Source organism: Micromonospora sp. NPDC047756 (genome assembly GCF_055587245.1).
In genome coordinates this window covers 397,615-511,456 of sequence record NZ_JBVJGQ010000003.1, presented here as the reverse complement: position 1 = coordinate 511,456, position 113,842 = coordinate 397,615, and the positions used below count along the sequence as shown (strand labels likewise).

The following is a 113,842-nucleotide window of genomic DNA, read 5'->3' as shown; positions in this document are numbered from 1 at the left end:
TTCGACTTCGACGACCCGCAGTTCGAGCGGCGTCCGTACGACCCGTGGTCGGCCTACGGTCAGTCGAAGACCGCGGAGGTCCTGCTCGCGGTGGGGATCACCCGCCAGTGGGCGAGGGACGGGATCACCGCGAACGCCCTCAACCCCGGGTACATCTTCACCAACCTCCAGCGCCACATCGACGACGACACGATGCGGGCGATGGGCGCGATGGACGAGGCGGGCAACCTCATCGAGGCGGAGTACTACAAGAAACCCGACCAGGGCGCGTCGACCACGGTGCTGCTCGCCGGCTCACCCCTGCTCGACGGGGTCGGCGGTCGGTACTTCGACGACAACCAGGAGGCCGAGGTCGTCCCCGGTGGTCCCGACGCCACCGGCGGAGTCGCCGCCCACGCGGTCGACCCGGCCGCGGCCGACCGGCTCTGGGCGTACGCCGAGAAGACGCTCACCTCACGCTGAGGACGGCCGGGCCGTGCCGGGCGAGGATTGAGCCGGTCGTGGCGGGGTAGGTGCCGCCATGGTCGCTGCCGGTCGGCGCGGAGCGGACGCGGGCCCCTCGACCGTCGTCCGGCTCCTGGACCGCGTGGGGGCCGCCCTACGCGAGCGGGTCCGCCGGGTACGGACCATCGGCGGCCTCGCCCTGCAGGCCGGCCTGGCCGCCGGGCTGTCCTGGTTCGTGGCGCACTCGCTGCTACAGGTGTCACAGCCGGTCTTCGCGCCGATCTCCGCCGTCTCGACGCTCGCCGCGTCGGTCGGTCAGCGGTTGCGTCGCACCGTCGAGCTGATCATCGGGGTCACCGTCGGCGTGCTGATCGGTGACCTGCTCCTCGTGGTGATCGGCACCGGATGGTGGCAGCTCGCCCTGATCGTCGTGCTGGCGATCGTCGTCGCGCTCTTCCTCTCGGGTAGCGCGGCGGTGGTGATCCAGGCGGGGGCGACGGCGGTGCTCATCGCCACGCTCAGCCCGGCCGTCCGGGATCTGGAGATCCCCCGGTTCGTGGACGCGCTCGTCGGGGGAGGGGTGGCGCTGCTGGTCACCGCCGTGTTGCTGCCGCTGAACCCGCTGCGGGTGCTCAACCGGGCCGCGCGGCCGGCGTTGGACCTCCTGGCGACCCAGCTCGACGCCACCGCCGAGGCGCTGACCGAGCGGGATGCCGCTCGGGCCCGTACGGCCCGGGGTGAGCTGCGGCAGAGCGCGGGCCGGTTGAAGGCGTTCATCGAGGCGACCCAGGGCGCCCGGGAGGCGAGCACCCTGTCACCGCTGTACTGGCATCAACGGCGCGGGCCGGTGGGCCGCTACGCGCAGGCGGCGGAGCCGATCGACCGGGCGGTGCGCAACAGCGGCACCCTGATCCGACGGGCGGTGACGCTCATCGAGGACGGCGAACCGGTGCCGGAGTCGTTGCCGACGGCGGTGGCGGACCTCGCCGAGGCGGTCCGCCTGCTGAAGCGGCAGTTCGCCGCCGGTGCCGAGCCGAACCGCGCCCGCGAGCAGGCGCTGCGGGCGGTCCGGACGGCCGGGTACGCCTATCGGGACGGCGTCGGCTTCTCCGGCGCGGTGGTGGTGGCACAGGTCCGGACGACCGTCAGTGACCTCCTGGTCGCCTCCGGATTGAGCCAGGAGGACGCGAATCACCTGGTCCGAAGGCTGTTCGGCGATCTCTGAGGTCGACTGACCCCCCGGTGGCACCAGTTAGTGGCACCTTGTTGAGCCATGGCTGTTGCATTGTGAGCCAAAGTGATGCCATGATGGTGCCATGGAGCTGAGGTCATACGTCGAGAACCTGCGTAACGAGTTCGCCGTGGCGGCGGAGGGCGTCGACCCGGAGGCCCGGGCGTTGGCCGAACGACTCTTCGCGCAGTTGGAGGCGGCCACCCGTCTCACCCTGCTCGAAGCCCTGTCCGACGCGGCCGACGAGATCACCCGCGATCTCGCACCGGGCTCGGTGCACGTTCGGCTGCGCGGGCGCGAGCCCGACTTCGTGGTGGCGCCCGCCAACCTGCCGGTCGAGACGGCGAGCGAGGCGAGCGGCCCGCCGCCGCTGTCGGTGCCGGTGCCCGCGCCCGAGGGTGAGGAGGGCGGCACCTCACGGATCAACCTGCGGCTGCCCGACCATCTGAAGGCCAGCGTCGAGGAGGCCGCCGGGCGCGCCGGGCTCTCCGTCAACGCCTGGTTGGTGCGCGCCGTCGCCGGTGCCGTCGGTGGGGGCGAGGCGCAGCGTCGTCCGCCCCGCCGTCCGGAGCCGCGCTCCGGCCAGCACTTCACCGGCTGGGCCCGCTAACCCCCCTCGTACCCCACCTCATCACGCCGCTGACCGGCGGCGACCTCCGCCGACCACCTTTCGGGAGACCACCATGCCTGTTTTCGAGACGCCAGAAGCGATTTCCGCCCGAATCGAGATCCCGGTCGGGGACGTCTGGATCGCGGCCAGCGACCGCACCGACACGGTGGTGACCGTGCGGCCCCGCGACCCGTCGAGCAAGGCCGACCTGAGTGCCGCGGAGCAGACCACCATCGAGTACGCCGCCGGACAGCTGGTGGTCAGGGTGCCGAAGAGCTGGCGCCGCTACGCGTTCGGTGCCGGGCCGTCGGTCGACGTCCTGATCGAGCTGCCGACCGGATCGGGCGTACAGGCCGAGTCGTCGTGGGCGGCGTTCCGCTGCGAGGGCCGGCTCGGCGAGTGCCGCATCAAGACCGGTGGCAACATCCGACTCGACGAGACCGGGCCGCTGGACATCGACTCCAGCCACGGTGAGGTCGCGGCCGAGCGCGTCCTCGGCTCCGCCCTGGTGAAGGTGTCGTCCGGCAAGGTGCGTCTCGGGCTCGTCGACGGCAGCGCCGAGATCAAGAACTCCTCCGGTGACTGCTGGATCGGCAGCGGTGGCGGCCCCGTCCGGATCAACACGGCGTACGGCGACGTCACGGTGGACACCGCGCTGGCCTCGGTGACGGCCCGTACCGCCTACGGCAACCTCCGCCTCGGCGAGGTCGTCCGGGGAGCTGTCGAGTTGCAGACCTCCTACGGCGCGATCGAGGTCGGCATCCGTCGCGGGACGGCCGCCTGGCTGGACGTCAGTTCCAAGCACGGCCGTGTGCACAACGCGTTGGAGTCGACCGACAGCCCGGCGCAGACCGACGAGACGGTCGAGGTCCGTGCGAACACCTCCTTCGGCGACATCATGATCCGCCGCGCCTGACCCACCACCCCCGCCCACCACGGATGAGGAGACCATGACCAGCTCCATGAACCCCGCGATCGTCGCCACCGACCTGCGCAAGTCCTACGGCGACAAGGTCGTGCTGGACGGCATCGACCTGATGATCACCGAGGGCACCATCTTCGCGTTGCTCGGTCCGAACGGCGCCGGCAAGACCACCACCGTGCAGATCCTCTCCACCCTGATCGACGCCGACGGCGGTAACGCCCGTGTCTTCGGCCACGACCTGACCCGGGAACCCGACGCGGTCCGCGCGCTGATCGGCGTCACCGGCCAGTTCTCCGCCGTCGACAACCTGCTCACCGGTCGGGAGAACCTGACCCTGATGGCCGACCTGTGCCACCTGGGCAGGGCCGCCGGTCGACGGCGGATCGCCGATCTGCTCGACCAGTTCGACCTGACCGAGGCGGCGGGCAAGCCGGTGTCCACGTACTCCGGCGGCATGCGTCGCCGACTCGATCTCGCGATGACCCTGGTCGGCGAGCCCCGCGTCATCTTCCTCGACGAGCCGACCACCGGCCTCGACCCGCGCAGCCGTCGGGCCATGTGGCACATCATCCGGGCCCTCGCCGCCGAGGGCGTGACCATCCTGCTCACCACCCAGTACCTGGAGGAGGCGGACCAGCTCGCCGACCGGGTGGCCTTCCTCGACCACGGCCGGCTGATCGCCGAGGGCACGCCGCGCGAGCTCAAGCGGCTCATCCCGGGCGGCCACGTCGTGTTGCAGTTCGCCGACCAGGAGGGGCTCGACTCGGCGGCCCGGACGTTCGAGGCCGCCACCCGCGACGACGCGGCGCTCACCCTCCAGCTGCCGAGTGACGGAGGGGTCGGGTCGTTGCGATCCCTGCTCGACCAGCTCGACCGCGCCTCGATCAGCGTGGCGGGGCTCTCCGTGCACACCCCCGACCTCGACGACGTCTTCCTCACCCTCACCGGTCAGCCCGACACCCGGGCCAGCCGACCCAACCACGAAAGGGCTCCCGCGCGATGAGCACCCTCTCCCTCGCCGTCCGCGACTCGAGCACCATGCTGCGGCGAAACCTGCTGCACATGCGGCGGTACCCGTCGATGACGTTCCTGCTCATCGGCATCCCGATCATCATTCTGCTGCTCTTCGTCTATGTCTTCGGCGGCACGCTCGGCGCCGGTCTCGGCCCGTCCGGCGGCCGCTCCCAGTACGCCAACTACGTCACCCCCGGCATCCTGCTCATCACAGTGGTCAGCGCCGCGCAGGGGACCGCCATCTCGGTCGCGATGGACATGACCGAGGGGATCATCGCCCGGTTCCGCACGATGTCGATCTTCCGACCGTCAGTCCTGACGGGTCACGTGCTGGGCAGCCTGGTGCAGACCATGCTCAGCCTGGCGGCCGTCACCGTCGTGGCGCTGCTGGTCGGGTTCCGGCCCAACGCCAGCGCGGTCGAGTGGCTCGCGGCGGTCGGCGTACTCGTCATGATCACCTTTGCGCTGACCTGGCTGTCCGTCGCACTCGGCCTGGTCAGTGACAGTGTCGAGACGGCCAGCAACCTGCCGATGCCGCTGATCCTCCTGCCGTTCCTCGGCAGCGGGTTCGTCCCCACCGACTCCATGCCGACCGCCGTGCGGCTGTTCGCCGAGTACCAGCCCTTCACGCCCGTCATGGAAACCCTTCGCGGCCTGCTCCTGGGCACCGGGATCGGCGCCAACGGGATCATCGCGGTCGTCTGGTGCGCCGTCATCACGGCGGGCAGCTTCCTGTGGGCCAAGGCCCGCTACAACCGCAACCGAACGGCCTGACCCGACCGGCGCGTCCGGTACCACCGCAACAAAGAGCCGGCGGCTCGGCCCACAGGGGTCGGACCGCCGGCTCGTGGCGCGGCGCGCGACCGGCGGCGCCTCACCTCGCCTCGCCCCACCCCACCCCACCTCGCCTCGCCTCGCCCGCCCCACCTCGCCGCGGACTGCCCTGCCGCCTCTGGCCGTCAGGCGCAACGGCTGGCCGCGGATGAGCGCTGGAACCACATCCGCTAATGAGCGTGATGTCTGTGAGTCATCACGATGACTCACAGACATCACGCTCATCGGAGTGAGGCCCGCCAGGTCATGCGCTCGGCGTTTCAGGGCGCGCGGGGATCGCGCCGCAAGTCGCCGACCTGCCGCAGCGGAATCGCGGGCATCGCGCCCGTGGTCCACGGTGGCGGGATGTCATCGCTGGGCCTTATCACCCTGCTTGGTCCTGCCGCGCTGCATCAACGGCAGCTGCCCGACCTGAGCCAGCGTCAGTTGGCCGCGTTGGCCGACCAGGCCGCGTTGGCCGACCAGGCCGCGGTGGCCGACAGGCCGCGGTGGCCGACAGGCCGCGGTGGCCGACAGGCCGCATTGGCCGACAGGGCGCGTTGGCGACAGGCCGCGGTGGCCGCGTTGGCCGACCAGGCCGCGTTGGCCCGGTTCGAACGCGGTCGATCACTCCGCCCGCGACCCCGGACGTGACAGAGCTCGAGTGGAGCTTTGCGTCCGGGTCGCGCGACCCGCCGTCGGGCGCGCGGGGTGACCGGGCGGTGCGGGCACACCAAGACGTTGAATGTTATCGATAACACCGGGCGGTCGCCCGGCTCCGCGGCGGGTGGGTCGCCCTCCGGGGCGCTCAGGCAGGAGCCAGCATGGTCGTCGATGGCGGTGAGCGGATCCGAGCCCGCGACCGTGGAGCCCTGGGAATGTTATCGCTGCCATCATCCTCGGGGGAGAAGTGGTCGCTATCGGGCGGTGAAGTCGCGATGCGCGACGGACCGGACTTGTCGCGCCGCCTGCTCACGCCTCTCCGGGTGGCGCTCGTGTCGGGCGCAGGCCCCATTCGTCAGATGGCTGGCGCAGATGAGGGCGAAATGTGGGTTCTGCGCCGGTTAGCGGCAACCCTCCCGAGTCGGTCCGCCTTTCGCGTTCCGTTACGGAGCTGTTGCGGGTAGATGTCTTGACGAGGCTGTATGTGAGCGTTAACACTATCCCCGTTAATGGTGGAGGTGAACATGAACCGTGTGGACGGAGCTGACGACCGCTACGTCGTCGGTGTCGACTATGGCACCCTGTCCGGGCGAGCTCTGGTGGTCCGTGTCGGCGATGGTGCCGAGTTGGGGACCGCGGTGCACGAGTATGGCGACGGCGTGATCAGTACGGCCCTTCCGGGAAGCCGAACGCTGCCCCCGGACTGGGCCCTGCAGAACCCGCAGGACTACCGCGACGTGCTGAGGTACGCCGTCCCGGCGGCGCTGTCCGCCGCGGGGGTGGACCCGACGGCGGTGGTCGGCATCGGCATCGACTTCACCGCCTGCACCGTGCTGCCGACGCTCGCCGACGGCACCCCGTTGTGCGAGACGCCCGAGCTGCGCGACCGACCGCACGCCTGGGTCAAGCTGTGGAAGCACCACGCCGCGCAGCCGCACGCCGACCGGATCAACGCGCTCGCCCACGAGCGGGCCGAGCCGTGGATCGGCCGGTACGGCGGCAAGATCTCCGCCGAGTGGCAGTACGCCAAGGGCCTGCAGCTCCTGGAGGAGGACCCGGAGGTCTACGACCGGGCCGAGCGCTTCATCGAGGCCGCCGACTGGATCGTCTGGCAGCTCTGCGGCAGCGAGACCCGCAACGTCTGCACGGCCGGCTACAAGGGCATCCTGCAGGACGGTCACTACCCCTCCGAGGGCTTCCTGACCGCACTCAACCCCAACTTCGGCGACTTCGTGGCCAAGCTGGACGGCCCGTTGCTGCCCCTCGGGGCCCGGGCCGGCTCGCTCACCGCCCAGGCCGCCGCCTGGACCGGACTGCCGGAGGGGATCGCGGTGGCCGTCGGCAACGTCGACGCGCACGTCACCGCGGCGTCCGCGCAGGCGGTGCAGCCCGGTCGGCTGGTCGCCATCATGGGCACCTCGACCTGCCACGTCGTCAACGGCGCGGAGGTCGCCGAGGTGGCCGGCATGTGTGGTGTGGTCGATGGCGGCATCAGCCCCGGCGCGTGGGGTTACGAGGCCGGGCAGAGCGGTGTCGGCGACATCTTCGGCTGGTTCGTCGAGCATGCCGCACCGGCCGGCGTCGACTCGCACGAGCGCCTCACCGAGCTGGCCGCGAGTCAGCCCGTCGGCGCGCACGGCCTGATCGCGTTGGACTGGTGGAACGGCAACCGTTCCCTGCTGGTCAACCACGACCTCAGCGGGATGATCGTCGGCATGACCCTGGCCACCCGGCCGGCGGACATCTACCGGGCCCTGCTGGAGTCCACGGCGTACGGCACCCGGATGATCATCGAGGCGTTCGTCGACGCCGGAGTCCCGGTGAACGACCTGGTGATCGCCGGTGGTCTGACCAACAACGCGCTGCTGATGCAGATCTACGCCGACGTGACCAGGCGACCGCTGAACATCATCGCCTCGGCGCAGGGGCCGGCGCTGGGCTCGGCGATCCACGCCGCCGTCGCCGCCGGTGAGTTCCCCTCGATCCACGAGGCGTCGCAGGCCATGGGTCGGGTGCACGAGGCCGTCTACCGTCCGGACCCCGAGCGGGCCCGCGCCTACGACGCCCTCTACGCCGAGTACCGGGCGCTGCACGACCACTTCGGTCGTGGCGGCAACGACGTCATGCTCCGCCTGCGGGCGATCCGTAACGCGGCGGTCGAGACCGCCGCGACCGCTCACGAGGCTCCGTTGGAGGTGGTGGCGTGAACGCCGAGGTGACCCGACAGATCGCCGAGCTGCGCGAGACCGTGGCTCGCCTGCACGCCGAGCTGACCCGGTACAACCTGGTCGCCTGGACGTCCGGCAACGTCTCCGCGCGCGTCCCCGGCCAGGACCTGATGGTGATCAAGCCGAGTGGGGTGAGCTACGACGACCTCACCGCGACCACCATGGTGGTGTGCGACCTCGACGGCGTTCTCGTCGAGGGCGACTTCGCCCCGTCCAGCGACACCGCCGCCCACGCCTACGTCTACCGGGCCATGCCCGAGGTCGGCGGGGTCGTGCACACGCACAGCTCGTACGCGACCGCCTGGGCCGCGTGTGGGGAGTCGATTCCCTGCCACCTCACCGCCCAGGCAGACGAGTTCGGTGGGGAGATCCCGATCGGCCCGTTCGCGCTGATCGGCGGTGACGACATCGGCAAGGGCATCGTCGCCACGCTCGCCGGGCACCGCTCGCCGGCGGTGCTGATGCGTAACCACGGCGTGTTCACCATCGGCCGTGACGCCCGCGCGGCGGTCAAGGCGGCGGTCATGTGCGAGGACGTGGCGCGTACGGCGCACCTGGCCCACACCCTCGGGCAGCCGGTCCCGATGGCGCAGGCAGACATCGACTCGCTCTACGACCGCTACCAGAACGTCTACGGCCAACAACCAGTCGCACCGGCGGGTTCCTGACCCTGCACCGAAGACCCGGGACCCGTCGGTCTGCACCACGACGCACCAGCACGCACCACCCGCGTACGCCGCTTCTCGCACCTCTGCGGTCGGCGCGGTTACCCACCACATCCAGCCAAGGAGATTCGATGGGAAAGATGCGAACGCAGTCCGTTCGGTGGCGCGCTGCCGCAGTCCTCGCCAGCGTGCTGCTGGTCGGCGGCGTGGCGGCCTGTGGCAACAGCGACACCGGCGGCGGCGGGTCCAAGGACGACGGCAAGATCACGATGGGCTTCTCCCAGGTCGGTGCGGAGAGCGGGTGGCGTACCGCCAACACCACCTCGATCAAGGAGTCCGCGACCGCGGCCGGCATCGAGCTGAAGTTCGACGACGCGCAGCAGAAGCAGGAAAACCAGATCAAGGCGATCCGCAACTACATCCAGCAGAAGGTCGACGTGATCGCCTTCTCGCCGGTGGTGGAGTCCGGGTGGGACACCGTGCTCAAGGAGGCCAAGGACGCCGGCATCCCGGTCATCCTGACCGACCGCTCGGTGGACTCGGCCGACAAGACGCTCTACAAGACGTTCCTCGGCTCGGACTTCGTCAAGGAGGGCCGGCTCGCGGGTGAGTGGCTGGTCGAGCAGAAGAAGACCGCCTCGGGCCCGGTGAACATCGTCGAGCTGCAGGGCAACACCGGTGCGGCGCCGGCGAACGATCGCAAGAAGGGCTTCGGTGAGGCGATCGCCGCCAACCCGAACCTGAAGATCATCGCCTCCCAGCCGGGTGACTTCACCCGGGCCGGCGGCAAGCAGGTCATGGAGCAGTTCCTCAAGGCCAACCCGAAGATCGACGTGCTGTTCGCGCACAACGACGACATGGGCCTGGGCGCGCTCGAGGCGATCACCGCGGCCGGCAAGGTGCCCGGCAAGGACATCACCATCATCACCGTCGACGCGGTGAAGGACGGCATGCAGGCTCTCGCCGACGGGAAGTTCAACTTTATCGCGGAGTGCAGCCCGCTGCTTGGCCCGCAGCTGATGGACCTGGCCAAGAAGGTCCACGCGGGCGAGGAGGTGCCGCCTCGGATCGAGACCGAGGAGACCACCTTCACGACCGAGCAGGCCAAGGAAGCTCTGCCCAACCGTAAGTACTGATCGACGACGGGGTCGCCGCGCTCGCGTGGCGGCCCCGCCGCGTCGCCTCCCTACCCGAAACGGACCGGGCTTGGCCCGCGACGACCCGTACCACGCCCGCCCGAGCGTCCCCCAGGGACGACCGGGCGGGCGTGGCGGGAGCGTAGCGGCCCTTCCGTGTCGACAACCCAGAAGAGGTCTGATGGGATGACGGATAGCCGTCCGGTCCTGACCATGACCGGGATCAGCAAGTCCTTCCCCGGGGTGCGCGCACTCCACGACGTCAACTTCCGGCTCTTCCCCGGCGAGGTGCACGCCCTGATGGGCGAGAACGGCGCCGGCAAGTCCACCCTGATCAAGGTGCTCACCGGCGTCTACGACACCGACGAGGGCGCGATCACCCTCGACGGTGAGCCCGTGTCGTTCACCGGGCCGATGCAGGCGACCGCCGCCGGTGTGAGCACCGTCTTCCAGGAAGTCAACCTTTGCACCAACCTCTCGGTGGCGGAGAACATCTTCATCGGCCGGGAGCCTCGGGTCTTCGGCGCCGTCCGCTGGGGTGAGGTTCGCCGTCGGGCCCGAGCCCTGCTGGCCCGCCTCGACCTCGACCTCGACGTCAGCGCGCCACTCGGCTCGTACTCGCTCGCGATCCAGCAGATGGTCGCCATCGCCCGCGCCATCGACATCAAGGCCCGGGTGCTGATCCTGGACGAACCGACGTCCAGCCTCGACGCCGGCGAGGTGGCGCAGCTGTTCCGCATCATGCGGCAACTGCGCGACGAGGGCATCGCGATCCTGTTCGTGACCCACTTCCTCGACCAGGTCTACGAGATCGCCGACCGGATCACCGTGCTGCGCAACGGCGGGCTCGTCGGCGAGTACCTCACCGCCGAGCTGCCCCAGCTCTCCCTGGTCGAGAAGATGATCGGCAAGGAGCTCGACGTCCTGGAGGGCATCGAGGAGCACTCCCGGCGGGACCTGGCCGCGCTGGAGGAGGGCACCCCCCTGGTGGCGGTGTCGAACTTCGGTCGGGCGGGAGCGGTCGAGCCGTTCAGCCTCACCATCCACGCCGGCGAGGTGGTGGGCCTGGCCGGCCTGCTGGGCTCGGGGCGTACCGAGGTCGCACGGTTGTTGTTCGGCGCCGACAAGACCGACGGCGGTCAGGTGGCGATCGACGGCAACGCGAGCAGTCTGCGTACTCCCGCGCAGGCCATCGACCACGGCGTGGGCTTCTGTTCGGAGAACCGGCGGGCCGAGGGCATCGTCGCGGACCTGACGGTCCGCGAGAACATGATCCTGGCCATGCAGGCGGCCCGCGGCTGGCTGCGGCCCGTTCCGCGTCGCCGCCAGGACGAGCTGGTCGACAAGTACGTCAAGGCTCTCAACATCCGGCCCGCCGACCCGGAGGTGCCGGTACGCAACCTCTCCGGCGGCAACCAGCAGAAGGTGCTGCTGGCCCGGTGGCTGATCACCGAGCCTCGACTGCTGATTCTCGACGAGCCGACCCGGGGCATCGACATCGGGGCGAAGACCGAGATCCAGAAGCTCGTGACGCAGCTGTCCGACGGCGGCATGGCGGTGCTGTTCATCTCCGCCGAGCTGGAGGAGGTGCTGCGCCTGAGCCACAAGGTGGCCGTCATGCGGGACCGGCAGATGGTCGCGCAGCTCGCCAACGACGAGAGCCTGGACGCCGACCGCGTCATGCAGACCATCGCCAGCGGATCCCACCGGGAGGAGGCAGACCGATGAACGACACCATGGGCCGCTATCGGACGATGATCGGTCACCGGCTGTTCTGGCCCGCCGCCGTGCTGTTCGTCATGCTCGCCGCGAACACGATCTACCGGCCCGGGTTCCTGTCCATCGAGCTCAAGGACGGGCACCTGTACGGCACGCCGGTCGACATCCTGCGGCTGAGCGCACCGCTGATCCTCGTCGCGCTGGGCATGACCCTGGTCATCTCCACCGGTGGCATCGACCTGTCGGTGGGCTCGCTCTGCGCGATCAGCGGCGCGATCGCCTGCATGTACATCAGCCAGCAGCCCGACCAGAACAGCCCGGCCGTGGTGGTCACCGCCCTCGCGCTGGCGATGGGCGTCTCGCTGGTGCTCGGCGCCTGGAACGGGGTGCTGGTAGCCGTGATCGGGATCCAACCGATCATCGCCACTCTGATCCTGATGGTCGCCGGCCGGGGTCTCGCCCAGCTGATCACCGAGGGCCAGATCATCACCATCAACTCCGAGCCGTACCGGGCGATCGGCCTGGGGCACGCGTTGACCCTGCCGCTGGCCATCTTCATCGCCCTCGCCGCGGCCCTGCTGGTCGCCGCGTTCACCCGTCGCACCGCACTCGGCATGATCATCGAGTCGGTGGGCGGCAACGCCATGGCCAGTCGGCTCGCCGGCATCCGGTCCGGTCGGGTCATCTTCCTGACGTACGTGATCAGCGCCGCGTGTGCCGCGGTCGCCGGCTTCATGATGACGGCCAACGTCTCCAGCGCCGACGGCAACGCCGCCGGCCTCTGGGTCGAGCTGGACGCGATCCTTGCGGTCGTCATCGGCGGTACGTCCCTCGCGGGCGGCCGGTTCTTCCTGAGTGGCACGATCATCGGCGCGCTGATCATCCAGACCCTGACCACCACGGTGTACGCGATGGACATCTCGCCGCAGACATCGCTGCTGTTCAAGGCGGTCGTCGTCATCGCCGTCTGCCTCATCCAGGCGCCGGCCTTCCGGGCCCGGTTCAGCCGACGTAGGCGCAACGTCCCGCCGCCCGCCGCCATCGCCGACAAGCCGAAGGAGCAGGTGCCGGCATGACCACTGGAACGCTTACCGCCGGTCGTACCCGGTTCCGGCTGCCGCGCAAGCAGATACCGGTCCTGGCGACGCTCGCCCTGCTGCTGGTGATGTACGGCATCGGCGTCTCGCAGTACACGGCGTTCTCCAACGTCCAGGTCATCTTCAACGTCTTCATCGACAACGGCTTCCTGCTCGTCGTCGCGGTGGGCATGACCTTCGTGATCCTGACCGGGGGCATCGACCTGTCGGTCGGTTCGGTGGTCGCGATGACGGCGATGGTGTCGGCCGCGCTGCTGCAGGACGGCATGCCGGCGGCGCTGGTGCTGGTCATCGCCCTGCTCATCGGTCCGACGCTCGGGCTGTTGATGGGCTGCGTCATCCACTTCTTCGAGATCCAGCCGTTCATCGTGACGCTCGCGGGGATGTTCTTCGCCCGGGGCATGTGCACCTTCATCTCCGGCGCGTCGATCCCGATCACCGACGGGTTCTGGACCTCGATGTCGCAGGAGCGGATCGGCGACCCGCGGGGCAACTTCGTGTCGATCAGCGTGCTGATCGCCTTCGTGGTGGTCGTCATCGCGGCGTACGTGCTGGCCTACACCCGGCTGGGACGCAACGTGTACGCCATCGGTGGCAACCCGCAGTCGGCGCTGCTGATGGGCCTGCCGGTGGGCCGCACCCGGATCGCCGTCTACACGATCAGCGGTCTGTGCTCGGCAATCGGCGGGATCCTGCTGTCCTTCTACACTCTCTCCGGCGCGCCGCTGATCGCCGTGGGGATGGAGCTGGACGTCATCGCCGCCGTCGTCATCGGTGGCACCGTGCTCACCGGCGGCGCGGGTTACGTGTTCGGGACGGTGCTCGGCGTCCTGGTCCTGGGCGTGATCCAGACCCTCATCACCTTCGACGGGAGCCTCAACTCCTGGTGGACCAAGATCGTGATCGGCGGCCTGCTCTTCGCGTTCATCCTCCTTCAGCGTCTCATCGGAATTCGTTACAAGTGACCGCCCCTCTCGCGGAAGGCAACTCCATGGCACCACACACACAACCCGAGATCTGGTTCCTCACCGGCAGCCAAGGCATGTACGGCGAGGAGACGCTCCGCCAGGTGGCCGAGCAGTCTCGCCAGATCGCGGCCGCGCTCGACGACTCACCGCAGATTCCCGCCCGCGTGGTCTGGAAGCCCGTCCTGACCAACAGCGGTGAGATTCTGCAGGTCTGCCGGGACGCCGCCGCTCAGGGTGCCGTCGGGGTCATCGCCTGGATGCACACGTTCTCACCGGCCAAGATGTGGATCTCCGGTCTGGACGCGTTGCAGACGCCGCTGCTGCACCTGCACACCCAGGCCAACGTCCTGTTGCCGTGGAACGACATCGACATGGACTTCATGAACCTGAACCAGGCCGCCCACGGCGACCGTGAGTTCGGGTACATCCAGACGCGTCTCGGGGTGGCCCGTAAGACGGTGGCCGGGCACGTCAGCGACCCGCGGGTGACCGAGCGGGTCGGGGCCTGGGCGCGCGCCGCGCTGGGCTGGTCGGCCATGCGGTCGCTGCGCCTGGCCCGCTTCGGCGACAACATGCGCGACGTCGCGGTGACCGAGGGCGACAAGGTCGAGGCCGAGCTGCGCTTCGGGGTCTCGGTCAACACCTACGGGGTCAACGACCTGGTCGAGGTCGTCGGCGAGGTCACCGACGCCCAGGTGGACGACCTGGTCAAGGAGTACGAGGACACCTACCGCATCGTCGGCGCGTTGCTGCCCGGTGGTGAGCAGCACGACTCGCTGCGGTACGCCGCGCGCCTGGAGCTGGGCATGCGTGCCTTCCTGGACGCCGGCGGTTTCCGGGCCTTCACCACGAACTTCGAGGACCTCGGCGGGCTGCGTCAGCTGCCGGGCATCGCCGTGCAGCGGCTGATGGCGGACGGCTACGGCTTCGGCGGCGAGGGTGACTGGAAGACCTCGGTCCTGGTCCACACGCTCAAGGCGATGTCGGTGGGCGTGAGCGGCGGTACGTCGTTCATGGAGGACTACACCTACGACCTCACCCCGGGCAACGAGCTGGTGCTCGGCGCCCACATGCTGGAGGTCTGCCCGACCATCGCGTCCGACGTTCCCAACGTGGAGATCCACCCGCTGAGCATCGGCGGGCGGGAGGACCCGGTCCGGCTGGTGTTCGACGCCGCCCCCGGCCCGGCGGTGGTGCTCGGCCTGGCCGACATGGGGGAGCGTTTCCGGCTGGTGGCCAACGAGATCGACGTGGTGGCCCCGCCGCAACCACTGCGCCGGCTGCCGGTTGCCCGCGCCGTCTGGCGTCCGCGCCCCGACCTGCCCGTCTCGGCCGAGGCGTGGATCACCGCGGGCGCCCCGCACCACACCGTGCTGTCCCAGGCGGTCGGCGTGGAGGAGCTGCACGACCTGGCGGAGATGAGCCGCACCGAGCTGGTCGTCATCGACGCCGCCACGGAGCCTCGCCGCTTCGCCGACGAGCTGCGCTGGAACCAGGCCTACCACCGGCTGGCTCGCGGCTTCTGATTCGCGCGGCCTGACGGCCCCCATCGAGACGGGTGGTCCATCCCTGCCTGCGGGCCGGGTGGACCACCCGTTCGCGTGTGGTCCTGGTAGCGACGCGAGGCAGCTGTGTTACGGCTTGACTAACAGCATGTTATCGCTCACAGTCTATAGCCAAGATGGTCGATGTCTTTGGCTGTCCGGCCACGCGCGCTCCCCACCTCTCCCGGGTTTCGGCATTCCGTCGCCGTCACGGTCGGGTCGGCGGTGTTAGCGATCACATGGCCGGGCTCGGTCAGATTGGCGCCCCGCCCGGTGCCGCGGACGCCGACTCAGATCGCTCGGTTCGCGTCAGCAGAGGAGGATCATGCTTTCCATCGGTCGGGTTCCCCGGGGTGCGCCACGTCGGCGCGGGTGGCTGTCGAGACTTGCTGTCGCCGCGACGGCACTGGTGGTCGGTGGCGCGGCCGCAGCCGTCGCCTCGTCGCCCGCGTCAGCGGCGACGGTCGACACCAATGCGTGGTACGTGTTGGTCAACCGCAACAGCGGCAAGGCGTTGGACGTCTACAACCTGGCGACGAACGACGGCGCGCGGATCACCCAGTGGACCCGCAACAACGGCAACCAGCAGCAGTGGCAGTTCGTCGACTCCGGTGGTGGCTACTACCGGGTCAAGTCGCGGCTCTCCGGCAAGGTGCTGGACGTCTCGGGCTTCTCGACCGCCAACGGCGGCAGCATCGTGCAGTGGAGCGACACCAACGGCACCAACCAGCAGTTCCGGTTGGCCGACTCCGACGGTGGCTACGTCCGGTTGATCAACCGCAACAGCAACAAGGTGATGGAGGTGCAGGGCGCCTCGACCGCCGACGGTGGAAACATCGTGCAGTACGACGACTGGAACGGCACCAACCAGCAGTGGCAGTTCGTCCGGGTTGGCGGTGGGACCGACCCCACCACGCCGCCGCCGACGACCCCGCCGCCGTCGAACGGCACGTTCTCGAACCCGGCCATCTGGCAGGACTTCGCCGACGTCGACATCATCCGGGTCGACAACGTCTACTACCTGACGTCGTCCACCATGCACTACTCGCCCGGCGCGCCGGTCCTGCGCTCGTACGACCTGGTGAACTGGGAGTTCGCCGGTCACGCCGTGCCCCGGCTCGACTTCGGCTCGAAGTACGACATGAGCGGCGGTAACGCGTACGTCGACGGGATCTGGGCGTCGACGCTCAACTACCGGCCGAGCAACCGGCAGTACTACTGGGCCGGGTGCATCGACTTCGCGCAGACCCACATCTACACCGCGTCCGCCGTCGACAGCACCTGGAGCAAGCACGCCACCATCCCGAACTGCTACTACGACGCCGGCCTGCTGTTCGACGACAACGACACGCCGTACATCGCGTACGGCAACGGCACGATTAGCGTCGCCCAGCTCTCCGCCGACGGAAAGTCCCAGGTCCGCGCCCAGCAGGTCTACCAGACGCCGTCGAGCATCGGGACGCTGGAAGGCGCCCGCTTCTACAAGCGCAACGGTGCCTACTACATCTGGCTCACCCGCCCGGCCAACGGCCAGTACGTGCTGAAGTCGACAAACGGCCCGTTCGGCCCGTACGAGCAGCGTCAGGTGCTGCTCAACCTGCCCGGCCCGATCTCGGGGGGCGGTGTGCCGCACCAGGGTGGGCTGGTGCAGACCCAGAACGGGGACTGGTACTACATGTCCTTCGTCGACGCGTACCCCGGTGGTCGGATGCCGGCCCTGGCCCCGATCACCTGGACCGGCGACGGGTGGCCCGTGCTGCAGACGGTCAACGGCGCGTGGGGCAGCACGTACCCGAAGCCGAACCTGCCCGCCCCGCCCCGGGCGGTCAAGCCGCTCACCGGCACGGACACGTTCGCCGGCACCACGCTCGGCCCGCAGTGGGAGTGGAACCACAACCCGGACAACAGCAAGTGGTCGGTCAACAACGGGCTGAACCTGCAGACCGCCACTGTCACCAATGACCTGTACAAGGCACGTAACACGCTGACCCACCGCATCCAGGGCCCCACCTCGACCGCGACCATCGAGTTGGACTACTCCACCATGCGCGACGGTGACCGCGCCGGATTGGCGGTGTTGCGCAACTCGTCGGCCTGGATCGGAGTCAGACGCGACAACGGCTCCACCCGGCTGGTCATGCAGAACGGTCTGACGATGGACGGCAGTTGGAACACCACAAGTACCGGCAGCGAGGTGGCGAGCACCGCCGTCTCCGGTGGCCGGATCTGGTTGCGCGCCAACGCCGACATCAGACCTGGGTCCGGGCGACAGGCACGCTTCTCGTACAGCACCGACGGGGTGAACTTCACCTCGTTCGGCAACGCCCTGACGCTGGCGAACAACTGGCAGTTCTTCATGGGCTACCGGTTCGCCATGTTCAACCACGCGACGCAGGCGCTCGGCGGCGCGGTCACCGTGCGGCGGTTCGACCTGACCACGCCGTGACACCGATCACACGACGATCGCTCTGACCGGTGGCGCTGGCAACACAGGCCGGGCGCATGTGGTGCCCGCGCCACCACGTCAGGTTGTCGCCGGCCTGTTCCACGCTCTGTCCAGGAGCGAGGAACAGGCCGGCGCACCACACAAGGACCGCGTCCCGCGCCGGTGGGTACGGGATTGCGGACGGGCGCCGCGTCGTACGGGTGCGGCGCGTCGGGCGGTCCCCGCACAGGCATGCCGTGTCCGGGGTCTTCGCTGGCGTAGACTGTCGGCGATCCAGCGCTGGTCACCTGGGATTCAGCACCGGCGTGGTGACTGAGCGAGGGGGATCGGGCCGGACCGCTCCAGTCGACGTCGACGGGCCGCGGGCCGGAGATGTAGCGGGGGGAGCGAAATGGCCGTCCACGGTCCCGCGATGACGGACGTTGCTCGTCTCGCCGGTGTCTCCCATCAAACGGTGTCGCGGGTGCTCAACGGGCATCCCAACGTCCGTGAGCAGACCCGGCTTCGGGTACGCGCGGCGATTGCCGAACTCGGCTACCGCCCCAACGGCGCGGCGCGCGCCCTGGTGACCGGTCGATCGCAGGTCATCGGTGTGGTCGCGCAGAACACGACGCTCTACGGCCCGGCATCGCTGTTGGCCGCGCTGGAGCAGACCGCCGCCGAAGAGGGCTTCGCGGTCAGCGTCGGCAGCGTGCGAAACCTGGACCACCGCTCCATCTCGGCCGCCGTGGAGCGGCACCTGTCGCACCGGGTCGCCGGCATCGTGGTCATCGCCCCGGTCGAGTCGGCCGGTGAGGCGCTGGAGCGACTGCCGAAGGATGTCCCGCTGGTCACGGTCGACGGTGACCCGAGTCGGCCGGTGCCGTTGGTGACCGTCGACCAGGTGGCGGGGGCCCGGGCGGCGACGCAACATCTGCTCGACGCCGGACACCGCACCGTCTGGCACGTCTCCGGGCCGACCGACTGGTTCGACAGCGTGGGTCGGATCGACGGTTGGAGGCAGGCGTTGCTGTCCGCCGGGCTGGAGCCGCCGCCGCCGATGCCGGGGGACTGGTCCGCGGCGTCGGGTTACCGGTGCGGGCAGATGTTGGCGCGGATGCCGGAGGTCACCGCCGTCTTCACCGCCAACGACCATCTCGCGCTGGGCGTGCTGCGCGCGCTGCACGAGTTCGGTCGGCAGGTGCCGCACGAGATCAGCGTGGTCGGCTTCGACGACGTGCCGGAGGCGGCGTACTTCATTCCGCCGCTGACCACCGTCCGCCCGGACTTCGACGCGGTGGCGCGTGCGAGCCTGCAGATGCTGCTGTCGCAGATCGAGTCGGGCACCGGCGGGGCGCTGCGGCAGACCATCGCCCCCGCTCTGGTCGCCCGCGAGAGCGTCGCTCCACCTCGTCGCTGACCGTCGGACCAACCCCAGGTCGCCCCGCCTGCCGCGGGGAGCGACCGCGCTGCGGCGGCGTACGGGTCCGCGCCGGTGTGCGCGAATTCGGCTTCCTCGTCCGATAAGACGTGGCTCGATGGGTCGCGCCGTGTAACCAATCGATGGCAAGCGATACAAAGCTGTGCAGGTATTGAACCTCGTGAAATGTCGCCGTAACATGATGGGCGTCTCTGTTAACGCTAACAAAAATTGGCACCCAACTATCGGCGTACCGACCAGAGATCGGCGTCACGGGCGGGCGTCACCGACAGGAGGCTCGATGAACCGCAATACCCGAGGTCGTCGCTGGGGGAGCGTACTGGCGGCCGGATTACTGCTCGCCGGCACCCTGGTCGGCCTTCGTGCCCCGGCGGCGCAGGCGCTCGACAACGGCGTGGCCCGTACGCCCCCGATGGGTTGGAATTCGTGGAACTCATTCGGCTGCAACATCAACGAGGCGCTGATCCGGCAGACGGCTGACGCGATCGTCAGCAGCGGCATGCGCGACCTGGGCTACAACTACGTCGTGGTCGACGACTGCTGGTTCAACCCCAACCGCGACAGCTCCGGCAACATCCAGGGCGATCCCACCCGGTTCCCCAGCGGAATGAAGGCGCTCGGCGACTACCTGCACGCCCGGAACCTGAAGTTCGGCCTTTACCAGGTGCCGGTCGACAAGACCTGTGCCCAGTACTTCGGCTCCTACCCCGGTGCGACCGGCAGCCGCGGCCACGAGGTGCAGGACGCCCGCCAGTTCGCCGCCTGGGGCGTCGACTTCCTCAAGTACGACTGGTGCTCGCCGGAGGGCAGCATCAACGACCAGGTGGCCACCTTCGCCAAGATGCGTGACGCGCTGGCCGCCACCGGCCGACCGATCGTCTACAGCATCAACTCGAACAGCATCCACGCCAAGACCGGCCCGCAGCGCAACTGGGGCGACGTGGCGAACATGTGGCGAACCACCGAGGACATCACCAACGCGTGGGACACCGGCCAGACCAACGGGTACCCGATGGGCATCCAGAACATCATCAACGTGACCGTTCCGCTGGCGTCCTACGCGCGCCCGGGAGGATTCAACGACCCCGACATGATGGAGGTCGGTCGCGGCGGCATGAACGACACGGAGATGCGCAGCCACTTCGCCATGTGGGCGATCATGGCGTCTCCGCTGATCGCCGGCAATGACGTGCGGAACATGAACGCCGCCACGCAGACCATCCTCAAGAACGCCAACCTGATCGCGATCAACCAGGACTCGCTCGGGTTGCAGGGGGCGCAGGTGTCGTTCGACGGCACGCGTCGGGTGTTGGCCAAGCCGCTCGCCAACGGCGACGTCGCCGTCGCCCTCTTCAACCAGGGCGGCTCGACGACGACGATCTCGACGACGGCCGCGGCCATCGGCAAGTCCGGCTCGTCGTTCACCCTGGTCGACGCGTGGACCGGCGGCACCAGCACCAGCAGCGGGACCATCAGCGCCAGCGTCCCCGCGCACGGCACCGTGGTGTACCGGGTCAGCGGTGGCGGCACTACTCCTCCGACGACGCCGCCGCCGACCACGTCGAGCGCGTATGCCAGCGCCGCCTCCGGCCGCTGCCTCGACGTGCCGAACAGCAACACGACGAACGGCACGCAGCCGGTCATCTGGGACTGCAACGGCGCCGCCAACCAGCGCTGGACCAGGAGCGGTCAGACCCTGCAGTCCCTGGGCAAGTGCCTGGACGCGCCGTCGAACGCCGCGGCCGGATCCAAGGTGCAGGTCTGGGACTGCAACGGCGGGACCAACCAGCAGTGGGCGGTCAACGCCAACGGCACGATCAGCAACGCGCAGACCGGGCTCTGCCTGGACGTCAACGGCAACGCCACGGCCAACGGCACCACGGTGATCCTCTGGACCTGCACCGCGGCGGCGAACCAGCGGTGGTCGCAGCGGTAGTCGACCGGGGTCGCCGAGCACCGAAGTCGCGGCGGCCCACCTGATCCGACGGTGCTGCCGATGCCCGTGGACGACAGATGTCGTCCGCGGGCATCGGTCTGTAGAGTGCTGCCGACGACCACGCTGAGTTGCCGCGTCCTGCCCTTCCGGTGGATCGGCCACATGGCTACGCTCGCCTGGATGCTCCGTTACGAGACCGTGACACCGGTATTTCGGATCTGGTGTTGACGCAATCTATGTGAGCGCTAACACTACCCGAAAGATGACAGTGGGCCCCGGCAGTCGGCGGGGGAGTCCAGAGAGGAGAAGCCCGTGGGCAGGAAATTCCTGGTTGCTCTCGGCGGCGCGGCACTCGCGCTGAGTTTGGCGGCGTGCAGCGGCGGGGGTGCGGGCAGCGGTGAGAAGTCCGGCGACGAGAAGCCGAGCGACCTGACCATCGGTGTCTCGATGCCGACCCAGACGTCGGAGCGGTGGATCGCCGACGGCAACGCGGTGAAGTCGAAGCTGGAGGCCAAGGGCTACAAGGTCGACCTCCAGTACGCCGGCGACGACATCCCCACGCAGTCGCAGCAGGTCGACCAGATGATCACCCAGGGTGCCGATGTGCTGGTGCTCGCGGCGATCGACGGCACCGCCCTCAGCAGCCAGCTGCAGGCCGCCGCGGCCGCGAAGATCCCGGTCATCTCCTACGACCGGCTGATCCGTGGCAGCAAGGACGTCGACTTCTACGTCAGCTTCGACAACTACAAGGTTGGCGTCGCCCAGGGCACCGCGCTGCTCGTCGGTCTCGGCCTGCTGAACAAGGACGGCTCGAAGGGCACCGCCAAGGGGCCACTGAACGTCGAGCTCTTCGCCGGGTCGCTGGATGACAACAACACCCAGTACTTCTACGGCGGCGCGATGGACACGCTGAAGCCGTTCATCGACAACGGGACGCTGGTCGTCAAGTCCAAGCAGACCACCCCCGAGCAGGTAGCCATCCTGCGGTGGCAGCAGGAGACCGCGCAGAAGCGGATGGAGAACCTGCTGACCTCCAGCTACAACGACGGCTCGAAGGTCGACGGGGTGCTCTCCCCGTACGACGGCATCTCCCGCGGCATCATCACCGCCCTGCAGAACGCCGGCTACGGCAAGGGCGCCAAGAAGCTCCCCGTGGTGACCGGCCAGGACGCGGAGATCGCCTCGATCAAGCTGATCAACGACGGCGTGCAGAGCTCCACGGTCTTCAAGGACACCCGGCTGCTGGCCGAGCAGGCCGTGAACGCGGCCGAGGCCTTCCTGCAGAAGAAGGAGCCGCAGGCCAACGACACCAAGACCTACAACAACGGTGTCAAGGTCGTCCCGGCGTACCTGCTGCCGATCGCGACCGTCTACAAGGACGACATCAAGGCGACGCTGATCGACTCCGGCTACTGGACGGCGGAAGAGGTAGCCGCCGGTCAGGCCAAGAAGTAAGCCACTCGTCGGGCCCGGCGGTCACACCCGCCGGGCCCGACGCCTGGGCGCGTACCGCGTCCAGACCTGACGGAGGACAGTGACCATGGACGACACCATCCTCGAGATGCGTCGCATCACCAAGACCTTCCCCGGCGTCACCGCGCTGGAGGACGTCACCCTCGCAGTGCGCCGCGGGGAGATCCACGCCATCTGTGGTGAGAACGGCGCCGGCAAGTCCACCCTGATGAAGGTGCTGTCCGGCGTCTACCCGTCCGGCTCGTACGACGGCGAGATCCTCTTCGACGGCAAGCCGATGCAGTTCCGCGGCATCCGCGACAGCGAGGCCAACGGCATCGTCATCATCCACCAGGAGCTCGCTCTGGTGCCGTACCTGTCGATCGCGGAGAACATCTTCCTCGGCAACGAACGGCGCGGCCGCAGCGGCCTCATCGACTGGAACTTCGCCAACGCCGAAGCGGCGAAGCTGCTGGCGTCCGTCGGGCTGCACGAGAACCCCGTCACCCCGGTCATCCAGCTCGGTGTCGGCAAGCAGCAGCTGGTGGAGATCGCCAAGGCGCTGTCGAAGAAGGTGCGCCTGCTCATCCTGGACGAGCCGACGGCCGCGCTCAACGACATCGACTCGGCGCACCTGCTCGACCTGCTGCGGGCGCTCAAGGAGCAGGGCATCACCTGCATCATGATCTCGCACAAGCTCAACGAGATCACCGCCATCGCCGACTCGACCACCGTCATCCGTGACGGGCGCGCCGTGGAAACTCTCGACATGAAGTCGGACGAGGTGACCCAGCAGCGGATCATCCGCGGCATGGTCGGGCGCGACCTGGACAGCTTCTACCCCGACCGCGAGTCGTCGCCGGGTGACGAGGTCCTGCGCATCGAGGACTGGACCGTGCGGCACCCGGTCCAGGACCGGATGGTCGTCGAGGGCGTCGGGCTGTCCGTACGCGCCGGCGAGGTCGTCGGCATCGCGGGCCTCATGGGTGCCGGCCGGACCGAGCTGGCCATGAGCGTGTTCGGTCGGTCCTACGGGCGCGACATCCAGGGCCGACTCTTCGTCCACGGGCGGGAGGTGCAGGCGCGCTCCGTCGCCGAGGCGATCGACAACGGCATCGCCTACGTCACCGAGGACCGCAAGCACTACGGGCTCAACCTCATCGACGACGTGCGGCGCAACGTGTCCGCCGCCGCGCTGGGCCGGCTGTCCCGCCTGGGCTGGGTGAACGGCAACGAGGAGATCAAGGTTGCCGAGACGAGCCGCAAGGAGATGAACATCCGCACGCCGAGCGTCATGGCGGTGGTCGGCAAACTCTCCGGCGGCAACCAGCAGAAGGTCGTGCTGTCGAAGTGGCTGTTCACCGACCCGGACGTGCTGATCCTCGACGAGCCCACCCGCGGTATCGACGTCGGCGCCAAGTACGAGATCTACACGATCATCAACCGGCTGGTGGCCGCCGGTAAGGCGGTGATCGTCATCTCCTCCGAGCTGCCGGAGCTGCTCGGAATGTGCGACCGCATCTACACCCTCGCCGCCGGCCGGATCACCGGCGAGATGCCGGTGGCCGAGGCGACTCAGGAGAGCCTCATGGAGCTGATGACCAAGGACAAGGAGCTCGTCGGATGACCAGCATCAAGACCCCTTCGACGGAGCGCCCCACACCCCCGGACAGCGCGCCCGGCGCGGCCCTGCACAGCGGGACGAGCGACCTGCGGGCGCTGGTGTTGAACAACCTGCGGCAGAGCGGTATCTACGTCGCCCTGGTCGTCATCGTCGCGCTCTTCGCGGTCCTGACCGACGGGGTGTTGCTGAGCCCCGGCAACATCACCAACATCGTCCTCCAGTACTCGTACATCCTGGTCCTCGCGATCGGGATGGTCATCCTGATCATCGGTGGGCACATCGACCTGTCGGTCGGGTCGGTCGTCGCACTCACCGGAGCGGTCTCCGCCGTCCTGGTGATCCAGCAGGGTCACCCCTGGTGGATCGGCGTCGTGGCCGCGCTCGTCGTCGGCGTCGCGGTCGGCGCGTGGCACGGGTTCTGGGTGGCGTACGCCGGCATTCCGGCCTTCATCGTGACCCTGGCCGGCATGTTGCTGTTCCGGGGTCTGACGCTGCGGGTGCTCGACAACATCTCGTTGTCGCCGTTCCCGTCCGAGTACCAGCAGGTCGCGGCGGGCTTCCTCAACGGCCTGCTCGGTGGGCAGGGCTTCGACGCCTTCACGTTGCTGATCGGCGCCATCGCCGTGGCCGGGTACGCGGTCAGCGGCTTCCGCACCCGCGTGGCGCGTATCCGCTACCAGCAGCCCGTCGAGTCGTTCCCGCTCTTCGTCGCCCGGGTCGTGCTGGTCGGCGCGGTCCTCATGTACTTCGCCTGGCAGCTGGCGCACGCCCGAGGGCTGCCGATCGTGCTGATCATCCTGGCGGTCCTGGTGCTGGTCTACGGCCTGCTCACCCGGCGTACCGTCTTCGGTCGGCAGGTCTACGCGATCGGCGGCAACCTGTCGGCGGCGGCGCTCTCCGGGGTGAAGGTCCGCACCGTCAACTTCTGGATGTTCGTCAACATGGGCTTCCTGGCGGCGGTGGCCGGCGTCATCTACTCGTCGCGGTCCAACGGCGCCCAGCCCGCTGCCGGCAACATGTTCGAGCTGGACGCGATCGCCGCTGCCTTCATCGGCGGTGCGGCGGTCACCGGTGGCGTGGGCACCGTGGTGGGCGCGATGGTCGGTGGTCTGATCATGGCGGTGATGAGCAACGGCATGCAGCTGATGGGCATCGACCAGTCGACCCAGTCGGTGGTGAAGGGTCTCGTTCTGCTCGTCGCGGTCGCCTTCGACGTCTACAACAAGCGTCGCGCCGGCACGGCCCGCTGACCCCCGCGCAAACCCGGAGGGCCCCTGACCGCGACGCGGTCAGGGGCCCTCCGGCGTTCCCACCAACTCCGCGATCTTGCACTTGCTGTCGACGATCTGCGGCTTATACGGCATAAGCCGGGACAGAAAGTGCAAGATCGACGGGGTGGGGTGGGGTGGGGTGGGTTAGTGGCAGGTGGTGGTGCCGGTGTCGGTGTAGGTCTGGCCGGCTACCGGTACGAACTGCCAGTCGTAGCTGTTGGAGTGCAGGGTGAACTTCAGTAGGCCCCACGCCGAGCTGTTACGCGCCTCGCTGTTGGGCTGGATGGTGCCGAAGCCGTAGTGTCCGGCACCGCCCATCCCGGCGACGAAGCTGCGCAGACCTCGGCTGGAGTCGGCGACACCGGCGGGGTTCATCGGGGCGAACCGCTCGTACACGTGGTTGTGCCCCCAGACCACGACGTCGGCGTTGTAGTCGTAGAGAGCCTGGTACAGCGGGCGCGTCGACGTCGACGGCGCGTGGTTGGAGCTGGACGTGAAGAGCGGGTGGTGCCAGTACGCGATCGTGCACGGCTTGCTGCTGGCGGCCAGGTCCGCGCGCAGCCACTGCTCCTGCGTCGAGCCGGCCGACATGCTGATGTTCGAGTTCAGCGACACGACGTGCCAGTTGCCGAGGTCGAACGAGTAGTACCCGCGACCGCTCGGGCCGGCCGACGTACCGAAGTAGGTGTAGTAGCCGCTCGCGCCCGACGTGTTGTAGTCGTGGTTGCCCGACGACGGGCGGGTGCGCGACTTGTGCCGACCCCAGGTGGGCTCGTAGTAGTTGGTGAACTGCGACGCCGTCCCACTGTCGTAGACGTTGTCGCCGGTGGTGAAGACCGTTCCCGGGATGCTGTCGAGCAGCGTCGCGGTGGCGCTGTCGCCGGAGCCCGAGTCGGCGATGTCGCCGGCACCGACGAAGACCGGGTCGCCCGACGGGGGCGGCGTGGTGCTGCCGGTGGTGACCACGAGTTGCGGAGCGTCGGCGCCGCTCTCGCGGGTGTCGTAGTAGGCGCCGTCACCGCTGGTCGAGGTGGCACCGAAGCTGTACGTGCCGTTGCCGGTGACGGCGGCCGTGACGTCGACCTCGTACCAGCTGTTGCCGCTGACCGCGCTGATCGTGCCGAGCGTGGCGCCGTCGATGGCCGGCTGGTTGTTCCAGGTGGTGCCGGTCTCCGACCAGGTCGTGTTGGACATCCGGCGGAACGTGCCACCGGCGTCGCTGCCGCTGTTGCCGCTGATCGTTCGCAGCCGCAGCTTGGCGCTGGTCACCGTACCGCTGACACCGCTCACCGTGAAGCGCAGGAACGAGCGCCGCGCCGGCGAGTTGTCGACCACGACCTGGGTGGACGTGCCGTAGTTGGTGGCCGCCGTGTCGCTCTGGACGTAGGTGTCGGCGACGGGCGTGAAGGTCACGCTCGCCGCCGACGCCGCGCCGGCGCCGGTCACGACGACGGCGGCGGTCGCGGCGACGATCACCGTGACCACCCCCAGCGTCACCGACGGACGGGGGAATCGAATGTCCATGCAGGACTCCTTACCTCGTGGGAAGAGCGCAAGGAATGTAGGAGAGACGACGGACCGGCGGACCACAGTCGAATGAACAGTACGCTCAGCCAGTTAAACATCTCGATGTTTGTCGGATGTTCATCCGCCGCACGCCTGGCGCTCCCCGGCGGAGCCTTGCCGCCCCTGCCCTCAGTCGCAACGATGGCTGACCGTCAGCTACCGACCCGAGGAGATGCGCGTGTACCTGTCGACCGTCTCCCGACCGGTCGCCGACGAACCCGGATCGGGCCCCCGCCGCCGCCGGTTCACGATGGTCAGCGGCAACGTGGTCGCGCTCGGCACGGTCAGTCTGATCACCGACGTGTCGGCCGAGATGGTGGCCGCGGTCCTGCCGCTCTATCTGGTGCTGGGCCTGCATCTCAGCCCGGTGGCCTTCGGCGTGCTGGACGGCGTCCACACCGGCGCCACCGCGCTGCTGCGGGTCGTCGGTGGTTTCGCCGCCGACCGGTTCCGGCGGCGCAAGCTGATCGCCGGCATCGGGTACGCGCTCTCGGCGGTCGCGAAGCTCGGCCTGCTGCTCGCCGGTCGGTCGATCCCGGCGATCGGCGCCGTCATCGCCGTCGACCGGATCGGCAAGGGGGTGCGCAGCGCGCCGCGGGACGCGCTGATCACCCTCTCCACGCCACCGGAGGCGCTGGGTCGCGCGTTCGGGGTGCACCGGGCGATGGACAGCGTCGGCGCGTTCCTCGGGCCACTCGCCGCGTTCGCGGTCCTGCTGGTCGTCGGGCAGTCGTACGACGCGGTGTTCGTCACCAGCTTCTGCATCGCCGCTCTGGCCGTGGTGGTGCTCGTGCTCTTCGTCCGGGAGCAGCCACCCGGCGAGGTGGTGAACGGCGAGGTGGTGAACGGCGGGGCGGCGGACGAGACCAACGAGGCGAAGGTCTCCGTCCGCGAGGCGTTCGGGCTGCTGCGCGGCGGACCGGCCCGGCGGCTGGTGCTGGCCGCCGCGATGCTCGGGCTGGCCACCATCGGCGACGGCTTCGTCTACCTGCTGCTGCAACGCCGAATGGACCTCGGCCTGCGCTGGTTTCCGCTGCTCGCGGTGGGAACCAGCCTGGCGTACCTGCTGCTCGCTGCTCCGCTCGGCGTACTCGCCGACCGGATCGGTCGTCTGCCCGTGGTGATCGGCGGCTACACCGCCCTCGGCGCGACGTATCTGCTGCTGGCCGGCCCGGTCGACGGGTGGCCGCTGATCGCCCTCGCGCTGACCCTGTACGGCGCCTTCTACGCGGCCACCGACGGCGTCCTCATCGCGCTCGCCGGTCCGGTGTTGCCGGCGCGGCTGCGTACCACCGGAATCGCGTTGGTGCAGACCGGGCAGGCCCTCGCGTACCTCGTCTCCTCCGTGCTGTTCGGTCTGGCCTGGCAGGCGTGGGGGCCGGAGAACGCGATCCGCGCGGCGGCCGTGGCCGTCGCCGGCGTCCTGCTCGGCACGCTGCTCCTGCTGGCCTCCCCGTTCCGACTCACCACCCGGAAGGTGTCCCGATGACCGCGATGTCGACCCGAGCGAAGCTCGGTGTGGTGGTCGCCTCGGCCGTGCTGCTGGGCGCGGTGGCGGCCGGCTACGCCGCGACGGCGGCGGAGACGCCCCCGCCGCCGCCGGCAGCCAGCGGGGAGCAGGCGGTCACCCTGACACCCGGGCCGCGCCTGCTGGCGATCACCGACCGGCACGTGTCCACGGTGGCCGCGACCGACCCCGCCGGGCCGCGCACCGTCGCCGGCCTGGAATGCCTCCGGGTGTACGCCGCAGCCGGCACCGGGGTCTGCCTGAAGCCGGAGACCGCCTGGTCGTACCAGGTCGTCGTGCTCGACGCGACGCTGCGCCAGACCCGGGCGGTGAGCGTGCCGGGTCTGCCGAACCGGGCCCGGGTCTCGGCGTCCGGCCGGATGGTCTCCTGGACCACGTTTGTCGGCGGCGACTCGTACGCCTCCGGTGGTTTCTCCACCCGCACCGGGATTCTCGACGACCGCACCGGCGCCACGGTGTCGTCGCTCGAGGAGTTCGCCATCATCCGGGACGGTCGGGCCTACCGCAACCCGGACGTCAACTACTGGGGTGTCACCTTCACGGCCGACGACAACCGCTTCTACGCGACCATGTCGACCGGGGGTAAGCGCTACCTGGTCCGGGGTGACCTCGCCGCCCGTACGGTCGAGACGCTGAAGGAGAACGTCGAGTGCCCGTCGCTGTCACCGGACGGCACCCGGATCGCGTTCAAGGAGGCGGTCGACGCCGACCCGGCGAAGGGCTGGCGGCTGTCGGTCCTGGACCTAACGAGCATGCGGGTCACCGCGACCGCCGAGACCCGCAGCGTCGACGACCAGGCCGCCTGGCTGGACAGCGGAAAGCTCGCCTACACGCTGCGCCGCGACGACGGCCAGCCCGACGTGTGGAGCGTCCCGGCGGACGGGTCCGCTGCGCCGGCGCTGGTGATCCCCGGTGCCGAGTCGCCGTCGCCGTTGACCTGACGGGTCGTCCCCGGCCCGGCGGCCCGGACACCTGAACGCCTTGGCGCGGACAGCATTCCGTCATGTCGGATTCCGCCGCGCAGCCATCGCCGTTCATCGACGTTCCCGAGGCTGTTGACCATGACAAGGCTGAGCCGTCGCATTTTCGTCCTTGGTGGACTGGTGACCGCCGGAGCCGCTGTGACACCCCTCCAGGGTGCCCGTGCAGCGGTGCCGTACCCCTTCAAACTCGGTGTGGCGTCCGGTGACCCGGCACCGGACAGCGTGGTCCTCTGGACCCGGCTGGCACCCTCCCCGCTCAACGCCGACGGGCAGGGCGGCATGGCCAACGCCGACGTGACCGTGGAGTGGCAGGTGTCCACCACCGACCGGTTCACCTCGCTGGTCGCCTCCGGCGCGGTGGTCGCCCGGTACGCCGACGCGCACTCCGTGCACGTCGTCGCGGGCGGCCTGGCCGCCGACTCCGACTACTACTACCGGTTTCGGGCCCAGGGGCAGATCTCGCCGGTCGGGCGGACCCGGACCGCCCCGGCGCCCAGCGCCTTCGGTCGCGAACTGGTGATGGCTTTCGCCTCCTGCGCCCACTACGAGGCCGGCTACTACACCGCGTACCGGCGGATGGCCGAGGACAACCCCGGTCTGATCCTGCACCTCGGCGACTACATCTACGAGGGCGGCGTCGGCAGCTCCACGGTGCGCCAACACGTCGGCGCCGAGATCGTGTCGTTGGCGGACTACCGCCGCCGGTACGCGCTCTACAAGTCCGACCCGGACCTGCAGGCGGCCCACGCGGCGGCGCCCTGGCTGGTGGTGCCGGACGACCACGAGGTGGAGAACAACTACGCCAACATGGTCCGCAACGACAGCAGCCCCACGCTGACCGCCGCCCAGTGGACCGCCCGGCGCGCCGCCGCGTACCGGGCCTACTACGAGAACATGCCGCTGCGGCCGGCGTCCGCCGCCAGCGGCAACAGCATCCCGCTGTACCGGCGGGTCCGGTGGGGGCAACTCGCCACCTTCCACATGCTCGACACCCGACAGTTCCGCGACGACCAGGCCTGTGGCGACGGCTGGAAGGTCTGCGCCGACGCCGACCTGGCCTCCCGGTCACTGACCGGCGCCACCCAGGAGGCCTGGCTGCTCGACGGGCTGGCCCAGCGCTACGGCACCTGGGACATCCTCGGCCAGCAGGTCTTCTTCGCCCAGCAGCTCGACGCGAACGGGGCGGCGAGCATGGACGCGTGGGACGGCTACCGGGCCTCCCGCAGCCGCATCCAGGGCGGTTGGCAGCAGCGTGGGGTGCGCAACCCGCTGGTGCTCACCGGCGACGTGCACCGCTCGTGGGCCAACGATCTCAAGGCCGACTACGCCAACCCCAACTCGGCCACGGTCGGCACCGAGCTGGTCTGCACCTCGATCAGCTCGACCGGCAACGGCAGCGGCAGCACCACCGTCCCGAACGCGGCGGCCAACCCGCACCTGAAGTTCTACTCGGACCGGCGCGGCTACGTCCGTACCACCATCACCCGCAGCCAGGTCCGCGCGGACTTCCGCGCGGTGAACACAGTGACCGAGCACGGCGCGGCGGCGTCCACGGTGCGCTCGTTCGTCATCCTCGACGGCCAGCCCGGCCTGCAGGCCGGGTAAGGGAGAGAGCCACCATGACCGCGATCACCGCACTGCTCACCGCGTCCCTGCTGATCCCGAACGTGGTTCCCGGCCCGACCGCCATGACCGCCGAGGCGGTCACCTGGACCACCGCGAACAGCGTCGCCACCGGCGACCAGGACCGGCCCTCCATCGCCATGAACCGCAACGGCCACGTCGCCGTGGTCTGGGAGGACGACCGGGACAGCGCCGCACCGGAGGACGACACCCACAGCGAGGTCTACCTGCGGCTGTTCCGCGACGGCACACCCGCGTACGAGCTGAAGCTCTCCGGCGGCGGAACCAGCGGGGCCGCCTGGCGGCACCTCAGCCCCGACGTCGGGCTCGACGACCGGGGCAACGCCGTGGTGGTGTGGGCCGCCGACGGCGACGGCAACGGCGTCTACAACATCCAGTACCGGGTGGTGTCGCCCGCCGGCGCGGTGCTCGGCTCGGGGCAGGTCAACGCCAGCGACGCCGGGCAGCAGATCTGGCCGAAGGTCTCGGTCGACCCGGACGGCGCGCCCACCAACGCCGCCGTCGGCTTCACCGTGGTCTGGGAGGACGTGCAGGGCACCGCCCCCGCCGCCGTCAAGGCCGCCGGCTTCACCGCCGCCACCACCAAGGCGTACGAGGTGACCGCCTCGCAGACGACGGGCCAGCACCACCGTCCCGACGTTGCGGTGTCCGCCGCCGGCGAGGCGCTGGTGGTCTGGGACGAGGACGCCGACGCCAACGGCTCGTACAACATCGGGCTGACCCGGCTGGCCCGGTCCAACGGTGCCGTGGCGCTGTCGCGGCGCACGGCCAACGCGCAGAGCGGCGGGCAGCAGCAGCGGGCCTCGGTGGCGGCGAACTTCGCCGGTGACTTCACCGTCGGGTGGGAATCCGACCACACCGGCACCCGGGGTGTCTGGGCCCGATCGTTCACCGCCGCGGGCGCGGCCCGGCACGACGAGGTTCCGGTCTCCACCGCAACCGGTGCCATCGCCCCGGGCGTCGGCATCGACGACCAGGACAACGTGGTGGTGGGCTGGACGGTGTCCGGCGTCAACCCGGACGTCTGGGCACGTGGCCTCAACCCGGACGGCACGTCCACCGGCCGGCTGGCGGCGCAGGCGCTGAGCCAGACCACGACGGGTCGCCAGGAGCACGTCGCCGTCGCCGCGTCGCCGTGGGGCGAGGTGAGCGTCTGCTACACCGACGACAACGACGGCAACACCTTCGACCAGGTACTCCTCGGCCTGGGTATGACGAACTCCACCTGGCTGATGTCCGCCGACGAGCTGCGCCGCCTGAAGGCGCGGGCGGGCGTCACGGCGCACTGAGTCGGGCGGGCTCCGACCGCCGAAGTCGCGGTGTCCCCGGTACATGGGCACACCGCGACTTCGGCAGTGGGCCCCGCTGGGAACCTCCGGCCAGTTACGGCGGGATCAGCCGAAGAGCAGGTCGAGGTGGGCGTCCAGTGCCCCCAGCGCCTGTTCGGCGGTGTACTGCCCGCCCAGCAGGTAGACGCCGAGCCCTTCCATCAGCGCCAGCAGGCCGGAGGCGGCGGCGACTCCGTGCCGGTCGGGCAGGACGCTGGCGATGAACCCGGTGAACTGCGCGGTGTCCTCGTGCAGGCGGGGCGCGGTTGACGGTCGCACCGCCGTGTAGGCGAGGAACGCGAGCGCGACCCGCCCGTTGTCGCGGGTGCCGTCGTCGAGCGGCAGCAGCGCGGCGAGCATCGTACGCAGCAGCAGTCGAGGTGACGGGGTCTCGCCCAGCCGTGCCACCGCCTCGGTGACCCGGCTCTGGCTGCGCTCCCGCACCACAGTCAACGCGAAGGCCATCATCTCGTCCTTGGTCCGGAAGTAGTGCTGGACCATTCCCGCCGACACCCCGGCCTCGGCGGCCACGTGTCGAAGGCTGACGGCCTCCAGGCCCTGATCCGCGGCGACCCGCATCAGCGCGTCCGCGATGAGGGTGCGTCGCTCCTGGTGATCGACCTTCTTGGGCATGGCCTCGATCGTTTCACAGTGGGTGGCCCGGAGACTCCGCCAGCGCGGTGGTCACCGGCTGACGGTCTGGCTCACCGGAGTGCCCCGCGCGCTGCGCAGCAGGCCGTCCGGGTCGTCGGCGTACAGCCGCAGCTCGTGCACCGGCGTGGACCCGGCTCTCGGCAGGTCGAAGGTCAGCGGCCGGCGCAGTAGGACGTCGATGCTGGTCTGGCTGCCGACCGAGATGGACACCACCCGCCGGTCGCCCTCCTGCTCGACCTGCACAGACCTGCTCGACGGCAGCGAGCGGTAGCGCTTGCGCAGCGCCTCGACCTCCGTCCACGGGATCCAGATGTCGATGCCCGAGCTGAGCCGCACCCGCAGGCCCCGATCGCCCACGACGTGGGGGTGGATCGTCATGCTGGCGAACAGGCCGATCATCCAGAGCAACCCCCAGATGCCGAGGCCCAGCACGATCCAGCGGGCCGGCCGCCACGGAACCACGTGGGTGACCACCACGTCGAAGATCGGGATCTCCACGACCGACAGGCCGATGAAGATGCCCAGGATCGGCTTGACCACGCCGAGGTAGCCGAACGGCTCGTCGCCGGGGCCCAGCGGCAGTGGACGACGCCGTGCCCACACGTACAGGCTGCGCCACGTCGCGGCCTCGGCCTCGGCGGCCCGACGCAGCAGCGGGCCCACCCGCGCCCTGGTCGGGGTCTTCGTGTCGGTCATGGTCGTCCTTCTCGCTCGGATGCCGACGGTTCGTGCGGCGTGACGGTTCCGGCGCCGCCGTCCACTGTGACGAGCTGCCCGGTGATGATGGTCCGGGTGGCGTCCGGCACGCAGATGACGGCGGGAATGCCGTACTCACGGGCCACCGTCGGGCCGTGCGCCATGATCGCGCCGGTCTCGGTGACCAGCGCCGCCGCGGTGAGGAACAGCGGGGTCCAGCCGGGGTCCGTGGTCGCGGCCACCAGGACCTCGCCGGGCTCGACGTGGGCGGTGCCCGGATCGTGCACGACCCGGGCGGGGCCGGTCACCCGGCCCGCCGACGCGCCCACTCCGGCGAGCGTCCCGTCGCCGGTCGATGCCGCCGGCAGGACGGTCTCGACGTCCGTACCGTCGGAGAGCAGCGCCACCGGCACGGTCCGACGCCGCAGCTCCCGGCGGTGCACGGCCCGCCGGGCGGTGACGGTGCCGCGCAGATCCACACCCTGGTGTACGCCGGTGTGCACCTCGTCGAGGGTCAGGAACATGATGTCGTCGGGCTGGTCCAGCAACCCGTGGGCGTGCAGGTCGGCGCCGATGAGCAGCAGTTGGCGACGGGTCTCGCGCAGCGGGTACAGCCCGGCGAACTTGCCGGCCTCGCGCAGGCCGGCCAACGACCGCGCCCGGCGCAAGAGGAAGCCGGCGATCCTGCCCCGCACCGGCCGGCTACGGCGAGCTCGGGTGACCAACTCCTCCAGCGCCGTCTCCGCCGCTGAGGCGGCCCGCTGGAAGCGCTGGTCGGGAGCCTGTTGCGGATCGGTCACCCGCAGGTAGTTGACGACCGCGGCGAAGACCGGCGTGGGGTCCTCCGCCCAACGCGGCACCCCGAGGTCGACTTCGGCGACGCCCCGGTGCCCGTAGACGTCCAGGAACGCCGCCATGCCGATGTCGGGCAACGTCCCGTGCAGGTGGCGTGCGGCCAACTCGGCCGGCGGGGTGTCGAGGAGAAGCCGGCGGTGCTCGCCCACGCCCTGGGCGAGCCGCCACAGGGCCAGGTCCATCTCGATGGTGACGTTGTGCGGCATGCCGCCGAGCACGGTGTGGATCTCGTCCGGCCCGGCGACGCCCTTGAGCAGCGCGGTCGGCAGGGCGGCGGCGAGCATCCCGGCGACGATCGGCCACATGATCGCGTCGGCGGTGTCGTCGGCGTCGGTGTCCTGCGCCTGCACGAAGCGCAGCCGGTCGCCGGTGGTACGCAGGTCGGCGGGGGCGGCTGAGGTCACCCTCAGCTGCTCGATCGCCTCAAACATCCGGGTCCGCGCTGCCTCGGGGCGGGCCAGCGCCCGCAGGATCCCCGTCACCGCGCGGCGGGCCGTCCGCAGTGACGCGGCTCCCGATGCCCCCGCGCGCCGGGTGCCGCCGCTGGTCGGGGCGAACCGGGGATCCGCCAGTACGTGCCGCATCACCGCCTGGGCGCGCGGCCCGAAGTCGACAGCGAGGAGCTTCACCAGCCGCTTGCGGGACGACGGGTCGCGGGCGAGGTCGGTCAGGTCGCCGTAGAGGCGTCCGCCGATGTCGACGATCTCGACCCGTACCCCGAGCGCGGCGAGCATCGCGGCGATCTGCCTACGCAGGGTCGACATGCCCATCGGGGTGACCGGTTGCAGCATCCCCTGGACGTGCCCGAACTCCAGGTAGACGCGGGGGAGAGGCTTCTCGCTGGGCGGTGGGGCGGGGAACAGGCTGGTGATCGGCCGGGACTGGAGGAGCCACAGCTGGTCATCCGCGTCGATCGCCCACTCGACATCCTGGGGGCCGCCGAAATGGGCCTGCAACCGCTCGCCGGTGGCGCGGAGGCGAGCCAGTTGCGGGGACGTCAGGCAGCCGGCCTCGGCGCGGGTGACGTCGTCGAGAAGGTAGTGGTCGACGGCGGCGGCACCGTCCACGACTGTGGTGCCGAGGCCGGCAGCGGCGTCGACGGCCATCTCGTCACGACGCCCGGTCAGCGGGTTCGCGGTGAACAGCACTCCGGCCACGGTGGGTGTGACCATGCGCTGCACGACGACGGCCATCCGTACCGTCTGGTGATCGATGCCGTGGGCGTCGCGGTAGGCGGTCGCCCGGTCGCCGTGCAGCGACGCCCAGCACTTCTCGATGGCGGCGATCAGCTCGTCGGTGCCGGTGACGTCGAGGACGGTGTCCTGCTGCCCGGCGAAGCTCGCGTCCGGGAGGTCCTCGGCGGTCGCGCTGGAGCGCACCGCCACCGCGCCCGCGCCGAGCCGCTGGTACGCGGCGACGACCTCGGCGGTGGGGACGACGCCGAGCCGGTGTGCCTCGGTAGTGACGCAGAAGCCGTCGGGCACCTGCTCGCCGTGCCGGATCAGCTCGCCCAGCCCGGCCGCCTTGCCACCGACCAGGGCGGTCATGGCGGCGGTCACCTCCGACAGTGCGATCACGTGCATGGGAGCCCACTCTCGTTGCAATACAACTGCATTGCATCTGACGGTATCTCGTTTGCGATGCGACTGCAATGTCACGCTGGTGGGGTGCCACCTCGGAGCCGGGCGGTTGCCCGGATCTGCCATGCTCGGGCCGGTGACGACCGGTCGCCCCACCAGATCCCGCTCCCACCGCCGCCCTCGAAGCCGTGCCATCCGCATCCTGCTCGCGCTCGTCGCGGTGGCGGCCCTCGTGGGTGTGGCGGTGGTCGCGGTGCCGATGCTGCGGCCGGCCGGTCCGCGCCCGCTCTTCCAGATGCCGGTGACCTGCGGCGAGACGTGGCAGCTCAGCACCTACCCCGGTCACGACGACTACGACGTCGACTTCTTCCCGGTCGAGGGCGAGACGTGGGGGCGGCCGGTGCTCGCCTCGTACGCCGGCACCGTCACCGTGGCGGGCATCAACGGCTCGCTGGGCGGCCGCAACCCGGAGAACCCGGAGGGCCCGCGGGGGCGCGGCGGCGGCTACTGGGTCAAGATCGACCACGGCGGCAAGTGGGAGACGCAGTACCTGCACATGCTCGAACCGCCACTGGTCACTGTCGGCCAGAAGGTGGCCCAGGGTGATCAGATCGGGCGGCTCGGCAGCACCGGTAACTCCGGTGCCCCGCACCTGCACTACGAGCAGCGCCGCGGTTGGGAGAAGGTCGAGACCCACTTCGACGGCGCGCCGTCGGGCATCACCACCGACGAACGCGAACAGATCCTCCGGCGGGTGAGCAACAACTGCCCGACCGTCTCCTAAGGAATCCGGTTTGCCCCGCACGTCTCGGGGCACTGTTTCGGCAGACAGTTCTGACGCAGGGAGGAGCCGGCCATGGTCAAGGGTGACGTCGACACGTACCACGAGGACGGGCAGTGGAAGAACAAGCCGGAGGGCCACGAGCGGGCCACCAGCACGCATGACGTGAAGGCCGACGCGCAGGCTCAGGGTCGCGAGATGGCGGCCGACCGCGGCGTCGAACACGTGATCAAGAAGCAGGACGGCACGATCGGGGAGAAGAACACCTACCCCCGCAGCCGTGACCCCCGCGACATCGAGGGCTGACAGCTCCCAGCCCCGGCGCACCGACCCCCTCGGCCCTGCCGAGGGGGTCGGTGCGCTTTCGGGGGTCGGGTGCCATGCCAGCTTTATCCCCGTACGAGAAATATGGGTGTTTTTGGGGGATATAGTCCATCCCGGTACTGGAGTGAAAGCTGGGAGTGGACATGTCGTTTCGGGGCCGGCGTCGTCCGAGCAGCATCGCCACGCTAGTGGCAGCCGTGACCGTGGGCGTTCTCGCGGTCGCGCCCCTTCCGGCGTCGGCGGCCGGTTCCGTCCTGTTCGACCAACCCTTCCGGAACAACACAGCGAACGGCCTCGGCGGCGTGTCGGTGCCAGGTGTGCCCGTCGCGCTCGCGACCAACGCCGCCTGCCTCAGCGCAGCGGGCAACTCGACCACCGGGCCGCTGCTGAGCTGCACCACGTCCACCGACCCGCAGGGCTCGGGCAAACTGCGCCTCACCCCCGCCACCCTGAACCGGGAGGGCGGGGTGTTCGGGGCGGTCGGCGTGCCCACCTCGCAGGGTCTGCACGTCACCTTCAACACCTACCAGTACGGCGGCATCAGCACCGGTGCGGATGGCATCGCCTTCGTGCTGGCCGCCGTCGACCCGGCCAACCCGAGGCCCCCGTCCACCCTCGGTCAGCCGGGCGGCTCGCTCGGCTACTCGGCAGCCTTCAACGGCGCATCGGTTGGCCTCTCCAATGGCTACCTCGGCGTCGGGCTGGACGTCTACGGCAACTTCAGCAACAGCACCTACCAGGGCACCGGCTGCACCAACCCGCCGTACATCTCGACCACCAACGGGCGGGTCCCCGGGCAGGTCGTGATCCGAGGGCCGGGCCGCAACGGGGTCGGCTACTGCGCGATCAACAGCACCGCCACCACCACCTCGTCGGCGGCACTGGCGTTGCGGGCCGTCACCCGGGCCGCGTCCGTGGTGCCGGTCGAGGTGGTCGCCAACACCACCTCATCGCCGTTCACCACCGACACCGGCATTACCGTGCCGGCCGGGGAGTACCGGGTCAGGTTCACCCCGGTAGGCGGGTCGGCGCGGACCCTGGCGGGCAGCCTACCGGTCGTGTCGCCCAGCCTGTACCCGTCGCCGACCTGGCTCAACGCCAGCGGTTACCCACGGCAACTCGCCTTTGGCTGGGTGGGCTCGACCGGCTCGGTCACCGACTTCCACGAGGTCGACAACGCGCGGACGGTCAGCTTCAACCCGGTACCGGACCTGAGCGTGGCGCAGACCAGCGCGGTCGGGGCCACCCCGCAGCCCGGTGACCCGGTCACCTACTCGATCACCGCCGGAGTCGACGCCGGCGCCACCGAGACGGCACCCATCTCGGTCACCCAGACCGTGCCTGCCGGTGTCGTGCCGCGCGGTGCGTACGGCTCCGGTTGGGTCTGCGCCGCACCATCCGGACAGACCGTCACCTGCACCAACAGCAACGGCCCGTTCGCCGGCGGCACCTCCCTGCCACCCATCACCGTCGTCGCGACAGTCACCGGCGCCGGAGTGACGCCGTCGCTGATCCAGACCGCCACGGTGGCGACCTCGTCCTCGATCGACGCCAATCCCGGTTTCTCCAACTCCACCACGCCTGCCGTGCCCGCCACCGCACCCAGCGGCGTCACCGTCACCCCGGCCCTGAGCTCGGTCTCCGGAGGCATCGCGGTCACCGTCGGCGGCAGCAACCTCACCGGGGCGACCGCTATCACCATCGGGACCGCCGCCGAGCAGCAGGCCGGCACCTCGGTGCTGCTGCTGCCGTGCACCTCCGGCCCGGCCGCCGGGTGTTTCACAGTGAACCCCAACGGCACCCTCGCCATCTCGTCGATGCCCGCCCGGTCCGGCCCGGCGACGGTCACGGTCAGCGTCGTCACCCGAGGCTCGGCAGGGTCGGCGAACTTCGTCTACGCCTCCACACCGGGCACACCCACCACCCCCACAGCGGTCGCGGGCGTCACCAGCGCCACAGTGAGCTGGACCGCGCCGGACAACAACGGCAGCCCGATCACCAGCTACCTGATCACCCCGATCCGGGACGGCGTCACCCAACCGACCCTCACCTTCGACGCCTCCACCACCAGCCGCACCCTGACCGGGCTCACCGCGGGCTCGTCGTACTCCTTCCGGGTGGCGGCGGTGAACGCGTTCGGCACCGGCGCGGCCAGCCCACCCTCGGCCGCCGTGGTCCCGTACACGGTGCCGGCAGCGCCGACGAACATCTCGGCCACCGCCGGCACCAACGCCGCCAGGGTGAGCTGGACCGCCCCGGCCAACGGGGGGTCCCCGATCACCGGTTACACGGTGACGCCGTACCTCGGCGCGGTGGCGCAGACACCCCGGGTCTTCAGCGGAACCGCCACGACCCAGATCGTCACGGGGCTGACCGCCGGTGCCACGTACACCTTCCGGGTGGCCGCGACGAACGCCGGCGGGACCGGCCCACAGTCAGCTTCCTCCGGGTCGGTGACCGTCAACGCGCCACCGACGCTGACCTTCCCACCGCCCCCACCCGGCAAGGCGTACGAGCCGTACCAGTACCAGCTGACGGTGACCGGCGGCACCGGCCCGTTCGTGTGGTCGGTCAGCGCCGGAAGCCTGCCCGCCGGGCTGACCCTCGACCCGGTCACCGGGCTGCTCTCCGGCACGCCCACAGTGTCCGGGACGTTCCCGTTCACCGTCCGGGTGACCGACTCGTTCGACCAGTTCGCGACCCGACCGGTCGACCTGGTCATCACCCCGCTCGGTGGACTCTCCATCAGCGTCCCGGCGATCTCGGCGCTCGGCACCGTCACCTCGGGCACCACCGGCGTCTCGGGCAGACTCGGCCCGGTGACCGTCACCGACGACCGCGGCCCGTTCTCCGGCAACTGGGTCAGCGTCGTCTCCAGCACGAGCTTCACCACCGGCTCCGGCTCGGGTGGTGAGACCATTCCCAACAGCAACATCACGTACGCCTCGGGGCCCGCCCTCGCCAGCACCGGGGTCGGATCGTTCGTCCCGCAGCCCGGGGCGGTGCTGAACACCCCGCAGGTGGCCGCGGGATGGTCCGGCCAGGCGGGCGGCCCGAACTCCGCCACCTGGAACCCGACGCTGTTGGTGACCCTCCCGCCCGGGGTGGTGGTCGGCGACTACGTGTCGGTCGTGACGCACTCCGTCATCTAGTGCCCCGCCCCACCCCGTCGATCATGGAGTTGTGGTGGGGGCGAATCAGTTCTGTTGCTCTCAAGTCGGGCACCACAAGTCCATGATCGACTCACGGAACGATGCTGCCCGGCCGTTCCGGGGGGGAACGGCCGGGCAGATGAGGTGGGGCGGTGGGTGGTTGGGTGGTCAGGCCCACTGGGCCTGGCGTCGGCGGACGAGGTACCAGCCACCAAGGGTGACCAGCACGAGCAGGGCGATGCCGCCGACGGTGTAGACCAGCCAACTCGGCCCGCTGGACGTCGCGACGGTCATCGGCGCCGCGACGGGTAGGACGATCTTCCCGGTCGCGGTGCGTTCCACGGTGCCGCTGGCGAGCTTCGCGTGCACGTCCCAGGTCCCGGCGGGCAGGGCCTGGTTGACCTCGATCCGGACCTGACCGCTCTGGCCGGGCAGGATCGTCACGCCGTTGGTCACCTTGAACGGGCCGGCCTGGACCGCCGCCTTGGTCAGCGACAGGGTGCCGGTCATGTCCAGCGCGCGTTCGCCGGTATTGGTGACCTTCGCGGTGACCACCGGGAACTCACCGGTGCCCGGCTCCGCGGCCAACCCTTCGATCCGGAAGTCCGTTGGCGGCTCGCCACCGGGACCGACGTCGAGGTAGACCCGGATGCCCACCCGGTGGATCTGGGTGACGTTGCCGGTGCGCTCCTTCGTGCTGGTGACCTGCGCCCAGATCGCGGCGTACCGCTCGCCCTTGGACGCCTTCTTCGGCACGGCGAGCTCGACCTCGACCGGTCGGCGCTCGCCCGGATCCAGCCGCATCGTGGCGGTCTTCAGCCGGATCCACCCGCTCAGTTCGTTACCCGTGCGCCCCTCGGGCACGGTGAAGGCGTTGTTCTCCACCGACGCGGCGCCCGAATAAAAGTCGATCTTCTGCGTCTCGGTGGAGGTGTTCTGCACCTCCACGCGGCGGTTGATCGTCGTGCCGGGTTTCAGGTGATCCACGATGTAGACCTGGGCCCTCGGGTCCTGTACCCGACTGGCCGGGATGTCCAGCATCCGGATGCTGATCGCGGCCTCCTCGGCCGGGTCCTTTCGCTGCTCCCGCACGGCAACGGCTGGTGCCGCCGAAACCCCGAGCGCCACGAGGGCGACCGAGGCCAGCAGCACCAGCCGGCCGAGCGGCTCAGAACACCGAATGTGTCACCGTCCCGGTGTAGACACCCTGGACGGTGCCGACGGGGATGTTCACCACCAGGGTGGGGTTCCAGGTGGCGAAGTTGTTGCCGGTGCCTCCGGTGTGGCTCATCGCCGTCCGGGGCACGTTGATGATCACCTGCTGGGCCGCGGTGGGCTGGCCCGGTGTGAAGGTGCCGCCACCGGCGGTCGCCGTGGCGGGGCCGGACCAGTACAGAACGTTGATGTTCGGGATCGTCTCTCCGGAGGAGCCGCCGCCGGTGACGAAGTCGGTGGAGGTGACGTTGGCGGTCCAGTTGGGGGTGAGCGACCCGCGCTGGTCCAGCACGGTGACCGGGCCGAGCTGGCCGGTGACCGTGGAGCCCTCCACGCCGTGTCCGATGTTCGCCGTCGCCGGCACGGTGATCGACAGGCCACCGGCGGCGTCGACGGTGAGGGTCACGATCGTGTCGCCCGTGGTGTCCGCGGCGGCCGGTCCGGCGAGCGCGACGACGGCGGCGACGCCGGCCAGGCCCGCGAGAATCTTTCTGCGCATCGAGTCTCCTTTGTCCTAAAGAGCGCTGGGAAGCACTTAGGAGACTAACTACGCAAAACGCCCATAAGTGCTCGAATGGCACGAGCGTCACCCGTGGGCGTTCGATGATCGTGTGGGGCCGGGTTCTCGCACGAGCATGGATGGCCCGCCGCACGTGCGGGTCGTCGCGGTGGGCGCGCGCACGGCAAGGGGTTCGGCGCCGTACCGGCCGCCGAGCCCTCCGAACGGGATTCAGGCCGCGACCACGTACGGGAACGTGGCGGAACGCGCGGCCTTGGTGACCTCCGAGGTGAGGCCGGACGTGGTGCCGGTGTTGAGGACCAGGGAGAACATCACCTCGGGCGCGTTGTCGGCCAGGGTTCGTCCGTTGCGGACCGCGAAGCCGAAGTTCGCTGCCGTGCCGACCGTGTACGACAGCAGGTCGGGGTAGAGCTGCCGGGCGACGCTCCAGCCGTACGCCTGCGGGTCCGTCGCGGTGCCGTTCGCCTTGACCACCCCGGCGACCGCGTTCGCGATCTCCTCCCCGCCCTCGGTGAGGTCGTTGCCGGGGTGCCGGAAGTTGGCGGGGTCGGAGAAGTCGGTGTCGTGCGGCCAGAAGATCGGCCACATCATGGGGTGGCCGGCGCGGTTGATCTGGCGCCACCCGCCCGCGTCGGTGGCCAGCATGGTGCGGCACCACACGCCGATCTCGGTGCCGTCGCGCAGCAGCGGCTCGTCGTGGGACACCTCGAGGACGATCGACTCGACGGTGGTGCCGGCGAAGCTGTTCTTGGCCTGGTCGACCCGCCACGCCGAGCGGTCCACCCGCGAACCGTTCTTGACCGCGCCGTTGATGGTGGCGAGTTCGTCGAGGTCGACGAAGAAGGGGTCGGCGATCCGGCCGGCCCAGATCCGGACGTTGCCGCCGGTCGTCACCTCGCCGGTTCGCCCCTCGGCGATGGGGGTGCCCATCGCGGCGTCGTCGCGGGCGTCCGAGCCGGTGAGCTCGTACAACTGAAATGTCTGCCGGGCCTCGCCGTCCGGCTCGCCGAAGGCGAACCGGTAGGTGAGGTCCTCCACCGGGGTGCCGTTGATGTGAATCTTGATCTCGTAACGCGCCTCGGCGTGGAAGCCGCGCTTGATGTCGGCCTTGGTCACCGAGCTGTTCACGTCCATGACGAACACCGTGGCGCGGTCACCGTTGAAGACGTACAGGTCGTCGATGTACAACTGGCCGCCCTGAGCGGCCAGGGGCGTATCGAGGTGGTGCGACATGGGCTCACTCCCGGACTGCCGGATTCAGGACTAATCCGAACATAGTGGTCATGAGCCTGGCCGCTCCGCCCATCGAGTCAATCCGGTTCGAGGAGGTGGGCGAAGGCTGCAACGGCGCTGGGCCGCCCGAGTTCTCCTCGGACGGCCCGGGCCCTGGTGCTCGGCTGATCAGATCCGGGACCACTTCTGGTTGGCGGCGCCGAGGCAGTCCCACAGGTGCAGCTTGCCACCGTTGTTGGGGTTGGCCTCCCGGACGTCGACGCACTTGTTGGCATTGAGGTTGACCAGGTCACCGGCACCGTTGAGAGTGAAGCGTTGCGCGGTGTTGCCGTTGCAACTGACCAGGTTGACCTCGGTGCCGTTGGCGGTGCCGGCCCAGGCCGGGTCCATGCACTTGCCCATCGCGCGCACGGTCCCGTCGGACGCGAAGGTCCAGCTCTGGGCCGCCGTGGTGTTGCAGTCCCAGATCTGGAGCTTTGCGCCCTCGACCGGGTTGGCGCCGGGGATGTCGATGCAGCGACCGCTCTGCGCACCCCTGATCCGGTTGGTACCGGGAGTGGGCTCGCCCCCGCCGCCCGAGGTGTAACTGGACACCCGGACGTAGTCCACGAGCATCTGCTGCGGGAACTGGGTCGAGCCGTCGGGGTAGCCGGGCCAGTTACCGCCGACCGCCACGTTGAGGATCATGAAGAAGGGGTGGTCGAACACCCAGCGGTTGCCGCCGAGCCGAGCGGGGTCGACGCGGTGGTACTGCACCCCGTCGACGTACCAGGTGATGACGTTCGGCTCCCAGTCCACCCGGTACGTGTGGAAGGTGTCGGCGAGCGGCGCGCCGATGGTACGGCTGCCCGTGATGCCGCCGCCTCCGGAGTAGCCGGGCCCGTGCACGGTGCCGTAGACGGTGTTGGGCTCCCGGCCGATGTTCTCCATGATGTCGATCTCGCCCGCGTCGGGCCACCCGCCGCCGGTGCCGAGCATCCAGAAGGCCGGCCAGATGCCCTGACCACGCGGGATCTTGATCCGGGCCTCGAACCGCCCGTACGTCTGGGTGAAGGTGGCCGCCGTCAGCAACCGTGCCGACGTGTACTCGCAGCGCCCGTAGTGGCACTGGTAGTTGGCGGGATTGTCCCGGCGGGCGGTGATGACCAGGTTGCCCTGACCGTCGTGGACGGCGTTGCTGGTGCTGTTCGTGTAGTACTGCCGCTCGTTGTTGCCCCAGCCGCCACCGCCGGTGTCGAACCGCCACTTGTTCTGGTCGACGGGCGTGCCGGCGGGGGAGTTGAACTCGTCCTGCCAGCTGATGGGACCGATGGCGGCCTCGGCCCGGTCGGGGTGCGCCGGGACGACGAGCGCCGTCGCGGTCGCGACGAGGGTGGCCGCCAGGAGTACGAGCGGACGGAAGCGGAGGCTGGGCCGGGCTGTGAACACGGGAGGCTCCTCAGCTTGGGGGTGATGGAGGCGGTTTACCAGGATAGAGAGCGCTCTCTAAGCGAAGCATGTCGATATGGTGTCTTTCTGTCAAGACTGTTTCCAATATCACGACCGTCCGTTACCGCCCGATGCTGAGCGGTGAGCGGTGAGCGTGAGCGGCGAAGCGCCGAGGCCGGTCGTCGCCGTGGCATCGCTCGATGCCTCCTCGGTGGACGACGTCGACCCGTCGAAGAAGTTCGGCGCGGCCGAGGGGTTACTCGATAGCGGTCGAATCGACCCTTCCTATTGCCGTGGGCCGTCCACGCGGGACAGGATGACGAGGCGTGCCGGAAACTTTCCCGTAACCTGCGCGCTGCTGGTCTCTGTCACAAGGAAGTGGGAGTCAGTCATGAGCGAGGCGTCGACGGCACTGGGTGTGCGTCTCTACCCGGATCTGGTCGAGCGGGGTGGCCTGGCCCCCGCGCTGATCGAAACTGCTGCCCGCCACGGGCTCGACGTCGGCCGGGTGACCGCGCCGGAGCAGGGGCGGGCCCGGTTCACCTGCGCAGAGCTGCACTCCGACGAGGGCGTGGTCTGCGTGGGGCTGGGATCACAGGCCCGATACTTCATGATCGACCTGCGCGTCTCGGGAGAGGTTCTCGCCCGCGGCGACGTCATGGACCTGGTGCAGGTCGCCCAGGTGGCCGCGGCCTGGCGGGCCGGCCTGACGTTCGCCGAGCTGACCGCCCGGTTCCCGTTCATGGAGGAGATCAAGCACCGCCCGGCGCCGGTGGCTCAGGTCGGCTAGGGCAGGTCAGCAGCGCAGCCGAGGTGGCAGTGGTGACTGCGTACCGGCACTCCGGTTGAGGTAGGTCGACGCGACGAAGTCGACGAGGCGCTCCGCGTCGGTCGCGGTCGAGGCCAGTCCGAACGAGACACGGACGGCACCGCCCGTCGGCAGCCCCAGCGCGGCGAGGTACTCGTCGATCGTGTCGACCCCTGCCAACAGTCGCTGCCGCATCGACGTCCGGCTGATCCCGAACGCGCCCTCGGCCGCGCCCGGATTGCAGAAACAGCCGGTACGCAGGGAGAGGCCGGCCGCTGCCGCCTCCCGCGCCACGAGCCGTTCGTCGACCAGCGTGCCGTCCGGGTGGCGGAGGTTGAAGGTCACCGTGCCACCGCGCCTCGCACCCGTCGTCGGCCCGTACACCTGGACCAACTGCCCGCCGGTGTCGTGCCGCAGAGTGGCCAACCGCTCCAGCAGCCACTCGGTGAGCAGGCCGACCCGGGCGTGGACGAGGTCCACGCCGATCGAGTCGAGCCAGCGCAACCCGAACTCCACGTCCGGGATGCTCAGGAAGTTGAGCGTGCCGTCCTCGAACGCCGACTCGTCGTCCATCGGCCGGTGCCAGTCGCCCTGCACGCTCACCGCGCGGATCGTGCCGCCGGCGAACCACGGCCGGCGCAACCGGGCCAGCGCCGAACGGCGGGCCAGCAGCGCGCCGACCCCGGTGGGGTAGCCGAAGAGCTTGTACCAGCTCAGACAGACGAAATCCGGTCGGACGACGCTGAGGTCCAGCCGATTCGTGGGCGCGAAGGCGGCCGCGTCGAGCAGCACGTCGTAGCCTCGCCGCTGGGCCAGCTCCACCCAGCCCAGCGGGTGCTGCACCCCGGAGAAGTTGCTCTGCGCCGGGTAGGCGAACAGACCACGACGACCGGGTTGGCCCCACCGACGGGTCAGGCCAATCCGGCCGGCGTCGAGCGCCGCGACCAGGTCCGCCTCGGCGATCCGCAGCTCCGGCCCGTTCAGCGGCAGGTAGCGTACGGACGCGCGAGCCGACCGGGCGTACTCGCGGATGCCGTTGACCGAGTTGTGGTTGTCCCAGGTGAGCACCAGCGGCGCGGCCCGGCCGAAGTCGTACGCCTCGCCGACCAGCCGGCAGGCGCCGCTGGCGTTCGGGGTGAAGATGACCGCGTACTCGTCCGGGTCGGCGCGGAAGAAGTCGAGCACCGCGCGTCGCGCCGACTCCACCAGCGAGCCCGCCGCCACGCTCGTGGGGTTCTCCGAGTGGGGGTTGCTGTAGAGGCCGGCGAGCAACCGGTCGTGGTGGGCGCGAACCTGCGCCTGGGCGACCACCCCGGCTCCGGCGTAGTCGAGGTACACCTGCCCGTCGGTGTCCAGGTGTCGGTACTCGGTGGCGCGAAGCTCGTCGATCCGGCCGGTGGCGGTGTATCCCGGCAGCGCCGTGGGGGAGGCGGGCTTCGGGTCAGGACGCACGACGGGGATCCCGTCGGAGCAGGACCGCCCAGGCCGCGCCCAGGAAGAGCAGCACGAAACCGCCGAGCACCAGCCAGTCGACCCACACCGGCCGGGAGAAGCTGTCGCCGTACGTGGCCAGCAGCGGCGGGCCGAGCGGGGAGCCGCCGTCGCGCCAGAGCCGCTCCACCCCGGCGGTGTGCCCCAAGCCCTCGAACGCCCACCGGTTCGACATCGCGTAGCTGAGCCACTGACCACCGACCGCCATCGCCGGCACCGGCAGGATCGCGCCGACGAACAGCACCTGTGGGAAGCAGAGCATCGGCAGCATGAGCGTCGCCTGGGCCGCGTCGGACACGGCCGCGGAGCAGAGCAGGCCGAGGGCGAGCGCCGCCGCCGAAGACAGCAGCAGTGTCGCGTACAGGGCGGCGAAGTCGGCGCCGCCGACCGGCGGCAGCCGGTCCATGCCGCGCAGCACCCCGAGCAGGGCCAGGTCCACCAGGGCCAGCAGCGGCAGCAGCACCGCCACCTTCGCCAACAGGTACGGGACCAGCCGGACACCGGCCAGCCGTTCCCGGCGCAGGATCGGCAGCTCGGTGCAGATCTGGAGGAGCCCGTAGGTCAGCCCGAAGAAGAAGCCGCCGAACGCGATCCAGAACAGGATCATCACGGTCACCGTCGGGCTGGGTCTGGTCGGCTCGAAGGCCCCCGGGCGGAACAGCAGCGCGAACATGCCGAGCACCATCAGCGGCGAGCCGAGCAGGATCGCCAAGGTCAGTCGGTTGCGGAGGACGATCTCCGTGTTGCGCGCGGTGAGGACCGCCCACTGGCGCAGCCGGCCGACGCGTCGGGACGGCGTCGCGGCGACGTCACCCTCGTCGGGTGTACGGGGCGGCTGTTCGGGCGCGCGCTGCTCGGCGAAGCGATCGGGCCACTCGGCCGGCTGCGTCGTCTCGTCGAGCCGGAGGTGCACCTCGGCCAGGGAACGCAGGCCGAAGAACTCCCGGGCGGCGGTCGGGGTGCCGGTGAACGCCAACCGGCCCTGACGGGTCAGCACGACGACCCGGTCGCAATGGTCCACGTCGGTGAGCTGGTGAGTGGTCAGCACGACGGTGGTGCCCGTGTCGGCGAGCGCGCGGAGCACCCGGAGCAGCTCCACGGCGATCGCCGGGTCCAATCCGGAGGTGGGCTCGTCCAGGAAGAACACGCCGGGTCGGGTGAGCAGCTCGACGGCGATGCTGGCGCGCTTGCGTTCACCACCGCTGAGCAGGCCGACCGGCGTGGCGGCCCGGTCGGTCAGTCGCAGCTCGGCGAGCACCTCCGTGACCCGGTCACTGATCTCGGCCGGCCCGGCGGTGGAGCCCAGGCGCAGTCGGGCGGCGTACCGCAGGGTGCGGGCCAGGGGCAGCTCGCGGTGGATGATGTCGTCCTGGGGAACGACACCGATGGTGCCGGCCGTGGTGTTGCCGTCGTACGTGACGGTGCCCGCCGCCGCTCGCCGCACCCCCGAGAGGATCTCCAGCAGGGTGGTCTTGCCGGCGCCGCTGGCACCGATGATCGCGACCAGCTCGCCCGGCGCGATGGTCACCGAGACGTCGGTCAGGATCTGGCGACCGCCCCGGACGCTCTGGACCAGCCCGTGAGCGGCAATGCCGACACCGGCACGTGGGGGAGACGTGGTCTGCTCGGTCGTCATGGCGAGTGCTCGATCCGGTCGGGAGTGGTCCGCCTGAATATCGTGCCTCGCCGATGTTACTGAGTGGCCGCACAGCGCGCCCGGAGTGGACGGTCAGCGACAGTCGTCCGTTCAGCCGGTGGTGCTCCGTGCTGGTGCCGGCACCTGGAGGAGGTCGAGGCAGTTGCGCCACAGCGTCTCCAGCTGGGTCGGATCGTTGAGCAACTTCGCGAGCAGGACCCGCCCCTCGATCTGCGCGACTATCGATCGGGCGGCCTCGCGGCTGTCGACCGCCGGGCCGGCCAGTCCGCGCTCCTTGGCTTCGACGACGACCTGCTCGATGAGGTCGATCTGCTCCTCGAAGATTTCCTGGAGCCGACCGCGGATCTCCTCGGCCTGGTTGCTGAGTTCGAGGGCGAGGTTGCCGAACAGGCAGCCCGCGACCACTCCGGCTTTCTGCTGGCCGACGCGCTGGACCTCCTCGGTGGCCTCGAACAGGTCCCGGAGACGCTGGAGCGGGTCGCGCCCGCTGCCGAGCAGCTGCTCCCACTGCCGGCGCTGGGTGACCCAGTGCTCGTCGATGACGGTGCGGGCGAGCGCCTGCTTGGACTCGAAGAAGTAGTAGAAGCTGCCCTTCGGCACGCCCGCCGCCGCGCAGATCTCGGCGACGCCGAGCGCCGAGTAGCCGCGCTGCTCGATGAGCGTGGCGGCCGCGTCGAGGATTTTGTTCCTCGCGTCACTGGTTCGACCCATGCCTCGACGATACACGACCGGTCGGCTAGCTTTTAGTAGACCAGTCGTCTAGTGAAGGTCGTTTCCTCATGAACAGCAGTCAGGGTCAGAAGGTCGTCGTGATCACGGGCGCTTCCCAGGGCATCGGCGCCGGCCTCGTGGACGCCTACCGCAAGCTGGGGTACGGCGTCGTGGCGACCTCACGGTCGATCGGCGCGTCCGACGACCCGGAGATCGTCACGGTCCGGGGTGACATCGCCGAGGCCGACACCGCGGAGCGTGTGGTGCGTGCCGCTCTGGACCGGTTCGGGCGGATCGACACTCTGGTGAACAACGCCGGTGTCTTCGTCGCCAAGCCGTTCACCGACTACACCGACGAGGACTTCGACCAGGTCACCGGCATCAACCTCGCCGGCTTCTTCCACCTCACCCAGCGCGTGATGCCGCACCTGCTGGCCAGCGGGGCCGGTCATGTCGTCAGCATCACGACGAGCTTCGTCGACCAGCCCAACTCGAACGTCCCGTCGGTGCTCGCGTCGTTGACCAAGGGCGGCCTCAGCTCGGCGACCAAGTCGCTGGCCATCGAGTACGCGGGTCGCGGTGTCCGGGTCAACGCCGTCGCGCCCGGCGTCATCAAGACCCCGATGCACCCGGTCGAGACGCACCCGACGCTCGCGGGTCTGCACCCGGTAGGCCGGATGGGCGAGACCAGCGACGTCGTCGACGCCGTGGTCTACCTCGAGTCCGCACCGTTCGTCACCGGCGAGATCCTGCACGTCGACGGCGGACAGAACGCCGGTCACTGATCCCTGCGAGACCGCGCGGGCCGCGGGTTCGGCTGATGTGGCGGGCAGATCCGCGCCGGTGGTGTGGATCTGCCCGGCGGGGTTGTCATTCTGACCATCGAGCCTGACCGGGCGCGGTCGATGGGCTGACGGCGTCACCCGTCGCCGAGCGGCGGCAGGTATGAACGGCCCGGTCAGGGGAAGACCGGCCGTCCGCCGCCGAACAGGAGAGCCGGGATGAGAGCCGTCGTGTACGCGGGCGTCCGGACGGTCGCGGTGCGGGAGGTGCCCGACGCGACGCTGGAGGCGGAGACCGACGCGCTCGTCCGCATCACCTCCACCGCCCACGGTCACGAGAACCTGGTCGCGCCCTGGGGCGCGCTGTTCAGCAAGGGGGTCGCGGTCCGGTTCGGTCGCACCCACGACCGCCGCTACACCGTCCTGCTGCGGGACCTGGTCGTCGCGGGTCGGGCACGGCCCAGCGTGATCGTCACCCATTACGGCACCCTGGCCGACGCCCCCGAGTTGTACCGCGGCGGTCAGCCCGGCGCGGTCAGCCCGGCGCGGTCAGCCTGGCGCGGTCAGCCGGGCACGGGTGCGGGTGCGGCACGGGGTGGTTAGGAGGGGCGCAGTACTGCTTTGGTCAACCCGTCCTCGCGGCGGTCGAAGCCCCGGCTGACCGCGCCGATCTTGCAGTTTCGGTTGTCGAGATGGGGTGATGTGCCCCTTGTGTCGGCACAGAAAGTGCAAGATCGCGGGCGGGGGGCGGCCTAGGCCCGTCGATCATGGAGTTGTGGTGCCTGCTTTGTCTTGTTGTGAGGAGATTGTCACCCAGCACAACTCCATGATCGACGGGGCGGCATTGACGGGGCGGCGTTGACGGGGCGGCATCGGTGGGGCGGCGTTGGTGGGGCGTTCCGCTGGTCGAGGGCGGTTCGTGTGGCTGAGGTGGGGCGGAAACTCTGTCACTGCTCCGCTGGGCTCGGTGCCTGCGGGTCTCTGGCGGTGCGCTGATCGTCAAGGCGCTGGGGTGCTGGCCCGAGCCTCGGTGTCGAGGGGGCGAGTCGAGCACGATCGTGAGGGAGTGCCCGCACCGACGCTCGTGCGCAGTGCCGGGGAGGGGGCCGCCGAACGGGCCGATCTCGCCCTTAAGGGGCGTTAAGGAGCATGTCCGGCTGCTGGTGGCGGGTCTGGTGGGGCGATCATCGTCGATGCGGTGCCTGTGCAGAGGCGTGGGTCACACCGTCGGCCGGGGAGTCTCGTGTCATCGTGGGCGAGGTGCCGACGCTGCCGTTGGATCAAGATCACTCGATGGTGGCCAGCGTGTCCACCGCCGCGACCGCTCCGAGTGGCGGCGGATCGTGCCTGGTGACGGGCTCTCGACGGCAACCGGAGTCGATCGTGGGCCGATCTTCCATTTGACAACGTTGCCACCGACAGGCCAAGGTGCCCCGAGGGGCTCCTGAGGTAGCTGTGACGGGCGAATACTCTGCTACGTCTATATTGCCGGATTGTTACTTTTTCAACAGCTCCTCGCCTTGCGGATGGCCCTACGGCCGCAATACGTTGCCGTCAACAACAAAACCGAGTGAAGGTTCAACCTTCCGGAGGCAACCGATGACGTTGGCGAGGTGGTACGAGCAATGAGCAACGTGCCGACCCTCCTTGAGATGCGCTCCATCACCAAGGAGTTCCCCGGAGTCAAGGCCCTCTCCGACGTCAACCTGGTGGTTCGCGCCGGCGAGATCCATGCCATCTGCGGCGAGAACGGTGCGGGCAAGTCCACCCTGATGAAGGTCCTCAGCGGGGTGTACCCACACGGCACCTACGACGGCAAGATCATCTACCAGGGGTCGGAGAGCAAGTTCTCCGACATCCGGGCCAGTGAGAACGCCGGCATCGTGATCATCCACCAGGAGCTCGCGCTCATTCCCGGGATGTCGATCGCCGAGAACATCTTCCTCGGCAACGAACCGCGCAAGCGGGGCGCGATCGACTGGAAGGCCGCGAACCGGATGGCGTTGGACCTGATGGCCCGGGTCGGTCTGGAAGAGGACCCGGACACCCTGATCAAGGACATCGGAGTCGGCAAGCAGCAGCTCGTCGAGATCGCCAAGGCGTTCGCCAAGGACGTGAAGCTGCTCATCCTCGACGAGCCCACCGCGGCGCTCAACGAGGCCGACTCCCGTCACCTGCTGGACCTGCTGCGCGGGTTCCGCTCCCGCGGCATCACCTCGATCATGATCTCGCACAAGCTGAACGAGATCGAGGCGATCGCCGACCAGATCACCATCCTGCGCGACGGCCGGACCGTGGAGACCCTCGACGTCAAGGCGGACGGGGTCGACGAGGACCGGATCGTGCGGGGCATGGTCGGCCGTGAGCTGAGCAGCCGGTTCCCGGACCACACCCCGAAGATCGGCGAGGTCTTCTTCGAGGTCCGCGACTGGAACGTCCGGCACCCGATCTCCGCCGATCGGCAGGTCTGCAAGAACGAGAGCTTCGTGGTACGCCGCGGCGAGATCGTCGGCTTCGCCGGTCTCATGGGCGCGGGCCGCACGGAACTCGCGATGAGCGTCTTCGGCCGCTCCTACGGGGTGTACGAGTCGGGCACGATCATCAAGGACGGCAAGGAAATCGTGCTGAAGTCGGTGGCGGACGCCATCGACAACGGGCTCGCGTACGTCAGCGAGGACCGTAAGGCACTCGGCCTCAACCTGCTCGACGACATCAAGACGTCGACGGTGGCCGCCAAGCTGTCCAAGATCACGCACCACGGCGTGCTGAACGAGGTCGAGGAATACCAGGCGGCTGAGTCGTACCGCAAGGAGTTGCGGACCAAGGCCCCGACGGTCGACGAGGGCGTCTCGAAGCTCTCCGGCGGCAACCAGCAGAAGGTCGTCCTGGCCAAGTGGATGTTCAGCGACCCGGACCTGCTGATCCTCGACGAGCCGACGCGCGGTATCGACGTCGGCGCGAAGTACGAGATCTACGGCATCATCCAGCGGCTCGCCGACCAGGGGAAGGGCGTCATCGTCATCTCCTCGGAGCTGCCTGAGCTGATCGGGCTCTGCGACCGCATCTACACCGTGTTCGAAGGTGCCATCACGGGCGAGATCGCCCGGGCGGACGCGGACCCGGAGACCCTCATGAAGCAGATGACCTCGACGAAGAAGTTGGCCACCCGATGAGCCGTATCAAGGACCTTCAGAAGAACCTGTTTGGGGGCACGACCTCCAACGCCCGCCAGTTCGGGATGATCTTCACCCTGGTGGCGATCGTCTTGATCTTCCAGATCTGGACCAACGGGCTGACGCTGCGGTCGGACAACCTGATCGCGCTGTTCCAGCAGAACTCGTACATCCTGATTCTGGCCATCGGCATGCTGATGGTGATCGTCGCCGGGCACATCGACCTCTCGGTCGGCTCGGTCGCGGCATTCACCGGCATCCTGGTCGCCAAGTCGATGACCGAGTGGGATCTGCCCTGGCCCGCCGCCATCGTGTTCGGCCTCGCCATCGGCGCGGTGATCGGCGCCTGGCAGGGCTTCTGGGTGGCGTACATCGGGGTGCCGGCGTTCATCGTCACCCTGGCCGGCATGTTGCTCTTCCGCGGTGGCAACCAGTTCATCGGCAACGCGCAGAGCATCCCGGTGCCGGAGGGCTTCCGGGAGATCGGCTCGGGCTTCCTGCCCGAGTTCGGCCCCAACACCGGCTACAACAACGCCACGCTGCTGCTCGGTCTGGCCGCCGCCCTGGCGGTGGTGTGGCGCGAGATCCAGGCCCGCAACACCCGTCGCGCCATGGACGCCGACCCGGCACCCATGTGGATCTCGATCCTGCGGATGGCCGTCATGGTCGGCGTGATCGCCTTCGCGGCGCTGCGCTTCGCCAGCGGTCGCGTCGGCACCAGCTTCCCGATCTCGGGCATCATCCTGGTGGCGCTGGTCATCGCGTACTCCTTCTACACCCGCAACACGGCCGGCGGCCGGCACATCTACGCGGTGGGCGGCAACTCCCGGGCGGCCGAGCTGTCCGGCGTGAAGCTCAAGCGGGTCAACTTCTTCGTCATGATGAACATGTCGATCCTGGCTGCCCTGGCCGGCATGATCTTCGTGGCCCGTTCGCAGGCGTCTGGCCCGCAGGACGGCAACGGCTGGGAGTTGGACGCGATCGCCGCGGTCTTCATCGGTGGCGCGGCCGTCGCCGGCGGCATCGGCACCATCAGCGGCTCCATCGTCGGCGGTCTCGTCATGGCCGTGCTCAACAACGGCCTTCAGCTTCAGGGCGTGGGCACCGACAAGGTCCAGATCATCAAGGGCCTGGTCCTGCTGCTGGCCGTCGCGATCGACGTCTACAACAAGAGCCAGGGGCGGTTCTCCATCATCGGGAGCCTGATGCGGCCGTTCCGCCGCGACGACTCCGTCCCACCCGCCTCACCGCCGGACGCGGAGCGCGAGCCCGCCAAGGCAGCGGTGTCCGGCTGACGGTCACCGACCTCACCACCCCGTTACACCTCAAGAAAGGCAAGTCCTCACCATGCGTAAATTCTTCGGCACGTCGGTGGTCGCGGTCAGCGCCGCCGCCATGCTGGCCCTCGCCGGCTGCGGTTCCGGCCGCGACGGCGACAGCGGCTCCGGCGGCGAGGCCGCCAAGGGCTTCGCGGCGAACTCGCTGATCGGCGTGGCCCTCCCGGCCAAGACCTCCGAGAACTGGGTCCTCGCCGGTGACCTGTTCACCAACGGTCTCAAGGAGGCCGGCTTCCAGGCTGACGTGCAGTACGCCGGCGCGTCGACCACCGTCGCCGACCAGCAGGCCCAGATCACCGCCATGACCACCAAGGGCGCCAAGGTCATCGTCATCGGCGCGACCGACGCCGCGCAGCTGGCGACCCAGGTCGCCGCGGCGCACGCCGCCGGTGCCAAGGTCATCGCGTACGACCGGCTCATCACCAACACGCCGGACCTCGACTACTACGTCGCCTTCGACAACTTCAAGGTCGGCCAGCTCCAGGGCCAGGCCCTGCTGGACGGCATGAAGGCCAAGAAGCCGAACGGCCCGTACAACATCGAGCTGTTCTCCGGCTCGCCGGACGACAACAACGCCGGTGTCTTCTTCAACGGCGCGATGGACGTGCTCAAGCCGGAGATCGACAAGGGCAACGTCGTCGTCGCCTCGGGTCAGAAGGACGTCAAGCAGACCGCCATCCAGGGCTGGAAGGCCGAGGGTGCGCAGGCCCGCATGGACCAGCTGCTGACCTCGACCTACGGCAGCAAGGAGCTGGACGGCGTCCTCTCTCCGAACGACACGCTGGCCCGCGCCATCCTGACCTCGGTCAAGGGTGCTGGCAAGCCGACCCCGATCGTCACCGGCCAGGACTCCGAGGTCGAGTCGGTCAAGTCGATCGTCAAGGGCGAGCAGTACATGACGATCAACAAGGACACCCGCAACCTGGTGAAGGAGACCATCAACATGGTCAAGGCTCTCCAGGCCGGTAACACCCCGCAGGTGAACGACACCAAGTCCTACAACAACGGCAGCAAGGTCGTCGACACGTACCTGCTCCCGCCGGTCGCCGTCACCAAGGCGAACGCGGCTGAGGCGTACGCCAACGACCCGAAGCTCGCGCCGCTCACCAAGTAATCACCGCACGGTAGGTAGTACGCCGATGGGTCCCGGGTCTCCTCTACCGGGACCCATCGTCGTCTCCGCGCCCCCGCACCGAGCGGCCTGGACCCGGAAGGAGGTCTGACCGTGGCGACACCAGTACGGGCCAGGCCAGCCGGCGTCGGCCGCAACACGGAATCCCCGCTGCCGGCGCTCCCCGGCGCCAGCCAGGAGGAGATCCGGCGGCAGAACCTCGGCGCTGTGCTGCGCTACGTCCACCTGCACGGGCCGACATCCCGCGCCGAGCTGACCAGCCGGCTCGGCCTCAACCGAAGCACCATCGGCGCTCTGGCTGCCGACCTGGTCACCAGCGGTCTGGTCACCGAGGAGGCGCCGGCCACCACCCGCCGCGCCGGCCGACCCTCACTCGTGGTCAGCCCTCGTTCCGACCGGGTCTACGCGCACGCGCTGAGCATCGACGCGGACCGGCTGCGTGCCGCCCGGGTCGGCCTGGGCGGGCAGATCCTCGATCTGCGGGAGATCCCTCGCCCCAGCGGCATGTCGGCGATCGACGCCGTCGGCCCCCTCGGCGATCTGGTCCGTGACATGGAACGTTCCGTGGCCGGCGACGGCCTGCTGGTCGGCGGCGCGGCGGCGGTCACCGACACCACCCGTGACCCGGACGGCAGGCTCCGGATCGCCAGCATCGACGAAACCCTCGGCGTCGCGCTGGAGGCGGAGTTCAGCAGCGACCCTGGTTTCGTCGCCGGCGACCTGGCCGACATCGCCGGCCTGGCCGAGCACGCCAGGGGCGTCGCGGTCGGCATCGACGATGTCATCTACCTGCACGGAGACCTGGGCATCAGCGCCGGCATCATCGTCGGTGGCCGACTGGTGATCGGCCACCGGGGCCACAGCGGCAAGGTCGGCCACATGGTCGTCAACCCCAACGGCCTGCCCTGCGGCTGCGGCTCACGCGGCTGCTGGGAAACCGAGATCTCCGAAGCCGCGCTGTTGCGGCACGCCGGCCGTGATCCGAGCGACCGCGCGGCGGTGGCCGAGGTCCTGCGCGCCTCGGCGGCCGGCGACCCCACCGCCCGTGCGGCGGTCGAGCAGGTGGCGGACTGGCTCGGCTTCGGCGTGGCGAACCTGGTCAACGTGGTCAACCCGGACGCCGTGGTGTTCGGTGGCTCGCTGCGTGACATCTTCGCCGCCGGTGCGGACGTGGTCCGGGACCGGCTCGACACCATGCCACTGCCCGCCTCCCGCGAGCACCTGCGGTTGCGCGCGGCGGCGCTCGGCCGCGACGCCGTCCTGATCGGCGCCGCCGAGTTGGCGTTCGACAAACTCCTGGCCGATCCGTTGAACGTCGGCGTCGCGGGCCAGGTGAATTCCGCCGAACCGGTGTAGCCACCGACGAATTCGTGTCGGTGGTCGTCGTTACGCTCGGCGGCGTGGTCGTCCACCAAATCGATCGGGCCCAGGCGCGACGGATCGCCATCCGGGCCCAGCTGCTGGCCGCTCCGCGTCCGACCGACCTGCTGACCGTGGTCCGCCAGTTGACGCTGGTGCAGATCGACCCGACCGCCGCCGTCGCGCCCAGCGCCGACCTCGTCTGCTGGAGCCGGCTCGGCTCGTCGTACCAGCCAGCGCACATGCGCGAGGCCCTCGAACGGGACCGGACGCTCTTCGAGCACCACGCGATGGTGCGACCGATGGACGACCTGGGGCTCTTCCTCGCCGAGATGGCGGCCTCGCCCGGCCATGAGCGCCACCGCGAGTGGCTGCGCGCCAACGACTCGTTCCGGCGCGACGTGCTCGACCTGCTCGGCCGAGGTGGCCCACTGCTCTCCCGGGACATCCCGGACACCTGCGTCGTGCCCTGGCCGTCCTCCGGTTGGACGAACAACCGCAACGTCACCCAGATGCTGGAGTTCCTGGTGCTGCGCGGTGAGGTCGCGATCGCGGGCCGCCAGGGGCGACAGCGGCTCTGGGACGTCGCCGAGCGGGTCTATCCGTCCGGGGTGTCCGTCATCGAGCTGGAGCAGGCGCGCCGGCTTCGCAACGAGCGACGGCTGCGGGCGTTGGGCATCGCCCGGCCGAAGGCAGTCATCGTTCCCGGCGAGCCCGCCGAGGTCGGTGACGCGGGGGAGCCGGCGGTGATCGAGGGCGTCGCGGGGGAGTGGCGGGTGGATCCGGCCGCGCTCGGGCAACCCTTCACCGGGCGTACGGCGCTGTTGTCACCGTTCGACCGGCTGGTGCACGACCGGGTCCGCCTCGCTGACCTCTTCGAGTACGAGTACGTGCTGGAGATGTACAAGCCCAGGGCGAGTCGACGGTGGGGCTACTTCGCGCTGCCGATCCTGCACGGCGACCGGCTGGTCGGGAAGGTGGACGCCACTGCCGACCGGCGGCGCGGCACGCTCACCGTGCACGCCGTCCACCAGGACGTTCCCTTCACCCCGGAGGTGACCCGGGCTCTGCGCGAGGAGCTGCACGACCTGGCGTCCTGGCTGTCGCTGACCGTCGAGGGCGTGTGCTGACGGGTGATCGCCGAGGCCCCCGCCCCCCGACGAGCACCCGTCGCCACCTATGCGATCCGGCGGATCCGTCGCACCGCCAGGTAGAGCAGGAGCACGGCCAGGGCGACGAAGATGCCCGTCTCGATGCTCTGGAACAGCCAGAACCGGTCCGCCGGCTGGTAGAGCTGCCAGTTGTACGCGCCGGGTTCGAGGCCCAACTCGGCGCCGCAGACCCGACCGTCCGGCCCCTTACCGCCGGGTGGGCACTGGATCCGGGCACCCTCCGCCATCATCGTGCCGTCCGGGTTCCGGATGCCCTGCGCGAGGACCCAGTCGCCCCGGCTGACCTCCGGTGGCCCTTCCCCCTCGATCGAGAAGGTCTGGGTCCGGGGTGCCTGATAGTGCCGTCGGGCCAGCAGCTCCACCGCCGCCCGTACGCCGACGTACCCGGCGAGGGTGATGCCCATGGCGGGCAGCATCCGCTTCCAGACGGTGCCGGCGAAGACGCCCAGCGCCACGGCGAAGAGGGTGTACCCGATGGGGACGATGCCCTGCAGATCGAAGACGATCATGCCGAACCGGCCCTCGTGCGCGGCCCTGGTGAGCGGGTCGACCCACCACGACATGCCCAGCCCGTAGACCGTCGCGAGGATCAGGGCGGACCCGCTCGCCAGACCGAACTTCACCAGGGCCCAGCGGGTCCGGCCGACGCCCTGGGTCCAGACGAACCGGTGCGTGCCCTGCTCCACCTCGCGGGCGACCAGCGGCGCACCCCAGAAGAGGCCGACCAGCGCCGGCAGGGTGATCAGCAGTACGGCTACCAGACTGAGGTTGCCGTACTGGTTGGCGAAGCGCCGATAGCCCGCATCGCACGTCTCCCGGGTCGCCTGCGCCACGTCGGCGCGGGCGAGTTGGCTGGCGCAGTCCGCCAGCCCGAGGTCGGCGAAGGTGTGCCGCATCGCGATGCCGATCGGCACCAGCAGGGCGGCGAGCGCCGCGAGCGCCAGCAGCGTGTAGAACGTCTGCTTGCGGTGTTGCCGCCAGGTCAACCAGATCATGCCGCCACCCCCCACTCGCTGTGACTGGTCCGCGTGGTGCCGTCGGCCAGGTACGCCAGCACGACGTCCTCCAGGCTCACGTCGCGGACCGTCCACGCCGGATCGGTGACCGGGCCGTCGGTGCGGACCAGCAACGTGGACTGCCGGTCGGTGTGGCTGGTCCGGACCACTGCGGCGACGCCCCCGATGACGCCGCCGTCGTGTCGTGGCCCGACGAGCTGCCGGTGCTCGGCGACCAGGTCGTCGACCGCGCCGGTGAGCTGCACCTGGGAGGCGTTCAGCACGATCAGGTAGTCGCAGACCCGTTCCAGGTCGGCCAGCAGGTGCGAGGAGAGCAGGACGGTGGTGCCCGACTCCGCCACGCTGCCCATCAACGACTGGAGGAACTCCCGTCGAGCCAGCGGGTCGAGGCTGGCGACCGGCTCGTCGAGCAGCAGCAGCCGCGGCTGCTTCGCCAGCGCCAGCGCCAACGCGACCTGGGCCCGTTGACCACCGGAGAGCTTGCCGACCGGCTTGTCCGGTGGGATGCCGAGCTGCGCCAGCCGCGTTCGGGCCAACGTCGCGTCCCACCGCTTGTTCAGCTTGCCGCCGGCGATGACCAACTCGGACGCCGTGAAGTCCCGGTACAGCGGGGTGTCCTGGGCGACGAAGCCGATGTCGGCCAGGCCCTCGGTGTCGCCGTACGGGGAACGACCGAACACCCGGACCGCCCCGGCGTCGGGCTTGAGCAGCCCGACGGCCAGGTGCAGCAGCGTGCTCTTGCCCGCGCCGTTCGGCCCGACCAGCGCGGCGATCCGGCCGGCCGGCAGATGTAGCGAGCAGTCCCGCAACGCCCAGGTGCTGCCATACCGTTTGCCGAGCCGGTCTGCTTCCAAGACCATGTCCATCCCTTGTCCTCTCGTTCCGTTCACGCCACCGCCGCGCGGTCGCGCGAGTGTCTGATGCTTCGTTCGCCCTGCTCGCTCAGGCGGGCTCCTTCTGCGGGGCGTCGTCGGCGAGGGTGGCGCGCAGCGTCGTCTCCACCAGGGCGATGACGTCCTCCGCCGTGAGGCCGGCAGTTTGCGCCCGGTGCAGCCAGGCGACCAGGTCGTCGCGCAGCTCGGCCTGGTTGGGCAGGGACGCGCTGGCCAGCGTGCGCTGGACGAACGTGCCCACCCCGGGTCGGCCGCCGACCAGACCCTCGATCTCCAACTCCCGGTACGCCTTCAGCACCGTGTTCGGGTTGATCGCCAGGGATTGCGCGACGTCCCGAACCTTCGGCAACTGGTCGCCCGGCGTCAGCAGGCCAACCCGTAGCGCCTGTTTCACCTGCTGCACGAGCTGCATGTAGGTGTTCACCTTCGACCGGCTGTCCAGTACGAACTCGATCACTACCGATGACCCTTCCTGTTGTCCTACGACAGTAGGACTAATAGACAGCTTCATCGGTGGCTCATCGGCTGTCAAGCCCGAAGGGGCACGTTCTGTTCGGGCCCGGCGCGTCTCGCCCGGCGCGCCGCGTTCTGTTCGAGCCCGGCGCGCCGCGTTGCTGGCCGACGGGCCCGTCGAGTCCTGCCGAACGGGCCGACCACGGTGGCACCGGCAGGCCACCGGTTGGCACCCCGGGGTCAGCCCGCGGGGAAGGGACCGGCAGCGATCCGCGTGGACGGGAGGTGTTCGATGGTCACCAACGAACTGACGACGTCGAGGGCGACTCCGCTGCAGGCCGCTCGCGCCCGGGGCCGCGTACGCGGGCGGTTGATCCTGCTCGGCCCGGCGTTCGTCGCCGCCGTCGCGTACGTCGACCCCGGCAACTTCGCCACCAACTCCGCCGCCGGGGCCCGCTACGGCTACCTGCTGGTCTGGGTCGTGGTGGTGGCGAACCTGATGGCGATGCTGGTGCAGACGCTCACCGCGAAGCTCGGTCTGGCCACCGGGCGCAGCCTGCCCGAGCTGTGCCGGGAACGCCTGCCCCGGCCGGTGAACCGGGTGATGTGGGTGCAGGCCGAGTTGGTGGCCATGGCCACCGACCTGGCCGAGGTGATCGGTGGCGCGGTCGCCCTGTACCTGCTCTTCGGCATTCCCCTGCTGCCCGGCGGGATCATCATCGGCACGGCCGCCTTCGCCGTGCTCGCCCTGCGCTCGCGCGGGTACCGCGCCTTCGAGGTCGCCATCGCCGTCCTGCTCGGGGTGATCGTGCTGGCGTTCGCCGCCAACCTGCTGGCCTCCGGCTCCGATCCCGGCTCGGCCATGGCCGGCATGGTGCCGCGCCTGCAGGGCACTGACAGCGTGCTGTTGGCCGCCGGCATTCTCGGCGCGACAGTCATGCCGCACGTCATCTACGTGCACTCCGCGCTCACCCGCGACCGCATCCCCGCCGCCGACGACAGCGAGCGTCGGATCCTGTTCCGCGGCCAGCGCACCGACGTGCTGCTCGCCCTGAGCGCAGCCGGCGCGGTCAACCTCGCCATGCTGCTGATCGCCGCGGCCAGCTTCCGTGGTGGCGGCCCGGGCGGCGCGGACAGCCTGGAGGGGGTGCACGCCGGGCTCGGCCAGACCATCGGGACCGCCGCCGCGTTCGGGTTCGCCGTCGCCCTGCTGGTCTCGGGGCTCGCCTCCACGAGCGTCGGCACCTACGCCGGAGAGGTGATCATGCAGGGCTTCCTGCGGCGGCGGGTGCCGCTGCTGCTGCGCCGACTGGTCACCCTGTTGCCCGCGCTGGCCGTGCTCGCCATCGGCCTCGACCCGACCCGGGCGCTCGTGCTGTCCCAGGTCATCCTCAGCTTCGGCATCCCGTTCGCGCTGATCCCGGTGGTCGCCTTCACCCGCCGACGCGACCTGATGGGCAACCTGGTCAACCACCCGCTCACCACTGCCGCGGCGTCCCTGGTGGCGGTGCTCGTGGTCGCGTTGAACGCCTTCCTGCTCTGGCAGGTCGTCGCGGGGTGAGTGTCGCTGGTCAGGCTGGGGCTGCCGGGTTCACGACCCGGTAGGAGCCGGAGCGCACGTCGTCCGGCAGGGCGGGACCGCTGGCGCTCCAGCCGAACATGTCGCGCGCCTTGTGGGAGGTGATGCGCGCCGAGGATCGGAGCAACGCGGCCATCGGCCCCATGGCGCTCTCGGCCTGTTCCGCGGTGATCGAGGTCGCGGTGGTTCCGGTCAAATCCGCGATCGCCTCGGCAAGCTCGCGGAAGGTGAACTGTTGCGGTCCGGCCGCGTTGTAGGTGCCCGCCACCGGGCGCTCCAGCGCCGTCAGATACAGGCGGGCGAGGTCGTCCACGTGCACCGGGGTCCACGCGTTGTCGCCGGCGCCGATGTAGGTGGCCGCGCCCGACTGGGTCGCGGCGCCGATCAGACTGGTCAGCAGCAGAGAACCCCCGCGACCGTAGACCAGACCCGCGCGGATGATGATGCTGGTCAGGCCCGCCGCCTCGCGCACCAGCCGCTCGCCGACGAGCTTGAACGGCTGCAGGCCCGGCTCCGGCAGGTCTGCGTCTTCGTCGCGGGAATGGGTCGGGTCGAGCCCGTAGACCAGGTTCGTGCTGGTGTAGAGGAACGGCTTGCCGGTTCCCGCCGCACCCGCCCCACGGGTCAACGCCTCCACGGCAGCGGCCTCTGCCCTGATCGCGTCCTCGCCACCGAAGTAGTCGACCGCGGTGTGCACCACCGCATCGGCTTCCGCCGCGGCCTTCTCCAGGAGCGCGGTGTCGGCCAGATCGCCGAGCAGGGGAGACGCTCCCGCCTGTGTCGTCTTGGCTGCTGATTGCGGGGACCGGCTCAGTGCTACCACGTCGTGGCCCGCGGCGACGAAGTGTTCGACGAGCACCGAGCCCAGATAGCCGGTGCCGCCGGTGATGAGGATCTGCATGTTCTCTCCCGAGCTGAGCGGACGATGAAACGGATGGATCATCCGTTTGACGACTGTAGCACGTACCGGATGACCCATCCGTTTCACTGCTGTGAGCCGCCCGCTCGGGGGCTGCGGACACAGGCTGGGCAAGTGGAGCTGTTATCCGCTTATGCTGGAGGGGTGACCGCTCCGCCGCCTCGTAAGGACGCAGTACGCAACCGCCAGCGAATCATCGAGATTGGCCGGACGATGGTCGCGGACGGCACCCCGATTCAGCTGAACGAGGTGGCACGCGCGGCCGGCGTCGGCGTCGCCACGGTGTACCGACACTTCCCAACGCCTCAGGCGTTGATCGAGGCGGTATCGGTGGACGGACTTGAGGCGCTGATCCAGGCCGCCGAACGGGCCGTGCAGCAGGACGACCCCTGGGCCGCCTTCCGTGATTTCCTGGTCAGGGTCGTGGACGCGCAGCTACTCGACGCCGCCCTGTCCTCGGTGCTGTCCACGCCCACAGCCACCCTGCCGGGCACAGCGCGCCTGCTCGACGAGTTGTCCTCGCTGTTCGACAACCTGTTCGTACGGGTCAGGGCGGCAGGGCTGCTGGCGCCCGGCATCACGCTCGCCGACATGACGCCACTGATGTGTGGAGTCGCCTTCTCGGCCCGGATGCATCCCGCCACCGACGCGCGACAGCAAGCCGCAGCCGGTCGCCACTACCTCGATGTCGTACTGAACGGGATCCGGACCCGCTGAGCGCGACGGAACCTCACGACGTCACGTCCGACGGCCCTCGTCGCGGCCGGGGATCTCCTGGAGTTGTTCGAGGGCATCCGCCGGGTTGGCATCGGCGGGCAGCGAGGTGACCTCCTCCAGCGTGCCCGCCGGAAGAGCGCCCTGCTCGGCCAGGTCCGCCTCGGACGCTTCGGGGTCGACGTCACCCGACACCCGGTCCGGCGGCCCGTAGTCGACGGCGCTCTGCCGTTGCTCCTGGGCATCCGCCTCCGGCGGAGGGAAAGTATCGCCCTGTTCATCCCGGTACATGCTCATCTGAGCCTCCCACCCGGCGGGTGTCGACATGCCGCCGGGCCGCTGCCTACCCGCCAGCGCCCCACTCAGGCGGCCCGCCGGTCAAGAACTCGGCAGTTTCCCGGACAGTGCTGCCTCCGCAATGGCGGAGGCAGCACTGTCCCGGTAGTTGCGCGGATCGTGGGACGGGTATGCCGTCACGCGCGCCGGCACTGAGCAGCGGACGGTTTGCGCACCCTGGTGGGTGCCCCCAGGTCGACCAGGGCCGGGCCGCCCGAGCAGGCCAACGCGCCGACCTCGCCGCCGGCGAGGATGGGCGCCGACGCGGTACCGGTCAGCGCCACCGACCCGGTCACCCGGGCCCCCACCATCGTGACGTGGTCGGTGGTGCCGGTCAGCGCCGCCGCGCCGCGTACCTCGGTGTTCAGCACCTCGACGGCGTTGGCGCCCGACGCCGTCAGGTCCCCGCCGATCGTGGAGCCCTGAGCGACCAGGGCGGCGCCGGGCGCGACGGTGACCGGGCCGGTCACGGTGGCCGCGCGCAGGCAGGTGACACCGGCGGTGACGGTCAGCGGGCCGGCGTGCCGGCCGGTGACCACCGTGGTGCAGGCCGGTGGCGGCGGGATCAGCGTGGCCACGAAAGCGCGGGCCGGCGCGATGTTGCCGACGGCGTCGATGCCCCGGTATTCGATCCGGTGCCGCCCGTAGCCGGGGGACCGCTCGGCGAACGGGGACACGGACAGCCCGCCCGAGCCGAGGTTGCCGTAGACCAGGCCGTCCACGTCGGTGCCGGTGGCGGTGAACAGGAACGGAGACCGGGCGTCGGTGGGCCAGCCGTAGTAGTTGTGCCACCCGTCCCCGTCGAGCCGGAACTCCGACGTGACCTGGCCGGTGCCGTCGTCGGTGCCGGTCAACCCCATGGTGAACGGGCCGTTGAACACATACTCGGTGGGTCCGCCGGGCCGCGTCGTGGTGAGCAGCGGCTCGGAGAGGGCGTACACCACGTCGGGTCGGGTCGCGTCGACCGTCCAGGTGCGGGTCACCGCCCTCCCGGTGCCCGGCTCGCTGACCCGGGCGGTCAGCCGGTGGGAGCCCCGCGCCAGGCGCAGGGCGCTGAGGTCCACGTCCCGGTCGGTGCCGGTGTCGGCCACCGGCCGGCCGTCGAGCGTCCAGCGCACCTGTGGCGCCCGATCGGTGGGCTGGCTGGTCCGCACGTACACCACGTCCTGCGCGCCGACCGGTCGGTCGGTCGCGGTGGATGCGGTGATCGCCAGCGGCGAATCCACCCTCGGGGTACGCACCGCGGTGTCCACGGCCCAGGTGCGGGTCTGGGTCAGCGCCGGTGAGCTGCGGATCGCCGGGTCGCGGACGAAGTCCGTCGGGTCGGTCACCGTGGCGGTCACCGTGTGCCGGCCGGGAGTCAGCCGTAGTTTCCGCAGGTCCAGATGGCGGGTGTTGCCGGTGCGGGGCACCGCCCTGCCGTCCACGGACCACGTCACGGTCAACGCGTGGCTCACCGGGTGCAGGGTGTCCACCCAGAGCAGTCGGTCCGCGCCAACCGCCTGATCGGTGGCCGTGCCGCCCTGCACGATGCCGACCCGGGCGGCGATCCGTTCGGTCATCCGCTCCCGGCCGACCTGGTCGAAGTAGAAGCCCAGCGACTTCATCATCGAGTGCCGGCTCGGTCGCCACACTCCACGCTGGAGGTACAGGCCGCCCTCGTAGCGGCCGATGGTCCCGCCCGCCTCGCTCGGCTCACCCAGCCAGCGCCACCACTTGGCCCGGGTGTCGCGCATCTGCCCCTCGGTCAGCACGGTGTGGTGCACCGAACTCGGTTCCGGCCCGCTGTAGGTGTCGCCCGGCACCCCACGACCGTAGTAGTCGTACTCGTCCTGCAAGCCACCGAGCGAGTGGCCCAGCTCGTGCGGGCTGATCAGCGCGGAGAGCGCGTTGCCGCCGGAGGCGGTGGCGTTGCTGCCGCCGGCCCCACCGTAGGTGTCGCTGTTGGCCAGCGCGATCAACTGCCGGTTACCGGGGTTGGTGCCGACGGCCAGGTCGGCGTACGCGTTCGCGGCGACACCGTCGACGGTGAGCAGACGTTGCACGCTCGCCGGGTTGCAACCACCCCAGAAGCCCATGCCCAGAGCGGTGTCGCGTCGCGGCGCGGACAGGCCGGGGTCACAGTCCACCCCGGACTCCGCCGAGACGATCTCCACGGTGTAGACGTTGAAGTAGCTGCGGTAGGACTTGAACGGCTCGATCGTCCACAGGGTGTTGAGGTGCCGGTCCACGTGTGCCCGGAAGGTGGGCAGGTCGGCCTCGGTGTAACCGTCGCCCAGCAGGACCAGGTTGAACCGCGTCGCCGGGTCGCCGGTGACCTGGATCGGCACCACTGTGGCGGCGGCCGTCGGGGCGGCGGCCGGTGTGGCGGCGGCCGGTGTGCCGATCGTCAGTCCCGCCGCGACGAGTGCCGCGACACACAAGCCCGCTCTGATCCGCACCCGGTGCCCCTTCCGTGGCCGGCCGGCCTGGCGGTGTCGGGCGTCGGGCCCGGCCGGGCGCCGTCGTCCGGGCCTGCCGTGACCGTGGACATCTCGGACCGTACCGTTCCGAGGAGCGACAGGTAACCCTCGGCGGTCAGTCGGCGGTGGCCTCGGACGTGGTGTTCCGGCGGGTACTCGCGGCCAGCCCCAGGGCCAGCAGCACGCACACCGCGCCGACCAGGAAGAACAGCGACGCGGTCGGCTGGCCGAGCCACTCCCAGTACGGGTGCCAGGCCGGGTGCGGTTCGCCGAGGTGGTGCGACAGCAGGGACGGGACGCTCAGCGGCAGCGGCAGCCACCACAGCACCGTGGCCACACCCATCAGACCGTTCACGGTGCCGCGGCTGCGACGTCCCTCGGTGCGTCGGCTGACCCACCCGAAGACCAGCCAACCGCCCACCGCGCCCAGCACCGTGCCGAGCACTCCGGCGGGGACCACCAGCGGCGGCGGCGCGCGGTGCAGCTCGACCGAGAGGTAGCTGGCGTCGACGGCTGTCTGCGAGGAGATCGAGGCGTTCAGGATGGTGTCGCCACGTCGGGCGGTCAGCGCGGTGTCGGTGACCGCCTGCGGGGTGACGCACATCTTGTCCGCGCAGCTCACGCGGTCGGACACCTGTGGGTCGTACACCCGCCAGCCGGTGCCGGTCAGGCGCTCCCGGGCCACCGTGACGATCTGCTCGGCGGGCACCGGTGGCGCGCCGAGGGCACCGGCGCCGGTGGCGCTCTCCTGGTACTCGCCACCGTCACCGAGCACCAGGGTCTTGACCGTCGACAGGCGCAGCGCGTGCCCGTAGACGACGAAGAGCGCCGGCGGGGTGTCGATCTCGCCGAGGTCGTGGCCGGGAAAGACGTCGGTGAGGATGGCGGCGGCCTCGGCGCGGTCGGGTTGCGGTCGGGAGGTCTCCCAGGCGGCCCGGCTGGCCAGTGCGCCGCTGAAGAGGCCGCAGACGACAGCGGCGAGCGGCACCCAGGCGACGGCGGAACCTCTGGCCGGGCGGCCGAGGCGGCGCAGCAGCCGCCGTGCGAACCGGGTGGCCGGCGTGGTGTCGCTCACGGACATGTCCACCTCCCGGCGTGAAGATCAGGCGGAGCGACACTACATCGACCAGGAGTCCGGGCGCGTCCCCCCGATGAGCGCCGACCGTGGCCGGGATCGGCCAGGATGGGCGGGTGGCCGGTCACGGCTGCGACGAGGAGGGTGGGCGATGCGGGTACGTGGACGGTTGACCTGGGGGCGGCGTGCTCGCGCCGGGGCGGTGGTGACCGCGTTGCTCGCGGGCGTGCTGCCGCCGGCCGTGGTGCTGGTGCCGGGTGCTGCCACGGCGGGCGCGGCAGCGGGGACGCCGGTCTGCCAGGTGCGCGACGACCGGCTGCGCGAGATCTCCGGGATGGTGGCCACCGACGACGGGTACGTGGTGATCAACGACGGGGCCGACGACGAGGCCCGCCGCCGGATCTTCTACCTCGACCAGCGCTGCGCCGTGGTGCGTACCGTCTCCTTTCCGTCCCGGCCCCGCGACACCGAGGATCTGGCCATCGGCCGGGACGGCACCGTCTGGGTCGCCGACATCGGTGACAACGACCGCACCCGGACGACGGTCGGTGTGTGGCGGCTGGCACCGGGGGCGAAGCAGCCGGTGCTGCACCGGATGACCTACCCGGACCGTCCGCACGACGCCGAGGCGCTGCTGCTCGACGCGTCCGATCGGCCGCTGATCGTCACCAAGGGCGGCAGTGGCACTGTCTTCCTGTACGCGCCGGCCACCGCGTTGCGGCCGGACGCGACGACGCCGCTGACCGCGCTCGGCCAGGTGACGGTGCCCTCGACCACGACCAGCAACCCGTTCTCGTTCCTGGGGCGCGGCGTGATCACCGGCGCGGCGAACGCGCCGGACGGACGGCGGGTGGTGCTGCGCAGCTATGCCGACGCCTTCGAGTACGACGTCCCCGACGGCGACGTGGTCCGCGCGTTGACCACCGGCACCCCGCGGATCACCGGCTTGCCGGACGAGCCCCAGGGCGAGTCGATCACCTACAGTCGCGACGGCCGGTCGTTGCTGACCGTCTCCGAGTCCGCCGGTCAGCCAGCCGGCACCCGCTCGACGATCCTGCGCTACCCGGCCACGGTCACCACTGTCACCGCCGCGCCCTCCACGGAGTCCGTCGACCCGGTGTCGCCCACGGCGGTCCGTCCGGCTGCCGGAGAGGCCGGCGCAGCGGGTGGGCGGACCTGGCCGCTGGCCCTCGGCGCGGGGACACTGCTGATCCTGCTCGGGTTCGCCGGCGTGCTGTGGTGGAGACACACCGCGCGCCGCTGAGCGGGCCGGGCCTGCGGCAGGATGGTGGGATGCCCGTCCTGTCCACGTTGCGCCACCCGATCATCGCCGCCCCGATGGCTGGTGGCCCGTCCACGCCCGCGCTGGTGGCCGCCGTGTCCGCCGCGGGTGGGTTGGGCTTCCTCGCCGCCGGGATGATCGACACCGACCGGCTGCTGGCCGACGTCGCCGAGGTTCGCGCGCGTACCGATCGGCCGTTCGGTGTGAACCTCTTCCTGCCCGACCCGGGTGGCGTCGACGACGCCGCCATCCGGGCGTACGCCGAACGGCTCGCCCCGCAGGCCGCGCGACGTGGCGTGAGCCTGGGCGAGCCGGTGGGCGGCGACGACGCGTACCCGGAGAAGCTGGCGGCTCTGCTCGCGGACCCGGTCCCGGTCGTGTCCTTCGTGTTCGGGCTGCCCGACCGGGCGGCGGTCAGCGCCCTGCGCGAGCGGGGCACCGAGGTGTGGGCCACCGTCACCCGCCCGGACGCCGCCACCGCCGCCGCCGACCTGGGTGTGGACGCGGTGGTGGTGCAGGGCACCGAGGCCGGTGGGCATCGCGGCGGTCTGCCGGACGACGACGACTACGGGTTGCTGCCGCTGCTCCGACTGGCCGCCGCCCGCTGTGACCGGCCGCTGGTGGCCGCGGGTGGCCTCGTCGACGGCCCCTCGGTGGCCGCCGTGCTGGCCGCCGGCGCTGCCGCCGCGCAACTCGGCACGGCTTTCCTGCGCTGCCCGGAGGCGGGCAGTTCGCCGATGCACCGGGCGGCGGTGGCCGGTGCCGCACCGACCGCGTTGACCCGGGCGTACACCGGTAAGCGGGCCCGTGGCGTGGCCAACGACTTCCTGCGCGAGCACGACGCGGTGGCACCGCGTGGTTACCCCCAGGTGCTGCACCTGACGCGTCCCCTGCTCACCGCAGCCCGGCGCGACGCGGACGCATCGGTGGCCAACCTCTGGGCTGGGCAGGCGCACCCGCTGGCCCGGGACGTGCCGGCGGCGCAGGTGGTCGCCGAGGTGAGCGCGGACGCACGGGCCGCGCTGGCCACAGTGGTCGAGCGGTCCAGCCGCTGGGGCTGACCAGGCCGCCGGCGACCGGCTCGGGCGGGCGGGACAGGCCGGGCGGGCAACCCGTTAGAGTCTCGCCGTGATCGAGATCGGTGCGCAGGTCGAGCTGTCCCACCCGGCTGAGCGGGTCTGGCGCGCCCTGACCGATCGGGAGTTGCTCGGCCGGTGGTTCGCCGAGGCCGAGATGGTCGAGGGCGTACCCGACCGGATGCTGCTGCGCACCGCCGGCCTGTCCGGCTTCCAGGCGGACGTCGAGGTCGAGGTCACCGAGCGGCAGGAGCCGGACCTGCTCGTGCTGGCCTGCGACGAGGCCGGTCGGCTCAGCGAGGTGACCTGCGACGTCACGGCCACGACCCAGGGCTGCCGGCTGGAGGTGCGGGAGGTCACCACGCACGGCGGGTGGTCGGTCGAGCGGCAGAAGCCACGCGAGCAGCAACTCCGGCAGGCGCTGACGGTCCGACTGCCGGCCATTCTCGACTGGCTCGCCTTCCAGCAGGTCGACCTGCGCCGGGCCGACGGTGGGATGACCGCGGAACTGCCGCTGATCGGCGTACGCGGCCGGGCCGGCCGCAACCCCCGCCGGCGTCGCACGCTGGTCGCCGTGGTCGCCGGGGCCGTGCTGCTGGCGGGGACGGCGGCCTGGGTGACGTTGCCGCTCGACCCGAAGCCGGTCGCCGCGCCCGCACCGACCGCGACCGCGACCGCGCCCGCGTCGTCGACCGCGACGGCCGGCAGGGCGACAGTCGTTTCCACGGCGACTCCCTCGGCGCGCGCCTCGCGGGCCACCGCGTCGGCGACCACCCGGCCGACCCGGACCCCGTCGGCGAAGCCCTCGCTGACGCCCACGTCGGCGGCGCCACCTCCGCTACCGGCGCCCGTCACGGCCCGCTACGAGACCGAATCCGACCGACTGTTCGGCTACACCGGAGAGATCGTGGTCGGCAACCCGGGAGGTGCGCCGGTGGCGGACTGGGCGGTGGTGGTCACCCTCGCCGAGGGCACCACTGTCGACGACGTCGAGGGCGCGAACTGGCGACAGGACCGACGGGTGATCACCTTCACCGGGGCCGCCGTGGCGGGCGGGGGATCCCAGACGATCAGCTTCGACGTCCGCGACAGCCGGCCGAACGCCCGGGAGCCGGAGAGCTGCACCATCGGCGGGCGACCCTGCGCGGGCCTCTGACTAGGCTGCCGACATGGCACTGCTGCACAGGGCGACCCTGCACCCCACGAAACTGGACCTGCTGACGGCCTGGCTGCCCTCCCGACAGTGGTTCGCCGGGCCGACCGGCGTCGAGGTGGTGAGCCGGGGCACTTACCGCTTCGACGACCCGGACGGCGAGGTCGGCATCGAGACGATGTTGGTGAGCGCCGGCGACGGGCCGGTCCACCAGGTTCCGCTCACCTACCGCGCCGCGCCCCTCGACGGTGCGGACGGCTGGCTCGTCGGCACCACCGAGCATTCGGTGCTCGGTCGGCGCTGGGTGTACGACGGTTGCGTCGACCCGGTCTACGCGGCCGCGCTCGCCCAGGCGATCCTCAGCGGCCGCGGTCAGGCGGAGCAGTACTTCGAGGTCGACGGCCGGCGCGAGGTGCGTGAGCCGACGGTGACGGTCGTCGTCGACGGGGCCGCCGCCGAGGCCCGGGTACCGGCCGTCGGCGCGGTGCGGCGGGTGGTCGACGAGGACCGCACGCTCATCGCCACCGACACCGTCGAGCTGGTCGTCGTGCGCCGGCCGGGAGCCGGAGCCGACGGACCGACCGGGGGCACGCTGAGCGGCAGCTGGGACGGTCAGTCCACGACCGTCGCGCTGGCGTACGCCAGGACGCGCTGATCCGGGTGCGGTGGGCGGCCCGAGCGATCGGGCCGCCCACCGCTGTCACCACTGCGCCGGCGGCGGGGGCGGCGACACGGGCGGGCGGTCGTCGCAGGTGATGGTGTTGGGCAGCAGCCACGGCGCGAGCCACCCGCCGTCGTTACCGCCGAGGTCGGTCAGCGTGAACTCCGAACCGGCCGGGGTGAAGTGGAACGATCCGCAGTTGTTGACGCCGACCGCGCCCACGTTGCGGGCGTCCACGTTGGCGAACGAGGCGGACCCGGCAGCGCGGGCGCTGAGCACCGAGGTGCCGGTGCCGTCGACCCGGACGTCCCGGAACCGCGCGTCGTCGATCGAGTAGAGGTCCTTCACCGGCCAGTCGCTGACCAGCATGATCGCGTTGTAGGTGTTGTCCAGGTACGCGTCGCCGGTCACCTCGATTGGCGCCTCGATGCTGCGGTCCAGGGCGAAGACCCAGATCGCGCCCAGCCCGATGTTCCAGTTCAGCTCGTACGTGCCGGCGCGGGCCGTGGTGTTGTTCGTGAAGCGCAGGTGCCCGGTGAACGGCTCGGCGCCGAAGCGGGCCCCGGCGTGCAGGCCGCTGCCCTCGCGTACCGGGTCGGCGACCAGGTTGTGCGAGACGGTGGTGTCGGTGCCGCCGTAGATGGCGATGCCGTTGGCCAGGGTCGGTGACTGCACGGTGTTGTGGTCGAACGTGTTCCGTGCGTTGGCCGTCTTCTCCGACCACATCGCCAGACCGTCGTCGCCGGTGTTGCGGACGAAGTTGTGCGCCACGAGGGAGTCGGTCACGCCGGTGTGGAAGTTGAGCGCATCGGCGATCTGGTCGACGATGATGTTGTTGGTGACACGGACGTTGCGCATCGGGCCGTCGAACCACAGACCTGCCTTGGTGTGGTGCAGGTAGAGCCCGTCGATGGTGGAGTCACTCATCGCCCCACCGATCGCGTTGACCTGGTCGGTGTCGATGCGTTCCCGCACGTCGCCCTCGATGGCGAAGCCGGAGAGGTGCACGTTGCGGCTGCCGCCGTCGGCGGCGTCCCGCCCGTAGAACCCGACCCCGGTGTGCACGGAGCCGTCCGGCGCGGGAGTCGGCAGGGCGACCTCGCGGCCCTTGATCGTGGTGTACCAGTTGCCGGCGCCCTCGATGGTCACGTCGTCGACGATGATGTGCCGGTTGACCTGGTATGTGCCCGGCGGGACGTAGACCTTGAGGTGGGCGCGCCGGGCGAAGGCGATGGCCCGGTCCAGCGCGTCGGCGGAGTCCCGCCGGCCGGTGGGGTCGGCGCCGAAGGCGAGCACGTTCGCCGCGAGCAGTCGGACGTGTGGCGGTGCCACCAACTCGGAGTCGAGCAGGTCGATGACCGTCCAGGCGGCGGCGCTGCCGGTCGGCGCGGTGAGCCGGACCTTGTCGCCGGCCCGGTAGGTACGCCCGAGCAGCAGTCGCTGCTCGTCGTAGAAGTGGGTGGGCCGGAACGGCGTGGTGATGCTCGGGTACGGCGTGGTGGCCGACGGCACGCACTGGCACTCGGTGATCCACCAGTCCGGGTGCAGCAGCCCGGCCTGCGGGTCGTTGGTGAACGGGTACTGGTTGTAGAGCCACGAGTACTGCGACGTGAGCGTCATGGTGCGCAGGTGCTTGCCGTTGACCGCGACCGTCAGCGGTGCGGTGATCCCGCCACCCTGCGGCGCGTCCGGGATGCTGTACCGCACGGTGATCCCGTTCGCCGCGCTGGGCAGGACGAACTCCACGTACTCCCCGGGGGTGAGCCGGACCGCCCGGCGGCCGGAAGCCTCCGCGGGCAGCGTGTAGGCGGTCCGGTCGGGCCCGATGATCTCGCCGTTGGTGCGGGCGTTCTCCGCTTCCTGTTCGAAGAAGTCGACGTCCGCGCCGCGTCCGGCGACCAGCGCCGGATCGAGGGCGGCCCGGGTGACCACCGGCTGCGCGCCGGCGGACGCGGGTGGACTGGCGACGGCCGCGGTGGGTCCGGCGACCAGCACGGCGAGACCGGCCGCGAGCGCGACGGCGGTGCCGCTGGGCCGGCCGGGGCGTCCCCGCGCCGGCGTGAGGCTGCGAAACATCGGTGACCCTCCTGGGTGGGTGGTGGTGGAGGTCCGCCCGGCGCCCCCGACGCCCGACATTGATCGTCATGATGCAGCACCAGGCAGGGCCCTGCAAGACAACTATCGAACAATGAAAATAAACGACTACTAGTCCGCAAGAAATGAACGGTCGTCGAGTTGAGGTGCCGCGCGTCGCCTGCCCCCACCAGCTCACGCCCGGCGTAGGCTGATCCGCGTGGATCAAGAAGACCGGATTGCCCTCTTCCTCGACTACGAGAACCTCGCGTTGGGCGCGCGCGACCATCGTGGCGGCGCGGCCTTCGACTTCCGTCCCATCGCCGACGCGTTGGCCGAACGAGGTCGGGTGGTGGTGCGACGGGCGTACGCCGACTGGTCCTACTTCGACGAGGACCGCCGGATGCTCACCCGCTCGCACGTCGAGCTGATCGAGATCCCGCAGCGGATGGGCGCGTCCCGCAAGAACGCCGCGGACATCAAGATGGCCGTCGACGCGATCGAGTTGGCGTTCGAACGCGACTACATCTCCACCTTCGTGATCTGTAGCGGTGACAGCGACTTCACCCCGCTGGTGCACAAGCTGCGCGAGCTGAACAAGCGGGTCATCGGCGTCGGGGTCGAGGGGTCCACCTCGGGGCTGCTTCCCCCCGCGTGCGACGAGTTCCTCTACTACGACCGACTGGAGGGCGTGGACATCCCGCCGGCCCATGGTCGGCGCGCTCGTCCCGCCACCCGGCAGGCCGGCGCGGAGCAGCGCCCACCCGAGCAGGAGCAGGAGCAGGAGCAGGAGCGTCGCACACCGGACGCGGAGCCCGATCGGGATGTGGACGCCGTCGCGGTGCTCGTCGCCCAGTCGGTCGCCGGGTTGCAGGGCAGCGCCAACGGTGAGGTCACCGCCTCCCGGCTCAAGCGGACGCTGTTGCGCAAGGACCCCACCTTCAGCGAGTCCGACTACGGCTTCCGCACCTTCGGCGAACTGCTGCGCCACCTCGCCGAGCGCAACGTGATCGAGCTGGCCGAGGGGCCGGCGAAGGGTGACCCCGAGGTCTCACTGCCCGAGCACGGTGACCGGGAGGTGGCGTTCGGTCTGCTCCGGGGCGTCGTGGCGGACCTCGGCAGCGGCGGCAACCCGGTGGCGTTGTCCGGGTTGAAGAACCAGGTACGCCGGGCCCGCCCCGACTTCAGTGAGAAGAAGCTGGGCTACCGCAGCTTCCTGCAGTTCTGCAAGGCCGCCGCCACCGCCGGCGTACTGGACCTGCGCTGGAGCCCCGAAGCCGACGACTACCTCCTGACAGCCCAGGGGTGACGGCCCGACCGGGGCAGGCGGCCTCCGCCGGCCATTGACCGCTGTCGAGCGGGAGTGCCGAGCCTGCCCATGGGGTGGGTGGTAGGGCAGTCCCGAGGGGCGAGGTGAGGGTCGGCATGTCGGGACGTGGCGAATGGACACTCGTCGGGCGCGACGACGAGCTGAAGACCATCGAGGACGTCGTGTCGGCGCGCCTGCCCGGGCTCGTGCTGGTCGGCGACGCCGGGGTGGGCAAGACGCGTCTGCTGCGCGAGGCGCTGACCCGCGCCGCCGAGAACGGCGTGGAGTGCCACATCGGGGTGCCGCGCTACGACGGCCCGGCGCAGTACGCGGGCGTCACCGCCGACGCCACCGCCATCGTCAACTCACTGCTCGGCGCCGGGGCGGACAAGGTGGTGTGGATGCTGTATCACGACATCACCCCGGCCAACATCGACGTCGGGCAGTACGCCCGGGCCAAGCTCAAGTCGCTGCTGCCGACCGCGACGCACTCGTACCTCCCGGCGGCCCCGGTGTCGACACTGCAACCGCTGATCGATCCGCTCTGGGTGGGCAGCGTGCGCGGCGTGATCAGTGATCTCAACTGGCCATCCAACTCGGCGTCCCGTTCGACCCCGCCGTCCGGGTGGCGATGCCGCCACCGTTCACTCCCGGTGACCTTCAGATCACCGCTGAGGGTGGCTCGCCGCACCCCAGCCCCTCCGGGCAGGACGCCTTGGCCAACACCCTGGCAGGGGTGCTCGTCGGCATCTGATTAACGCCTGATTCGTTACTCAGGACGGGGAGGAGCCGCCGTTGCGGTTCCTCCCCGGTAACGGTCCGGTTGAAGTGCGCCTGATTTACGACTATCGCCCCACTATCAACCCTCCTGCGCCGTACCCTCCACGCAAAAATTGCTATACGGTCGGCGAATGAAGGTCGAGGAGCACTGGTGGAACGGAGACACGACCCCGCGCGGACGCCGGGACGTGTACATCCGTACTGACGGGCAGGGTTGGGAGGTCCGCGCCCAGATCGGTGGGGCGTCGGGTCGTGAGCGGGTGCAGCAGTGCCCAAGCCGGGCCTCGGCGGCCATCCTCGCCGACGCCTGGCGCGGCACCCACCCATCCTGGCGCGAGCTGAAGCAGCGCTGATCCGGCACCGGGCCGGGTCGGCAACGCTCCCGGGCTACGGCCCGGCGCGCCCGCCGACCGGCCCGGCGCTCGGTAACCACTGACCAACTCGGCTACGGTCGCGCGCGGCTCCCTGAGATCTACGTCCAGCCGGCGAAGCTCCGGAAGCTCGCCAGTGCGGCTCGGCCGACCGCCCGCCCCGGGCTTTCTCGATCAAGTGATGAAAAGTAGGTCTCGGGGAGCGGATTGAGCTACTTTTCATCACTTGATCAAGGCATGTCGGCGGATCTCCGTGTCCCCGCCCTCAGGTCGGGTATCCGTTGGGCTGCCGGTCGAGCGTCCGATGGAGGTCGCCCATGTCGCAGGGTCCCGACGAGGAGAGCTCCAGGATCGACGAGGAGGTCCGAGAGGCCGAGCGTCGACTCGCCAACCTCGGCACCCCGTCCGATAACGCGCTGACCGACGACGCGCTGACCGATGACGACGCCCGCGCGTCGGACGACGCTCTCACCGAGGAGAACGCCGACTAGGGCCCGCCCGGCGTCCTGCCGGACAGGCCCCGAGGGTCGGCTCAGCGCTTCAGCGTGAAGGTGAAGTCGCCGGAGAGCTTGCCGCTCAACCGGAACGCCGAAACGACTTTGCCCTCCATGATCAGTCGGTTCACCTCGCCGCGCGACAGCCGGCAACCCTCAGCGATCAGTCGGGTCGGCCGGACCGGGACCCGTGCCGCGTTGCGGACCGCGACGTCGATCACGTCGAGGTCCAGGTGCGCCGATCCGCCGGTGTCGAGACGCCAGGCGTCGGTCCAGTCCAGGGCGAATCGGTTCCGGTGCTGAACGGCCGGATCCTGGAGCAGTTCGGCGATCAGGCCGCCGTCGTTGCGATGGAGCCGGTCCAGCAGCTCGGGTGGGATGGTGCGAACGGTCGTCCGTTCCAGGACGGTGAGCTTCGCCGTCTCGCCGCACTCGGTGCAGAGCGCGAGGAGCCAGACGTCGAGGAGCTTGTGGTTGGCGTTGACCCGGAACGTGCCGCTCGCCCGAAGGCGTTGGGACGGGCACGCGTGGCAACGGCGGTTGACGATCGGCAGGCAGGTGGGCACGACGGCCCAGTGAATGAGCACAGAGGTACACCGGTTTCAGTGAGAAGTCCGCAGCAAAAAGGAGCGCGGCGCACAGGCGCGACGCGCGACAGATCAGCTCTCGGGAGGTCTCACAGGGTGTACAACGGCACGTCCTTGCCTAGACGACCTGGTTGCGCAGCACGGTAACGGCGCACGACGGCGCCGTTCCACTGGTTTTCCGCGTCAGGAGCCCGGGTGGCGGGACGTGCGAGCCGGTCAGGCCGTCGGGACCGGCAGGACCACGCCCTCGGCCGCCGACCGGTGGGCCAGCTCGATCAACTCGACAGTGTGGACGGAGTCCCGTGGGTCCACCGGCATCGGCGAGCCGTCGCGCAGCGCCGCCGCCACCTGGGCGTAGAAGCTCTGGTACGCACCGGGTTCGGTCGGTACCGGCCGCAGGTCGCCGTCGACGCCGAGCAGGCCGTAGCGGTCCGGCGGGACCTCACCCCAGCCCGGCTGGTCCGGGCGGCCACCGTCGTGCAGTGCCGCCTCCTGCACGTCCAGCCCGTAGCTGGTGTAGCCGGCCCGGTCGCCCAGCACCCGCAGGCGCGGCCCGAGCTGAGCGGTCACCGCGCCCATCCACAGGTGGGAGTGGACCCCGTTGGTGTGGGTCAACGCCACGAAGGCGTCGTCGTCGACGGCAGCGCCCGCGCGGCGACGGTCCACCTCCGCGTACACCCGCTCGACCTGGCCGAACAGCTGCACCGCCTGGTCGACGAGGTGGGCACCGAGGTCGAAGAGGGCACCGCCGGCCTCCTCCGGGCCGGCAAGCTCCCGCCAGCCCGGCTTGATCGTCGGACGGAACCGCTCGAACCGGGACTCGAAGCGCAGCACCTGCCCCAACTCGCCCTGCTCGACCAGTCGGCGGACGGTCAGGAAGTCACCGTCCCAGCGCCGGTTCTGGAAGACCGTCAGCGGCACCCCACGCTCGGTCGCCTCGTCGATCAGCACGCGGCCCTCCGCGGCGGTCGGGGAGAGCGGCTTGTCGACGACGACCGGCAGGCCGGCGGCGAGCGCCGCGCGCGCCATCGGCACGTGCTGCCGGTTCGGCGTCGCCACCACGACCAGGTCCAGAGCGTCCGGGGTACGCCACAGCTCGTCGGCGTCGTCGACCAGGCGGGCGTCCGGGAAATGCTGTCCGGCCTGCTCGCGTCGCTGCGGATCACGGGTCACGATGGCGTCGAGGCGCAGCCCGGGAGTCGCGGCGATCAGCGGCGCGTGGAACACCCGCCCCGCCAACCCGTACCCCAGCAGACCAACCCGCAGCGCCTTCGCCATGCCGTGCCCCCGTCTCCCTGGTCCGCGCCCTGACCTGGCGTCGGTACCGCTGAGAAGAATCTACGCCGGGGGCGGTCGGGCCCGATCTCGGCCCGGTGCCGGTCAGGTCACCGGGTCGGCGCGCAGGTAGGTGAGGACCGCCAGCACCCGGCGGTTGGTGTCGTCGCTGGGGGGCAGGTCGAGCTTCAGCAGGATGTTGCCGACGTGCTTGCCGACCGCCGCCTCGCTGACGTGCAACCGGCCGGCGATCGAGGCGTTGGACCGGCCCTCGGCGAGCAGCGCCAACACCTCGCGTTCCCGGGCGGACAGCGCGGCGAGCGGATCGCGGGGGCGGTGCAGCAGTTGTCGCACCACGTCCGGGTCGATGGCGGTGCCGCCGTCGGCGACCCGGCGCAGCGTGTCGACGAACTCGGTGACCTCGGCGACCCGGTCCTTGAGCAGGTAGCCGACGCGTTGGCCGTCGCCGCTGTCCAGCAGCGCCGCCGCGTACCCGGTCTGCACGTACTGACTGAGCACCACGACCGGGAGGTCAGGTCGCTCGGTGCGCAGCGTGACGGCCGCCCGCAGCCCGTCGTCGCGGCGGCCCGGCGGCATCCGGATATCGGTCAGCACCAGGTCCGGTTGGTGCTCGCGGGCCGCCGCCAGCAGGTCCGGTGCGGAGCCGACGGCCGCGCACACGGTGAAGTCGAAGCGGGTCAGCAGCGCGACCAGACCCTCCCGCAGCAGCACCTCGTCCTCGGCGAGCACCACCCGGGTCACCGACGACATGGCAGCTCCACCCGGACCACTGTAGGGCCGCCGGGCGGGCTGGACAGCAACAGCCGGCCGTCCACGGCGGCGACCCGGTCGGCGAGCCCGGTCAGGCCGGTGCCCCGGGCCGGGTCGGCTCCGCCGTGGCCGTCGTCGGTCACCTCGACGACGAGGTCACCGCCGACCCGGGTGAGGCGGACGTCGGCGCGGGTCGCCCCGGCGTGCCGGGCCACGTTGCCCAGCGCCTCGGAGACCACGAAGTAGGCGGTGGTGTCCACGATCTCCGGCAGCTCGTCGCGCAGGTCGGCGTGCACGGCGACCGGGATGGTGGCGGCGTCGGCCAGCTCGCGGACGGCGCCGGCCAGGCCGAGGTCGGTGAGACTCTGCGGGCGGATGCCGTGTACCAACTGCCGCAGCATCACCATCAGGCCCCGGGCCTGGTCGTGCGCCACGGCGAGGGGGCGGGACGCGGGGGAGTCCTCGGGTACGTCCAGCCGGGCCAGCCCGAGCTGGAGGGTGAGGCTGGTCAGCCGGGGCTGGGCGCCGTCGTGCAGGTCGCGCTCGATCCGACGGCGTTCGGCCTCGTACGCGCCGACCAGTCGGGTGCGGGAGCGGGTGACCTCGCGCAGCGCCGCCGCGTCCACCGGGTGCGCCAGCAACCACCGGGCCACGGCTGCCTGGAGCGCGGCGAGCAGACCGACGGCGTAGCAGAGCACCGGGATCAGCAGCACCCCCACGATCGCGTACGGAATGGCTTCGCCGGTGCTGTCGATCGGCTGCCAGATCACCACCGGCTGGTTGGCATCCCCGGCCAGCCAGGGGCTGGAGATCATCCCGAGGTCGAGCAGCGCCAGCACCAGGAACACCCAGTAGGCGACCGGGGCGAAGCCGCCCAGCCAGAACAGGTAGGCCACCTCCCGCCAGGTCGCGGCGTTGCGGTAGCGGGCGACCAGGCCCGGCCACGGCGACGACGCCAGCGGGCGACCGTCGACGAGCCCGACCCGCCACCGCTCGACGACGGCCACCGGGAAGCTCACGATCGGCGCGAGCGCCAACAGGGTGAGGCTGCCGACACCCAGGAACAGCATCAGCGCGATGCTCGGCGGCCGGTCGTGCAGCAGCAGCCCGTTGGCGGCGGCCAGCAGGGGCCCGCCGATGACGAGCAGCCCGACGCCGAGCACACCGGCGACCGGCACCGTGGTCACCAGGTAGGCCAGCGCGCGCCAGGGCCACGCGGAGATCAGCCAGCGGCGGCGGCGTAGCGCCTCGGCCAGGTGCGAAGGGTGTTCCGTGGTCATGCAGCAGACGCTAATCGGGCGCGACCGGGTGCCCCAGCCGTCCAGATCCACTCTTCGGGGTATGCCCAGCACTACCGGCGACCGGGTGTGCGGCGTCCGGAAACGGGAAGAACGCGAGGTCACGCGACCCGCGTGACCCTGTGCTGGCGGCGGCTGGAGAGACATGGGTGCCAGAACCTTCGTAGTGGTCGGCGGGACCAGCGGTCTCGGCCTCGCGGTGGCCCGACTGCTGGTCGACGAGCATCAGGTGGTGGTGTTCGGCAACGTGCCGGCCGAGGTCACCGCCGCGACCGACGAGCTGGGTTGCGACGGCGCCGTCTGCGACATCTCCTCCTACGAGCAGGTCCGCGACGCCTTCGCCGAGGTGGTCGAGCGCTACGGCACGATCGACGGGGTGGCGGCCTGCGCCTCCATGTGGGCGGGCGGCGACCTGGGGGACCTGTCGGTGGAACACATCCGCCGGGCCGTGGAGATCAACGTCCTGGGCGTCACGTACCTGCTGCGAGAGGCGGTGCAGCACCTGCACCGGCAGGGTCACGGCAACGTCGTCTACATCGGCGCGCTGGCGCTGGCGGCCCCCCGGCCCGGCATCCCCGTCTACCGGGCCACCAAGAGCTACGGCAACAGCCTTGTCGACTCCGTGGCCGAGGCCCAGCACAGCAACCGGGTCAAGGTGATGCAACTGCACCCCGGGCCGATGCCGACCCGGCTACAGGAACGGGTGGGCGCCGAGTTCCTCGACGAGGTGTACGCCATGCCCGAACAGGTCGCCACCGAGGTCGTCCGGTTGCTGCAGCTCGAACCCGACGACCTCTACGTCTCCGGTGAGCGCGTGCTGCGCGCGGACGGGCGGTGGTGACGGCCGCAGCCGAACCCGCCGACCGTCCGGTCTCGGCCTGGGCGCCGCTGCGGACGGCGGTCTACCGCAACTTGTGGCTGGCTCTGCTCGCCGCCAACATCGGCACCTGGATGCAGACCGTCGGCGCGCAGTGGCTGCTGATCAACCACTCCAACGCCTCCACCCTCGTCGCGTTGGTGCAGACCGCCAGTCTGCTGCCGGTGCTGCTGCTGGCGTTGCCCGCCGGGGTGCTGGCCGACAGCTTCGACCGCCGGCACCTGCTGATCGCCGTGCAGCTGTTCCTGGTGGCGGTGGCGGTCGCGTTGACGCTGCTCACCCTGACCGATCGGATGCCGCCCGCGCTGCTGCTCACCCTCACGTTCGCGTTCGGTGTCGGGCAGGCACTGACCCTGCCGGCCTGGGCGGCGGTGATCCCGGAGCTGGTGCCGCAGGACCAACTCCGGTCGGCCTCGGCGCTCGGGTCGATAAGCGTGAACGTGGCGAGGGCGGTCGGACCCGCGGTGGCCGGCGTGCTGATCGCCCGTACCGGCGTCGCCCCGGTCTTCGGCATCAACGCGGTCGCCTTCGCGATCTTCGCGTACGCGCTGTGGTGCTGGCGGCCCGACGACGCCCGCGCGGTCGAGGTGCCGGAGCGGTTCACCGCCGCGTTGCGCGCCGGCAGCCGCTACGTACGTCACTCGCCGACCGTGCGCCGGTTGTTGCGCCGTGCGTTGGTCTTCGTGGTCCCGGCCAGCGCGCTGTGGGCGTTGCTGCCGTTGGTGGCGAGTCGGCGGCTGGGGCTGGGCTCCCCCGGGTACGGGGTGCTGTTGGCCGCCCTCGGCGTGGGCGCCATCGCGGGTGGCGTGCTGCTGGCCGTGATCCGCACCCGGCTGTCGGCCAACCAGCTCCTGCTGATCGCCGGGGCGCTGTTCACCGTGGCGCTGACCGTCGTCGGCACCGTCCGGGCGGTGCCTTTGGTGCTGCTCGCCCTGCTGCCCGCCGGGATGGCCTGGGTGACGGTGCTGGCCAACGTCAACGCCGAGATGCAGCTCTTCCTGCCCAGTTGGGTACGGGCCCGGGGCCTGGCCGTCTACCAGGTGTGCTTCGCCGGTGGGCAGGCCGCCGGCGCGCTGCTGTGGGGTCTGGTGGCCGAGATGGCCGGGCTGCTCCCGGCGTACCTGGCGGCGGCGGCGCTGATGCTTCTCGGCACCCTGACGAGTCGGATCTGGCCGTTGCCGGACCTGCGCTCGGTCAACCGGGAACCGGCTGCCTACTGGCCGCAGCTGCACCTGGCGCGCGAGCCGGACCCGAGGGTGGGGCCGGTGCTGGTGACGGTGCAGTACACGGTCCGGCCGGAGCGGACCCAACGGTTCCTGGCGGCGATGGACGTGGTGCGGGGCGCGCGGCAGCGGACCGGCGCGATGCGGTGGGGGCTGTTCCGCCCGGCCGAGGCGGTGGACCGGTTCGTCGAGGTGTACCTGGTGCCGTCCTGGGACGAGCACCTGCGCCAGCACGGCGGCCGGTTGACCGGCGAGGACCGTGCGGCCGAGCAACGGGCCCGGGAGCTGACCGACGGGGAACCGGAGGTCCGACACCTGGTGCCCGCCGCGGCCGGCCCCACACTCTCGAATGATCGCGAGGCGGTCTGACCCCGGGCGGCACCCCGGGAGCGTGCCGGGCGCGGCCGCGTACGACGTACGGCATCGTTGTTAGGATGGCCGCACCATGGCGAGTGAGCGCAGGACGACCGCGGACCCGGCCCGCAGCCTGGCTCTTCTCTGGCGCACCCGGGAGCCGACCAGTCGCAGCGCCGGCCCGGCGCTCAGCGTCGACCGGGTGGTCCGGGCCGCGATCGACATCGCCGACGCCGAGGGGCTCGACGCGCTGACCATGCGTCGGGTCGCCGAGGCGCTGGGCGTCGGCACGATGTCGGTCTACACCTACGTGCCGGGCAAGGCCGAGCTCGTCGCCGTCATGATCGACACCGCGTACGGCGAGATGCCACGCCCCGTGGTCGAGGGTGACTGGCGTACCCGGCTGGAGCGGGTCGCCCGCGACAACCTGGCGCTCTACCAGCGGCACCCCTGGATGCTGCGGGCCGAGACCACCCGACCGGTGCTCGGCCCGCACCTGATGGCCAAGTACGACTACGAGCTGAGCGCCATCGTCGACATCGGGCTCACCGACGTCGAGGTCGACGCGGTGCTCACCCTCGTGCTGGGGCACGTGAAGAGCGCCGCGCGGGCCGCCTCCGAGGTGGTCGACCTGGAGCGCGAGACCGGCCTGACCGACGGCCAGTGGTGGCAGTCGCACGCGCCCGTGCTGGAGACGGTCATGACGGCCGGCGCCTACCCGATCGCGTCCCGGGTCGGCACCGCGGCCGGCCAGCAGCACGGTGGCGCGTACGGCCCGGAGTACGCGTTCGAGTTCGGTCTGCAACGCGTCCTCGACGGGGTCTCGGTGGTGGTCGCCGAGCGGGCGGCCAACCGGTAGCCGCTAGCGCGGTGCTGCCCGTCGAGCCAGCCGGGCCAGCGAGCGCGCCGACGGGCTGCCCGGCTCGGCGTGATAGACCACCAGCGACTGGGTGGTGCCGCTGATCGTGAACTTCTCGTAGCGCAGCGCCAACTCGCCCAGCTCCGGGTGCTGGAACACCCGCACCCCGCCGCCCGCGCGGGCCGTGACGTCGTGCCGGGCCCACAACCGCCGAAACCGCTCGCTGCCGGCCGTCAGCTCCCGCACCAACTCGGTGAGGTGGGGGTCGTCCACCTCGGGGCCGACCTGTGCGCGCAGGCCGGCCACCGCGTTGGCCGCGACAGCCGTCAGAGCCGGGTAGAGCGCCGGCACGCTCGGGTCCAGGAAGACCGCGCGCAGGAGATTCACCCCGGCGGTGAAGATCGGTGCCAGCGCGGTCGCGGCGGGGTTGGCGAAGAGCACGTCCAGGTGTCGGCCGTGCACGAAGGCCGGCGTCTCGGCCCACGAACCGACCAACTGCCGGATGCCCACCGGCACCCGCTCCGGGGGGCGCGCCGCCCGGCGGGGCGGCACCGGCCGGGCCAGGGTGTGCAGGTGTGCCGCCGCGTCCGCGTCCAGCCGTAGCGCGCGGGCCAGCGCCTCGACCACCTGCGTCGACGGGTGCCGGTCACGCCCCTGCTCCAACCGCAGGTAGTAGTCGGCGCTGATGCCGGCGAGCAGGGCGGCCTCCTCGCGCCGCAGGCCGGGGACCCGCCGACGGCCGTGCGCGGGCAGGCCGACGTCACCCGGCCCGATCAGCTCGCGCCGGGCACGCAGGTATTCGCCCAGCGGGCCGGCCGCGCTCACCCGCCCATCGTAGGAGCCGGCACCGACCGCCCATCCTGGTCCTGCCACTACCAGGAAAAACAGGGAACCGGCTGACGCCTGCCGCTCGGGTGACAGTGTCCAGGTAAGCGTGATCGAGAGACGGGACAGCAATGACAGAGCGCATCACGACCCCCTTCGGTTTCGCCTCCACCGCCGACGAGGTCATCGCCGGGGTGGACCTGAGCGGCAAGCGGGCCATCGTCACCGGCGGTGCCGCCGGCATCGGCATCGAGACGGCCCGTTCGCTCGCCGCTGCCGGCGCCGAGGTCGTCCTCGGGGTCCGCCGGGTCGCGGCGGGTGAGCAGGCCGCCGGCGACATCGCGGCCAGCATCGGCGCGGAGCGGGTCACCGTCCGCGCGCTGGACCTGGCCGACCAGGCTTCGGTACGCCAGTTCGTCGCCGGCTGGGACCAGCCGCTGCACATCCTGGTCAACAACGCGGGGATCATGGCGCTGCCCGAGCTGGAGCGCACCGCCGAGGGCTGGGAGATGCAGTTCGCCACCAACTTCATGGGGCACTTCGCGTTGACCGTCGGCCTGCACGACGCCCTCGCCGCAGCCGGCGGTGCCCGAGTCGTGTCGGTCAGCTCCAGCGGCAACCTCTTCTCCCCGGTGATCTTCGACGATCTGCACTTCGCGTTCCGGCCGTACGACCCGCTGCTGGCCTACGGGCAGTCCAAGAGCGCCGAGGCCCTGCTCGCCGTGGAAGCCACCCGCCGCTGGGCCGGCGAGGGCATTTACGCCAACGCGCTGAACCCGGGCGCCATCGCCACCGGGCTGCAGAAGCACACCGGTGGCCTGAAGTCGCCCAGGGAGATGCACAAGACCCCGCAGCAGGGCGCGGCGACCTCGGTGCTGCTCGCGGCGTCCCCGCTGCTCGACGGCGTCGGCGGTCGCTACTTCGAGGACTGCGCCGAGGCCCCGGTCGTCACCGAGCGGCCCGCCGACTACACCGGCGTGGCCGCGTACGCGGTCGACCCGGGCAACGCCGCGCGGCTCTGGGATGTGGCGTCGGACCTGATGTCGTAGCGCGGTGTCGCCGCCGGCCGGTCCGGCTCGGCGGAACCACTCCGGGTCTGGCGGTCGGGGTGGTACGACTGGGACGGCGGCGGCAGCCGCGGGGCCGGGGAAGGATGGCGATGGCGGGCGCGCTTCCGGGACGGCTGCTGCTCCGACGGGAGAACCCGGGCAAGGCGTCGTTCCTGGAACTCTTCTTCGACCTGGCGTTCATCTTCGCGTTGACCCGGCTGTCCCGCGCGCTGCTCGACGATCCCAGCCTCACCGGCGGTTTCCAGGTGTCGCTGATGCTGGCCGCGCTCTGGTGGGTGTGGTTCGTGACGGCCTGGTCGGCGGACTGGTTCGACCCGCGCGCCCCGCTGATCGTCGCCCTGCTGCTCTGGGTGATGTTCGGCGGCCTGCTGATGGCCGCGGCCGTACCCACCGCGTTCGACGGGCACGCCCTGGTGTTCGCCGTCGCCTACGTGGCCATCCACCTGGGTCGGGGGGCGATCCTGATCCCCGGCCTGCGGGGGCACCCGCTCCTGGTGCGCAGCCTGCGGGTGGCGATCTGGTTCGGGATCTCCGGCGTGCTCTGGGTGGTCGGGGCGGTCGTGGCCCCGGCCCGCGAGGTGCTCTGGGCACTGGCCCTGGCGCTGGAGTACCTCCTGGCCCGGCTGCGCTGGCCGTTTCCCCGGCTCGGACGCAGTACCTGGACCGAACTCCAGGTGAACGGCAGGCACCTGTCCGAGCGGTACCAACAGATCTTCATCATCGCCCTGGGTGAGCTGATCCTGATCTCCGGCGTCACCTACAGCCAGTCCGGCATGGATCGGGACAGCACGCTGGCCTTCGTCTCGGCGTTCGCCACCGCGGTGGCCCTCGCCCGGCTCTACCTGGTGCCCGCCGGCGTACGGCTGGCCACGAGGATCGAGGCGGACGGCCCGGCTGGCAGCAAGGTGACACTCAAGGCGGGCTACCTGCACCTCGTCATGATCGCCGGTGTGCTGGCCACCTCCGTGGCCATGGAGATGGCGATCGACGATCCCGGAGGGAACGACACGGGGCAGTTGGCCTTGGGCGTGATCGGCCCCGTGCTGTTCCTGACCGCCCGGATCCACCTCGCGGCAGTGGTCGACGGCAGCCGGCCCTGGGCGCGTCTGATCGGGGTGCCGGCCATCCTCGTGGCCGGGCTGGCGACGGTGAAGCTGCCGCAACTCGTCAACAGCGCCGTCGTCGCCGGAGTGCTGCTGCTCATCGTCCTGGTCGACGGGATGCCCGGCCTGCGGGGATACGCGCGACAGATCAGCGGACGCGACGAGGCCGACCAGCGGCGGCACGGGGAGCGGCCCGGTGCCTGACCGAGAGCCGGACCACGGCGACCAACCGCGCAGACCCGACGTGGTGGAGTTGCGGGTGCACGGCGTGTCCGGGGGCGACCCCACTGTCATCCTCGACCGCCGGGGAGTCCGGCAGGTCGCCGGCGACGACAGTGGCGGCTTCCACCGCCCCGACCCGGCGGAGGACACCGACCCGGACGGGGTGACGCTGGAGGCGTACCGCTGGGGGGACCTGCCCGCGGGCACCGTGGCCCGGACCCTCTCCATGGTCTTCCTGCTGCCGTTCATGTTCAGCAACGTGGCCGTGTGGATGCTGCCCACCGGCCGCCGCCGTGCCGCCGGGGTCACCATGCTCTGCCGGCTCCTCGCGCTGAACCTCACGGTGCTGTACGTGGTGTCCATCGCCGGGGTCGCCCTCGATTTGTTCGCCTGGCGGTGTCTCGGTGCGGCCCGCTGCCGTGAGCCCTTCGACACGATGGCCGGGCTCGACGGCCGGCACCTCGGGCAGCGGCTGTGCGTGCTGGCGCTCCTGCCGATCGCCGCCATCGTGTTCCTCCTGCTCGTCGGCGTGCGCCGGTCCCACTCGGACGGCAACGCCGTGTGGACCGTGGAACCGCTGGTGCAACGGCTGCGAGCGATCCACGTCGCCGCCGCGCTCGCCGTACTCGATCTCATGCTGCTGGCGGCCCGCCACACCGCTGGCGCGACGGTCGGGACGACGCTGCTGCTGACCCTCAGCGTGGTGGTGCTGCTGGTCTGCGTCGGCCTGCTCGCCGCCCCCGGGCTGGCCGAACGGGCCGCGATGGCGCGAACCGCGCAATGGACCGCCCGCACCACAGCCGTCCTGGCCGTCGGTATGACTGTGGCGACCCTCGTCCTCGTCGCGCGCGACGACCATGGCTGGCCGTCGTCGACCGGAATGCCCGGCTACGGCGGGATCGCGGCCGGGGCCCTGTTCGGTCAGATGACCCTGCTGGTGGTGCTCAGCGGGCTGGTGCTGTGGCACCGTGGTCGTGCGGGTGGAGGGTCCACGCTGCGGCGTGGCCTGGGCGCGGCGGTCGTCGCCGCCTTCGCGGTCGGCCTGGCCAGCGGGCTCTCCGCCGGTCTCGTCTACCAGATCGGGCAGTTGCTCCGCGGTTACTCCGGCGACGGCGGGCCGCCGCTGCCGTACCGGTGGACGCTTCTGTCCTTCTTTTTGCACGTGGTCGCGGGGGTGCTGGTGTGCGGCGCCCTGACCCTCCTGTCGCGGCGACGACGGCGCGCCGCGGCAACGGCGATCACCCGTCGCGACTTCCCGGTGGTTCCGCCGGAGGCGGCGGGGCGGCTGCGGCTGACGATGACGACCATCGCCCGGGCGAGGTTCACCGAGTGGCTGGGTCTGATCGCGACCACGTACGCGGTGCTCGCGCTGATCGGACTGATCACGAGCCTGGTGGGGCGAACCGGGCGTGAGCCGGAGCAGTTGGCGCTACAGCTGTTCGGGCTCCCGCCACGAGCCGTCGAGATGGGGCTCACCGGAAGCACCTACCTCCTCGCCGGACTGCTCCTCACACTGTTGGCCGGGGGTGTGTTCGCCTACCGGACCGCGTGGTTCCGCCGGCACGTCGGCATCCTGTGGGACCTGGGCACCTTCTGGCCCCGGGCCGCGCACCCGTTCGCCCCGCCGAGTTACGCCGACCGGGCCGTGCCGGAGCTGGCCGACCGGATCAGCCAACTGGCCGAGCGGCACGCCGGGGTGCTGCTCTGCGGGCACAGTCACGGGTCCGCGCTGCTGGCGCTGGCGGTGCTGCGGCTGCCTCCGCGCGTACGCCGACGGGTCGCGCTGCTCACCTACGGTTCACCGCTGGACCGCCTGTACGCCCGGCTCTTTCCGGCCTACCTCAACGAGGGGGTGCTGCGGGAGGTGGGGGAGCGGGTCGAGTGGCGGTGGCTCAACCTCTGGCGGGAAACCGATCCGGTCGGCGGCTGGGTGTTCGCGGCACACCGGCCCGGTGATCCACCCCCGGACCCGGCCGATCCGGCGGGCCAGGTCGACAGGCGGTTGCGGGACCCGGCACACCTGCTGCCGGCACCGGGAGAGCGGTCCGCGCCGCCGCTGCGGGGGCATCATCCGGGCGAGAGCGACCCCGAGTTCCGGGCTGCGGTGCGTGAACTCACCGAACGCCTTCGCGCTGCCGGCTGAGGGTCACCGGCCGCAGGGGCGGCGCGGCGTCAACGATCCATTTCGGGAATCCGGTCGGACTCCGCCACCGTCGCGCGGACCTTGCGCAGGGTGGCGTCGGGGGCCCGGATCGCGACACGCCAGCGGTCCAACGTCCGCGTGAGCACCCGGACGACGAACTGCAACTGGTTGACCTGCTCGCGCAGCACTCCCAGCTCGGACCGGGCGCTGAACGCCTCGCCCTCCAGCTGGGTGATCCGCGTCTGCAACGGCTGTACCAGCGTGAGGGCGGCCTCGGTGAGCGTGTCGGCGGCATCGGCCTTGAACTTGCCCCGCTGCACCACGACTGTGGCGATCGCGGCCAGGCCGGTGCCCCCGCCGAGGATGCCGAGCACGCTGAGCGCCACCTGCACCCAGTGCGGTGCAGCTGGCGCGGGTGCGGTAATCACGTGACACCTGCCTGCAACTGTTCGTAGGTCACAAATTCGCATGCTCGCGCCAGGCGACGGAGGTCGATGGCGATCTGCGCGGCCCGCCAGAGCGACCCGACCGTCACCGCCATCACGAACGATGTGGCGACGATGGCGTTCTGGCCTGACATGACCACCAGGGCCACCGCGTACATGCCGGTGATCGTGCCGAGCACCAGCACCGACGCGAGTTCGAGGCCGAGCCCGGTGGAGAGCCGGCCGGGCCACAGGACGCCCAGTAGTCCGCCCACGCCCACCGCGACCAGACCCAGCTCCCAGGCGACCTGGATGGGCTCCGGCATCGACGTCTGGACGGACGTCGGCCGGACATTGAGGGTCATCAGCAGAATGCCGCAGAGGGGTGCCGCAGCCAGGACGGCGATCTCGTACGGCTGGTGGCGGGATCGGATACGAAGGTTTCCCACGGCAGCTCCTTGGTCGAGGACCGGCGTCCGGCAGCGGCCGGTGGGCCAGTGCCGTTCGGTGGGTCGCGGCTGTGCAGCCGTGAACCGTGCGGCGGAGCCCGGTGGCGCGTTGCTGTGGACGGTCGTTGGGCGAGAAGATGGAACGACTCGACGTCGTTGGCTGCCGGTATCTGCCTGTGTATCACCGATCGTCGGTTCGCGTCTACCTGTGTAACGTCGCATTCCCGCAGGTCAAGGGGCATTACCCGGTGGTTTTTGGGCGGTGGAAAGGGTGCAGCGTGGCGACCCGGCCGCACGGTCGCCCGGTGACGGGGAGTGTCGGATATCTTCCCCAGGGTGGCGATCGTGGGCCGGGTCGCCGGTCGATCAACGAGCGAGCAGGGCGCGCAGCGCCCGGAGCACCTCGGCCGGGGCCTCCTCCGCCATGAAGTGCCCGCAGGTGACCGTCTGGTGGTCCAGATCCGGCGCCCAGGCCCGCCACACCGCCGCCGCGTCGTAGCCCAGCGCCGCGCCCCAGTCCTGCTGGAGCACCGCCACCGGCATCCGCAGCTGGTTGCCGGCCGCCCGGTCGACGGCGTCGTGGGCCACGTCGATCCCGGCCGACGCCCGGTAGTCGGCGACGATCGAGGGGACGGCGTTGCGGGACGCGCGCAGGTACGCGGCACGCACCTCCGCCGGCAGCGCCTCCGGATCACGGGTCCAGACGTCCAGGAAGTGACCGAAGAAGGCGTCCGGGCTGCCGGCGATCAGCTCTTCGGGCAGGCCGGGCGGCTGCGCCATCAGATAGAGGTGAAACGCCACAGCGGCGCTGGCGCCGTGCAACACGTCCCACATGTCCAGCGTGGGTAGCACGTCGAGCAGGGCCAGGTGGCTGATCGCCGCCGGATGGTCGAGGCCGGCGCGGAACGCGACCAGGGCGCCCCGGTCGTGCCCGGCCAGGGCGAACCGCTCGTGACCGAGCGCGCCGGCCAGCGCCACGATGTCGGCGGCCATGGTGCGCTTGGCGTACCCGGTGCCGTCGGGGTCGAGGGGCTTGTCGCTGTCGCCGTAGCCGCGCAGGTCCGGGCAGATGACCGTGTGGTCGGCGGCCAGGTCGGCGGCGACGTGCCGCCACATGAGGTGTGTCTGCGGAAAGCCGTGCAGCAGCACGATCGCCGGCCCGGAACCGCCCACGGCGGCGTTGAGCGTCACCCCGTCGGCGACGGTGACACGTCGGTAGTCGAATCCGTTGATCTTCGGGTCCACGGGGAACCTTCCTGGTGAGCAGTCCCGGCGGGGGGCGGTGGCCCGTCGCCGTCGTACCTCACCGAGCCTGCGCGGTGGTGATCAGCAGCCGGTCAGCGTCGGATGAGTGCCGGGCGAGCCAACGGCCTAGATTGGTGCCGTGACCAGGCAGCTGACGGCGCCCGTCGCGGTGACCTTCGGCGTCCTCGGGCCGGTGATCGCCGCGACCGAGCGCGGCCCGGTCCCCCTGCGGGGGCACCGGCAGCGCCTGGTGCTGGGCCGGCTGTTGATCGCCCACGGTCGGGTGGTGCCGGTGGATCGTCTCGTCGACGACCTGTGGGAGGTCGCACCGGACGGCGCGGTGGGCGCGATCCGGACCTTCGTCGCCGACCTGCGCCGGGCCCTGGAGCCCGATCGGCCACCCCGGCAGCCGCCCCGGATCCTGGTCACCGAGCCACCGGGGTACGCGCTGAAGGCCGCCCCGGACGCGGTGGACGCCGGACAGTTCGAGGCGGCTGTCGGTGCGGCGGCTCGGCTGCTGGCGGCCGGGCGTCCCGCGCCGGCCCTGGCCGCGCTGGACTCGGCGCTCGGGCTCTGGCGCGGGCCCGCGTACGCCGACTGCGCCAACGAGTCCTGGGCGGTCGCGGAGATCAACCGGCTGGACGAGCTGCGGATGCTCGCCGTCGAGCGGCGGGCCGAGGCGCTCCTGGCGGTGGGCCGACCGGACGAGGCCGCCGCTGACCTGCCGGCGCACCTGGCCAGCCATCCGCTGCGCGAGGACGCGTGGCGGCTGCTCGCGACGGCCCGGTACCGCGCCGGCCGGCAGGGCGACGCGCTGGCCGCACTGCGGGAGGCCCGCCACGTCCTGGTGACCGAGCTGGGGGTGGACCCGGGGCCTGAGCTGCGACGGCTGGAGACCGACATCCTCGCCCAGGCGCCGCACCTCGCCCCGCCCCTCGATCGGGCCGCCACCCCCGGTCTCGGGCAGGCCGCGCGACCCGTCGAGACGGAGCAGCGCCCGTTCGTCGGGCGCGACGCGGAGCTGGGGCGGCTGCGGCACGCCGCCGAGGCCGCGTCCCACCGCCGGCGGCCCACGCTCGCCCTGCTCAGCGGCGACCCGGGTGCCGGCAAGACCGCGCTGGCCGAGGCCCTGACCCGGCGACTCACCGCCGAGGGCTGGACCACGGCGTGGGGACGCAGCCCGGAGTACGAGGGCGCGCCTGCGGCGTGGCCGTGGACCCAGATCACCGACACGCTCGCCGGGCCCGCCGCCGCGCCCGCCGCCGTCGCTGCCGACCCGGAAGACGGCTCGGCCGACGGCTCGGCCGACTCCGCCACCGTGCGGTTCCGTCGACACCGCGCGGTGGCTTCGCTGATCGCGGCGGTCGCCGACCGGGCGCCGGTCCTGCTGGTCCTCGACGACCTGCACCGCGCCGACGGCGACACCCTGGACCTGCTGACCGCGCTGCTCACCGGCGCGCAGCCGGCCAGCGGGCCGGTGCTGATCCTCGGCACCTACCGGGCCACCGAGATCAGCCCGGAGTTGACCGCCACGCTGGCCCGCGCCGCGGGGTTGGAGCCGGTCCGGGAATATCTCGCCGGCCTGCCCGCGTCGGCGACCGGCGAGCTGGCCGGGGCCATCGTCGGGGCGGAACTGGACCAGGCCACCGCCCGGTCGATCCACCGGCGCAGCGGCGGTAACCCGTTCTTCGTCCGCGAGCTGGCCCAGCTGTACGCGAGCACGGGACAGGCGGGGTTGGCCGCCGTGCCGCCCGGGGTACGCGACGTGATCCGGCACCGGTTGGCGCAGCTACCCGCCTCGACCCGTACCGTGCTGCGGCAGGCGGCCGTGCTCGGTCGGGACCTCGACCCAGACGTGCTGGGCGCGTTGGCCGGTGACCCGGTGGCAGCGCTGGACGCCGTGGACCGCGCCCTGGCGGCCGGGTTCCTCAGTGAGCGAGAGTCCGACGGGCGGCTGCGCTTCACCCACATCCTGGTCCGCGACACGCTCTACGCCGACCTGTCAGCGCCGCGCCGCGCCGCCTGGCACGCGGCCGTTGCCGAGGTGCTGCGACAGCGGGCACCCGTCGAGCCGGCAGCCCTCGCATACCACCTGCTGCGCGCCGGGCCGGCCCACGCCGCCGAGGCGTCGACACACGCCCAGGCGGCGGCCGAGCGGGCCGAGCGGGGCGGCAACCCCCACGAGGCGGCCCGGCTGTGGGGCCAGGCGATCGACGCGTACGACAGCGCCGGTGGGGTCGAGCCGCGTGGGCGGGTGACCGCGCTGCTCGGCCTGGGGCGGGCGCTCGCCGTGACGGGCCGGCTGGCCGAGGCGCGGCTGCGGCGTGCCGAGGCGATCAGCGTCGCCGAGTCCACCGGCGACCCCCTGCTGATCCAGGAGGCGCTGGCGGGCTTCGACGTGCCCGCCAGTTGGACGCGCAACGACGACGACATGCTCTCCGGGCACATCGTCCGGGCCGCCGAACACGCCCTGACCGCGCTCGGCCCGATCGGCTCGGCGCAGCGCAGCCGGCTGCTGAGCACCCTCGCGTTGGAGCTGCGCGGCACCACCACCGATCGTGGCCGCCGCGCCGCCGCCGAGGCCGAGACGATAGCCCGCGACATCGGCGATCCCGCTCTGGTGGCGTTCGCGCTCAACGCCCGCTTCATGCACGCCTTCCACCGCGTCGGTCTGGCCGACGCGCGGGCCCGGATCGGCGTGGAACTGGTCGAGCTGGCCGCCCGGCACCACCTGGTGACCTTCGAGGTGCTCGGCCACCTCGTCCTGGTCCAGGCCAGCTGCGCGCTGGCCGACCGGCCCGCCGCCGACGCGCACGCCCGCGCCGCCGACCGCCTCGCCGAGGCGTACGAGCTGCCGTTGGTCGGTGTCTTCACCCGGTGGTACGCCGCGCTGCGGCTGGCGTTGGGCGGCGACCGGGACGCCGCGGCAACCGCGTACCGTGCTGCCGCCGAAGAGCTGCCCGCCGACGGTATGCCGGGCCTGGCCCAGGGGTTGCTGCCGCTCGCCCTGCTCGGCCTGCGCCTGGCCGACGCGGTGAGCGACGCCCCGCCGGCGGGTGACCCCCGGCTGGCCGCGGCGCGGCGGCCGATTCCCGGGCCGGGTGACGAGGACTGGGCGCGGTGGGACTGGGGCCCGCACGAGCCCTGGGTGCGGCCCCTGCTGCTGGCCGCCGCCGACGATCCCGGTGCTGCCACGGCGGCGTTGCGGGCCCTGCCGGACGGGCCGCACGACCTGCTTCGGGAGGTGCGGCTGTGCCTCACCGCCCGGGCGGCGCTGGCCGTGGGCGACCGTCCCACCATGGAACGCGTCGCCCGCGCGCTCCGCCCGGCCGCCACCGAACTGGCAGCCGGCACCGGGGTGCTCACCGTCGGCCCGGTGGCCGCGCACCTCGCCGATCTGGCCGCCGCGCTGGGCCGCGACGAGGAAGCCGCCGAGCATCGCCGTACCGCCCGGCTGCTCCTGGCACGCGTCCGCGCCGACGACCCGTCCTGAGCGCCGCGGCGGGTGTGCCTGGCCAACGCGCTCTGGCTCCCCGGCGACTTGCCGGTTTCGGCCGGAACCAGCCGTGGGGTGCGGTCAGATGGAACCACCGGCGCGTCCGCCGTCGGCCATGATCCGAGGGGGTACGCGTGGAGGCGCTCATCCTGATCGTGGCACTCGGCGTCACCGTCCTTGTCGGCACCACCCTCGGCGGCCGGTACCGGGTCGCCCCGCCGGTCCTGCTCATCGCGTTGGGTGTGCTGCTCGGGCTCACGCCGCCGCTGTCCGAGGTCACCCTGGAACCCGACCTGGTCCTGCTGATCTTTCTGCCGGCGATCCTCTACCGGGAGAGCCTCACCATCAGCCTGCGGGAGATCCGGGCCAACCTGCCCGTGATCGGGCTGCTGGCCGTGGTGCTGGTGGTGCTCACCATGGTCACCGTGTCGTTCGCCGCGCAGGCGTTCGGGGTGAACCCCGACGCCGCCTGGGTGCTCGGCGCGGTCCTCGCGCCTACCGACGCCGCTGCGGTCACCGGCCTGGCCAAGCGGTTGCCCCGGAAGCTGCTCACCACCCTGCACGCGGAGAGCCTGGTCAACGACGGTACAGCGCTGGTGATCTTCGCTGTGGCCGTGGGGCTGCTCAGCCACAGCGACGACCCGGGTGTCCTGGGCATCGGCGAGGAGTTCGTCGGCGCCAGCATCGGCGGTGTGGTCGCCGGCCTGCTGGTGGGGGCCGCGGTGGTGCTGATCCGCAAACGGCTCGACGATCCGTTGCGCGAGGGCGCGCTCAGCGTGCTGACCCCGTTCGGTGCCTTCCTGCTCGCCGACTCGGTGCACGCCAGCGGTGTGCTGGCGGTGGTGGTCGCCGGCCTGGTGCTGGCCTACGCCGGCCCACGGGTGATCCGCGCCCGGTCCCGGGTCCTGGCGTACGCGTTCTGGGACCTGTCCACCTTCCTGATCAACGGCGGGTTGTTCGTCCTGCTCGGCACGCAGATTCCGCGCGCGGTCCGGGGGATCACCAGCACCTCGCCCCCGAGGGCTCTGGTGATCGTGCTGGTGGTCACCCTCGTCGTGATCGGCACCCGGCTGCTCTTCGTCTACCTCACCGCACAGATCGCGAGGCTTCGGCGTCGCCGCATCATGGACCCGAGCCAGGGGCCGTCGAGCTGGCGGGTCGGCACCGTCGCGGGCTGGTCCGGTTTCCGGGGCGCGGTCTCGCTCGCCGCCGCCCTGGCCGTTCCGACGGTGATGGTCGACGGTCAGCCGGTGGCCGAACGCGATTTGATCATCTTCGTCACCGCGCTGGTGATCGTGCTGATCATGCTGCTCCAGGGCACCACCCTGCCGTTGGTGGTGCGTTGGGCCGGGCTCACCGGTGACCCGGAACGCGTCGACGAGGCCCGCAACGCCCGGCGGCGGGCGACCGAGGTGGGCCTGGCCGCCCTACCGCAGGTCGCCGCGGAGGTTGGTGCCCAGGACGAATCGGTGCGCCGGCTGGAGGCCGAGTACCGGCGGCATCTGGCGGACCTCGACGAGAGCGGTGGGAACACCGCCGAGGAGCGCCGGTTGGAACACCGACTGCGCCTCGGCGTCCTCGCCCACAAGAGGCGGGAGGTCACCCGGCTGCGCGACAACCGGGAGATCGACGACCTGGTGCTCCAGGAACTCCAGTCCGCGCTGGACAACGAGGAGATCCGGCTGCTCGGTCGCGGACCCAACGAGTGACGGAGGGCTCAGAGCACCTGGTCGAGGAACCGGCGCAGCCGCGGATGCTCGGCCCGCTCGAAGATCGCCTCGGGTGGGCCGGCCTCCAGCACCACGCCCCGGTCCATGAAGGCGACGGTGTCGGCGACCTGCCGGGCGAACCCCATCTCGTGGGTCACCACCACCATGGTCATGCCGGCGGCGGACAGGTCGGCCATCACCCCGAGGACGCCCTTGACCAGCTCCGGGTCGAGCGCCGACGTCGCCTCGTCGAAGAGCATCACCTCGGGGCGCAGCGCCAGCGCGCGGGCGATCGCCACCCGCTGCTGTTGACCACCGGAGAGCTGCGCCGGCCGGGAGTCCGCCTTGCCGGCCAGCCCCACCAGCTCCAACTGGGCCCGGGCCACGGTCTCCGCCTCGTCCGCATCGAGCTTGCGCAGCCGGCGCAGCGCCAGCGTGACGTTGCGCAGCACGCTCATGTGCGGGAAGAGGTTGAACTGCTGGAAGACCATGCCCACCCGTTGCCGCAGCGCGTCCGGGTCGTCGCCGAGCACGCTGCGCCCGTCCAGCAGCACGTCGCCCCGGTCCGGTTCGATCAGCCGGTTGATGGTGCGCAGCAAGGTGGACTTGCCCGACCCGGACGGGCCGATGACGCAGGCCGTCGCGCCCCGCGGCACCGAGAGGTCGACGCCGCGCAGCACCCGGTTCGGCCCGAAGGCGAGGTGCACGTCGCGGACGTCGAGGCTGACCGAGGTGGTGGTGTCGGTGGTCATGGTCGGCGCCCTTCGGTGGTGGCGGTCGACAGGTCCTCGTCGTCCTCGTCGTCGGGCGCGGTGGCCGGCCGACCGTTGCGCAGCCGTCGGTCGATCCAGTTGACGACGTGCGTCAGCGGGACTGTCAACGCCAGGTAGAAGAGCCCCGCCAGCAGCAGCGCCGATTCGTTGCCGGTGGTGGCCGCGTAGTCCTGCCCGATCCGGAACAGCTCCCGCTGGCTGGCCACCAGGCCGAGGAAGTAGACCAGACTGGAGTCCTTGATCAGCGCGATGAGCTGGTTCACCCAGGCCGGCAGCACCCGCCGGATGCCCTGCGGAATGATCACCAGCCGCATTGCGTCGGCCCAGGAGAAGCCGAGCGCGCGGGCGCCCTCCAACTGGGCGGCCTCCACCGACTGGATGCCCGAGCGGAAGATCTCCCCGATGTACGCGGCGGCGATCAGCGACAGCGCCAGAATGCCCAACGGGTAGGGATCCGGCCCCCAGACCTGCATGCCCAGCGGGGCCAGTCCGACTCCGATCAGCAGGATCGTCGCCGCGGCCGGCAGCCCCCGGAACACGTCGGTGTAGACCCGCGCCGGCCAGCGCAGCCAGCGGCTGCGGGAGATCCCGGCGACGGCCAGCAACAGGCCGAGCACCGAGCCGAGCAGGGCGGCGGAGACCGCGAGGATCAGCGTGTTGGGCAACCCGACGGTCAGCATCTCGGGCAGCGCCTCGCGCATCGCGTCGGCGTCGAAGAAGGTCTCCCACAGGGTGGTCAACGGATCCATCGGTTGCTCCTCCTACCGCCCCGCTCGCTCGTCACCGGCTCAGGACGCGGCCGACGCGGACGCCGACGGCGCGACCTTGACCGCGCCGCTGCCCGGGGCGAAGTCCGCCGGGATCGGCCGGCCCGGGTAGTACTGGGCCTGCAACCGGTTCCAGGTGCCGTCGGCGATGACCTCGTCGAGCGCCTTGTTGAGCGCCTCGCGCAGCTTGTCGTTGCCCTTGGCCACCGCGTACGCGGTCGGTGCCGGGCTGAGCTGCTTGGCCGCCACGGTGATCTTGCCCTTGCTGTCGGCGGCCGACTTCTCGCCGATCTCCGCCGGGGCGATCCAGGCGTCGGCGGTGCCCGCCTTGAGCTGGTTGATCGCGCCGTTGTAGTCCGGCACCCGCACCGGGTTGAGCTGCTTGCCGGTGGCGTAGTCGTCCTGGACGGTGCCCTGCACCACCACGACCCGCTTGCCGGCGAGCTGGTCGAAGCCGGTGATCGGCGAGCCGGCCGGGACGTCCAGGCCGAAGTAGCCGAAGTCGTAGCCGTTGCCGAAGTCGACGGTCTTCTTGCGGGCCTCGGTGATGGTGATCGAGGAGCTGCCCACGTCGAACTTACGGTTGTTGACCTGGCTGAGCAGCGCGGAGAAGTCGGTGCCGACGAACTCGACCTTGAGGGAGAGCTTGCCGGCCACGGCGGTGAGCAGGTCGTTGTCGAAGCCGGTGAACTTGCCGTCCTCGAGGTACACGTTCGGCGGCGCGTCGGTCAGCGTTCCGGCGCGCAGCACGCCCGACTGGGCCAGGCCGTACGGGTTGGCGTCGGAGGAGTCGTCGTCTCCGCAGGCGGTGAGGGCGGTGGCGGCGAGGATCGTGACCGCGCTCAGGGCGGCGGCGCGGGTCAGGGCAGGAAGGAATCGCACTGGTGTCTCCGAAGGGTGGTGTCTCGGCGCGCACGGACGTACGCCACCGACGGCGCGCCCGATGGGCGTACCGGTGGGAGAGGAGCTCGGGAAGGTGGTGCTAGAGCGCGGTGCCGCGACGACAGGCGGCGCTGCACATTCGCATCATGTCCAGGTGCCGTCGCCGGATCAGTACGGGCGAGGGGCGACCGGTGCGGGTGTCCGCGACGTCGGTCGGTCCGGTGGTGCCGAGGATGCGCATGGTTCTCCCGGGTCTGTGCTGACCTGGGTGCCAGGCCACGCTTGCACCGACGTCCTGCCGGTGCCTGGTCTTCACCCGGGGCACCCCACCGCGGAGGAGGGTTGCCGGCCAGCGAGCCGGGGCTTCGCGCTGGCGCTCATGACCTGCGCCGAGGCTAGCAGCAGGAACGGGTGGATCGTCCAGTCGGTATGACCACGCTCACTGTGCGCGATGGGCTGTCAACTCGCAGGTCAGCCGGCATGGACGTGCGGTCGACGGTGCGGGTCGCGCTCCTGGCGGCGCAGGATCTCCCGGGTCACCGAGGCGATGGCGCCCTGTCCGAAGGCCAGGTAGCGCAGGAAGTTGCGGGTCGGGCCACCCTCGGACCACTCGAAGTAGATGTGGGGGCGCCGACGGCTGCGGTCGCGGATCTCCAGCAACAGGGCGGCGAGCGCGGTGGGCACCGACGAGCTGGCCAGGCTGAGCACCGGGAAACGGCCGTCGACCACCCCACCGCGGACCAGCAGCTCGGTCTCGAAGTCGGACGGGTCGGTGACCGTGACCTCGACGAAGATGACGTCGCTGTCGTCGGGAAAGTCGTTGTCCGCCATGGTCTGCGCCAGCTTGGCGCGGTACTCCGCCTCGTCGCGCCGGTCGGGTTCGTGCGCGACGAGGCGGATCCGTCGTCCGGCGCGTTCGTCGATCATCCGCGTCGCGGTGTGGTCCAGCTCGACGTGGTCGACGCGCAGCTCGTAGGCCCGCATCAGCCGGGACAGCACCGACACCAGGATGATCCCGCCGATGAAACAGGCCGCGATCTTCACACCGTCCGGGCGTTCCACCACGTTCGCCACGGTGGTGTAGACGAAGATCAACGTGATGACGCCGAAGGCGATGGTGCGGCCGCGCTGACGCTGCCGGCGCGCAGCGAGCGTCACCGCCGTCGCGGCCGAGGTGATCAACACCAGGACCCCGGTGGCGTACGCGCCGCCCTGCGCGTCCACGCTGGCCTCGAAGACGATCGTGATCAGAAACGCCACGGCGGTGAAGACCAGCACGAGCGGCCGGACGGCTCGCGCCCAGGTCGGCGCCATGCCGTACCGGGGCAGGTAGCGCGGCACGAGGTTGAGCAGACCCGCCATCGCGGATGCCCCAGCGAACCAGAGGATTCCGATCGTGGACAGGTCGTAGACGGTGCCGAACACCTCGCCGAGGTGGGCGTGCGCCAGGTACGCCAACGCGCGCCCGTTCGCCGGTCCGCCCGGCTGGAAGGCCTCCGGCGGGATGAGCACCGTGGTCGTCACGCTGCTGGTGATGAGGAAGACACTCATGATCACCGCCGCGGTGGTGAGCAGCCGGCGCGCGCCACGGATGCGGCCCAGCGGTCGTGCCTCCGAGTCCTGCGGGTCACCCCGTACGCTCGGCATGACCGCCACCCCGGTCTCGAAGCCGGACAGACCCAACGCCAGCTTCGGAAAGACCAACAGCGACAGCCCGACCACCAGCCACGGATCGCCGTGCCCGGTGGTCAGCATCGTGGTCCAGTCGCCGACCGCGCTCGGATGCGTCGCCACCCGCCAGAGCGCGTCGGCCACCACCACCGCGTTCAGCGTCAGGTAGACCGCGACCAGGACGACGGCGACCCCGATGGCCTCGGTGAATCCCTTGAGGAACACCGCGCCCAACAGCGACACCAGCAGCAGCGTGACCAGTACCTCGTGACCCTTGAGCCCGCTCGGCCAGAACGGGTTCTCGTCGATGTGCGCCGTCGCGTCGGCGGCCGAGAGGGTGATGGTGATGATGAAGTCGGTGGCCACGAAACCGAGCAGCACCAGCACCAGCAACTTGCCCGGCCAGTAGCTCAGCAGGCGCACCAGCATCGCGATGGAGCCCTCACCGTGCGGGCTCTCCACCGCCACCCGCCGGTAGACCGGCAGCGCCCCCAGCAGGGTCACCAGCACCAGCACCAGGGTCGCCACCGGTGAGAGCGCGCCGGCGGCCAGCGCCGCGATGCCCGGCTGGTAACCCAGCGTGGAGAAGTAGTCGACGCCGGTCAGGCACATCACCTTCCACCACGGGTGGTGCCGGTGCTCCGGCGGGCGCCCGTGCGGCCCCGGGTGCTGTATAGCCTGGTCCGAGCCGGCGTCGAGCAGCCACCCCCGCAACCGGCCGGTGCGTCTGTCGACCTTCACCGGCGCGTCCCCCGTCATCCCCACGGTCACCGTGAGTATCCGCCCGACGGGCCGTCCCCGTCCGCCGGTGCGCGGAACCCGGCCGACGCCACGGCGGGTTTCAGGGCCCGGGACAGCGGGGAAGCAGCGCCCCGGGCTGGACGGGACGGCGCCGGGGGAGGGGACAGGGCATGGTCGGCGGCCGTCGCTTCCGCCCGGGTGGTGGCTTCGGCCGCCAACTCGACGAGTACGAGACGAGGGGCGGTGTGCCGCCGCCCACAGGGTCACCCGCCGCCGCGTCCCACGGTGGTCTGGTGGACAGCGCGGTCTACGTCCGAGGGCACCGGTTCGCCTCGCCGTCCGGCCTCGCCGAGACGTACCGCTGCCTCCAGGAGCAGGACGGCGCGATGGCCTGGATCGGGCTGTACCGGCCCGACATCGAGCAGATCACCTCGCTGGCCCGGGAGTTCCGGCTGCACGACCTGGCCGTCGAGGACGCGATCAACGCCCACCAGCGGCCCAAGCTGGAGCGCTACGGGCACACCCTGTTCGTGGTGCTACGCGCCGCCCGCTACGACGACCTCCGGGAGGGGGTCGAGTTCTCCGAGCTGCACCTGTTCATCGGCCCGGGCTTCGTGGTCACCGTCCGACACGGTGAGGCGCCCGACCTGGCCGCGGTGCGGCGACGGCTGGAGACCGAGGCGCAGATGCTCGCCCGGGGGCCGGAGGCCGTCCTGTACGCGATCCTCGACCAGGTCGTCGACGGATACGCGCCGGTGGTGGCCGGCCTGGAGAACGACATCGACGAGATCGAGACCCAGGTGTTCGGTGGCGACCCGAACGCCAGCCGCCGCATCTACGGGCTCAGCCGGGAGGTCATCCAGTTCCAGCGGGCCGCCCGTCCGCTGCTCAGCGTGCTCGGCGCGCTGGCCGACGGCGCCGGCAGTGCCAGCGCCGACGAGGAGCTGCGCCGCTACCTGCGCGACGTGACCGACCACCTGACCCAGGTGGTGGAGCGGGTGGACGGTTTCCGGCACCTGTTGCAGAACATCCTCACGGTCAACGCCACCCTCGTCTCGCAGCAGCAGAACGAGGAGATGCGCAGCCTCACCGCCGCCAGCTACAGCCAGAACGAGGAGCTGAAGAAGGTCTCCTCCTGGGCGGCGATCCTCTTCGCTCCCACGCTCATCGGCACCGTGTACGGCATGAACTTCGTCCACATGCCGGAGCTGAACTGGCGCTTCGGTTACCTCTTCGCGCTGCTGTTGATGCTGCTGGTCTGCGGCACCCTCTATGTGATCTTCAAGCGGCGCGGCTGGCTCTGACCCGCGCGGCCGGGATTCACTCGATGCCGCGCAGGATGTGCCGTTCGTCCTCGACGTCGTCGTCGCCGGCACTGATCCGGCCGAGCAGTACGGCGGCCGCCCAGATCGTCAGTGGCGTGGCCGCCCCGGTCATTCCCCCGCCGGTCCGGTCGTCCCGGGTCTGGCTCCGCTCCGAGCGCGGTGGCCTGCGCTGAGCCTGCATGGGCCCTGCCTCTCCTCGTCGAAGCCGCCGTGGGTGGCCCGGGGTGACCCCGCGCCACACCGGCCGGGCGGACCACCTGTGAGCAGCCCACCACCGGTACGACAGCCACTCGAACCTTCCCACGCCCGGCCGCATCCGCACCGCTTGTTTTCGGGTTTCCGACTGTCACCCGCCAAACCGGACATTACGCCTCGACGGTCGAGGCGCGGTCACGGCAGCGGGTGGGCGATTCCGCGGGCGTGGTCGGTGAGCGCCGCGCCGACCACTGTCGCGCTCAACGGCAACACCTCCAGACAGCGGCGCACCGCGGCAGCCATCAGCGTGTTCGGCACCCGCATGGAGAGCGTGCAGTGCGGCACCCACCGCCCCGGCCGGTAGTGCTCGGCGAGGGCGACGCCGGCGGCGGCGAGCCGGTCGTGCACCAGCCGGTGGTGCGCCAGCAACTCCGGGGTGGGCGCCGGGCCGAGCCAGAGCACCCGACCGACGAACTGGCCGGCATGGTGGAAGTCGAGCCGCAGCGGGGCTGCCACCACCGTCCCCTGTAGCGCCTCGACGACCTGCTCCGGGTCGAACCGGGGGGCCACCATGAGCGAGACGTGCGGACGGTGGCGACGCTCCAGCAGCGAGCGCATGCTCTGCACCCCCTCGGCCTCCAGCGCGTCCCAGAGCACCCTGATCCGGCGGGTGGCGTCCGGGTCCAGGTACAACTCCACCGCTGCGACCATTCGATCACCGTAGCGGCCGAGGTTTGCCCACCCGGTTCCGGCGGTACCTGTTCGGAAACCGACCGGGAAGGCATACCCGTGGACGTGAGTGACCTGCTGACCGAGGCGTACGACAGGCTGCCCGACCTCGTCCGCGCGGCGGTCGACGGCCTCGGCCCCGAGCAACTGCGCCACCAGCCCGGGCCGGGCGGCAACTCGGTCGGCTGGCTGGTCTGGCACCTCAGCCGGGTGCAGGACCACCACGTCGCCGACCTGCTCGACGCCGAGCAGATCTGGGTCAGCGGAGACTGGGCCGGTCGGTTCGGGCTGACCGCCGACCCCGACGACACCGGCTACGGGCACTCGCCCGCTCAGGTCGCCGCCGTACGGCCGGAGAACGCGCAGGCGCTGATCGACTACTACCAGGCGGTCGCGGCGCGTACCGGAAGCCTGCTGGCCGGTCTGGGCCCGGCGGACCTGGACCGGGTGGTCGACGAGTCGTGGGACCCGCCGGTCACCCTCGGCGTCCGGTTGGTCAGCATCGTCGACGACGACCTGCAACACGTGGGCCAGGCCGCCTACGTGCGCGGCCTGATCGAGGCCGGCTGACGCGTCCCTCACCCGTTGCGGGTGAGCCGGCATCACCCCGACGCGGGTGATCCTGCGGGAAACCGTGGGGAGGGGACCCGATGGGCGCGACGGCGGAGCAGTACCTGCGACAGCTGGACACCGATCGGCGGCCTGACCTGCCGGAGACCACAGCGGGAACGCTGCGGCTGGACGTCCGCGACGACGGCAGCACCGATCACTGGTACCTCACCGTCGCCGACCAACAGGTGCGGGTGGGACGGTCGGCCGACGACGCCGACCTGGTCGTCAGCGCGGACCGGCGGGTGTTCGACAAGATGGTCGACGGGCAGCTGCACCCCGGCGCGGCGCTGCTGCGCAACGACCTCGCCCTGCACGGCGACATGCGACTGCTGATGCTGCTGCGGCGGATCTTCGCAGGGCCCAGCGGCGCCCGGCATCCCCGGGAACTCGGCCGGGCTGCCCTCGCCGCGCGGCCCTCGGACCGGAGCGCGGCGGGTGCCCCGGCCCCGGACCGCGGCCCGGTGCACGCTCGGGAGGAACAGTCGTGAGGCAGGAACTGCTCCACGTGATCGCCGGTAACGTGTTCGCGATCTGCGACGCCCAGGGCGACATCGAGGCCGACCCGCGGTCACCCGTCGGGCTCTTCGCGTACGACACCCGCTTCCTGTCCCACTTTGTGCTCAGGATCGACGGTGAAAGGATCAACGCGCTCTCCCGTGACGACCTGACCTACTTCGAGACGCGGTTCGTTCTGGTCCCCGGCGCGGCCAGCCACTACGTCGACGCCGACGTGTCGATCATCCGCCACCGCTCGATCCACGACTGTCTGCACGAGAACATCACGGTGCTCAACCACTCGCCGGAGCCGGCCGACTTCACGATCCGAGTGGAGATGGGCAGCGACTTCACCGACATCGCCGAGATCGGGCACCTCCGCCAGCGGGCCGTCGAGGTCGCTGCGGACTCGGCGAACCAGCAGCTCGTGCTGCGGTACCAACGGCAGCGCTTCGTGCGCCAGACCACGGTGCGCAGCACCGAACCGGTGGAGGTGGACGAGGGAGGGATGACGTTCCGGGTCCGGATCGCCCCGGAGGGGAAGTGGGAGACCGACCTGCACATCGCCATGACCATGGGCGGTGCGGACGGGCAGGATGTCCGCGACTCCCTGGAGTCCCACCAGCGGGCCGTGCGCACCGGGATGCGCGAGAGCCTGGCGGACTGGATGGACCAGGCGCCGCAACTGATGGCCGAACGCGACGGACTGGAGGAGATGTACCGGGGCAGCCTGGCCGACCTGGCGGCACTGCGGTACCGGCCACTGTCGTACGACGCCCGTGTGCCGATCGCCGGTCTGCCGTGGACGATGTGGTTGTGCGGGCGGCACAGCATCATCACGTGCCTGGAGACGCTGGCGTTCACCCCCCAACTGGCCCCCGCGACGCTGCGGATGCTGGCCTTCATGCAGGGTGGCCACCTCGACGACGATCTGGACGAGGAACCAGGCAAGATCCTGGCCCATCTCCGGTACGGCGAGTCCGGCGCGTTCGGCGACCGGGCGCACGCGCTGTACTACGGATCGGCGGACACCAGCCCGCTCTTCGTCGTCCTGCTCGACGAGTACGAGCGGTGGTCCGGTGACGGGGACCTGGTACGCGAGTTGCGCCACCCGGCCCGGATGGCGCTGGACTGGATCGACGAGTACGGCGACATGACCGGGGACGGGTATGTGCGCTACCAGCGTCGCAACGAACGCCACGGTGCCGTCAACCAGTGCTGGAAGGACTCCCCGGACGCAATCACCAGCGCCGACGGCAGTGAACCCGCATTTCCCCGCGCCACCTGCGAGTTGCAGGGTTACGCGTACGACGCGAAGAGGCGGGGGGCCCGGCTGGCCCGGGAGTTCTGGAACGACCCCGCGTACGCCGACCGGCTGGAGCGGGAAGCCGCAGCGCTGAAGGAGCGCTTCAACCGGGACTTCTGGCTGCCCCACCGGGACTACTACGCGTTGGCGCTCGACCCCTACGGTGAGCCGGTCGACGCGTTGGCCTCCAACATGGGGCATCTGCTCTGGAGCGGGATTGTCCCGGACGACCGCGCGGAGACGGTCGCCGAGCACCTGGTCGGACCGCGCCTGTTCAGTGGCTGGGGGGTGCGCACCTTCGCCACCGGGCAGCGCCCGTACAACCCGGTGGGCGCCCACCTGGGGGCGGTGTGGCCGGCGGACAACGCCCTGATCGCCGCCGGTCTGCGCCGTTACGGCTGCGACACGCACGCGGCCACGATCGCGGGCGGCATCTTCGACCTGGCGCAGACCCTCGGCGGCGCGGTGCCGGAGGCGATCGCCGGGCACGAGCGCAGCCTGACGAAGTATCCGGTGCAGTTGCCGGGGGCCGCCCGCCCGCAGTCGTGGTCGTCGGGGGCGCTGTTGATGCTGTTGAGCACCACCCTGGGGTTGCGGCCCACCGGCGACAACCTGCTGGTGAACCCGGCCGTGCCGGAGGGGCTCGGGCGGCTGGAGCTGCTGGACATTCCGGGCCGCTGGGGCCACTCCGACGCCTACGCCAGGGACCGGACCACCGAGGGGCGGAAACGCACCCGACTCGGCTGAGGCGTGTCGGCGACCACCCCGCGACCCGTCCGCGCGCGTCGGGTCAGCCCATGGTCTTGGCGCCGTCGATCGACTCCCGCAGGATGTCGGCGTGCCCGGCGTGCTGGGCCGTCTCGGCGATCAGGTGCAGCAGCACCCGCCGGACCGTCCAACTCGCTCCCGGCTCGAACCAGGGCGCCTGCGGCAGCGGGTGCGCCGCGTCCAGGTCGAGGGTGGCGGTCAACTCGTCGGTCCGGGCGGCCACCTCCTGGAAACGCTCGACCAGCCCGGCGAGGGTCTCACCCGGCAACATCTGGAACTGACCGACCCAGTCGATCTCCTCACGGTTCATCGCCTCCGCGCCACCGGCGGCGAAGAGCATCCACCGGTGCTCGACGCCGGACACGTGCTTGATGAGGCCGCCGAGGCAGAGCCCGCTGACGGTGGGGTGGCTGGCCGCCTGCTCGTCGGTGAGCCCGTCGACCGTCTGCAGGAGGAAGCCGCGGTGCCTGCGGAGTGTCTGCAGGAGATCGGCGCGCTCACCGGTGAGCTGCTCAGTGCTGGTCATGCCGCCACCCTTCGTTGATGTCCACCGGTGCCACCGTAGGGCGCGACACCGACACTTCCCGGGCACGACACCTCCTCGACCGAAGTCCCGCCAGCGGTTGCCGATCCGCGCCGGTGGCGGTCCACTGAATGACATGGGTGTGATTAAGGTGGGCACGTCGTCCTGGGCGGACCAGTCCCTGCTGCGTTCCGGGTGGTACCCCCGCTCGGCCAGCACGCCGGCCCGCCGACTGGGCTTCTACGCCAGCCAGTTCCCGATGGTCGAGGTGGACACGTCCTACTACGCCATTCCGGTGCCGGAGACGACCCAGGGCTGGGTGGACGCCACACCGGAGGACTTCACCTTCGACGTCAAGGCGTTCAGCCTCTTCACCGGTCACCCGACACCGGTCGCCGTGCTGCCGCGGGACCTGCGACCGGCCGGCGGCCCGAGCCGGATCCGCCGCCGAGACCTGCCGGAGCCGGCGTACGACGAGCTGTGGGCCCGGTTCCGCGCGGCCCTCGACCCGATCGCGGCGGCCGGCAAGCTCGGTGTGGTGATGTTGCAGTTCCCGCCGTGGCTGGTGCGCAGCCCCGCTGCCGAACGCCGGATCGTCGAGCTGGCGCAGCGCTGCCGCCCGTGGCGGGTCGGTGTGGAGCTGCGGCACGGCTCCTGGTTGGACGAGGACTCGGCGGCGGGCACTCTGGACCTGCTACGCGACCACGACCTGTCCCTGGTCTGTGTCGACATGCCGCAGGGGCACCCGTCGTCGGTGCCGCCGATCCTGACCATGACGGCGGAGCCGGCGATAGTCCGGTTCCACGGTCACAGCGACGCCTGGCGCGAGGGTGACAAGCAGGAGAAGTTCCGGTACGCGTACGCCGAGGACGAGCTCCGACACTGGGCCGGGCTGCTGGCCGAGTTCGCCGACCGCTCCGACGAGCTGCACGTGCTGTTCAACAACTGCTGCGCCGGGCAGGCCCAGCGCGACGCCACCCGGCTGGCGCAACTGCTCGCCGAGACGATGCTCGTCGAGCAGGCCGTCCCGGTGACCGGCTGATCTCCGCACCGGCCACCCGGTCGGACGCCGGTCCGCTCAGGACCGCCGTCCCCGGCTGCGCAGGGCGTCCTGCGTCGACTCGCCGATGTCCGCGTCGTCGGGGAAGCTCCTGCCGCTGGGGGCGGGATCGGGTGGGGCACCGGGTCCGGCCATCGTCGTACGGGTCGGCTCGACCGAGCCGAAGCCGTGCCGTCCCGCCGGGTCCGACCGGCCCGCCGGGGCACCCGCGCGTCGCTCTCCGCGCCGTCCCTCGGGCACCGCGGTCTCCTCGCTGCCCTCGTCCATCGGTGAGTCGTCGCCGGTGCCCCAGGGCGCGTCGGCGTCGACGTCGTCGCCGGTGCCCCACGGCCTGGTCGCCTCCGGCTCCAGCCGGTCGTTGTTCCCGCTGCGTCCCTCGTGCGCCGTCATGGCCACCCCGCTCGTCGGTCCGCCGCTACGGCGGACGGTGTGCCGTCCTCGGGCCGGGACCGCCCGCCCGAGCGCGGCGTACGGCATGTCGCCGGCACGCCCGCCGCCCGCGCGGGACCCGTCATCGCTGCGGTGCGGGCAGGCCGGTCAGCGCCCCGCCGTCGAGGTGGCGGAGGACGCCGGCCGGCCTGCCGTTCAGCGTCCGGCCATCGCCATCGGCCGCTTGCCGTTGCTCATTCCCGCCATCTTGATCATGCCCTTCGAGGCGCCCTTCATCCCACCGGCGCGGCCGAGCACCCCGCGGAACACCTGGCCGGGCTTCTGCTGCTCACCCATGTACGCGGTGACCACGACCAGGGTCCCGGTCAGCGCCGGGATGGCCCACTGGAGCAGCTTCATCTGCCGCTGCGACGAGGCCACACTGGCCGGTGTCTGGTGGTTCGGCTCGGTGGCACCGCTCACCGACGGACCACCCGCCTTCTCCAGCCGCATGCCGACCAACCGGCTGTACCCGGTGACTGCCAGCGCGCCGATGGTCAGCGCGGTCTTGATGGCGCTGACCCGGCCCACGCCGGACTGGGCCGCCACCCGTGGGCTCTCGGTCACGAGCTCGCCGACGGCGCCGGCCAGGTGGGCGCCGATCGCGGCCGCGTTGACCGGTGTCCACTTGGACCATCCGGCCGAGGCGACCGGGAGTCGCTGGGTCGAGTCGCTGATTTTCGCCGCCGCGCCATTGACGCCGAAGGCACCCATGAGGGAGCCGCCAAACCAGGCCGCCAGGCCCAGATCGTGCATCGAGCGCAGTGCGGTGTGCCGTTCGGACATGTGATCCCCTTCCGCCGTGTCGGGCGGTGCGGCTTACCCGCCGGTCGAGCGGCTAACCCCGCCCCGGGTGGGCCGATCACCGTCGCGACCGGCCGCTACCGGACATCGGCGGCGTCGGCGGGTCGACCTGCCCCGGGCAGGAGTCGTTCGCCCGGCGGCGGGTAGATCCTCAGCGACGCCGACGAGAGGGGAACGCGATGTCGCAGCCGGACGAGAGCCGGGAGAAGACCCCCAAAACAGACGCGGTGCTCATGCACCCCGACAACGACCCACACCGGAAGACCGCAGAGGTCCCACCCCGCAAGGAGCACGCCGAGATCCAGGTGGAACGGGACGGGAACCTGGTGCCGCTGGACCAGGACGAGTGAGCCGACCGGCCGGTACGGCTCAGCGGGGCGGCAGGTCGCCGACGAATTCGGCGATCCGCCGCGCCAGCGGGGCACTGGCTCGGACCCAGGTGAAGTGGTCCAGTGTCGCCCCGGCCTGCGCCACTGTGTAACGCTCCCGGGTCACCGGCGCTCCGACGAGCTTCGCGCAGAGGTGGTCCATTGTCTCGTGCGGGGTGAACTGGTCGTCGTCCACGCTGACGGCCAGCACCGGGGTCCGCACCGCGTGGACCGCGGCCTCGGTGTCCGTACCGTCGATTCGGGGGAATCGGCCGGTCCGCGCCGTGTAGGCCCAGTCACGGACCACGCCGCGCGCCTGCCGGCCGCCGAAACCCCAGCCGGGCCAGACCCCGAGCAGCGCCGCCGTCGCGGCGATCCCCTGGGTGAGGGGCAGCACGCCGAGGCCGCGCCGGCCCGGGTAGGTCCGCCAGTACGGGATGCCGACCGCGACGAGCGCCAAGCCGTCCACCTCGTCGGTCCCGTGCAGGGCGAGATGCAGCAGGCTGGCCTGCCCGCCGAGTGAGTGCCCGAGGAGCAGTCGGGTGCGCCCGTCCAGTCGCGGCTTGAGAGCGGCCAGGACGACGCCGACGTCGGCGGCCAGCTCGGCGTAACCGTGCCGGTCCGCCCGACTCGGCGCGGGCGTGCTCGCCCCGGTGCCGCGCAGGTCGGCCACGACCACGGCGAGCCCGGCGGCGCGCAGCTCGGCGGCGAAGGGCCGGTAGTACCGGGCCCGGACCCCCATCGCCGGCCAGATCACCACCACCGGCGCGCCGGTCACCCCGGGCGGCTCCGGATAGACCTGCACACCCAGCCGGCCACCGTCGACGTCGACGAACTCCTGCGCGTATTCCGGGTCCCCGTTCACCGGTCCAGCCTACGACCTGACGTTACCGGCGGGTAGTAGCCGGCGGCGGGGCCCACGAGGGCGGTGGGCAGACGCCGCGCTCGGCGGACGCGACGGAGGGCCCCGCCGGTCGGCGGAGCCCTCCGAAGGAGACGCTGCGGTCAGGAGACCGAGATCGCCCCGTTGCTGGCCCGGACGCAGGCCACCGCTCGGGCGCTGGTGGAGGCCGCGCCGCTCAGGCACTGGCCGAGCACCTGGTGCCCGGTGGCGTTCGGGTGCCACGACTCCTGGCAGGTCTGGAAGTAGCTGACGCAGGTATTGGCGATGCGCTGGATGGCGATCTTGTCCTTGCCGGCGAGGCTGGTGACGAAGGTGCCGGTCGCGCCGTCCTGGAGCCGGATCGGGGTGGCCAACGCGCCACTCGGGCTGCTGGTCTGCTCGCAGAGCCGGGCGCCGTTGAAGGCCTGCTGCACGTTGAGGTACACCAGGTCGTCGGCGGGGAACTCGGCGGCCAGAGTGTCCCGGGTGGACTTCACGATGCCGCCCAGACCCTGGGAGAAGCGGTGCCCCGGCGCCAGGCTGGCCCGGTGGATCGGGCAACCGCCCGCGTACCGCTCGGCACCCAGGTCACGGAACTTGTCCCGGGTGTCGTCCCGGCTGTCCTCCTCGTGGAACTGCGGGTTCAGGTCCAGCGGCAGCGGGTTCGTGTAGTCCTGGAACACCACCCGGTGCTGCCCGTCCGCGTCCACCTGGTCGAGGGTGGTCAGGATCTGGCGTACGGCCGCGGTGGTCTCCGCGGTCGCGGCGCTGAGCTGCGCGGCGGTGGCCAGGTCGGCGTCGCTGCACGGCTTCTGCTCCACTGGCCCGTTCAGGTACGCCCAGAACTCCCACCAGCCGGTCCAGGCGTCGGCGATGAACCGGTTGGCGCACTTCTCCGCGACGCTGCCGAAGGTGAACGAGCTGTTGTTGGAGCCGAGGCCGATCAGCACCAGGTCGATGTCCTGGGTCTGCGCGACGGCGCGCAGCTGGCTCAGCTGCGAGGCCACGGTACGACCGTTGGTCCGCGCCTGGGAGGCGTTGGCGATGTCGTGTGGCTGGCCACCGGAACAGGCCAGGTTGAACCGGTTCTGGATGCCCGGCAGGTTGGCCTGGTTGAGCGAGGCGTTCGCCGAACGGTGGCAGAAGAACGCGTTGTTGTTCGCCGCCGTCCAGCCGGGGAAGCCCTGGCTGACTCCGTTGACGTCGACGACCGAGGTGTACGCCCCGGCGCCCTCGCCACTGATGAAGCTGTCCCCGAGTGCCACCGCGGCGGTGGGCAGCGCGGCGGACGCGGGTGCGGGCAGCGCGACGGCGGTCGACAACGCGGCCATGGCGATCGTTAGTCCCGCGGCGAGCGCGGTACGCCGGAACCTGGGCATGGGGCCCCCAACCATCGAAAGATGAAAGATTCTCTGAGAGCGCGATCAGATCACCCCGGCGCGACAGGCGTCAATGGCCCGTAACAGATTCGTTCGACGAAAGACACGGGCCCGTAGGCGCGAGGGGTTAACGCGTCGAGGTGGCCCCGCGTACCGGTGGCGGTGTCTCCGCGTGGTTCCATGATCAGCAGTCGGCTGTTCGTTGCCTCACGTCCGGAGCGCCCCGCGCGGCGGGTCGCACAGGGCCTCCGACACTTGTCCTAGCCTCGGGCTAGGCTCGCTGCGGCGCGCCACGCCGGCTGATGTCGCCGGTGACCGGCAGCACACCGCCGAGACCGGGGAGTACGACCAGTTGACCGCAGAGCCAGACACCCTGTACGGGGCCGATGACCTCACCCACCTTGAGGGGCTGGACGCTGTCCGCAAGCGGCCCGGGATGTACATCGGCTCCACCGACAGCCGTGGCGTGGGTCACCTCGTCAACGAGATCCTCGACAACTCCACCGACGAGGGTGTCGCCGGTCACGCCAGCCACGTCGAGGTGATCCTGCACGCCGACGGCTCGGTGCAGGTCGACGACGACGGCCGGGGCATTCCCACCGACGTGCACGCCAAGTCCGGCATCTCCGGCGTCGAGCTGGTGCTGACCCGGTTGCACGCCGGCGGCAAGTTCGGCGGCTCCGGCTACAAGACCTCCGGGGGTCTGCACGGCGTCGGCGCGTCCGCCGTCAACGCGCTGTCCCGTCGCTTCGACGTCACCGTCCGTCGGGCCGGCAAGATCCACGCGATGTCGTTCCGACACGGCGTCCCGGGCATCTTCGGCGGCGACGGGCCGGACGCCCCCTTCACCGCCGGCCCCGGGCTCCAGGTGACCGGCGCCATGAAGCGCGGCCAGCGCACCGGCACCTCGATCCGCTGGTGGCATGACGCCCGCTACTTCGAGACCGGCGCCGCGCTCGACGTCGACGCCGTCCGGATGAAGCTGCGCAACACCGCCTTCCTGGTCCCCGGCGTGACCTACCTGCTCCGCGACCTGACCGGTGAGGCACCCGCAGAAGAGAAGTTCCACTACCCCAACGGGCTCAGCGACATGGTGGAGTTCCTCGCGCCGGCCGGCGACCGGCCGGTCTCCGGCACCCTGCTGGTCAACGGCGAAGGCACCTACCGCGAGAACGCCGCCGACGCCAATGGCGTCATGCAGTCCAACGTGCAGCGGCGCGCCGAGGTCGAGGTCGCGTTC

General features: G+C 70.9%; 98 protein-coding genes and 1 riboswitch (2 of these 99 running past the window's edge). Of the genes, 60 read left to right on the top strand and 38 right to left on the bottom strand.

Annotated elements, in window-relative coordinates; genetic code table 11:
- The 20 genes from ACZ6NZ_RS11700 to mmsB (ACZ6NZ_RS11605) form a co-directional block, all read left to right on the top strand.
- Positions 1 to 462, top strand: partial view of an SDR family NAD(P)-dependent oxidoreductase gene (locus ACZ6NZ_RS11700; RefSeq protein ID WP_465858057.1) — the 3' portion only. 507 nt of this gene lie to the left of the window's left edge; 462 of the gene's 969 nt are visible here — the last part of the coding sequence; the start codon falls outside the window, past its left edge; its stop codon occupies positions 460 to 462.
- Positions 463 to 520: 58 nt separating this feature from the next.
- On the top strand, positions 521 to 1,669 hold the full coding sequence (locus tag ACZ6NZ_RS11695) for an FUSC family protein (RefSeq protein ID WP_465858055.1): 1,149 nt from the start codon (positions 521 to 523) through the stop codon (positions 1,667 to 1,669).
- A 91-nt stretch (positions 1,670 to 1,760) separates the two neighbouring features.
- Positions 1,761 to 2,285 carry a hypothetical protein gene (locus ACZ6NZ_RS11690; protein ID WP_366611427.1) on the top strand — a complete coding sequence of 175 codons (525 nt, stop codon included), beginning with the start codon at positions 1,761 to 1,763 and terminating at the stop codon, positions 2,283 to 2,285.
- A gap of 73 nt (positions 2,286 to 2,358) precedes the next feature.
- Positions 2,359 to 3,201 carry a DUF4097 family beta strand repeat-containing protein gene (locus tag ACZ6NZ_RS11685; protein WP_366611428.1) on the top strand — a complete coding sequence of 281 codons (843 nt, stop codon included), beginning with the start codon at positions 2,359 to 2,361 and terminating at the stop codon, positions 3,199 to 3,201.
- 34 nt (positions 3,202 to 3,235) lie between these two features.
- On the top strand, positions 3,236 to 4,213 hold the full coding sequence (locus tag ACZ6NZ_RS11680) for an ATP-binding cassette domain-containing protein (RefSeq protein ID WP_465858053.1): 978 nt from the start codon (positions 3,236 to 3,238) through the stop codon (positions 4,211 to 4,213).
- On the top strand, positions 4,210 to 4,998 hold the full coding sequence (locus ACZ6NZ_RS11675) for an ABC transporter permease (RefSeq protein WP_465858051.1): 789 nt from the start codon (positions 4,210 to 4,212) through the stop codon (positions 4,996 to 4,998). Before ACZ6NZ_RS11680 ends, ACZ6NZ_RS11675 begins: the two co-directional genes overlap by 4 nt.
- Positions 4,999 to 5,403: 405 nt before the next feature.
- Positions 5,404 to 5,691: a hypothetical protein gene (locus ACZ6NZ_RS11670; RefSeq protein ID WP_465858049.1), complete on the top strand. Its 288-nt coding sequence runs from the start codon at positions 5,404 to 5,406 to the stop codon at positions 5,689 to 5,691.
- A gap of 533 nt (positions 5,692 to 6,224) precedes the next feature.
- Positions 6,225 to 7,907 carry a ribulokinase gene (gene araB, locus ACZ6NZ_RS11665; protein WP_465858047.1) on the top strand — a complete coding sequence of 561 codons (1,683 nt, stop codon included), beginning with the start codon at positions 6,225 to 6,227 and terminating at the stop codon, positions 7,905 to 7,907.
- Complete coding sequence (locus ACZ6NZ_RS11660; RefSeq protein ID WP_465858045.1) at positions 7,904 to 8,596, top strand: L-ribulose-5-phosphate 4-epimerase; 693 nt, start codon at positions 7,904 to 7,906, stop codon at positions 8,594 to 8,596. The genes araB and ACZ6NZ_RS11660 overlap by 4 nt, the downstream gene beginning before the upstream one ends.
- A gap of 128 nt (positions 8,597 to 8,724) precedes the next feature.
- Complete coding sequence (locus tag ACZ6NZ_RS11655; protein ID WP_465858043.1) at positions 8,725 to 9,729, top strand: ABC transporter substrate-binding protein; 1,005 nt, start codon at positions 8,725 to 8,727, stop codon at positions 9,727 to 9,729.
- A gap of 186 nt (positions 9,730 to 9,915) precedes the next feature.
- Positions 9,916 to 11,457: a sugar ABC transporter ATP-binding protein gene (locus ACZ6NZ_RS11650; protein ID WP_366611434.1), complete on the top strand. Its 1,542-nt coding sequence runs from the start codon at positions 9,916 to 9,918 to the stop codon at positions 11,455 to 11,457.
- Entirely contained in the window at positions 11,454 to 12,524 is a 1,071-nt protein-coding gene (locus ACZ6NZ_RS11645; RefSeq protein ID WP_465858041.1) for an ABC transporter permease, read from the top strand. The genes ACZ6NZ_RS11650 and ACZ6NZ_RS11645 overlap by 4 nt, the downstream gene beginning before the upstream one ends.
- On the top strand, positions 12,521 to 13,510 hold the full coding sequence (gene yjfF, locus ACZ6NZ_RS11640; RefSeq protein ID WP_355006877.1) for a galactofuranose ABC transporter, permease protein YjfF: 990 nt from the start codon (positions 12,521 to 12,523) through the stop codon (positions 13,508 to 13,510). The genes ACZ6NZ_RS11645 and yjfF overlap by 4 nt, the downstream gene beginning before the upstream one ends.
- Before the next feature lie 26 nt (positions 13,511 to 13,536).
- On the top strand, positions 13,537 to 15,039 hold the full coding sequence (gene araA / locus ACZ6NZ_RS11635; protein ID WP_366611438.1) for an L-arabinose isomerase: 1,503 nt from the start codon (positions 13,537 to 13,539) through the stop codon (positions 15,037 to 15,039).
- 343 nt (positions 15,040 to 15,382) lie between these two features.
- The gene (locus ACZ6NZ_RS11630; protein ID WP_366611440.1) at positions 15,383 to 17,503 is read left to right on the top strand and encodes a family 43 glycosylhydrolase; all 2,121 of its coding nucleotides are present in this window, start codon (positions 15,383 to 15,385) and stop codon (positions 17,501 to 17,503) included.
- Between the two features lie 412 nt (positions 17,504 to 17,915).
- On the top strand, positions 17,916 to 18,902 hold the full coding sequence (locus tag ACZ6NZ_RS11625; RefSeq protein ID WP_366611441.1) for a LacI family DNA-binding transcriptional regulator: 987 nt from the start codon (positions 17,916 to 17,918) through the stop codon (positions 18,900 to 18,902).
- Positions 18,903 to 19,203: 301 nt separating this feature from the next.
- Entirely contained in the window at positions 19,204 to 20,859 is a 1,656-nt protein-coding gene (locus tag ACZ6NZ_RS11620) for a glycoside hydrolase family 27 protein (RefSeq protein WP_465858037.1), read from the top strand.
- A gap of 312 nt (positions 20,860 to 21,171) precedes the next feature.
- Positions 21,172 to 22,314, top strand: a complete 1,143-nt coding sequence (chvE, locus tag ACZ6NZ_RS11615) for a multiple monosaccharide ABC transporter substrate-binding protein (RefSeq protein ID WP_366611444.1) — start codon at positions 21,172 to 21,174, stop codon at positions 22,312 to 22,314.
- An 85-nt stretch (positions 22,315 to 22,399) separates the two neighbouring features.
- A complete protein-coding gene (gene mmsA, locus ACZ6NZ_RS11610) occupies positions 22,400 to 23,938 on the top strand; it encodes a multiple monosaccharide ABC transporter ATP-binding protein (RefSeq protein WP_366611446.1) in 1,539 nt (512 codons plus the stop codon).
- Positions 23,935 to 25,185: a multiple monosaccharide ABC transporter permease gene (gene mmsB, locus ACZ6NZ_RS11605; RefSeq protein ID WP_355006870.1), complete on the top strand. Its 1,251-nt coding sequence runs from the start codon at positions 23,935 to 23,937 to the stop codon at positions 25,183 to 25,185. Before mmsA (ACZ6NZ_RS11610) ends, mmsB (ACZ6NZ_RS11605) begins: the two co-directional genes overlap by 4 nt.
- 165 nt (positions 25,186 to 25,350) lie before the next feature.
- On the opposite strand, the gene ACZ6NZ_RS11600 is transcribed toward mmsB (ACZ6NZ_RS11605), so the two are convergent.
- The gene (locus ACZ6NZ_RS11600; RefSeq protein ID WP_465858033.1) at positions 25,351 to 26,730 is read right to left on the bottom strand and encodes a CBM96 family carbohydrate-binding protein; all 1,380 of its coding nucleotides are present in this window, start codon (positions 26,728 to 26,730) and stop codon (positions 25,351 to 25,353) included.
- Positions 26,731 to 26,950: 220 nt separating this feature from the next.
- Between ACZ6NZ_RS11600 and ACZ6NZ_RS11595 the strand changes: the two genes are divergently transcribed.
- From ACZ6NZ_RS11595 to ACZ6NZ_RS11580, 4 genes are all read left to right on the top strand, one after another.
- Complete coding sequence (locus ACZ6NZ_RS11595) at positions 26,951 to 28,261, top strand: MFS transporter (RefSeq protein WP_465858031.1); 1,311 nt, start codon at positions 26,951 to 26,953, stop codon at positions 28,259 to 28,261.
- A complete protein-coding gene (locus ACZ6NZ_RS11590; protein ID WP_465858029.1) occupies positions 28,258 to 29,241 on the top strand; it encodes a TolB family protein in 984 nt (327 codons plus the stop codon). Before ACZ6NZ_RS11595 ends, ACZ6NZ_RS11590 begins: the two co-directional genes overlap by 4 nt.
- A gap of 210 nt (positions 29,242 to 29,451) precedes the next feature.
- A complete protein-coding gene (locus tag ACZ6NZ_RS11585) occupies positions 29,452 to 30,888 on the top strand; it encodes an alkaline phosphatase D family protein (RefSeq protein ID WP_465858027.1) in 1,437 nt (478 codons plus the stop codon).
- 14 nt (positions 30,889 to 30,902) lie between these two features.
- Entirely contained in the window at positions 30,903 to 32,216 is a 1,314-nt protein-coding gene (locus ACZ6NZ_RS11580) for a hypothetical protein (protein ID WP_465858025.1), read from the top strand.
- A 105-nt stretch (positions 32,217 to 32,321) separates the two neighbouring features.
- Here ACZ6NZ_RS11580 and ACZ6NZ_RS11575 read toward each other — a convergent pair whose 3' ends face one another.
- Genes ACZ6NZ_RS11575 through ACZ6NZ_RS11565 form a run of 3 tightly spaced genes read right to left on the bottom strand, consistent with a single transcriptional unit; the run spans position 32,322 to position 36,043 of the window.
- On the bottom strand, positions 32,322 to 32,888 hold the full coding sequence (locus ACZ6NZ_RS11575; protein ID WP_465858023.1) for a TetR/AcrR family transcriptional regulator: 567 nt from the start codon (positions 32,886 to 32,888) through the stop codon (positions 32,322 to 32,324).
- A gap of 51 nt (positions 32,889 to 32,939) precedes the next feature.
- Entirely contained in the window at positions 32,940 to 33,605 is a 666-nt protein-coding gene (locus ACZ6NZ_RS11570; RefSeq protein ID WP_465858021.1) for a PH domain-containing protein, read from the bottom strand.
- Entirely contained in the window at positions 33,602 to 36,043 is a 2,442-nt protein-coding gene (locus ACZ6NZ_RS11565) for a PEP/pyruvate-binding domain-containing protein (RefSeq protein ID WP_465858019.1), read from the bottom strand. The genes ACZ6NZ_RS11570 and ACZ6NZ_RS11565 overlap by 4 nt, the downstream gene beginning before the upstream one ends.
- Positions 36,044 to 36,164: 121 nt before the next feature.
- Between ACZ6NZ_RS11565 and ACZ6NZ_RS11560 the strand changes: the two genes are divergently transcribed.
- The 3 genes from ACZ6NZ_RS11560 to ACZ6NZ_RS11550 all read left to right on the top strand — a co-directional run bounded on the left by ACZ6NZ_RS11560 (position 36,165) and on the right by ACZ6NZ_RS11550 (position 40,297).
- The gene (locus ACZ6NZ_RS11560; RefSeq protein WP_465858017.1) at positions 36,165 to 36,824 is read left to right on the top strand and encodes a M23 family metallopeptidase; all 660 of its coding nucleotides are present in this window, start codon (positions 36,165 to 36,167) and stop codon (positions 36,822 to 36,824) included.
- A gap of 72 nt (positions 36,825 to 36,896) precedes the next feature.
- Positions 36,897 to 37,127, top strand: a complete 231-nt coding sequence (locus ACZ6NZ_RS11555; RefSeq protein WP_366611463.1) for a DUF2188 domain-containing protein — start codon at positions 36,897 to 36,899, stop codon at positions 37,125 to 37,127.
- Positions 37,128 to 37,333: 206 nt separating this feature from the next.
- Positions 37,334 to 40,297, top strand: a complete 2,964-nt coding sequence (locus ACZ6NZ_RS11550) for a fibronectin type III domain-containing protein (protein WP_465858015.1) — start codon at positions 37,334 to 37,336, stop codon at positions 40,295 to 40,297.
- Positions 40,298 to 40,465: 168 nt separating this feature from the next.
- On the opposite strand, the gene ACZ6NZ_RS11545 is transcribed toward ACZ6NZ_RS11550, so the two are convergent.
- From ACZ6NZ_RS11545 to ACZ6NZ_RS11530, 4 genes are all read right to left on the bottom strand, one after another.
- Entirely contained in the window at positions 40,466 to 41,389 is a 924-nt protein-coding gene (locus tag ACZ6NZ_RS11545) for a COG1361 family protein (protein WP_465858013.1), read from the bottom strand.
- Positions 41,390 to 41,465: 76 nt separating this feature from the next.
- Complete coding sequence (locus tag ACZ6NZ_RS11540) at positions 41,466 to 42,011, bottom strand: hypothetical protein (RefSeq protein WP_465858011.1); 546 nt, start codon at positions 42,009 to 42,011, stop codon at positions 41,466 to 41,468.
- Positions 42,012 to 42,242: 231 nt separating this feature from the next.
- Complete coding sequence (locus ACZ6NZ_RS11535) at positions 42,243 to 43,265, bottom strand: DUF4331 family protein (protein ID WP_465858009.1); 1,023 nt, start codon at positions 43,263 to 43,265, stop codon at positions 42,243 to 42,245.
- A 168-nt stretch (positions 43,266 to 43,433) separates the two neighbouring features.
- Positions 43,434 to 44,693, bottom strand: coding sequence for a family 16 glycosylhydrolase (locus ACZ6NZ_RS11530; protein ID WP_366611469.1), 1,260 nt, complete (start codon positions 44,691 to 44,693; stop codon positions 43,434 to 43,436).
- A 391-nt stretch (positions 44,694 to 45,084) separates the two neighbouring features.
- On the opposite strand from ACZ6NZ_RS11530, the gene ACZ6NZ_RS11525 reads away from it, so the two are divergent.
- Positions 45,085 to 45,483, top strand: coding sequence for a hypothetical protein (locus ACZ6NZ_RS11525; RefSeq protein WP_465858007.1), 399 nt, complete (start codon positions 45,085 to 45,087; stop codon positions 45,481 to 45,483).
- 6 nt (positions 45,484 to 45,489) lie between these two features.
- On the opposite strand, the gene ACZ6NZ_RS11520 is transcribed toward ACZ6NZ_RS11525, so the two are convergent.
- The 3 genes from ACZ6NZ_RS11520 to ACZ6NZ_RS11510 all read right to left on the bottom strand — a co-directional run bounded on the left by ACZ6NZ_RS11520 (position 45,490) and on the right by ACZ6NZ_RS11510 (position 49,360).
- The gene (locus ACZ6NZ_RS11520; RefSeq protein ID WP_465858005.1) at positions 45,490 to 46,953 is read right to left on the bottom strand and encodes an aminotransferase class V-fold PLP-dependent enzyme; all 1,464 of its coding nucleotides are present in this window, start codon (positions 46,951 to 46,953) and stop codon (positions 45,490 to 45,492) included.
- On the bottom strand, positions 46,943 to 48,628 hold the full coding sequence (locus ACZ6NZ_RS11515) for an ABC transporter ATP-binding protein/permease (protein ID WP_465858003.1): 1,686 nt from the start codon (positions 48,626 to 48,628) through the stop codon (positions 46,943 to 46,945). Before ACZ6NZ_RS11515 ends, ACZ6NZ_RS11520 begins: the two co-directional genes overlap by 11 nt.
- 111 nt (positions 48,629 to 48,739) lie before the next feature.
- A complete protein-coding gene (locus ACZ6NZ_RS11510; protein WP_465858001.1) occupies positions 48,740 to 49,360 on the bottom strand; it encodes a TetR family transcriptional regulator C-terminal domain-containing protein in 621 nt (206 codons plus the stop codon).
- Between the two features lie 68 nt (positions 49,361 to 49,428).
- Here ACZ6NZ_RS11510 and ACZ6NZ_RS11505 point away from each other — a divergent pair, with 68 nt between their 5' ends.
- From ACZ6NZ_RS11505 to ACZ6NZ_RS11475, 7 genes are all read left to right on the top strand, one after another.
- Entirely contained in the window at positions 49,429 to 50,145 is a 717-nt protein-coding gene (locus ACZ6NZ_RS11505) for an SDR family NAD(P)-dependent oxidoreductase (RefSeq protein ID WP_366611479.1), read from the top strand.
- A gap of 216 nt (positions 50,146 to 50,361) precedes the next feature.
- Positions 50,362 to 50,745 (top strand): hypothetical protein, encoded by a 384-nt coding sequence (locus tag ACZ6NZ_RS11500; protein ID WP_465857998.1) that lies wholly within the window; start codon positions 50,362 to 50,364, stop codon positions 50,743 to 50,745.
- Between the two features lie 1,022 nt (positions 50,746 to 51,767).
- Positions 51,768 to 53,315 (top strand): multiple monosaccharide ABC transporter ATP-binding protein, encoded by a 1,548-nt coding sequence (gene mmsA, locus ACZ6NZ_RS11495; RefSeq protein ID WP_366611484.1) that lies wholly within the window; start codon positions 51,768 to 51,770, stop codon positions 53,313 to 53,315.
- Positions 53,312 to 54,610: a multiple monosaccharide ABC transporter permease gene (gene mmsB / locus ACZ6NZ_RS11490; protein WP_465857996.1), complete on the top strand. Its 1,299-nt coding sequence runs from the start codon at positions 53,312 to 53,314 to the stop codon at positions 54,608 to 54,610. Before mmsA (ACZ6NZ_RS11495) ends, mmsB (ACZ6NZ_RS11490) begins: the two co-directional genes overlap by 4 nt.
- A 52-nt stretch (positions 54,611 to 54,662) precedes the next feature.
- Positions 54,663 to 55,766, top strand: a complete 1,104-nt coding sequence (locus tag ACZ6NZ_RS11485; protein ID WP_366611486.1) for a sugar-binding protein — start codon at positions 54,663 to 54,665, stop codon at positions 55,764 to 55,766.
- 168 nt (positions 55,767 to 55,934) lie between these two features.
- Positions 55,935 to 57,140 (top strand): ROK family transcriptional regulator, encoded by a 1,206-nt coding sequence (locus ACZ6NZ_RS11480; protein ID WP_366611632.1) that lies wholly within the window; start codon positions 55,935 to 55,937, stop codon positions 57,138 to 57,140.
- A 44-nt stretch (positions 57,141 to 57,184) separates the two neighbouring features.
- Complete coding sequence (locus ACZ6NZ_RS11475; protein ID WP_465857994.1) at positions 57,185 to 58,273, top strand: DNA glycosylase AlkZ-like family protein; 1,089 nt, start codon at positions 57,185 to 57,187, stop codon at positions 58,271 to 58,273.
- A gap of 47 nt (positions 58,274 to 58,320) precedes the next feature.
- Here ACZ6NZ_RS11475 and ACZ6NZ_RS11470 read toward each other — a convergent pair whose 3' ends face one another.
- The 3 genes from ACZ6NZ_RS11470 to ACZ6NZ_RS11460 all read right to left on the bottom strand — a co-directional run bounded on the left by ACZ6NZ_RS11470 (position 58,321) and on the right by ACZ6NZ_RS11460 (position 60,681).
- A complete protein-coding gene (locus ACZ6NZ_RS11470) occupies positions 58,321 to 59,310 on the bottom strand; it encodes an ABC transporter permease (protein WP_465857992.1) in 990 nt (329 codons plus the stop codon).
- Positions 59,307 to 60,197, bottom strand: a complete 891-nt coding sequence (locus tag ACZ6NZ_RS11465) for an ABC transporter ATP-binding protein (protein ID WP_465857990.1) — start codon at positions 60,195 to 60,197, stop codon at positions 59,307 to 59,309. Before ACZ6NZ_RS11465 ends, ACZ6NZ_RS11470 begins: the two co-directional genes overlap by 4 nt.
- A 76-nt stretch (positions 60,198 to 60,273) precedes the next feature.
- Entirely contained in the window at positions 60,274 to 60,681 is a 408-nt protein-coding gene (locus ACZ6NZ_RS11460) for a GntR family transcriptional regulator (RefSeq protein WP_465857988.1), read from the bottom strand.
- Positions 60,682 to 60,969: 288 nt separating this feature from the next.
- Here ACZ6NZ_RS11460 and ACZ6NZ_RS11455 point away from each other — a divergent pair, with 288 nt between their 5' ends.
- Entirely contained in the window at positions 60,970 to 62,238 is a 1,269-nt protein-coding gene (locus ACZ6NZ_RS11455; RefSeq protein WP_465857986.1) for an Nramp family divalent metal transporter, read from the top strand.
- 10 nt (positions 62,239 to 62,248) lie between these two features.
- Here ACZ6NZ_RS11455 and ACZ6NZ_RS11450 read toward each other — a convergent pair whose 3' ends face one another.
- A complete protein-coding gene (locus ACZ6NZ_RS11450) occupies positions 62,249 to 63,157 on the bottom strand; it encodes an NAD-dependent epimerase/dehydratase family protein (RefSeq protein ID WP_465857984.1) in 909 nt (302 codons plus the stop codon).
- A gap of 162 nt (positions 63,158 to 63,319) precedes the next feature.
- Between ACZ6NZ_RS11450 and ACZ6NZ_RS11445 the strand changes: the two genes are divergently transcribed.
- On the top strand, positions 63,320 to 63,892 hold the full coding sequence (locus ACZ6NZ_RS11445; protein ID WP_465857982.1) for a TetR/AcrR family transcriptional regulator: 573 nt from the start codon (positions 63,320 to 63,322) through the stop codon (positions 63,890 to 63,892).
- 21 nt (positions 63,893 to 63,913) lie between these two features.
- On the opposite strand, the gene ACZ6NZ_RS11440 is transcribed toward ACZ6NZ_RS11445, so the two are convergent.
- From ACZ6NZ_RS11440 to ACZ6NZ_RS11430, 3 genes are all read right to left on the bottom strand, one after another.
- Complete coding sequence (locus tag ACZ6NZ_RS11440; RefSeq protein WP_465857980.1) at positions 63,914 to 64,186, bottom strand: hypothetical protein; 273 nt, start codon at positions 64,184 to 64,186, stop codon at positions 63,914 to 63,916.
- A 176-nt stretch (positions 64,187 to 64,362) separates the two neighbouring features.
- Positions 64,363 to 66,666, bottom strand: coding sequence for a M64 family metallopeptidase (locus ACZ6NZ_RS11435; protein ID WP_465857978.1), 2,304 nt, complete (start codon positions 66,664 to 66,666; stop codon positions 64,363 to 64,365).
- Between the two features lie 136 nt (positions 66,667 to 66,802).
- The gene (locus ACZ6NZ_RS11430) at positions 66,803 to 67,762 is read right to left on the bottom strand and encodes a hypothetical protein (protein ID WP_465857976.1); all 960 of its coding nucleotides are present in this window, start codon (positions 67,760 to 67,762) and stop codon (positions 66,803 to 66,805) included.
- Between the two features lie 151 nt (positions 67,763 to 67,913).
- Between ACZ6NZ_RS11430 and ACZ6NZ_RS11425 the strand changes: the two genes are divergently transcribed.
- From ACZ6NZ_RS11425 to ACZ6NZ_RS11410, 4 genes are all read left to right on the top strand, one after another.
- Positions 67,914 to 69,026 (top strand): NHL repeat-containing protein, encoded by a 1,113-nt coding sequence (locus ACZ6NZ_RS11425; protein WP_465857974.1) that lies wholly within the window; start codon positions 67,914 to 67,916, stop codon positions 69,024 to 69,026.
- Positions 69,027 to 69,055: 29 nt separating this feature from the next.
- On the top strand, positions 69,056 to 70,105 hold the full coding sequence (locus ACZ6NZ_RS11420) for an NAD(P)H-dependent flavin oxidoreductase (RefSeq protein WP_465857972.1): 1,050 nt from the start codon (positions 69,056 to 69,058) through the stop codon (positions 70,103 to 70,105).
- Between the two features lie 67 nt (positions 70,106 to 70,172).
- Complete coding sequence (locus ACZ6NZ_RS11415) at positions 70,173 to 71,276, top strand: SRPBCC domain-containing protein (RefSeq protein WP_465857970.1); 1,104 nt, start codon at positions 70,173 to 70,175, stop codon at positions 71,274 to 71,276.
- Positions 71,277 to 71,289: 13 nt separating this feature from the next.
- On the top strand, positions 71,290 to 71,928 hold the full coding sequence (locus tag ACZ6NZ_RS11410) for a CG0192-related protein (RefSeq protein WP_465857968.1): 639 nt from the start codon (positions 71,290 to 71,292) through the stop codon (positions 71,926 to 71,928).
- Positions 71,929 to 71,973: 45 nt separating this feature from the next.
- On the opposite strand, the gene ACZ6NZ_RS11405 is transcribed toward ACZ6NZ_RS11410, so the two are convergent.
- Complete coding sequence (locus ACZ6NZ_RS11405; protein WP_465857966.1) at positions 71,974 to 74,010, bottom strand: glycosyl hydrolase family 28-related protein; 2,037 nt, start codon at positions 74,008 to 74,010, stop codon at positions 71,974 to 71,976.
- 217 nt (positions 74,011 to 74,227) lie between these two features.
- Here ACZ6NZ_RS11405 and ACZ6NZ_RS11400 point away from each other — a divergent pair, with 217 nt between their 5' ends.
- The 4 genes from ACZ6NZ_RS11400 (at position 74,228) to ACZ6NZ_RS11385 (ending at position 76,958) form a co-directional block, all read left to right on the top strand.
- Positions 74,228 to 75,316 carry an NYN domain-containing protein gene (locus ACZ6NZ_RS11400; RefSeq protein WP_465857964.1) on the top strand — a complete coding sequence of 363 codons (1,089 nt, stop codon included), beginning with the start codon at positions 74,228 to 74,230 and terminating at the stop codon, positions 75,314 to 75,316.
- 116 nt (positions 75,317 to 75,432) lie between these two features.
- Positions 75,433 to 76,074, top strand: coding sequence for an ATP-binding protein (locus ACZ6NZ_RS11395; protein WP_465857962.1), 642 nt, complete (start codon positions 75,433 to 75,435; stop codon positions 76,072 to 76,074).
- Between the two features lie 153 nt (positions 76,075 to 76,227).
- A complete protein-coding gene (locus ACZ6NZ_RS11390; protein WP_030335934.1) occupies positions 76,228 to 76,449 on the top strand; it encodes a hypothetical protein in 222 nt (73 codons plus the stop codon).
- A 335-nt stretch (positions 76,450 to 76,784) separates the two neighbouring features.
- On the top strand, positions 76,785 to 76,958 hold the full coding sequence (locus ACZ6NZ_RS11385; protein WP_465857959.1) for a hypothetical protein: 174 nt from the start codon (positions 76,785 to 76,787) through the stop codon (positions 76,956 to 76,958).
- A gap of 41 nt (positions 76,959 to 76,999) precedes the next feature.
- Here ACZ6NZ_RS11385 and ACZ6NZ_RS11380 read toward each other — a convergent pair whose 3' ends face one another.
- The 4 genes from ACZ6NZ_RS11380 to ACZ6NZ_RS11365 form a co-directional block, all read right to left on the bottom strand.
- Positions 77,000 to 77,548: a DUF1062 domain-containing protein gene (locus ACZ6NZ_RS11380; RefSeq protein WP_465857957.1), complete on the bottom strand. Its 549-nt coding sequence runs from the start codon at positions 77,546 to 77,548 to the stop codon at positions 77,000 to 77,002.
- 216 nt (positions 77,549 to 77,764) lie between these two features.
- A complete protein-coding gene (locus tag ACZ6NZ_RS11375) occupies positions 77,765 to 78,826 on the bottom strand; it encodes a Gfo/Idh/MocA family oxidoreductase (protein ID WP_366611509.1) in 1,062 nt (353 codons plus the stop codon).
- A gap of 102 nt (positions 78,827 to 78,928) precedes the next feature.
- On the bottom strand, positions 78,929 to 79,594 hold the full coding sequence (locus ACZ6NZ_RS11370) for a response regulator transcription factor (RefSeq protein WP_366611511.1): 666 nt from the start codon (positions 79,592 to 79,594) through the stop codon (positions 78,929 to 78,931).
- A complete protein-coding gene (locus ACZ6NZ_RS11365; protein WP_465857954.1) occupies positions 79,582 to 80,874 on the bottom strand; it encodes a sensor histidine kinase in 1,293 nt (430 codons plus the stop codon). The genes ACZ6NZ_RS11370 and ACZ6NZ_RS11365 overlap by 13 nt, the downstream gene beginning before the upstream one ends.
- 163 nt (positions 80,875 to 81,037) lie before the next feature.
- Between ACZ6NZ_RS11365 and ACZ6NZ_RS11360 the strand changes: the two genes are divergently transcribed.
- The 3 genes from ACZ6NZ_RS11360 (at position 81,038) to ACZ6NZ_RS11350 (ending at position 84,205) form a co-directional block, all read left to right on the top strand.
- Positions 81,038 to 81,733: an SDR family NAD(P)-dependent oxidoreductase gene (locus ACZ6NZ_RS11360; RefSeq protein WP_465857953.1), complete on the top strand. Its 696-nt coding sequence runs from the start codon at positions 81,038 to 81,040 to the stop codon at positions 81,731 to 81,733.
- Positions 81,727 to 83,361 (top strand): MFS transporter, encoded by a 1,635-nt coding sequence (locus tag ACZ6NZ_RS11355; RefSeq protein ID WP_465857951.1) that lies wholly within the window; start codon positions 81,727 to 81,729, stop codon positions 83,359 to 83,361. The genes ACZ6NZ_RS11360 and ACZ6NZ_RS11355 overlap by 7 nt, the downstream gene beginning before the upstream one ends.
- Positions 83,362 to 83,437: 76 nt before the next feature.
- The gene (locus ACZ6NZ_RS11350; RefSeq protein ID WP_465857949.1) at positions 83,438 to 84,205 is read left to right on the top strand and encodes a TetR/AcrR family transcriptional regulator; all 768 of its coding nucleotides are present in this window, start codon (positions 83,438 to 83,440) and stop codon (positions 84,203 to 84,205) included.
- A gap of 3 nt (positions 84,206 to 84,208) precedes the next feature.
- Here the strand turns inward: ACZ6NZ_RS11350 and ACZ6NZ_RS11345 are convergent, their stop codons facing one another.
- The gene (locus ACZ6NZ_RS11345) at positions 84,209 to 85,030 is read right to left on the bottom strand and encodes a helix-turn-helix transcriptional regulator (RefSeq protein WP_465857947.1); all 822 of its coding nucleotides are present in this window, start codon (positions 85,028 to 85,030) and stop codon (positions 84,209 to 84,211) included.
- 131 nt (positions 85,031 to 85,161) lie between these two features.
- On the opposite strand from ACZ6NZ_RS11345, the gene ACZ6NZ_RS11340 reads away from it, so the two are divergent.
- The 3 genes from ACZ6NZ_RS11340 (at position 85,162) to ACZ6NZ_RS11330 (ending at position 89,568) form a co-directional block, all read left to right on the top strand.
- A complete protein-coding gene (locus tag ACZ6NZ_RS11340; protein WP_366611520.1) occupies positions 85,162 to 86,079 on the top strand; it encodes an SDR family NAD(P)-dependent oxidoreductase in 918 nt (305 codons plus the stop codon).
- A 110-nt stretch (positions 86,080 to 86,189) separates the two neighbouring features.
- The gene (locus tag ACZ6NZ_RS11335) at positions 86,190 to 87,407 is read left to right on the top strand and encodes a low temperature requirement protein A (RefSeq protein WP_465857944.1); all 1,218 of its coding nucleotides are present in this window, start codon (positions 86,190 to 86,192) and stop codon (positions 87,405 to 87,407) included.
- The gene (locus ACZ6NZ_RS11330; RefSeq protein ID WP_465857942.1) at positions 87,400 to 89,568 is read left to right on the top strand and encodes a hypothetical protein; all 2,169 of its coding nucleotides are present in this window, start codon (positions 87,400 to 87,402) and stop codon (positions 89,566 to 89,568) included. Before ACZ6NZ_RS11335 ends, ACZ6NZ_RS11330 begins: the two co-directional genes overlap by 8 nt.
- Positions 89,569 to 89,597: 29 nt before the next feature.
- Here the strand turns inward: ACZ6NZ_RS11330 and ACZ6NZ_RS11325 are convergent, their stop codons facing one another.
- The 3 genes from ACZ6NZ_RS11325 to ACZ6NZ_RS11315 form a co-directional block, all read right to left on the bottom strand.
- Positions 89,598 to 89,996 carry a hypothetical protein gene (locus ACZ6NZ_RS11325; RefSeq protein ID WP_366611526.1) on the bottom strand — a complete coding sequence of 133 codons (399 nt, stop codon included), beginning with the start codon at positions 89,994 to 89,996 and terminating at the stop codon, positions 89,598 to 89,600.
- Complete coding sequence (locus ACZ6NZ_RS11320) at positions 89,993 to 90,442, bottom strand: hypothetical protein (protein WP_465857940.1); 450 nt, start codon at positions 90,440 to 90,442, stop codon at positions 89,993 to 89,995. Before ACZ6NZ_RS11320 ends, ACZ6NZ_RS11325 begins: the two co-directional genes overlap by 4 nt.
- Before the next feature lie 366 nt (positions 90,443 to 90,808).
- Entirely contained in the window at positions 90,809 to 91,687 is an 879-nt protein-coding gene (locus ACZ6NZ_RS11315) for an alpha/beta fold hydrolase (RefSeq protein WP_465857938.1), read from the bottom strand.
- A gap of 139 nt (positions 91,688 to 91,826) precedes the next feature.
- Here ACZ6NZ_RS11315 and ACZ6NZ_RS11310 point away from each other — a divergent pair, with 139 nt between their 5' ends.
- Together ACZ6NZ_RS11310 and ACZ6NZ_RS11305 are read left to right on the top strand one after the other, a co-directional pair.
- Complete coding sequence (locus ACZ6NZ_RS11310) at positions 91,827 to 95,180, top strand: BTAD domain-containing putative transcriptional regulator (RefSeq protein WP_465857936.1); 3,354 nt, start codon at positions 91,827 to 91,829, stop codon at positions 95,178 to 95,180.
- 137 nt (positions 95,181 to 95,317) lie between these two features.
- On the top strand, positions 95,318 to 96,892 hold the full coding sequence (locus ACZ6NZ_RS11305) for a Na+/H+ antiporter (protein WP_465857934.1): 1,575 nt from the start codon (positions 95,318 to 95,320) through the stop codon (positions 96,890 to 96,892).
- 8 nt (positions 96,893 to 96,900) lie between these two features.
- On the opposite strand, the gene ACZ6NZ_RS11300 is transcribed toward ACZ6NZ_RS11305, so the two are convergent.
- The 4 genes from ACZ6NZ_RS11300 to ACZ6NZ_RS11285 all read right to left on the bottom strand — a co-directional run bounded on the left by ACZ6NZ_RS11300 (position 96,901) and on the right by ACZ6NZ_RS11285 (position 101,744).
- Positions 96,901 to 97,644 carry an amino acid ABC transporter ATP-binding protein gene (locus ACZ6NZ_RS11300; RefSeq protein WP_465857932.1) on the bottom strand — a complete coding sequence of 248 codons (744 nt, stop codon included), beginning with the start codon at positions 97,642 to 97,644 and terminating at the stop codon, positions 96,901 to 96,903.
- The gene (locus tag ACZ6NZ_RS11295) at positions 97,641 to 98,414 is read right to left on the bottom strand and encodes an amino acid ABC transporter permease (RefSeq protein WP_465857930.1); all 774 of its coding nucleotides are present in this window, start codon (positions 98,412 to 98,414) and stop codon (positions 97,641 to 97,643) included. The genes ACZ6NZ_RS11300 and ACZ6NZ_RS11295 overlap by 4 nt, the downstream gene beginning before the upstream one ends.
- A 39-nt stretch (positions 98,415 to 98,453) precedes the next feature.
- Entirely contained in the window at positions 98,454 to 99,314 is an 861-nt protein-coding gene (locus tag ACZ6NZ_RS11290) for an ABC transporter substrate-binding protein (protein ID WP_465857928.1), read from the bottom strand.
- Between the two features lie 273 nt (positions 99,315 to 99,587).
- Positions 99,588 to 99,699: riboswitch (SAM riboswitch) on the bottom strand.
- An 86-nt stretch (positions 99,700 to 99,785) separates the two neighbouring features.
- Positions 99,786 to 101,744: an amino acid transporter gene (locus ACZ6NZ_RS11285; RefSeq protein ID WP_465857926.1), complete on the bottom strand. Its 1,959-nt coding sequence runs from the start codon at positions 101,742 to 101,744 to the stop codon at positions 99,786 to 99,788.
- 152 nt (positions 101,745 to 101,896) lie between these two features.
- On the opposite strand from ACZ6NZ_RS11285, the gene corA reads away from it, so the two are divergent.
- On the top strand, positions 101,897 to 103,030 hold the full coding sequence (gene corA, locus ACZ6NZ_RS11280) for a magnesium/cobalt transporter CorA (protein WP_465857924.1): 1,134 nt from the start codon (positions 101,897 to 101,899) through the stop codon (positions 103,028 to 103,030).
- A 16-nt stretch (positions 103,031 to 103,046) separates the two neighbouring features.
- On the opposite strand, the gene ACZ6NZ_RS11275 is transcribed toward corA, so the two are convergent.
- Complete coding sequence (locus tag ACZ6NZ_RS11275) at positions 103,047 to 103,232, bottom strand: hypothetical protein (protein ID WP_366611538.1); 186 nt, start codon at positions 103,230 to 103,232, stop codon at positions 103,047 to 103,049.
- 209 nt (positions 103,233 to 103,441) lie between these two features.
- On the bottom strand, positions 103,442 to 103,957 hold the full coding sequence (locus ACZ6NZ_RS11270; RefSeq protein ID WP_366611540.1) for a 2'-5' RNA ligase family protein: 516 nt from the start codon (positions 103,955 to 103,957) through the stop codon (positions 103,442 to 103,444).
- Between the two features lie 78 nt (positions 103,958 to 104,035).
- Here ACZ6NZ_RS11270 and ACZ6NZ_RS11265 point away from each other — a divergent pair, with 78 nt between their 5' ends.
- From ACZ6NZ_RS11265 to ACZ6NZ_RS11255, 3 genes are all read left to right on the top strand, one after another.
- Complete coding sequence (locus ACZ6NZ_RS11265; protein ID WP_465857921.1) at positions 104,036 to 104,545, top strand: mycothiol transferase; 510 nt, start codon at positions 104,036 to 104,038, stop codon at positions 104,543 to 104,545.
- Positions 104,546 to 104,625: 80 nt separating this feature from the next.
- Positions 104,626 to 105,075 carry an SCP2 sterol-binding domain-containing protein gene (locus ACZ6NZ_RS11260; RefSeq protein ID WP_465857919.1) on the top strand — a complete coding sequence of 150 codons (450 nt, stop codon included), beginning with the start codon at positions 104,626 to 104,628 and terminating at the stop codon, positions 105,073 to 105,075.
- Positions 105,072 to 107,135 (top strand): amylo-alpha-1,6-glucosidase, encoded by a 2,064-nt coding sequence (locus tag ACZ6NZ_RS11255; protein WP_465857917.1) that lies wholly within the window; start codon positions 105,072 to 105,074, stop codon positions 107,133 to 107,135. Before ACZ6NZ_RS11260 ends, ACZ6NZ_RS11255 begins: the two co-directional genes overlap by 4 nt.
- A 43-nt stretch (positions 107,136 to 107,178) precedes the next feature.
- Here ACZ6NZ_RS11255 and ACZ6NZ_RS11250 read toward each other — a convergent pair whose 3' ends face one another.
- The gene (locus ACZ6NZ_RS11250) at positions 107,179 to 107,682 is read right to left on the bottom strand and encodes a DinB family protein (RefSeq protein WP_425846117.1); all 504 of its coding nucleotides are present in this window, start codon (positions 107,680 to 107,682) and stop codon (positions 107,179 to 107,181) included.
- A 133-nt stretch (positions 107,683 to 107,815) separates the two neighbouring features.
- On the opposite strand from ACZ6NZ_RS11250, the gene ACZ6NZ_RS11245 reads away from it, so the two are divergent.
- Positions 107,816 to 108,721: a DUF72 domain-containing protein gene (locus ACZ6NZ_RS11245; RefSeq protein ID WP_465857914.1), complete on the top strand. Its 906-nt coding sequence runs from the start codon at positions 107,816 to 107,818 to the stop codon at positions 108,719 to 108,721.
- A gap of 36 nt (positions 108,722 to 108,757) precedes the next feature.
- Here ACZ6NZ_RS11245 and ACZ6NZ_RS11240 read toward each other — a convergent pair whose 3' ends face one another.
- On the bottom strand, positions 108,758 to 109,129 hold the full coding sequence (locus ACZ6NZ_RS11240; RefSeq protein ID WP_465857912.1) for a hypothetical protein: 372 nt from the start codon (positions 109,127 to 109,129) through the stop codon (positions 108,758 to 108,760).
- A gap of 195 nt (positions 109,130 to 109,324) precedes the next feature.
- Positions 109,325 to 109,954 carry a hypothetical protein gene (locus tag ACZ6NZ_RS11235; RefSeq protein ID WP_366611549.1) on the bottom strand — a complete coding sequence of 210 codons (630 nt, stop codon included), beginning with the start codon at positions 109,952 to 109,954 and terminating at the stop codon, positions 109,325 to 109,327.
- A 197-nt stretch (positions 109,955 to 110,151) separates the two neighbouring features.
- Here ACZ6NZ_RS11235 and ACZ6NZ_RS11230 point away from each other — a divergent pair, with 197 nt between their 5' ends.
- Complete coding sequence (locus ACZ6NZ_RS11230; RefSeq protein ID WP_465857910.1) at positions 110,152 to 110,322, top strand: hypothetical protein; 171 nt, start codon at positions 110,152 to 110,154, stop codon at positions 110,320 to 110,322.
- A 19-nt stretch (positions 110,323 to 110,341) separates the two neighbouring features.
- Here ACZ6NZ_RS11230 and ACZ6NZ_RS11225 read toward each other — a convergent pair whose 3' ends face one another.
- Entirely contained in the window at positions 110,342 to 111,205 is an 864-nt protein-coding gene (locus ACZ6NZ_RS11225; protein WP_465857908.1) for an alpha/beta hydrolase family protein, read from the bottom strand.
- 140 nt (positions 111,206 to 111,345) lie between these two features.
- Positions 111,346 to 112,602, bottom strand: a complete 1,257-nt coding sequence (locus ACZ6NZ_RS11220) for an SGNH/GDSL hydrolase family protein (protein ID WP_465857906.1) — start codon at positions 112,600 to 112,602, stop codon at positions 111,346 to 111,348.
- Positions 112,603 to 112,954: 352 nt separating this feature from the next.
- Between ACZ6NZ_RS11220 and ACZ6NZ_RS11215 the strand changes: the two genes are divergently transcribed.
- Positions 112,955 to 113,842, top strand: partial view of a DNA gyrase/topoisomerase IV subunit B gene (locus ACZ6NZ_RS11215; RefSeq protein WP_366611555.1) — the beginning only. Its footprint extends 1,170 nt past the window's final position; the window shows 888 of its 2,058 coding nt (coding positions 1-888); its start codon is at positions 112,955 to 112,957; its stop codon lies off the right edge, out of view.

What these genes read in the sequence shown, in the direction of transcription:
- ACZ6NZ_RS11695 (WP_465858055.1), top strand. Translation starts at nt 521, where the DNA reads ATGGTCGCTGCCGGTCGGCGCGGAGCGGACGCGGGCCCCTCGACCGTC.
- ACZ6NZ_RS11690 (WP_366611427.1), top strand. Translation starts at nt 1,761, where the DNA reads ATGGAGCTGAGGTCATACGTCGAGAACCTGCGTAACGAGTTCGCCGTG.
- ACZ6NZ_RS11685 (WP_366611428.1), top strand. Translation starts at nt 2,359, where the DNA reads ATGCCTGTTTTCGAGACGCCAGAAGCGATTTCCGCCCGAATCGAGATC.
- ACZ6NZ_RS11680 (WP_465858053.1), top strand. Translation starts at nt 3,236, where the DNA reads ATGACCAGCTCCATGAACCCCGCGATCGTCGCCACCGACCTGCGCAAG.
- ACZ6NZ_RS11675 (WP_465858051.1), top strand. Translation starts at nt 4,210, where the DNA reads ATGAGCACCCTCTCCCTCGCCGTCCGCGACTCGAGCACCATGCTGCGG.
- ACZ6NZ_RS11670 (WP_465858049.1), top strand. Translation starts at nt 5,404, where the DNA reads ATGTCATCGCTGGGCCTTATCACCCTGCTTGGTCCTGCCGCGCTGCAT.
- araB (WP_465858047.1), top strand. Translation starts at nt 6,225, where the DNA reads ATGAACCGTGTGGACGGAGCTGACGACCGCTACGTCGTCGGTGTCGAC.
- ACZ6NZ_RS11655 (WP_465858043.1), top strand. Translation starts at nt 8,725, where the DNA reads ATGGGAAAGATGCGAACGCAGTCCGTTCGGTGGCGCGCTGCCGCAGTC.
- ACZ6NZ_RS11650 (WP_366611434.1), top strand. Translation starts at nt 9,916, where the DNA reads ATGACGGATAGCCGTCCGGTCCTGACCATGACCGGGATCAGCAAGTCC.
- ACZ6NZ_RS11645 (WP_465858041.1), top strand. Translation starts at nt 11,454, where the DNA reads ATGAACGACACCATGGGCCGCTATCGGACGATGATCGGTCACCGGCTG.
- yjfF (WP_355006877.1), top strand. Translation starts at nt 12,521, where the DNA reads ATGACCACTGGAACGCTTACCGCCGGTCGTACCCGGTTCCGGCTGCCG.
- araA (WP_366611438.1), top strand. Translation starts at nt 13,537, where the DNA reads ATGGCACCACACACACAACCCGAGATCTGGTTCCTCACCGGCAGCCAA.
- ACZ6NZ_RS11630 (WP_366611440.1), top strand. Translation starts at nt 15,383, where the DNA reads ATGCTTTCCATCGGTCGGGTTCCCCGGGGTGCGCCACGTCGGCGCGGG.
- ACZ6NZ_RS11625 (WP_366611441.1), top strand. Translation starts at nt 17,916, where the DNA reads ATGACGGACGTTGCTCGTCTCGCCGGTGTCTCCCATCAAACGGTGTCG.
- ACZ6NZ_RS11620 (WP_465858037.1), top strand. Translation starts at nt 19,204, where the DNA reads ATGAACCGCAATACCCGAGGTCGTCGCTGGGGGAGCGTACTGGCGGCC.
- mmsA (WP_366611446.1), top strand. Translation starts at nt 22,400, where the DNA reads ATGGACGACACCATCCTCGAGATGCGTCGCATCACCAAGACCTTCCCC.
- mmsB (WP_355006870.1), top strand. Translation starts at nt 23,935, where the DNA reads ATGACCAGCATCAAGACCCCTTCGACGGAGCGCCCCACACCCCCGGAC.
- ACZ6NZ_RS11600 (WP_465858033.1), bottom strand. Translation starts at nt 26,730, where the DNA reads ATGGACATTCGATTCCCCCGTCCGTCGGTGACGCTGGGGGTGGTCACG.
- ACZ6NZ_RS11590 (WP_465858029.1), top strand. Translation starts at nt 28,258, where the DNA reads ATGACCGCGATGTCGACCCGAGCGAAGCTCGGTGTGGTGGTCGCCTCG.
- ACZ6NZ_RS11580 (WP_465858025.1), top strand. Translation starts at nt 30,903, where the DNA reads ATGACCGCGATCACCGCACTGCTCACCGCGTCCCTGCTGATCCCGAAC.
- ACZ6NZ_RS11575 (WP_465858023.1), bottom strand. Translation starts at nt 32,888, where the DNA reads ATGCCCAAGAAGGTCGATCACCAGGAGCGACGCACCCTCATCGCGGAC.
- ACZ6NZ_RS11570 (WP_465858021.1), bottom strand. Translation starts at nt 33,605, where the DNA reads ATGACCGACACGAAGACCCCGACCAGGGCGCGGGTGGGCCCGCTGCTG.
- ACZ6NZ_RS11565 (WP_465858019.1), bottom strand. Translation starts at nt 36,043, where the DNA reads ATGCACGTGATCGCACTGTCGGAGGTGACCGCCGCCATGACCGCCCTG.
- ACZ6NZ_RS11560 (WP_465858017.1), top strand. Translation starts at nt 36,165, where the DNA reads ATGCTCGGGCCGGTGACGACCGGTCGCCCCACCAGATCCCGCTCCCAC.
- ACZ6NZ_RS11555 (WP_366611463.1), top strand. Translation starts at nt 36,897, where the DNA reads ATGGTCAAGGGTGACGTCGACACGTACCACGAGGACGGGCAGTGGAAG.
- ACZ6NZ_RS11540 (WP_465858011.1), bottom strand. Translation starts at nt 42,011, where the DNA reads ATGCGCAGAAAGATTCTCGCGGGCCTGGCCGGCGTCGCCGCCGTCGTC.
- ACZ6NZ_RS11535 (WP_465858009.1), bottom strand. Translation starts at nt 43,265, where the DNA reads ATGTCGCACCACCTCGATACGCCCCTGGCCGCTCAGGGCGGCCAGTTG.
- ACZ6NZ_RS11525 (WP_465858007.1), top strand. Translation starts at nt 45,085, where the DNA reads ATGAGCGAGGCGTCGACGGCACTGGGTGTGCGTCTCTACCCGGATCTG.
- ACZ6NZ_RS11515 (WP_465858003.1), bottom strand. Translation starts at nt 48,628, where the DNA reads ATGACGACCGAGCAGACCACGTCTCCCCCACGTGCCGGTGTCGGCATT.
- ACZ6NZ_RS11510 (WP_465858001.1), bottom strand. Translation starts at nt 49,360, where the DNA reads ATGGGTCGAACCAGTGACGCGAGGAACAAAATCCTCGACGCGGCCGCC.
- ACZ6NZ_RS11505 (WP_366611479.1), top strand. Translation starts at nt 49,429, where the DNA reads ATGAACAGCAGTCAGGGTCAGAAGGTCGTCGTGATCACGGGCGCTTCC.
- ACZ6NZ_RS11500 (WP_465857998.1), top strand. Translation starts at nt 50,362, where the DNA reads ATGAGAGCCGTCGTGTACGCGGGCGTCCGGACGGTCGCGGTGCGGGAG.
- mmsA (WP_366611484.1), top strand. Translation starts at nt 51,768, where the DNA reads ATGAGCAACGTGCCGACCCTCCTTGAGATGCGCTCCATCACCAAGGAG.
- mmsB (WP_465857996.1), top strand. Translation starts at nt 53,312, where the DNA reads ATGAGCCGTATCAAGGACCTTCAGAAGAACCTGTTTGGGGGCACGACC.
- ACZ6NZ_RS11485 (WP_366611486.1), top strand. Translation starts at nt 54,663, where the DNA reads ATGCGTAAATTCTTCGGCACGTCGGTGGTCGCGGTCAGCGCCGCCGCC.
- ACZ6NZ_RS11470 (WP_465857992.1), bottom strand. Translation starts at nt 59,310, where the DNA reads ATGATCTGGTTGACCTGGCGGCAACACCGCAAGCAGACGTTCTACACG.
- ACZ6NZ_RS11465 (WP_465857990.1), bottom strand. Translation starts at nt 60,197, where the DNA reads ATGGACATGGTCTTGGAAGCAGACCGGCTCGGCAAACGGTATGGCAGC.
- ACZ6NZ_RS11455 (WP_465857986.1), top strand. Translation starts at nt 60,970, where the DNA reads ATGGTCACCAACGAACTGACGACGTCGAGGGCGACTCCGCTGCAGGCC.
- ACZ6NZ_RS11450 (WP_465857984.1), bottom strand. Translation starts at nt 63,157, where the DNA reads ATGCAGATCCTCATCACCGGCGGCACCGGCTATCTGGGCTCGGTGCTC.
- ACZ6NZ_RS11440 (WP_465857980.1), bottom strand. Translation starts at nt 64,186, where the DNA reads ATGAGCATGTACCGGGATGAACAGGGCGATACTTTCCCTCCGCCGGAG.
- ACZ6NZ_RS11425 (WP_465857974.1), top strand. Translation starts at nt 67,914, where the DNA reads ATGCGGGTACGTGGACGGTTGACCTGGGGGCGGCGTGCTCGCGCCGGG.
- ACZ6NZ_RS11420 (WP_465857972.1), top strand. Translation starts at nt 69,056, where the DNA reads ATGCCCGTCCTGTCCACGTTGCGCCACCCGATCATCGCCGCCCCGATG.
- ACZ6NZ_RS11410 (WP_465857968.1), top strand. Translation starts at nt 71,290, where the DNA reads ATGGCACTGCTGCACAGGGCGACCCTGCACCCCACGAAACTGGACCTG.
- ACZ6NZ_RS11405 (WP_465857966.1), bottom strand. Translation starts at nt 74,010, where the DNA reads ATGTTTCGCAGCCTCACGCCGGCGCGGGGACGCCCCGGCCGGCCCAGC.
- ACZ6NZ_RS11395 (WP_465857962.1), top strand. Translation starts at nt 75,433, where the DNA reads ATGTCGGGACGTGGCGAATGGACACTCGTCGGGCGCGACGACGAGCTG.
- ACZ6NZ_RS11390 (WP_030335934.1), top strand. Translation starts at nt 76,228, where the DNA reads ATGAAGGTCGAGGAGCACTGGTGGAACGGAGACACGACCCCGCGCGGA.
- ACZ6NZ_RS11385 (WP_465857959.1), top strand. Translation starts at nt 76,785, where the DNA reads ATGTCGCAGGGTCCCGACGAGGAGAGCTCCAGGATCGACGAGGAGGTC.
- ACZ6NZ_RS11375 (WP_366611509.1), bottom strand. Translation starts at nt 78,826, where the DNA reads ATGGCGAAGGCGCTGCGGGTTGGTCTGCTGGGGTACGGGTTGGCGGGG.
- ACZ6NZ_RS11370 (WP_366611511.1), bottom strand. Translation starts at nt 79,594, where the DNA reads ATGTCGTCGGTGACCCGGGTGGTGCTCGCCGAGGACGAGGTGCTGCTG.
- ACZ6NZ_RS11365 (WP_465857954.1), bottom strand. Translation starts at nt 80,874, where the DNA reads ATGACCACGGAACACCCTTCGCACCTGGCCGAGGCGCTACGCCGCCGC.
- ACZ6NZ_RS11360 (WP_465857953.1), top strand. Translation starts at nt 81,038, where the DNA reads ATGGGTGCCAGAACCTTCGTAGTGGTCGGCGGGACCAGCGGTCTCGGC.
- ACZ6NZ_RS11350 (WP_465857949.1), top strand. Translation starts at nt 83,438, where the DNA reads ATGGCGAGTGAGCGCAGGACGACCGCGGACCCGGCCCGCAGCCTGGCT.
- ACZ6NZ_RS11340 (WP_366611520.1), top strand. Translation starts at nt 85,162, where the DNA reads ATGACAGAGCGCATCACGACCCCCTTCGGTTTCGCCTCCACCGCCGAC.
- ACZ6NZ_RS11335 (WP_465857944.1), top strand. Translation starts at nt 86,190, where the DNA reads ATGGCGGGCGCGCTTCCGGGACGGCTGCTGCTCCGACGGGAGAACCCG.
- ACZ6NZ_RS11300 (WP_465857932.1), bottom strand. Translation starts at nt 97,644, where the DNA reads ATGACCACCGACACCACCACCTCGGTCAGCCTCGACGTCCGCGACGTG.
- ACZ6NZ_RS11295 (WP_465857930.1), bottom strand. Translation starts at nt 98,414, where the DNA reads ATGGATCCGTTGACCACCCTGTGGGAGACCTTCTTCGACGCCGACGCG.
- ACZ6NZ_RS11285 (WP_465857926.1), bottom strand. Translation starts at nt 101,744, where the DNA reads ATGACGGGGGACGCGCCGGTGAAGGTCGACAGACGCACCGGCCGGTTG.
- corA (WP_465857924.1), top strand. Translation starts at nt 101,897, where the DNA reads ATGGTCGGCGGCCGTCGCTTCCGCCCGGGTGGTGGCTTCGGCCGCCAA.
- ACZ6NZ_RS11275 (WP_366611538.1), bottom strand. Translation starts at nt 103,232, where the DNA reads ATGCAGGCTCAGCGCAGGCCACCGCGCTCGGAGCGGAGCCAGACCCGG.
- ACZ6NZ_RS11270 (WP_366611540.1), bottom strand. Translation starts at nt 103,957, where the DNA reads ATGGTCGCAGCGGTGGAGTTGTACCTGGACCCGGACGCCACCCGCCGG.
- ACZ6NZ_RS11260 (WP_465857919.1), top strand. Translation starts at nt 104,626, where the DNA reads ATGGGCGCGACGGCGGAGCAGTACCTGCGACAGCTGGACACCGATCGG.
- ACZ6NZ_RS11250 (WP_425846117.1), bottom strand. Translation starts at nt 107,682, where the DNA reads ATGACCAGCACTGAGCAGCTCACCGGTGAGCGCGCCGATCTCCTGCAG.
- ACZ6NZ_RS11245 (WP_465857914.1), top strand. Translation starts at nt 107,816, where the DNA reads ATGGGTGTGATTAAGGTGGGCACGTCGTCCTGGGCGGACCAGTCCCTG.
- ACZ6NZ_RS11240 (WP_465857912.1), bottom strand. Translation starts at nt 109,129, where the DNA reads ATGACGGCGCACGAGGGACGCAGCGGGAACAACGACCGGCTGGAGCCG.
- ACZ6NZ_RS11235 (WP_366611549.1), bottom strand. Translation starts at nt 109,954, where the DNA reads ATGTCCGAACGGCACACCGCACTGCGCTCGATGCACGATCTGGGCCTG.
- ACZ6NZ_RS11230 (WP_465857910.1), top strand. Translation starts at nt 110,152, where the DNA reads ATGTCGCAGCCGGACGAGAGCCGGGAGAAGACCCCCAAAACAGACGCG.
- ACZ6NZ_RS11220 (WP_465857906.1), bottom strand. Translation starts at nt 112,602, where the DNA reads ATGCCCAGGTTCCGGCGTACCGCGCTCGCCGCGGGACTAACGATCGCC.